The sequence below is a fragment of the Brevibacillus centrosporus genome (assembly GCF_046622605.1).
Taxonomy (GTDB): domain Bacteria; phylum Bacillota; class Bacilli; order Brevibacillales; family Brevibacillaceae; genus Brevibacillus; species Brevibacillus centrosporus.
Genome location: NZ_CP176856.1, coordinates 4002399 through 4115636, shown reverse-complemented (window position 1 = coordinate 4115636; position 113238 = coordinate 4002399). Strand labels below are relative to the sequence as shown.

The following is a 113238-nucleotide window of genomic DNA, read 5'->3' as shown; positions in this document are numbered from 1 at the left end:
AGAATTCCGCCTCTTGTCCCGCGCTGTTTTCGTTATCGACGCAAACGACAAAGTGGTACATGCTGAGTATGTTGCGGCTGCTGGTGAGCATCCAAACTACGAAGCTGCGATCGCTGCTGCACAAGCTGCAAAATAAATTTCATCGCACATCGATGGAATAACCAAGCCCTCTTCGTCTATCCGGCGCAGGAGGGCTTTTCATTTGGAGCAATTCAGATAAGAATTCCAGGGGAGGGTCCCGACAATAACGAGAGTACACGAGAGGCCTTTCTGATCCCCAATTAATCTAACATGCAGATTAGTGGATTATGTCTTCCTTTGCGATTGAGATTAGAGCAATTGCTACACAAGCAAGGTCTAAACGACAGTTTAATAAAACAGCGGCGAGTCTAAGACTTTATTTTCAAGTCTTAATTCGCCGCTGTTTCGTTTATTATGGTCAGTCTATAACTGGAGAGTCTTTACTTAATTTCGCACAATAACGCATCTACTTAGGATTTGCAGTTTACAGGACAGGCTGCCTTAAGCCCGGCCGTTGATGGGTTTCGCCCCACTCGCACATGATTTCCATAACGGGTACCAACGTCTTTCCATAATCACTTAACGAGTATTCCACTTTCGGGGGGACCGATGGATAAACCGTCCGTGTCACCAGTTGGTCGCTCTCCAGCTCTCGCAAATGCTGGGCTAGCATCTTCTGAGTCACCTCCGGAATCAGCTTCTCCAGCTCGCTGAACCGTTTGGTGGAGTCTAACAAAAGCCATAAGATTGTAGGCTTCCACTTCCCGCCGAGCACGTGAATTACCGTTTCAATAGGGCATTTTCTCTCCATTGCTGCCTTTGTCCCAGCTTCCATCCAATCCCTCCCTGCTCAAAGCTTACTTTCAAGTAAGTACCCTACATGAAAGTGGGTTCTTATCAAGATTTTAGGGCGGTGCTAACATGAAGTCAATCAAGCAATGAAAAATTTGGAAATCGCTAGGAAGAGGGAATAATGATGAAGATTATTGTTTTCGGAGCAACGGGAAACACGGGAAGAAAGGTACTGGAACGAGGCGTTAATAGGGGGCATGAAATGACCGCCTTCGTGCGCAATCCCGAGAAGCTTTATGAGCATCAAGGCGTGGAGATTGCGGCGCAAGTGAAGGTGATCGCGAAGGACATCATGGATCCGGAAAGCGTCTACGAAGCGCTCTTGCAGCAAGACGCCGCTATTATTGCTGCTGGTAACGCCGCACAGGGAGAAGAGTTTGTTCGTATCGTCGATAACATCGTCAGCCAGTGTGAAAAAAACACGATGTTTTCTGGACGGGTATGGTTAATGGGAGGAGCCGGGCTGCTCGACATTCCTTATACCGATTTGATGGGCAATAATTTGCCCGGGTTCCCGCCCATGTACCAAACTCACAACCGGAATCTGGAACGGCTGCGTCAGACGAAGCTTGATTGGTCCGTCATGTGCCCGGGAACGATGGTCGAAACGGCCGATCTTCCGTCGTCCGTTCGTATGCATGTAAGCACAAACATTTTGCCTGTGCCTGTTCCGGAGAACATCAAGGACTACTCCGAAGCTGAAATTGCCGGCCACCTGTTCAGCCGGTTTAAGGAGCTGGATGTTGCTTACGAAGATGTAGCGAACTGTATGCTGAACCACCTTGAGCTTGGAGGGCCGTTTAAAGGCAAAAGAGTCGGCCTCGCTTACCAAAGCGAGCTGCCTGTAAGCTGAGCGCGGAAGGAGACTGCCTATATGTTCGGAATGCTGCTCGTTTTGCATATACTCTCGGCGATTGCTTTCATGGGATCCGCATTCCTCATCCCTATCATTCGTAGGTCAGCCCAAACAGCCAGCCAGCTTCGCTTTGTCTTCGATATCACGGCCAAGCTTTCCTGGCTGCCTAAAATAGGCGGAGCTGCTCTGATCGCGACTGGGATAGGGCTCATGATCTTAACCGGCATGGGACTGTCCCAAATGTGGTTGACTGTGTCCATTCTGTTGTCGCTGCTCCCGGTGGTCGCGATTGGCGGATTCATCGAGCCTCGTTTGCAAAAAGTCACGAAGCTCGTGGCGGCAAGCAGTGGGGATGAGATACCTGCCGAGTTCTCTCGAGCGATGAAAAAGATCGCGCCACTAGAGCTGGCGGTGCAACTGCTGATGATTGCAGTTATCGTGCTGATGGTCATCAAGCCGTTTTAGTCTCCACCACCATACGCTACGACCGAATCTTCGGGATAGGGAGCGAAATAAAAACCTTTATTATCCAGTTTAGATCCATGGATTGCTAAAAAGACCGGGACTCCTTGCAGAATAAGGGGGTCTCGGTCTAATACTTTATTTTCTGAGAATAGTATTGACGTTTTTGTAACCATTGGTTATATTATAACCAATGGTTAGTAACCGATGGTTATAATGTGGAGTAACAACTCGACAAGGAGTGTCTCAAGATATGGGTAGCCGACAGGAAATGCGTTCAGAGGAAACCAAAAACGCCATTTTGAAAGCAGCAGGTGAGCTGTTTTCTCAAAAGGGATTTGAGGCGGTATCGATCCGGGAAATTGCCAAAGCGGCAGGCTGCTCGCACACAACACTGTACATTTACTTCGCCGATAAGGAAGCGCTGCTTCACCAGCTCTCCATCGGACCTTTGCAGGCTTTACAGGAGCAGATGGAAGCGGCATTGTCCGATTCATCCCTCAGTCCTGAAGGGCGGCTAAAAAAAGTCAGTTTGCAGTTTATTACGTTTTGCCTGCTTCACCGGACGATGCATACCTTGTTCTTCATGGTAAAGGCATCCCGCGTTGATGTTGCGGCAGAGCCGACGGAGGAGCTGCAGATACAGCGGACGCGACTGTTTGAAGTCCTGAGAAGGGCACTTATCGCGTGTTTGCCTGAGCATGATCAGCAGGATGAAAATCTCGCGTTTGCTCGTATTTATACCTATACCCTGCAAGGGATTATCGGGACGTATACACACTCTGAGGAAACGGTTGAGCAGCTGCTGGAACGTTTGACGCCGACGTTTGAGCTGTCTTTAGAGGTATTGCTGGAAGGCTGTAAACAAGTATTACGCAGAGGAGAGGGTAGAGGATGAAAGTCGAACAAATCTCGCGTCACATTTATAGCCTGCATACGTGGATGGTTATTCCCTTGCGTGTTTGGGTGGTAGTGGACGAGGATGGTGTGACACTGATTGATGCTGGAATACCTTTTATGGCAAAAGGTATCCTATCTTTTATCGATCGATTGCATGCAGGGCCGCTCAAGCGCATTCTCCTGACGCACGGGCACTCCGATCACGTAGGGGCAGTCAAACGGATAAGGGAAAACACCCAAGTTCCCGTGTATGCGCATTCCATCGAAATACCGTATCTGGAGGGCGAGCTGGCGTACCCTCGCCGAAAGAGACCAGAAGTCACCGTGACGCCAGGAGTCGTGCAGCCACTTGCTGTAGATGAATGCGGAGAGCTTGAAGTTGTCGCCGGCCTGAAGCCCTATCTCACTCCAGGACACTCGCCAGGGCATGTGATTTATTATCACGAGGAAGATCAAGTGGTGCTGGCAGGCGATTTGTTTACTTCAAAGGCTGGGAAGCTTCACAGACCGATGCCAATGTTTACGGCAGATATGGCACAAGCTTTGAAAAGCAGTGTCATCCTGCGAGAGCTGCAGCCCGTGCATTTGGAGGTATGTCACGGCAAGCCTGTCAAAAGGCCAGCAGAGCATCTGGATGAATATTTGCAGGCGACTGCTCAGGCGCATTCCCTGCCAGGCAGTGTATGGCAATAGAAAATCTTTTTGCGGAAGATCTGACGAGCCGGGTGAAACGTCCCGGCTTTTTTTGCGTCCTTTTAAGTGAGGTGATTGCATGAAGATGGATGGAAAGATCATTCGTTATTGCCTAGCTGCGACCTTATTGCTGACAGGCTGTCAATTTTGGCAGACCAATCAGTCAGCCCCCAAGCAGCTGCCACAGCCCCCTGCCCCCTCGATTACGTGGATGGGGAAAACGGCTGTTACTGTTCCCACTTCCTCTTGCTGGCATTATGAAAGTCAAGGAGTTTGCAAGGACACAGCCGCCCCTCCCGAAATCATCGGAGAAATGAAGCCACGACCGCTCTCTGTCAAACCGGGAGCCACCCTCACTGTCACATTTCCTCAAGCTCCTCTCGAAGAAACACTGCGGGTCACCCAATGGATCGGAACAGAACAGATCGAGCAGCTGCTGGAGAACGGGAACGAATGGAAAGCTCCTGAAGTGCCAGGCTGGTACATGTTTGATGTTCGAGGAGAATGGGATCAAGGCGATGCTGGACATGCCTTCGTAATTGAAGTGCGCAGCCAGCAGCTTTGACGAGCGCGCTCCTCAGCGGACGATGCCCTCCTTTTTTGGTATACTGTCAAAAGGGAACACCTAAAGGAGAGACAACATGCAAGAAGAATTACTACGATTTATCGCGGACGAAGAGGATGCTGGTCGCACCGTACGGGACGTTTTGCAAAAGCGTTACGGGGTATCCCGCCGCCTGCTGATTCGGGCCAAGTTCAAAGGACTGATCACACGCAATGGACAGTTGGTTTTCGTCAATGAAAAGCTGCAGGCAGGTGACGAGATCGCGGTGATGGTCACCGAGGATGCAGAAGAAACCGTGCCTCCTGAAGATATGCCGCTTTCGATTCGGTATGAAGATGAGGATTTGATGATCATCGCTAAGCCAGCAGGTCTGGTGGTGCATCCTACAGGAAACCATGCGAGCGGCACATTGGCTAACGGAGTCATTGCCTACTGGCAAAAGCGGGGAGAGTATCGGCGGTTTCGTGCCGTCAACCGTTTGGATAAAGATACATCAGGCCTTTTGATCGTCGCAAAAAATCAGTGGGCGCATGAGCAGTTCAGCCGACTGCAGCAAGAGCGTTCGCTGCACCGCATCTACCAGGCGATCGCGGAAGGGGTAGTTGAGGCCGATTCCGGGACGATCGATGCGCCGATCGGGCTTGCAGAGGGTTCCTTCATCACGAGGCAGGTTCGTGCTGACGGACAAACCGCGATCACCCATTATCGCGTGCTTGCACGAGGACAGGGGATGAGCCATCTGGAGTTGAAGCTCGATACGGGGCGAACGCACCAGATCCGGGTGCATATGAGCAGTCTCGGTCATCCTTTGGCAGGAGACGACCTGTACGGAGGGAGCCGAGAGCAGATTGGCAGACAAGCTTTGCATGCTTATCAGCTGTCCTTTGTTCATCCGCGCAGCGGTGTCCAGATGGTGTGGACGGAGCCGTTGCCGCAAGACATGAGCGAGCTGGCTGGAAAGCTGTTCGGAAAACAAGCGTGAAGGGAATGCACATCGGCATTTTCCTCTAGAAAAGTGTAAGCGGTTTCGATATGATAAAAGCAAATGATTGATTTCCAAACAGTGGAAACAATCGGACGACAGCTGGCTGTCTGTGGGGATTTGTCCAAAAGACGTTTTCTCTTTAGCAGATAGAGCCCAGCTTGCGCCTGATGCATGTTTCGGAACGTTTGACAGCGGGGAGCCCCCACATTTGTCATGCAACCGAATCGGCTTGGGGGTAAGCTGGGCTTTTTCCTGTTTTCCGATGGTTTCATTTGAGCCTGCGAAGGGGGAAATGAAGATGGCCTTTTATCATTGCATGGGGGAAGTGCCGAAAAAAAGGCATACGACGTATTACAAGCCAAACGGCGAGCTATATCGTGAGCAGGTCATGGGAACGAAAGGATTTTCCGGTATACAATCGATCCTGTATCATCACAACCCTCCTACCCAGGTACGTTCCACCAGCAAATTTGCGGATTGGAAGCCCGAATTCGTTCCACAGCATGAACTCAAGCATCAGCACTTCAAAACATTTGATTTGCGTCCAGGAGGAGATCCGATCACAGGCCGCTGCTATTTGCTGGGAAATAACGATGTGCTCATGGGGGTATGTGTGCCAACTGAGCCGATGAATTACTTTTATCGCAATGCAGACGGTGATGAGGTTCTTTTTGTTCACGAGGGCGAAGGAGAACTGCAGACGATTTTTGGCACACTGCCTTATTGGCCCGGAGATTATCTGGTAATCCCCATTGGCACCACATACCGCCTTGTTCCATCGGCGACGAGCCGTTTTTTGGTCATCGAGTCACAAAATGAAATCGTCCCGCCGAAGCGCTACCGCAATGAGCACGGGCAGCTGCTGGAGCACTCCCCCTATTGCGAGCGGGACATTCGTGTGCCGGAGAGGTTAGAGACGCATGTCGAGAGTGGCGAATTTGAAGTGCGCGTCAAAAAGCAATCGGCTGTATACAGCTACTTTTTTGATTTCCATCCCTTTGACGTCGTAGGCTGGGATGGGTTTTTGTATCCGTATGCGCTCAGCATTCACGATTTTGAACCGATCACCGGGCGCATTCATCAGCCGCCGCCTGTGCATCAGACGTTTGCCGGGCAAAATTTCGTGATCTGCTCATTTGTGCCACGCCTCTACGACTATCATCCCCAGTCGATCCCTGCGCCGTATTTCCACAGCAACGTAGAAAGCGACGAGGTGCTATACTACGTAAAAGGGAACTTTATGAGCAGAAAGGGTGTTTTCGAAGGCTCGATTACGCTTCATCCGATGGGGATTCCGCATGGCCCCCATCCAGGCAAGATCGAGGGAAGCATCGGCAAAAAGGAAACGACGGAGCTGGCCGTCATGCTCGATACCTTCCATCCACTGCAGGTGACGCGCCAGGCATTGTCCGTAGAGGATGGGGGGTATATGGCGAGCTGGCTTCCACCAAAAGAGTGAGAAAGCGAGGCTACGGAATGGAATTAACGATGGCGGAGCTTGCGAGGCAAGCAAAATACAAGCTGCTGACAGGCTGCGTGATCCCAAGGCCGATTGCTTGGGTGACCTCCATGGACAGAGCCGGCCTAGTGAACGCAGCGCCTTTCAGCTACTTTAATGTAGCGAGTGTCGAACCGATGATGCTATCCGTTGCCGTCATGCGCAAGCCGGACGGAATGCGCAAAGACACTGCACGAAACATTGCGGAATGCGGCGAGTTTGTTGTGAATATGGTGGATGTGCACAATGTAGATGTCATGAACCAAACATCTGCGGAGTATCCGCCAGAGGAAAGTGAGGTAGCAGCACTAGGTCTTGAACTGCTGCCTTCTGCTTCTGTGAGGGTACCGCGTCTAGGTGCATCCCGCATTCATTTTGAGTGCAAGCTGAATCAAATCGTGGAGCTGGGAAGTCCTACGGTATCGGATCTCATTATTGGAGAGGTCCTGCATGTGCAGGTAGACGACGAGCTATACCACAACGGTCGGATTGATGCCAGAGCGTTTGCACCTGTGAGCAGGCTGGCAGGGCAAGGCTACGCGACATTGGGTGAAGTGTTTGAGCGTCCACGGCCCATCTACGAAAAGAAAGGGAATGCAATCAAATAGGAAGAGCAAAGACCGCCCTCCAAGTCAGAGCGGTCTTTTGCTTGGAGCGCTCGGTTATTTCGGAACGAGACCCGGATATTGGGAAACCGCATCCGGCCTGATCCAGCGGTCGTATTCACCGGAAGTGCTGGCATTTACGGGAGGGCCGTAAGGTGTGACGTTTGGCTCTAGGCCAAAGGGATGCACGACGCTTTGCTGGTAGTAAAAATGTCGATCGCTCTGTATGAAGCTGCGTTCTTCGGCAGTGTTCCCAGTGCACCCGGCCAGTAATAAGAAAGCTGCGAGCCATATAAATGGCATGACTGATCACCTCTTCCTGTAGCGTAAACGGGATACGCCCATTTCATGCAGAACACAGCTGATCTCCGTCCCGGGTCGGAGGACAAATCCCTCTATGGGCCATTTTGCGATAGATGGCCGTGGGGTATCCTGTAGATACAAAGCAAAGCGGAAGCTGGCAGAGAGGAAGGATTAAGATGATGGAAAGACGTTTATATCGTTCGCAGCAAGACAAACGACTGTTTGGGGTTTGTGGGGGGATTGCCCATTTTCTGCGAATGGATTCGACGCTCGTGCGGGTGGGGGTCGTCATTTTAACCGTTTGCACGGGGATCCCGATCCTGATCTATTTGCTTTTGGCAATGATCATGCCAAAAGAGCCTAGATGGTCTTACGTGGGGGATGGGTTTGACGGATTTGAACGCCCCTATCCGAGCCAATCGCGAATGAACGATCTGGATTCGGAAATCGATCGCTTGGAGAAGCGTGCGCTTGTGCAAGAGGTCCATAGACTTCGCACTGAATTGGGGAAATACAAAAGCATCTAAATGGACAAAGAGACTTCTGCGCGCAAGTGGAGGTCTCTTTTGCTTCTTGCCGGGGATGTCGTGAAAAAAGGCCCGTCTACTGCTTTTTGACATGGAAACATATGGGATCGGCCGCATAACATGTAAGGTGGATAATGTACATAGGGAGGGAAAAGCAGTGTATCTCGGCGTATTTGACTTGAACCAGCGTTTGGAGCAAACGAGGAAAGTCCTGAGGGAAAAGCAGCATTTGAAAAAGCTGATCGAAGAAGACATTCAGGAATTGGAAAAAGACATTCAAGACCTGGAAGCAATGACAGGCGATAAGAAGCTCGCAACAAGTGTACAAGGGTAAAACCATGAGGATGGGTGGAAACAAATAGAAAGTGGCTGCTGCATGGGAATGCGGCAAGCCACTTTTTTTAAGGTTTAGGAATTTATAAGCGTTTACGATTATGAATTCCGGAGCGCATGGCGAAGTGCCGCAGCGTCCGCTTCAGGCATTACTTCGGTAAAACTTTCCGCTAAAACGCGGTCGCTCCTTCTTGAACAGGCCACGATAGAGGATTTCTTATCGGGTTGCGATGGATGTATCAATCAGCTTCTCCACAATGGCGGGGAGCATCTGGATGGCGCCACTATCGGTTCCATATGTTTGACTCTCGGCATAGGTCCCTTCCATCAAAAGGCGAAGGGTATAGGCAAGCTCAGACGGATGAGCAGCACCCAGCGCTTCCGCCATTTCCAGAAACGCATCGTGAATCCTCCTCTGGTGTGTGGTGACAAGCTCCCGAACAGGATGCGCAGTATCAGGAAATTCAACGGCAACATTGAGAAAGCAGCAGCCTCGATAATCGGTGCAGGAGGCTTTGGCGGCCAGGTCGCGAAAAAACTGAATCAACTGCTCCCGGGGCTGGTCAGGATGCTTGGACAAGCTGAGGTTCCACTCTGTCCAAAAAGCCTCCTGCTTGCGGCTGATGTAAGCTAAGATCAGGTCGGTCTTTGAGGAAAACTGACGATACACACTCATCTTGTTGATCCCAGCCCGCTCGACCACGGCGTCCACACTGACGGCGTGTATGCCTTCCTGATCAAACAGCTCCTCGGCAGCGTTCAGGATGATTTCCTGCGCCTGCTCCCGCGGGATTCGCGTTCGTTTCCCAGTGGTCATGATGCTAGGACTTCCAGATATCGGCCACGATTTCATAGGAGCGCAGGCGGTCTGCATGATCAAACATGGACGTCGTGATCATCAGCTCGTCAGCTTGTGTAGCGTTCAAGAGGGACTGCAGCTCCTCTTTGACTTTGTCCGGGCTGCCGATGATGGAGGAACGAAGCTGGGACTGAACGGACAGCTTTTCAAACTCCGTCCACAGGTCATCCATGCTATCCACTGGAGGCTGAATGGGCTTGAGATCGCCACGGATAATATTTAGGAACGCCTGGAAATGAGTGGTAGCGAGTCGCTCCGCTCGTTCATCTGTGTCGGCAGCCATGACGTTGACCCCGACCATCGCATACGGCTCCTGAAGTACCTCAGACGGACGGAAGCTGTGACGATAGGTTTGCAGTGCAGGCAGGGTGTAGTTGGGTGAAAAATGTCCGGCAAAAGCGAACGGCAATCCGAGCAGACCGGCAAGACGGGCGCTGAAATCGCTGGAGCCGAGCAGCCAGATCGGGATGCTCAGCCCCTCGCCTGGAACGGCGCGTACACCTGCAGGGGTATGGCCGAGGCTAGGATTGAAATATGCGCGCAGCTCTTGCAGAAGTTCAGGAAAGTCCTCGCCATTTCGCAAGTCGCGTCGCAAAGCACGCGCTGTGCGCTGGTCCGCTCCCGGTGCTCTTCCCAGTCCGAGATCAATGCGCCCAGGATATAGGGATTCTAAAGTGCCGAACTGTTCGGCGATGGCCAGAGGTGCGTGATTCGGGAGCATGATCCCGCCAGAACCTACGCGCAGTGTCGTAGTACCTCCCGCGATATGACCAATCAAAACAGACGTGGCGGAGCTGGCTACGCTCGGCATGGAATGATGCTCGGCCAGCCAAAAGCGATGGTATCCCCATTTCTCCACATGCTGAGCCAGATCTAGACTTTTTTTGTATGACTCGGTAGCGTTGCTGCCCTCTACGATTGGAGACAAATCCAAAACCGACAGGGGTATATTGCGAAGCTGCTTGGATGAAGCATGGCTGTCATTAGCAGATGAAGACATGTATGAAAAACCTCCTTTGAAGGTTTGTTACTAGTTAGTAACAAATGTACTTGCATCATACGAACCTGCCAGTCAACTGTCAAGTTTCCGATGTTCGATTCAGCACATCGGAGAACCATAGGCAAAAGAAAAAAGCCCTGTAATGGGCTTTTTTCTGTAGTCATGACCTTATTGTTTAGTCAAAATGACAGGTCCATCCGCTGTAATGGCGATGGTGTGCTCATATTGCGCAGAGAGCTGTCCGTCCCGTGTGCGAGCTGTCCAGCCATCTGCATCGATCTTGGCGTGATACGTACCGATATTGAGCATAGGCTCGATGGTGATGACCATGCCTTCCTTCAGGCGTTGTCCGCGTCCTGGAGGTCCGAAATGCGGCACGTACGGCTCCTCATGCATATCTTTACCAATACCATGTCCGGTAAAGTCACGCACGACGGAGTAGCCGTTTGCTTGGGCAAAAGTCTGGATCGCGTGGGAAATGTCCCCGATCCGATTGCCGACCACTGCTTGCTCTATCCCTAAGTACAGCGACTTTTCCGTTACTTCCAGCAGCTTTTTCGCATCTGGTGAAACGGTACCGACTTCATACGACCATGCAGAATCAGCCAGCCAGCCGTCTTTGCGGACAACCATGTCGATTGTCACGATGTCTCCGTTTTGAAGGGGGTCCTTTTTAGGGAAACCGTGGCAAATCACGTCGTTGACTGAGCCACAGGTCGCATACGGATAACCGGAATACCCTTTTTGCTCAGGAGTAGCTCCGTTTTTGGCCAAGAACTCTTCTACAAATTGATCAATGTCCCAGGTAGAAACGCCAGGACGAATCATTTTCGCAATTTCCCGATGGCAAGCGGCCAATATTTTCCCTGCGGCGCGCATCAGTTCAATTTCTTCTGGTGTCTTGAGGATAATCATCGACTCTCTCCTTGTCCCCGCTTTTGATACTACTGCGTACATATATAGTGTAGACCCATTTGAGGCTAATTGCCACCGTGAAAACTGCGTGGTAGGATGAGGAAGAACTAATCACCCGGGGGGTAGGTAGCATGGACAAGTTTCAGGAACATCTGGCGAACTACCAGATACATGTAAAAGAAGACGCGGAAAAGCGCGTACAATTCATTCGCGAACAGATTGATGGACCGGGTCTGGGTGGCGCAGTCGTAGGAATTTCCGGCGGGATAGACAGTGCCGTGACAGCTGCTCTCTGCGTACAAGCATTGGGCAAGGATCGGGTAATCGGGGTGTGGCTGCCAGCTTACTCCCAGGATGTCCATGCGGAAGATGCTCAGCGCCTGGCAGATGCGATCGGTCTAAACCTGGTGACGGTAGATGTCGGAGCGGCATTTGATGCGATCGTTCCTTCGATCGAAGGCGTGCTGCCACTGGATGCCAAGACAAAAGGAAATACGAAGGCACGTCTTCGCATGACAGTTCTTTACGCGATTGCGAACCAAAAAGGGTACCTCGTTGTTGATACCTGCAACCGCAGCGAAGTTTACGTAGGCTATATGACCAAAGGCGGAGATGGACTGGCGGATATTAATCCGGTTGCCAGCCTGACGAAGCATGAGGTTCGAATCCTGGCAGCAGAGCTGGGTGTACCTACATCGATCATTACGAAAGCTCCGTCCGCTGACTTGTGGGAAGGTCAAACAGACGAACAGGAAATGGGCTTTACCTATGAAGACTTGGACCGTTTGCTCATTACTGGCGAGACAAGACCGGAAGCAAAAGAGCGCATCGAGTACCTCCATCGCATTTCCGAGCACAAGCGCAACTTGATGCCGGAAATTTAATGGATGGCAGTCTGAGCCAACAGTTGATTCTTGGGCAAATTTGTACGATAATAGAGGTTATGCATAGATCTTTTTCGAGAAAGAGGTGGAACAGATGTCGACGACAGAATTGATGCTGAGAACAAGTCTGGAAGGACGAGTGAAGCGTACGTTGCAAACGTACTTCCGTCGCCCCAACTTCGTGTTGATCAGTGAAAGCCTGGGTGCGAACGGCCTGTCCCCAGAGCAAGTGGAACTAACGCTGGAGCTCTTGAAGCAAGATATGACCGTTGCCGAAATCATGGAGCAACTGCGGGATAAAGGCTACTTTGCATAAGCGTGTAAACAAAATAAAAAGGCCGGTCTGATCTACTCAGAACCGGTCTTTTTTTATGCAAGTGCGTTGCGTGCGGCATCTCTTACGAGGTACTGCGAGAGACGGAGCGACGCATTTTTTTGCGGCGGTATAACTGAAGGGCAGCGTAAACGAGAAAATAGCTGGCGATTGCTACAACAAAGCCCATCACGGCGCTCCCTGTAAAATAGGCGAGGCCTTTTTCCTTCATCCAGAGCAGCCATTTTTCCCATGGAGGCATCGCACCGTGAGCGAAATGCTCATTCATAGGCTTGCCGACGATCGCGTACCCAAGATTGTAATTGAGTACCATAAAAACTGGGAGGACTAGCTTGCCGATAACAAACGCAATCAATCCAGCTGGCAAACTGGCGCGGAAAATTTTAATCAGTGGAAACAGAAGTAAAAACGCCAAACCAAAAGTTGGCAAGGTAATGAATTCGACGAAAATACCTACGGAAAAACCGCGGGCGACAAATGAAGGAGCACCCTTCATACGAATCAGCTTGTAGTACTCAAACTTTAGTTTGCGGTAGATTTTTTTCCACATCCGGCCTGTCCCTCGTTTATCCCGTTTCTCTTTCTCTACGCTTTATTATACCGAATCGACATTTGGAAAGCCACGGCGCCTGTCTATAGATTCGCCATTTTTCTACAAAAAGTTTATTTTTACTCAACAAGAAGGTGATCCCCAATTTTGACGGCTTGTTTTAATTTAGTGATCTAGGTAACCGTACAACGCCAGAGGAATAAAGTCAACCGGGCTGATTTGAGAACGCAGCTATCTTTTGGCATAATGGAGAATAGGGCGGACAAGCCAGAAAAGTGGTGAGGCAAAATGGAAGAAATGATGTCGTCTTTTGGCGGATATATTACGCAATACGGTTACGGAGCTTTGTTTGGTCTATTTTTTCTGGGGATTCTGGGAATGCCGCTGCCAGAAGAAACGCTGCTCGTTTTTTCCGGTTTTCTCGTCTCTACGGGTAAATTAGATTATTGGCCTACCTTTCTCGTGTGCTTTCTCGGCTCCGTGACGGCAATGACGGCTGCTTACTGGATTGGCCGTACTCTTGGATACACCTTTATTGAACGCTATGGAAAGCGATTTGGCTTGGGGTACACTGTCTACAAGAGGACAGAGGATTGGTTCAATCGCGTTGGAAAATGGGCGCTGCCTGTCGGATACTTCATTCCGGGAGTCAGACAGTTTACAGCGTATTTTGCAGGCATCACCCGATTGCCGTTTCCCACCTTCATGCTTTACACGTATCTGGGAGGCCTCTTTTGGAGTCTTCTGTTTGTCACGTTAGGCTGGCAGCTCGGGGAGCGCTGGGATGAAATGTTTGACCTGATTTCCCGCAACCTCGCGATCGTATGCTTGGGGCTATTGGCGATCGTCGCGATTTGGTCCTATGTACGCCATCGAGTCAGCGTGGCAAGAAAACCAAAACGGGAGGAATCACAATGAATGAAGAAGACCGCAAAGAAGATCACAAAGTAGAAGAAGATACAACAGCAAACTTGCCTGCCGTGCGACAGACACAAGAGCTGATTCCGGTCGTGCTGCCGGAAAAGCATCAACGTTTTTACGATAAACTGCGGGAAAAGATAGAAGGCTTCATCAAAGATAAAGGCGTCAATGAAACGGTTGCCAGCTATATTCTGCTAGCTCCTGACCTGTTCGTGCTGCTGGCAAGACTGATGCTCGACAAGCGAGTGAGCGTCCAATCCAAAGCGATCGCGGGTGTTGCTGTCGCTTACTTTATTACTCCTATCGATTTTATCCCGGAAGTGTTGGTTGGAGGCTTCGGGCTTCTCGATGACGTGATTCTGGCTGTTTACGCCTTGCGGAAAATTCTCGTGGATGTCGATGAAGTCGTCGTCCGGGAGCATTGGAACGGCCAAGAGGATGTGCTTAGCGTGATCACGAAGGTGGTCAAGTCAGCAGATGATTTGGTCGGCAAAAAGATCGTGAAAAAGCTGGAAGAGACCTTGTTCCGAAAAAAATAGGCTGGGATGGGAGAAAAGATGAAATATTTGGCGGAGTATCTGGAAGGAGAGCGGGTAGTGGGATTTTGCCTGGTCAAATCGAAAGAAGCGGGTGTAGCCAGCAACCAGAGTGAATATCTCAATCTGGAGCTGGGTGACCGTTCCGGCACGATTATGGCCAAGCTGTGGGATGTCAGCCCGGAGATCAAGGAAGCGATTGCGGTCAAAGGGATCGTCAAGATTGACGCCACTGTGCAAAGCTACCGGGGAAAGAAGCAGTTGGTTATTCAGCGGATTCGGCCTGCATCTACATCGGACGAAGTCGAGATGGAGTCCTTGATCCCGATTTCGCCCGTCCCTGTCGATGAGCTGTGGGAAAAGCTGCTAAAGACAGTGGATGGCCTGCAAAGCAAGATACTGCAAGCGATTATTCGCGAGGCTCTGGCTGACGAAGAGATTCACGGCCGTCTGCGTCAATTCCCAGCAGGCGTCCGGATGCATCATAACTACTACCACGGCTTGCTCGAGCATATTGTTTCCCTGCTGACGGCAGCGGAGAGACTGTTGCCGCTCTATCCTCAGGTGGATCGGGATGTGCTGTATGCGACCTGCATCATGCATGATATCGGCAAATTGTACGAGCTGTCTGATCCGATTGCCCCCGACTATACAACACCCGGGCAGTTGATTGGGCACTTGGTCATGGGGGTAGAGATCGTGAGCGGGATATGCCGCAAGCTCGATATTCCACTGGGGGACGCGGAGGTACTGCACTTGAAGCATTGCATCCTCAGCCACCATGGCGAAGTGGAAAACGGCTGGGGCAGTGCGGTTTCCGGCAAGACGCCAACCGCTGTACTGTTCCACTATCTCGACCAGATTGACAGCAAAATGAATGCCTTGGGGCAAACCTTGGCGGATGCCGGTGAAGAAGAGTGGGCCTATGCCGGAGTGCTCAGAAGAAAAGTGTGGCGCGGTTACTAAAGATGTCATTTCGTCGTCTGTAAAGCATTCAGGCGACTATTTTTTTGTTCCGAAAGAAACGTTTTTCCTTTTGTTACCGTCTTTAGTAGGAGCTACTGTAAAGAGGAGGAATGGATGTTGAGAAAGTGGAACAAAGCAGCATTTTTGTTGGTAGCGGCCAGCTTGTTGGCTTCACCGGCGACATGGATCGAGCCATCTATTGCCCATGCGAGCATCAATAAGAGTGAGGTAGAAATCATTCCGCTGCCAGCCGATCTCGTGCAGGTACTCAAAGATCTGAAGGAGGACTTTGTCCCGGCGCTGGGAAATCTCCATACGGACGCGTTTACGAAGGAAGGCTCAGAATACCGAGTGAAGCTGTCGGATAAGAAGAGCAAGATCACTTCTGGCGTATCCCTTGACCTTACGGTGGATGAAAACGGAAATATCTTAGCCCTTGAGCTGAAAGACCCAGATCGCGATAAGACGAAGCATTTCGATAAAAAGGCTGTTTATAAAAATGCGGTCAGCTTTATCCGGGAGCAGGTTGGGGTGGACATCGCGGTCTCTACTGCAGGATATCTAGCGACACAAAGGGGGACAGCAACGGATCAGCTCCTGGTCGTTCCCTTTTACCAGACACAAAATGACGTGCCATTGAGCAAGAAGATGGGCGAAGTGATGCTTGACGCGAATGGTCAAGTCGTTATGTTCAATCAAAAGAAACAGAAGCTTCCTGCAGGTACAGAAGCAGCCGACCCGAAAAAAGCAGTGGCAGCTGATCAGGCGATGAAGGAGTGGGAGGAAGCTCTCACCATGGAGCTCGTCTACGATCAGGAAATTGGCAAGCTTGTGTACGTACCAGAAAATGAGCCGAAGATCGATAGTCTGACAGGCAGAATAGCTCCGGACTTGTACGTCGAAGTAAAAGAAGAGCGGAAGATCAAGGGAGCTGCAACGAAGGACGTATGGAAAGATCAAAAAAGTATGGAAAAAATGCTCGGTGAGGACCTTCATCTGACGCTCAACCGTTTGAGATACGACTTCGTAAATGAAAACGACAAGAAAGCCGACGTCTCTATTCATGAATGGAAAGCTGTCACAAATGAGAGTGTGAAGATCACTCTGGATCGAAAAACAAGGACACCACTCAGAATCGAAGTAGAGGGTCAAGCCGAAAAAGAACTCGAAACCCCTTTGACAGCAGAAGAAGGCAAAAGAGCCGCACAGCAATTTGTAGAGAGGTATTTGCACGCCAAAGAACAAGAATTTGTACTGAAGACGACAAGTCTGGCTAAGCAATTGCCTGCGTGGGTCGATCAGGAGCAAGGAAGACTGCATCCAAAGTACCGCTACGATTTCTATCCCGAGGTGAACGGCATACCCGTAAAATCTGCTGCCTACACCATTGAGGTGGATGCCAAAAAGGGAAAAGTGGTCTTTGCACAAGTGAACGATGCAGTGGCGCTGCCGCCGATTCAGGTAAGCAAGCAAGGACTGATTGGCGAGCAGAGTGCGAAAGAAGCCTTTCTGAAGCAAGTCAAGCTGCGCTCGTCTTACTGGTACGCAAAAGCAGCCAATCAGACAGCTGAGCTTCCGCAGCTCGTCTATGAGGCGACGGAAGACAGCCTTTCTCATGCGGTTGATGCACACAACGGCGGTCTTGTAGACAGCTGGCTTGCGTGGGAAGAATAGAAGGAAGACGTCTGGCCTGGCCGATGGCTGCGCCAGGCTTTTCTGCGTAGGAAAAAGCTATTAATTATCGGAATAGAGAAACACTTTGAATGAGGTAGGATTTTTTATTCTTTTTGTAGAATACCTCTTTGATTCCCATTTGATTGGCAAACAATGCCGGTCACGAGAAGGAGAAAGTTCATGAAACGGCCAACCTATACCCTACCAAGTATTGTAAAAAAGGTATTCCGGTCCGGTGAGCGCTCCCTCCCCCGAACAGAAGTCTGCTCCCGGATGGAAGGAAACGAGCTGAATGCTTTTTTAAACCTAGACAGTGCAGCGCTGCTTGATAAGGTGCTGGAGCAGGAGCAGTCACCCGTACGGGTTGGGAGCTCAGAAGCGATTGTGGAATTGACCTACCAACCTCACCAGCTGTACGATCTGGCGTACCGTTTTTTGCGTGATACCCTCACGCCTAAGAAAATGGATCAGATTGTGGCGGAGCTTCGTCGTCAAACCCAATTTGGCTGGAATCAGATTCAACGGCTATTGCAGCTGGAGAAGGATCCTCGCTTTGTGCAGTACCAAGGCGACCCTCGCTGGTTTCTGGCAGAGTGGACACTGAGCAACGATCAAGTATTCGCTTTTTGCCGTGACAACGGTATCACGCAGGTGACCACTCGCTCCCTCGTTCATTTTCTCGAACAGGAAGTGGGAATTGCGGCAGAGGCAGCCTTCTTGCCGGTACTGGATGATCGCTTCCGGATCGACGGAGAGAGGCTGTACATCATTGTTCGCAGTGAAGAGCCATATGAAGATGAGTCGGCGGTCATGGAAATTGCTGTTACCGCCGCTTCCGAAACGATAGCGAAGGCCGAGGAAGAAGCAAAAGAAGACTTGACCGAATCGGGACAAACCGTGCAGCTTTTGGAAGAACATCACGAAACAACGAACCCTAAGGAGGAAAAGACAATGACTACCATTACTGAACAAAACGTATTGAAAGAGGTTCAAGAACTGATGCAGAAGGCGATTATCCTTTTGGAATCCCGTCAGCAAGAAATGGCACAGGAAGTTGTCGATCATTTTCAACAAAGCAATATGCAAGCTATAGAAGTGCTGATGAAAGAGAAACATAAACATGAGCAGATCGTACTCGGCATCGAGCAGGTGCTGGCTACAAGTGAACAACAATGAGTAAGCTTGAGGCTACGATCCGGTTGGAGCAGAGGTTTGCCTTGCTACGCGAAGTCATCGCGAGTTATCGGATTCGGCTTCAAGAAATGGAGCAGGAAGTGGTGCAGCTTTTTTCCACCAATCAGCTCTCTGCTATTTCTGCATGCATGGGCGAGAAGCAGCGCATCGTCAGGCTGATGAACCGTCTGGAGCAGTTTATCCACCAGTGGGAAAACAACAGCGATGTGGGTATCGTTCATGAAACTAAACGAGAACCCTTGAACACATGAAGAATAATGCGGTAAAATAGGGGGATTGTGCAGGATTCCCCGCGCATGCCGCGTGGGATGGAAAGGAGATCCAAACCCTCTATGTCTGTTGGAAGAAATGACTTGTGCCCCTGCGGGAGCGGGAAAAAATACAAAAAATGCTGTGGCGTGGTCACTCCAATTACGGAGTTGCGCAGTCGTCATGAGCAAAAGCTGCAGAAGGAATACGCTGGCTGGGTAGAACGTCTGAACCACTTTGTGGGGGGCAACGTGACCAGCGATGCGATCCAGGAAGCCCGCAGCCGCTTTGCTGAAGAGATTGGCTTAACGGAAGAGAGCGTTATGCGTCCGGAATGGGCGGCGCACTTCTTCAACTGGTATGTGCTGGATGTTAGAAATGCAGGCAGCACGCTGCTGGAGAATTACGTGAAGCAGCATGGCCGCCGCATGGAGCCAGATCTACGCCGTGCATTTGCCAGACTTCATTTGAATGTATATGAAGTCGTGGAAGTAGATCGGGACGTGATGACGGTACAACAGCCAGTCAGCCACGAAACCCACTACCTGCTGCGTTCCAACAATTTGCATGTGGAAGTAGGTCAAATGATCGTCGGCCGACTGTTGAATCTGGGACTGCGCGATATGCTGTTCTCAGGCAGTATTATCCTGCAGCCGCATGTAAAACAATCGCTGCTCGAGTGGCTAAAAGAGCATCCTGAAGTTGAGGATGCTGCCAATGATACGGGCAAGCGCGTGTATACGACGGATTTGTACCGTTTCATCGTTTCGTTCGGGGATGATGAGACGGGCGAAGTGAAACAGGCAGATGCTCTGCTGAGACGCAGCTACGCATTGCCAAATCGTGATCAATTGATCAAGGAAATGGAAGCGACACGCTCTTTTGAGCTGAAGCGGCGAGATGCCGCTGGAGAAATCTGGGTATATGCGACGCGCAAGGAAGAACATCTCTTCCCAGCGCTGAAAGGGGCTTTGCTCGAGCTGTATGAAGTACAGGCTGAGCTGATAATTTCAGATGGCAAAATCATGCTGGAAGGCTTTGCACCTCAGCTGGATGAAGTGGCAGATCTCTTGCAGATGCATCCGATGCAAAACGAAGAAGAGATTCAAGTTCTCTCTTCGACTGGCTCCAAGCTTTCCAAAGGTACGCTGTTCATCACCAGTCAGCCTACTTTGCCGCCAAAAGTCCTTCAATGGGCCGTGCAAACCTATTTCGCAGAAAAATGGCTGGTTACACCGCACGAAGCCTTGGATGAGCTCGCACCAATCCTGGTTGCGGCATCGGATAATGCTGAGCTGAATGGCAAGCTGCAAAGCCTGATGGAGCAGATGGAACAAGACAACAAGCTTGGGCAAGGTCTGGCGCGATTCATTCGCATGGACATGCTCCGCCCAAGACTGACTTTGAAAAATGAGACGCTGCACGTAAACAACTTGCTGCGCCGCCCTTTGATCGAAGGCTTGCCGGATAGCGTCTATACCGTGCATCCCGATCGATTGGCTGACATCAGCCGCTTTGTCCATGAAATGACCGAGGGCAAATCGGAAGCGACGGTGAAAAAGTACGACGAGGTCATGAACAACTTCCGTTCCTTCGTTCGTGGTGCTTTTGGACCGAGCTTCACTTGGGAACAGCTGCGCAAGGAAGAACTTGCCTACTTCTTGGTGCACGATATCTACGCACGTACAGATGCCACCACGAAGACGCTGGCGACCAACCTGCTGTCAGTTCTCACCGCGTTCTTCAAGTGGCTGGACAAGCAAGGCGTAGCCAACGTACACGCTACCATGCAGCCTTTGCTGGCAGAGCTGAAGGAAACACTGCCTGAGGCGTATCGCCTGCGCGGTGTACTGGAGAAGGAAGCGAATCAAAATCTGCTTGGCCAAGCAAGCCTCTCAGATCTGACAGAGGAAACGTTCCTGCTACTGGAGAAGAACAAGGACGTCTGGACGGCGAAGCGCGCTAATGGAGAACAAATTACGCTGTCTTTGGCAGCGGATGCCACAGACGTATTGGCTTCGGATTGGCTGATCGCTGGACTCTTCGGTCAGACCGAGGACGGCAGCTGGAAGGTATTCGGCACACCTGAGCTGTATCCGCCAGTTGTTGCCCTGCTGTTAGGTGCTCCGACTAGCGTATTGGTATAAGGAATAAGAAAGGGTGTCGACTGTAGAGCAAGCTGCAGAAGACACCCATTTTTGTTAAAAGAAAGGGCAATCCCTCGCATCGGGATTGCCCTTTTTCAGATGTGGACTTAGCTGCGAGCCCAGTCACGTACCGTTTGATCCTTCGGTAGAAAGAATCCAAGGACCCCGATCAGTGGCAACAGGGAGCAAAGGGTAATGACAAAGGTCAGATCGAACGTGTCAGCAAGAGAACCGAACACGAGACTGCCTGCGCCGCCCATACCAAATGCCAAGCCAGTGATGAGGCCAGATACGGTTCCGATCCGTCCAGGGAGCAGCTCCTGTGCATACACGACCGTAACCGAGAAGCTGGAGAGCATGATCAAGCCGCTGAGGAACAGAACGGGATAGACCCAAATGCCAGAGACGTAAGGCGTCAGGATCGTCAAGGGAACGGCACCAAGCGTAGAGATAATCAGCAGGTTGCGCTTTCCGAAACGGTCGGAGAGAGGACCTCCCAAAAAGGTTCCGATTGCGCCAGCCATCAAAAAGCCAAAGACGACGATCTGCGCGTGAGAGTATTCGACCCCTTTGACATACATCAAATAAAACTGGTAGAAGCTTTGAAAGCCTGCGTTCATCCAGGACCGGACGCTGACGATCAAGACCAAGAGACCCAGGGCGATGAAACGCTGCTTGCGATGGCTGTAAGCGGCGACAGAAGTTGCTGCTTTTTTCAAGCGCTGTTGACCGCGATACCATAGGGCGACGTACAGCAGGACACCACTGGCGAGAATAGCTGGCCACAGGAACCATTGCGCTCCAGCTTGACCTAAGTTCGCGAAAATCAGGATCGTCATCAGGGGAGCCAAGGCCTGCCCCGCATTTCCACCTACCTGAAAGATCGATTGCCCCAGCCCTCTACGAACACCGGAAGCCTGGTGGGCAAAGCGGGATGCTTCCGGATGGAAAACGGCAGAGCCGATCCCTACGCAAGCGACAGCCATGAGGACCAGGTAGTAATTGCCGGCGAAAGCGAGAGCGAGCATACCGAGTCCGGATACAAGCAAGGCGAGCGGAGGCAGAAATGGGCGAGATTTGCGATCAGATAAATAGCCGACAACCGGTTGAAGGATAGAGGAGGTAAGGTTCATTACCAAAAGAATTAGGCCGACTTGCGTAAAGCTTAAAGCGAGGTTTTTTTCCAGGATGGGCAGCAGTGCTGGAATAACGGATTGCAGGCTATCATTCAACAAGTGAACGATGCTGATTGCAAAAAGCATCCGGTACACTGTAGGAGCTGCCTGCCCAGTCGGTGATGCATGAATGGGTGTGGATGTGGCGCTCATATGGTTCATCTCCAATATTTTTTCTGCGAAAAACGTTTCAAAGCGTTTTTCTTCTCTATCGTACGGCTGTTTCCTAGTTAACAATTTTCACTTTAGCACGGAAGTCCCCAATCGTCACCCCTGTAATACTGGCATATGGAGGATGGTCATAACGGTCGAAAAAACACGGAACTTTCCGAACTGGTAGGTAAATGAACATCTCTTGTCGAAAAAGAGGTAAGGATGAAAATAGATGAATCAACCGTGTGCAATCGGCTGGGAGGGGTGCTTGTATGCTGGAGGGGATGAAAGATTACTGGCTATGTGTAGGTGGCGCCAATGTAGATATGCAGGGAGTCACTTCGGTCAGATTGCTACCCGGAACGAGTAATCCAGGAGTCGTCCATCAAACGGCAGGTGGAGTCGCTCGTAACGTGGCGGAAAGTTTGGGCTGGCTGGGCGAAGAAGTGCATTTGTACGCCTTGGTAGGGGAAGACTCCGATGGCGAATGGCTGCGGAAAATTACAGCAGACAGCGGTGTTGCGACGCATGGCATGTTTCGAGTGCCAGGTAGATCGACAGGGCGCTATTTAGCGATTTGTGATCTGGATGGAGAATTGTACACGGCTGTCGCGGATATGGCTATCAATGATGCGTGGAGCGAGGTAATGATCCAAAGCGGCCTTCTGAGCTTGCAGCAGGCGGCGGGTATGTTCATGGACGCCAACCTTCCATTGCCTGTGATGGAAGCCTTTCTAACAGAAGCCAACCGACTCGAAAAGAAAGTGATCGTGGACCTGGTTTCTGTGAAGAAGGCGGAAAAATGGAAGGGGCTGCTTGCGGGTATATACACCATCGTGGGCAGTATCGATGAAATGGAGACGCTATGTGGTCAAATCCTGCACTCCTATCAGGATGTGGAGAAGTGTGCGAAGACTCTGGTAGATGAAGGGGTTTCCCAGGTCATGATCATGTGTGGGGAAGCAGGTCTTTATTTGTGCAATCAAACGGAATCCTTCTGGCTATCGCCACCAGACGCCCCGATCCGCGCGTCTGCGGGAGATGCGTTTGCAGCAGGAGTCATCTACGCGCAAAACAAAACCCAGCGTCTCGCTGAGCAGGGAGCATTCGGAATGGCCATGGCAGAGCTAAGTATGGAGAGAAAAGGAAACATCGATTTGAATGAGCTGTCTAGGCGTGCAGAGTTCCTTGTCACAAAACCAAATCCTTGGATCAATGGAAACCTCGAATGAGATGACGGATCTTGAGCAAACTACCGGGTAGCTTCACAACAAGGAGGAGTGTACCCGTGGAAAAGAAATCGAATGATGTCAATGGGAAACAGGAAAGTCATGTTCGTCAGGGAGGAGACTCTCATCGCTCGACAAACAAGCGCTCAAAAGGACCTGTGCAAGGCTTCAGCCAAGCCCCACGCGGTTTACAATAGGTAAAACAACGGAAAAATCAAGAAACCTCCATCGACAAAAAGATGGGGGTTTTTCACGTGCAGGGAACATTTTTCTACAAATGCAGACAATGGTATGTTACAATGTCAGAATCAGATGATTGCCATCTGAAGAAAAAATTAGTGCATCCTGTCTGTTGGCACTGTTCACAATCGTGCCTCTCTTTTCCTTTTTTGAAAAAGGCTATCTATAGGAGGAGCGACCGCGACATTCGCGGGAATGTTACGAAAGCGATGCCCTGCATAAGCTTTGTTATTCGCTCCTGAATGTATAGGTGGACATGCTTATGCATTCTATACGATCAAAAAGCGTGCGCGAACAAGGAGACTGATACATATGCCTGAAAAGGTAACAAGACAACGCGCCTCCGCTCCCCGAAAGAAGCAACCGGGACGCAGTCGCAAACTTCGCAGATTAGTTGTGCTTTGTAGCTTTATCGCATTGCTCTTGGTTGGCGGGGCAGCCGGTGCGATTTATTGGAAAATTAATGACACTCTGGATACAGTGACGCAGCCAAAGGATAATTTCACTTCAAACGTATCGCAAAATATAGATCCTGAGTATCACAATGACAAGCCTATGTCCTTCATCATCCTCGGTTCGGACAGCCGTCCGGAGACAGGCTCGATGAACACGGACGTGATGATTGTGGCAGTAGCCAATCCATCTACCAAAAAAGTGACGATGGTTTCTATTCCTCGGGATACACGGGTCAAGATCCCAGGCTACCGCGACTATCACAAAATCAATTCTGTATATGCAAACGGGGAAGCTGAGCGTCGCCAGGCAGAGCGCAACAATCAGACGCCAACTGAAGACGGCATTTCGCTTACCAAGAAGACGATGAATGAAATTTTGGGGATTCCCATTGAGCATTACGTTGCCATTGATTTTGATGGCTTCAAGGCAGTGATTGATGAACTCGGCGGAGTAGAAGTGAATGTAGATCGCAAGCTGGTTTATGACGATCCGACAGACGACACGCACATTAATCTGAATGAGGGCCTGCAAACCTTAAATGGCGAACAAGCACTGGGGTACGTGCGCCACCGCCATGACAACCGGGGAACCAAGTATTACTCCAGCGATTTTGACCGCAATCGCCGTCAACAAGAAGTGATCAAGGCTGTCGTGGATAAAGCGGCTTCTCTGGAAGGTTTGACAAAAATCTTCAACATCATGGATGTAGGTGCGAAGAACATACATACGGATCTTTCCAAAGATCAAATCAAAGGCTTGGCTTTTGACTTCAAAGGCTTCAGTGCTTCCATGGTCAATGCCTTGGACAACGGAGCTTATTGGCAAGGCGGGTACACCTTCCTGGAGAAAGACAAACTGGAAGTCATTCGTGAGTCCCTGCAGTCAGAGATGGGGATATCGGGCAACGTGGTTGCTCAGTTGAACAATTCACCTGTGCTTGGGTCGAATGAATCAGCAGTGGCAGCTTCTAGCAGCAACACCAAGCCAGTGAAGAAGAAAACGACACAATCTGCGGCTTCCTCTGCGCCAAAAGAAAAACCTCCTGTCGAAGAGGTCAAAGAGGAACCGGATACGCCGGAAGCGCCAGCCGATGTGGTAGCAGAAGGCGAAGCGACTCCTCCGCCGGATGTGGTAAGCCCAGAACAACAACAGGGGCAAACGACGCAAACGCCTCCGACACAAAATGGAACGGTTACGACAACACCTGAGGCGGGAACAGCACCTCCGCCGGATATCGTCCCTCCTTCGACACAGGATGCCAGCTCTACTCCAAGTTCGACGAGTCCCAAAAGCAACTCCTAGTGATAAACTTTGGCAGCGCCAATGATACAGACACCCGCTCGCAGGCCATGAGCGGGTGTTTTTGTATATATTTTTTTGATACATGCCTGGAGAGTACATTTTCGAATAACTTTTTTAATAAAATATTCAAAGGAAAGGTTTAGAAAACACCAAATACATGGTACAATAATAATATGCTGATAAGACAGATTAATCAGATAATTATTGCATTTTGACTGGAGGGATTTGGATGACGATTTTCTTGGTGAATCTGTTTCTGGTGATTGCTTTTGTGTACCTGATCAGCCGCCAACAAAATGAAGAATTAGTGTATGATGAAGATTTTTTCCTCCAGAACCCCTCAGCCTTGGAAGAATATCAGCAGATGCCGATTGATTTCCAACATGCCTTTTTCCGCAAGCATAAGGAGTGGATCAAGGAAAAATATATGCGCGGAGAAAGTTACATTTTAGGGTACTGCCCGAACAAAGAAGTTCGACGGGCGTGGCTATCTGAATTTATGAACCAAAAAAATATGAACAACTCACCGACCCCTTCCTCGTGAAGGGGTTTTTCGTTTGCAATTTGCTCATGGTATACTGCTGAAAGAGCAGTGATGGTTGGAGAGGAGCAAATGACGTGCTGCAATTCCTGGTAGAACAATTAAATGAGCATCTGGCTTCGCACGGTACGATTGTCGATGTCCTTCTGCGTTCGGACCAATCGTTAATGGAGGAGCAAGAAATAAGGGAAGTCATACTGACTTTCGCAGAAGAGGAGCAGTCAGAGGAGCAATCTGGCAAGCCATTGGCCACGATTCATCTCTTTGAGCTGGAGGAAGCGGAAAGCTGTGAAGTGGAGGTAGAGGTGGAATTTACGGGAGAGAGGACCGCTGAGGGAACCTGCGTGATGTGGGAGCAAGCGAGAGCACTCATCCCGAAAATCTCGCTCACGGAAAAGAAGCGCTATCTGGAGCCAGGGCAATCTGTACAGACAGCTTACATCCTCGATTATCACTTTATCCTGGACAGTCCAAAAACAGAAGCAGAAGCAAGTCAATTTGCCCGAGTCCTAAAGCAATTTTCCAGTGATCTCGGAAAGCTGGTACGATTGAGCTGATTGGAGTAGAGAGGAGGACGCAGGATCGAACAAAGCGGTTTTCCTCTCCCACCAAGTTCATACAAAACGGGGCAGGATTTTTGGAGGGCGAAGGAGAATCTACAGAGGACATGGATATGAATGAATATTCACTCTGTAATAGGCAGGAGGCGGAAGCTCCCATTCTGAATATTTGCTCAGAAGAGATTTTATATTCCGAAAATAAATAGCTTGGTGTATCATAAAGAGAGATGTCACCTTATAAGAACTTTTGTCGAAAGACTTTTCATCGTATTTGAATTCTTGCAATATAATAACATACTGTTCAAATTCATTTGATTGGGGGCACTCGCCTTGATGAATCATAATGGCATACTGTTGGGGAAGCGTCACTTTTTATACTCACTTGCACCGTTGATAGAGGTGGAGGGATGGACGTTTACCGTTGCCCCGGGTTTTAAAGTGATCGCGGGTGGAAGTGCTAACCCGCTGCAAACATTGATAAGTGTATATAGGGAAAACGAAAAAGTCGCACAACTCGTTCTCCATCATAGACGCTCTGATTCCGATGTGACAGTGCAGGCGGTCTCGAGTGAGATCATGTTGGAAATCGCACCGGCGACCCGAACCGTAAGTGTTGCAGAAAAGCAGTGAAGCACTCGTGACGGAGTGCTTTTTTTGTCCTTTTATTCACGATCCCGCAAGCTGGACGTAGACAGTGAGAGCAAAAGGAGGAAAGGGTATGAAGTTGAATGAATGGAAGCTGGGCGCTTTCGAGCTGACCTGGTTAAAGGGTGGTCTTACGCAATTGGATGGTGGGGCCATGTTCGGGGTTGTTCCGAAACCGTTGTGGAGCAAAAGATACCCGGTCAATGAGCTCAATCAGATTCCGCTGCGTGCGGACCCGATTCTGCTTACAGCACATGGAAAGCATATACTCATCGAAGCCGGGATGGGGAATGGTCGTTTGACGGACAAGCAGAAGAGAAACTACGGGTTGGTGGAGGAGTCCCAGATCCTAGAGTCCCTTGCTGCAAAAGGTCTGACTCCTGCGGATATCGAGATCATCATCATGACACATATGCACTACGATCACTGTAACGGACTGGTGTCCCTGCAGGATGGTCAGCTTGTTTCGACGTTTCCCAACGCAGTGATTTACGTTCAAGAGCTGGAATGGGCGGAAATGAGAGAGCCAAACATCCGCTCGCGCAATACATATTGGGAAGACAATTGGCGTCCAATCGAGCAGCAGGTGAAGACGTACCAGGACGTGCTGGAGCTGCTGCCAGGCATATCTCTTCATCATACGGGTGGTCACAGCCAGGGCCATGCCATTGTGAGGCTGGAGAGCGAAGGGAAGCTGGCTTTGCATCTCGCAGATATCATGCCTTCTCACGCACACAACAATCCCCTGTGGGTCATGGCGTATGACGACTACCCAATGAATTCTATTTTCGCCAAAGAAAAATGGATCAAGGAAGGGATTGCGCAAGGTGCCTGGTTTACGTTTTACCATGATGCGATCTACCGTGTTGTAAAATGGAATGAGAGTGGAGAAATCATCGATCACGTTGGTGTAGAGCAATAAGGAGGTGCCGGGGACGCTCATTGCAGAGCTTGCCTCGGTTTTTTCTTTTCCCAAACAACGGTATCGGAAATCGATGAAAGGTAATAGAAATTTTTCATAATCCAAAAATTTTGAATGCTCATTGACGAACACGTGCTTCCTCTCTACAATGAGTACATTGTGAAGCGTCTGTTCTGGCAGACGATGCGAACAGAACAGTTGCCGAGGAGAGAGAAGCATGGGTAGAGTGTCATCATTGTTAAAGGAGTTTCATCCGATTGTCTGGTCACTAGTGGTCGGAACGGTATTCGTTCGGGCGGCTAGCTCCATGAGTATGCCTTTCTTGTTTTTGTATCTGTCCAACAATACAGATATGGATCTGGCGACGATTGGTTTGACGATTGGAGCAGGGCCACTCGCCGGGACGCTGGGTGGGTTTATTGCAGGCACATTATCCGACCGGATCGGGCGCAGGCGAGTCATGCTCGGGGCGCTGTACGTCTGGACGCTCGTCTTTGTAGGATTCGCCATTAGTAAAAATCCGATGGTCCTGCTTGTGCTCAACATGGCAGGTGGACTCTGTCGATCGTTCTACGAGCCGGTTTCGCAAGCGTTGATGGCAGACGTAACAGCTCCGGAGAAACGGTTTCGGGTGTTCAGCCTGCGTTATACGGCGATCAATGTGGGCGTTGCTGTTGGGCCGATTGCAGGCGCCGTACTTGCGAAGACCTCCGTTGCACTGCCTTTCATGGTTACGGCTATCATTTACTTGATCTATGTGATCAGCTTGCAGGGCTTGCTGAACAAGTTTGGCATCAAGAAGATTGAAGGGCAAAAGAAAGAGGCGGTCACGTTTAGGCGTGCGTTCAGCGTAGTCGTTCAAGACAAGGCATTTCGCTTTTACATGATTGCCGGAATGCTGGGAGCTATCGGTTACTCACAGATGTCTTCGACGCTGGCGAAATTTGCCGAGATGACGGTGGCAAACGGTACCGAGCTGTTCGCGGTACTCATGAGTATCAACGCCATTGTCGTCGTAATCATGCAGCTGCCGCTGACGAGCTGGGCAGAAAAAAAGACGCCCCTCACGGCGATTTTCGTGGGGAACGTCATGTATGCCATCGGGGATATCGGCTATGCCTTTGCCAATTCGTGGCTGATTTTTATCATCGCCATGGTCTTCTTCACCTTTGGAGAAATTCTCACCTTTACCTCAGGAGATGTGCTCATTGACCGAATGGCGCCAGAAGGCATGCGAGGGAGCTACTATGGGGCAAAAAGCTTCAGCAACGTGGGCCAATTCATCGGTCCATGGCTGGGCGGCATCTTGCTCGCATCCTACGGTGGGACGACATTGTTCCTCGTCGTTGCCGCGTTCTCGATGATCAGCAACGCCTTCCAATGGGCTGGGCAGCGAGCCTATCTCGTGAGCAAAGGGCACTCGATCAACTACGCACGTACGGAATCACTCTAAAGCTTGAATGACCCGTTCTGCAATGCGCTGGTAGCCTGCGGTATTCGGGTGGAAATGGTCCGTGTACAGATACGATTGTTCCTTGTTCACAAACAAATCATAGGTGGGGACAACGATGACGTGCGGGTACTTGGACGCGATTTCGGAAGCGGTATAGTTCCAATCCAGTACCGGCTGAATCGTGTCGACAGAAGCTTCGGTGTCCCCAAACGGGTTGTACAAGGTGGTGTAGACGATCGTCGCCTGCTTGTTTACAGCGCGAATTTGTCGGATAATCTCTTCGTAATTGGCTGTCAGCTCTTTTGTAGCTGCGGCCAATTTTTCTTTGTCGATAGTATAGAGGCCACCCGTCTGGCGAAACATGTCATTGCCACCGATGGTAAACAAGACGAGATCCGCTTCGGACAGCAAGGTCTTTACTTGAGATTGGGACATTTGCTTGACCAAGTCCGTGGATTCCTGACCGTTAATCGCCAGGTTGGAAAATGTAATCGGCTTGCCCAGCTTTTTTTCCAATGCCTGACGAACGAGACCCGCGTAGCCTTGGCCATTCGCGTCCCCTGCTCCGCGCGTGAGTGAGTCACCTAATGCGACTACCTTTTGGACTCCTTGCGCAGGGAGAGGAGCTGTTTGCTCAGACGGTGCAGGTGGCGATGTTTTTGCCGGAGCGATCTGCTGCGGGTTCATGGCGAGCACAAAGCCCGTCGCAAACAGTAAGAAGGATAGAAAAGACAAGAGTCCAGTTGTACGCCAGAGCAGTTGTCCAGATGTACGCATCGGATACCCCTCCTATTCGATGTTGGGTGGAAGAACGTGGTATAATGTGGATGGACATCTCTTGACAGTGTACCATAAACAGATCGCTTCCAACAGGCGATGGGGCGGCAATAGAACAGGAGGGTGCACATTGACCGAAACGGTACTTTCTGTAAAAGGATTGCATAAAAAGATCGGGGGAAAACCGATCATTCACAATATAACCTTCGATGTCTTCGCTGGAGAAGTGTTTGGATTTCTCGGGCCAAACGGTGCAGGGAAAACAACGACCATCCGCATGCTTGTCGGGCTGGCAGCCGCTGATGGTGGGGACATCCAAATCGGAGGCATTTCCCTACAGGACCAGTTCCCGCAAGCGATCTCCCAGGTAGGCTGCATTGTGGAGAACCCGGAGCTGTACAAGTTCATGACAGGCAGAGAAAATCTGGAGCAGTTTGCCCGGATGAGCGGAGGCATAACGCCTGAGCGGATCGACGAGATTGTCCGCTTTGTTGATCTCGAGAGGGCGATTGACGATAAAGTAAAGACCTATTCTCTCGGCATGCGGCAGCGGTTAGGAATCGCCCAAGCGATGCTGCACCGCCCCAAAATACTGATCCTGGATGAGCCGACAAACGGGCTGGATCCGGCAGGGATTCGAGAGATGCGTCAATTCATTCGGAAGCTGGCGGAAGAGGAAGGTCTGGCCGTGTTCATATCCAGCCATCTGCTGAGCGAGATCGAAATGATGTGCGACCGTGTCGCGATTATCAGCCAGGGGAAGGTCATCTCCGTCGGGTTGGTGAAAGAGCTGATGGAGCAGTTCGCAGACCAGGTGGATTGGACTGTGCAGGAAGCGTCAGTGCCAAAAGCAAGGGAAGTGCTGAAGGGTCATCCCGCTGTAACCGAAGTGTGGGAAGTGGGAGATGGACGCCTGAAGTGCCGAATGGATGTGGAGCGCGTCAGTGACGTCAATCAGACGCTGGTGCGGGCGGGGATTCCTGTACTCGGAATCGCGACGAAAACGGTGACGCTGGAAGATCTGTTCCTGACCTTGACGCAGGGAGGTGGCAATCGTGGGACAGAGCATGCTGGGATTGGTTCAAAATGAAACGGTAAAATTGCTGCGCAGGCGCCGCTTTCTCGTCGTCGTCCTGATTCTGGCGATTCTCATTCCAATTTTTACATACGCGCAGTATCGTTCCGTCGTGACCGCCCAGGAGCGGATGGGAACATCGGATTGGCGGCCACTCTTGACTCAGCAGATCGTTGACATGCAAAACAGGCTGGCATCTAGCCGATTGCCTGATGAGTGGAGAGATTTTATCAAGGTCAGGATTCAGCAGCAGCAGTACTATCTGGATCACGACATCAACCCCATGGCACCGGGAGGACCTACCTTTGCCCGCGGCTTTATGGATCAGGCGGTCTCGATGTTTTTGCCGATGATCATCGTCGTCCTGGCGGTGGACTTGGTATCCGCAGAGTTTAGCGAAGGGACGATCAAGCTGCTGCTGACACGACCGGTCCGAAGGTGGAAGGTGCTGACGAGCAAGTTTCTTACTCTCTTGCTGTTTACGTCACTTACGGTGCTGATGACGTTAATTCTGGCGTACCTGATGTCCGGAGTCGTCTTTGGGTACTCGGGTTGGACGCTTCCTATCCTGACCGGGTTTGAGGTGACGGGGGGCGAGCTGGAAACAGCAGGTGCATTTATGATTCCGCAGTGGCAATTTTTGCTCTTGCAGTATGGACTAGGCTGGTTTGTCTGCGTGGTCGTCGGTACGGTGACATTTATGGTCTCCGTGTTGGTGCGAAGTGCAGCAGCCGGTATGGGAATCATGATGGCGGCCTTGATCAGCGGGACGATTTTGACGCAGATGGCCTCGTCCTGGGAGTCCTCCAAGTACCTGTTTGTCGTGAATCTGCAGCTGACCGATTATTTAAATGGCACTCTGCCGCCAATCAAAGGAATGACGCTGCCATTTTCGCTAACAGTGCTGACGGTTTGGGCCATCGCAGCTTTGATCGTGGCCTATACGGTGTTTATTAGAAGAGATGTCACCTCATAGCGACAGGGAAACAAAGGAACCCCGTTCTTGCTTACTTATCAGGCAAGAGCGGGGTTTTTGTCTATGCTCTTTACTCCTTCTGCTTTTTCCTCGCATAAAACTCAGCTGCCTTGTGACGGTTCCCACACGTTTCCATGCTGCACCAGCGCCGTTTTCCTGATTTGGAGGTATCGATAAAGTGCAAAATGCAGTCCTCATGCTCGCAGGCGCGTATGCGATCTCTAGATACAGTCTGCAGCGTGTGAATGATAGAGGCGAGGACTTGATAGGAAATGTGATCATCTGTGTGCAGGCCCTCGTTGACGAGCTCCAAACGACCCTCGGATGCGCGCAAAGTAAGCTTTACCTTTAGTGGATCAGTCAAGCTGCTCAGCTGCTGAATGCTCGATGGAGAAAGTTCCGCTTGCTGGAAATCCTCAAGGACAGCGAAGCAAATATCGCGTAAAGAACGAAGGACGTCCGCAATCTGACGAAAGGTTTCTTTGTTTTCGAGTTCTTTTTGGTCACTCTCCCGAAGCAGCTCATTTGCCTTAAGCCATGCCATAAGCCGCTCTGGATCATCCAAGACATCGATCTGTCGCTTGTTGATCGTGTTGACGAGATTGATCCAGACAGCTCCGCCTAATGTAAAGCGTGTCGTTTCCATAGGGGCTCACCTCTCTTTTATTATAACCGCTAAAAATACATTTACAAGGTTTGGTAGATCGTGTATTCTTTAACCATTAAAACATTAAATTAAAGGTTATAAGGGGTGGGTGAGATGGGGACAGCTGGTGAGCAAATGCTGCGAGACAAATATCAAACAAATGGCATACGTGTAGGACAAAAATTGACCCCTTTGCTGAGTAGCTACGTGGAAGCAATGGAGTTCTTTTTCATTGCCACAGCAGATCGCGATGGAAACTGCGATTGCAGCTTCCGGGGAGGCTCTCCTTCTGTAAAGGTGCTGGATGACGAGACGCTTATCTTCCCGGACTATCCAGGCAATGGGGCTTTTCAAAGCTTGGGCAACATCGTAGAAAACCCGAATATCGGCATGTTGTTTATTGATTTTTCCCATCAGCAGCGTCTGCGGATCAACGGAAAAGCAGAGGTGCTCGACGATGAAGAGCTGCGGCGCTGGTTCGTGGGCAGCATTCAGGTGGTGAAAGTAACCGTCGAGCAAGTGTATCGAAACTGCTCTGCACGCATTCCGAAATTAGTCAGCCTATCAAAAGGAGAGTGAAGGGACAATGGCTTTGACAAAAGGAGTCAACCATGTAGGATTGAGTGTTACGGATTTGGAGGCTAGCAAGGCATTCTTCACAGATATACTGGAATTTGAAACAGTGGAATATGCAGAAGGACATCACGCCTATGTGACAGACCAAGGAACGATGATTACGCTCTGGCAGACAGCTGAACAAGAAGCATCGGTGAATGTAGCAGGACTCCATCATCTCGCCCTATCCGTTGAATCCGTTGCCGTTTTGCGACAGCTCGAGGAACGGATGAAAGAGAGGGGGATTCGCCTTCAGTTTGGAGGGATTGGGGTAAAGGGGCAGGAGGGAGGAACGATCGCTTTGTTCTGCTATGACCCCAGTGGGATCCGCATTGAGCTGACGACACCCCAGCGAGACATGAAAAAGGAAATCCCCATCATCGGCGGCTGCGGCGCAATAGAGTAATGGGGAGAGAAAAAAGGACACGCGAGCTGCAAAAGCTCACGCGTCCTTTCTGCTATTCCCAGGTCAATTCTTTCGTGGTTTCGATCAGCTCATTCAGGCTCACGCCATTGGCAGAAATTACGACATACAAGGATTGATTGTCTGCTTGTGCATTAAAGTGAACGGCATGCTGTACAGCTGCAGCCTTCGTGCCCTGCTGATCAAACGAGACGCCGATCGCCTGCTCTCCACCTACCGTAAACAACTGCGTAGCGGAAAAGGTTCCAGGGATGGAGAGACTGCGTTTTCCGTGTGTATTCCGGACGACATCGATTTTGATCCAGCTGTTGTTGCGCTTGTAATCGGCCGTAAGCCGCGTTACTTTTTGGCTGGTCTCCGATTCGTATTGGACCGACACGTCGTTGACCGCAAAGCCGCTCGCCGATGCAAGGACAGGTACAGGCAAATCAGATGCTTGTACAGCCGTCTCTAGGTCTGAAAAGGTAGAGAGTGTAATAGCGGCTTTTTGCACAGCGGGTGCGGGCGGCCCGACTAGCGCTTTGGCAGACTCCGCTTGATCTGCTTCCGTGTTATCCAAAGCAGTGATGGTACTAAACGTTTGATTTGAATCCGCTAGTGCAGCTGCCTCCTGTTTTGCGACTGGAGCGTTGTTCTCCTTGGCTGCATTGTCAGCTAATGCGACTGTTTCATTATTGGCAGGTGCTTTCGCAGCTGTTTTTCCCACTGCAGCGTTACGGGCTAGAGGCTGCGAATCCGGGGCTTTGGATCTGGACTCGGGTGCTGCCGTCTTCGCCTGCGGAGCCACCATCGCGACGGATTGCTTTCCAGCCGCTAGAGGCGCATCTGCCGCCTTTGGCTGTACAGCGTCTGAAGCTGGGGAAGCGGCAGCAGGAGGCTGTTCTTTCGCAACTTCCGAGTTCACTGCCATCTTTGCCGTAGCAGGTTGTTGTGCATCCGCTGCGGCTGGAGCTAGATTTGTCTGATTGTTAATGGCAATCTCTGTGTTGGCTGTTCCAGCGGCACTACTCTGCGGCATGGAAGCTGCCATTTCCTGATTACTGGATTGGAGCTGTTGGTAGCCTGCTATACCAACGATCAGCAAGACAGCTGCGGCACTGACCCAGGCGAGTGAAGGGAAGCCTTTGGTCCGACGCTTGCTTGTGATCGGAATGGGTGCTTGTAGCGATTCAGTTGCGGCATGAGGGGGCGTACCTTGACCGGCGTCCTGGTAGATGGCCTGCATAATTCTCTCTTCCAGGTTCACCGATGGTAAAGGAACCTCCTTCAAGAACTGCACCTCCTCGTCTGTGTCCAATAGTTTTTCGATCCACGCCATGCAATCATCACAGGTTTCAATATGTGAGATCACATCGCTGTCCGTGTCTTCTTCCAACCATGCTTTTCTAAATGCCTGGCAGTTCATGTACGAGCCCCCCTTCCTTGCGGGTTAACAATTTTGCGAGTTCCTGGCGAGCGCGCAGGTATCGGACTCGGGCGGTCGACTCGGCAATGCCGAGGAGCGAAGCGATTTTTTCGAAAGGATATTCATGCGTGCAACGAAGCACGATTACTTCTCGATAGGTGTCCGATAGCAAAGCGAATGCTTCTTCGATTTCGCGACGCTGCTCCTTATTCATAAGCGATTCCTGAGGAGACTCATCTCGCGTGTTGGCTGGTACATAGGCCAGCTGCTCATCTGAGTCATGGAACTTCCGACGGCGCAGGAAGTCGATGCTCTTGTTGCGGGCTAGTGTGTGCAGCCAGGAAGAAAATTGACTGTCTCCCCGGAAGGTAGACAGCTTTTCATACGCTTTGACAAAAACTTCTTGAGTGAGATCCTCCGCATCGGAGCGATTGTTTACCATCTTGTAAATAAAAACGTAGATCATATGCTGGTATCGTTGGATGAGGTCGCGATACCCTTCGATGTCGCCCTGAAGAATCCGCTGAATGATTTCGGCGTCGGATTGCATTGAATCTCCGGCCTCCCTTCCCTCTATGAGACGCTGGTATTTTTAAAACGTTTCAGACCAGCGTTTCCATTTCTATAATATCGTACGGATAGCCTTGTTCCACGAGAAAAAGCTGACGATGGAGTGAAAATTCCTGCTCCCGCGTGTCTCGTGTCACGAGTGTATAAAAATGCGCCTTGTTATCATCTGGTTTGGGACGTAGGATACGCCCGAGCCGCTGTGCTTCTTCCTGCCTGGATCCGAAAGTTCCGGAGATCTGGATCGCGACGTTCGCGTCCGGCAGATCCACGGCGAAGTTTGCGACCTTGGAAACGATGAGGCGCTTGATTTCCCCTTTTTTGAATTGCTGGTACAAAAGCTCACGTTCACTTTCAGGTACTTTTCCGGTAATGAGGGGCAGCCCCAAAGCAGCCGCCATTTGGTCAAGCTGATCGACGTATTGCCCGATGATCAGCACCTGATCGTGGGAATGCTGGTCCAGCAAGTAGCGAACGACCTCCAGCTTCCTTGGATTCTCTGCAGCGATGCGAAACTTTTGCCGAGTGGAGGCACGGGCGTAAGCTTCTCGCCATTTTGGCTCAAACGGTAGACGAATTTCCCGGCAGAGAGCTTCGGCAATCCATCCTTGTTCCTCCATGATTTTCCAAGGCACCTCGTATTTTTTGGGGCCGATCAAGGTAAAAACGTCTTCCTCCCGTCCATCCTCCCGAACGAGAGTCGCCGTCAAACCCAGTCTGCGCGTGGCCTGGATACCGGATGTTACCCGAAAAACAGGCGCTGGCAGCAAATGAACCTCATCGTAAATAATAAGCCCCCAATCGCGCTCTGAAAAGAGTTTCATGTGAGGAAATTCATCTTCAGCACTGGGGCGAAAGGTCAATATTTGGTAAGTGGCCACGGTAATGGGCTTCACTTCCTTGCGATCTCCTGTATATTCACCGACGAGCGAGGGATCCAATCCCGTTTTGTCGAGGAGCTCAGAGATCCATTGGCGTACGGAGGTCGTATTGGTTGTTACGATCAGCGTGGCCGTCTGCAGCTGGCAAATGGCTCCAAGTCCAATCACGGTTTTCCCTGCCCCACAGGGGAGGACCAAGACTCCACTGCCACCGGTAGCAGCACCTCCGGAGTGAAAGGCGCGAACAGCCTCCTCCTGATAAGGCCGCAGAGCAAATGGCCTTCCTGCAGCAGTGATTTCTCGCCAGCTAACAGGACAGCTCTCCCCCGCAGTATAGCCCGCAATATCCTGGACGGGATAGCCCAGATGGATCAGCTCCTGTTTGATCAGTCCCCGGGCGTATGGCTTGATAATAAATCCTTCGTCAGCTCGGGATTCGTCCAATAGCTGGGCTACCGATTTATAGCTGGTAAGCTCTGTTAAAATGAGAGAATCGTCACTTATTAAAAGAATGTCGTCCCCTGACTTTTCCAGACGGATGCGACCGTAACGGCTCATGGTTTCTTCCAGCTCGCGGACGATGGTGGGAGGAACCCCGTATTTACTATACGTGGTCAGAGCCTCTGATACCTGCTCAGGCGTCATTCCACCAGCTGCAGCATTCCACAGCGACAGGGGAGTAATGCGGTACGTATGCATGTATTCAGGGCTTTTGATCAGCTCGGCAAATCCAGATATGGCTTGTCTCGCTTCCGTAAATAGCGGATGCTGGGTTTCCAGCAGGATCGTTCGGTCACTTTGCACGATCATGGGCAAATCTGGACGGTAAGACAAGTGACTCACCTCATTTACAAGCTACATATATTCATACAGAACCATGGTATCACAATCGGGAAAAGAAAGAAAAACAGACAGGTAACATTTATCCGGCGGTGGGAAACAATATCCCAAAGCACGTACGGAAGGGAAGGAGGGTCGGACGGATGGTCGGGGCCTGGTTCAATTTGGTCATGGTTGTGCTCCTCGTGTTCCTCAACGGATTCTTTGTGGCGACGGAGTTTGCTGTCGTCAAGGTGAGGGAATCCCGCATAGCTCAATTAGTGGCAGAAGGTAACAGCAAAGCCGCAGATGTGGAGAAGCTCCTGCACAATCTCGATGCCTACCTCTCTGCGTGCCAGCTTGGAATCACGCTCGCCTCACTCGGCCTCGGGTGGCTGGGCGAGCCGGCTGTAGCTCACTTGCTGTACCCGGTCTTTCGCTATTTTGGTTTAAATGAGACGCTGATCAGCAGCATTTCAATCATCATCGCTTTCTCCGTGATTACCTTTCTGCATATCGTTCTGGGGGAGCTGGCACCGAAGACGATGGCGATCCAGAAGACGGAAATGATCGTGCTTGCGGTAGCGAAGCCCATCATGTGGTTTCACAAAATCATGTATCCCTTCATTCATCTGCTCAACTGGTCGGCATCGCGCTTTCTCGCCTTATTTCATATTTCAATGGAGCCGCATCAGGAGGCGCATACAGAAGAAGAGATCCGGATTCTCGTTAACGAAAGTCATAAGAGTGGTCTGATCGATAACACGGAAATGATGCTGGTGGACAACATTTTTGATTTCTCCGAGACGATGGCACGAGAAATCATGGTTCCCCGGACGGACATGGTTGTATTGAACATCCGTGATCCCTTCGAGGAGAACGTCAGGCTCGTACAAAATGGAAGATATACACGCTATCCGGTCGTAGATGGGGACAAGGATCACGTCGTTGGCAGTCTCCACATCAAGGACATGCTGACGGGCCTTCTGGAAGGCGAGCAGCGGGATCTGGAGTCGCTGATGCGCTCGGTTCTGACGGTTCCCGAGACGATCTCTATCAGCAGGCTGTTGACGATGCTGCAGAAGCAGCGCGGTCAGATGGCGATTATCATCGACGAGTATGGGGGAACGGCCGGACTGGTCACGCTGGAAGATATTATGGAAGAAATCGTCGGCGACATCCAGGATGAATTCGATGATGAGCGTCCAGAGGTAGAGCGCCGGGACAATATTCTCTCGCTCGACGGCAGAATGCTGCTCGAGGAAGTCAGCGATTATTTGGATATCGATCTGGAGTCAAGTGAAGTGGATACGCTCGCAGGCTGGATATACATGCAGTTCGATCATTCGCCGCGAGTCGGTGACATGGTGAGACAAGGCAACTACCAGTTCATCGTCGGGGAAGTGGATCATTACCGGATTACGCGCGTGATTGTGAAAAAGCTGCCTGTTGAGGAAGCAGTGGTGGAGACCTGACAAGGGGCATCACTGCTTTTCTTTGTTTGTAAATATAGTGATCGAACATATACCCAGTGTTATAAATCGAAAATCAACTAAGAACATCAGGAAAATCGGCATTCATTTCAAAGAAAAGGAATCGAAAATGTTGATGAAAAAATCTTTGAAACCTTGTATGATATGGTATAATGATTCAGAGTTCGCTCGATGGCTAGTAGTATAGTCATGAGCAGAAAGTAGCAGAGCCTAGAGGAGGAAGTAGAGATGAGACGAGCAGTCAGTATGGGACTGACCGCGTTGCTGGCGTTTTCTTTGGCAGCATGCGGCAATCAAACAGGTGGACAAACGGAGTCAGGCGCAAATGCAGCAAAACCAAGTGAGCAAGCACAAACTGTGAAATTGGGATTGACGCAATTTGTGGAGCATCCAGCTTTGGATGCCATTCACCAAGGGATTTTGGATGGTTTGAAAGCTTCTGGATATGAAGAAGGCAAGAACCTGGAAGTAGACTACCAAAACGCTCACGGTGATATGAACAACACCGTTTCCATCGCACAAAAATATGCGGGTGACCAGAAGGATCTGGTGGTAGCCATCGCTACTCCGTCCGCACAAGCAGCAGCAAAAGCCATCACTGACAAGCCTGTCGTATTCAGTGCCGTGACAGATCCGCTGTCCGCACAATTGGTCAGCAGTTTGGAAAAACCAGACGCTAATGTGACCGGTACCTCAGATAAAGTATCCATGGAACAACAATTGCAGCTGATCAAAAAATTCCTGCCAAACTTGAAAAAGCTTGGTGTGATCTACACGACTTCGGAGGTAAACTCCGAGGTACAAGTGAAGGATCTGGAAGCAGCAGCTAGCAAAGAAGGCGTAGAAATCGTCAAAGCTGGTATTTCACAGCTGTCGGAAGTGCAATTGGCTGCAAATGGATTGACAGCAAAATCGGACGCTTTGTTTATTCCGATTGATAACACGGTCGTATCCTCTTTTGAAGCCGTTCTGGGTGCAGCAGAGCAAAGCAAGATTCCTGTATTTGCCTCTGACACAGACACGGTAAAGCGCGGTGCAGTTGCCACTTACGGAATTGATTACTACGGCATGGGGAAACAAACGGGGGAAATGGCTGCGAAAGTTCTGAAAGGGCAAGCAGTCGCAGACACGCCAGTAGAAATTTCTAAACAAGCCGAACTGTACATCAATGAAACAGCAGCCCAGAAGTTTGGCCTCACAGTTTCTGAAGAGCTCAAACAACAGGCGAAAGAAATCATCAAGTGATTAAAAAGAGAGCTTCATGCTCTCTTTTTCTTCTTTTAAAAATGTTTTAAGCGTGTTAAAATTAGAAAAAATTTTTAAGGGGGTTTATTGATCAAATGTTCAAACAAAAGAAAACAGTAAAAATGATGAAGAGTTTTTTATTTCCCTTGTTGCTTTTGTCCGTCACCGCGTGTGGACAGCAAAGCGCCACTCCGGCTAACAACCAAAGCACGACACCTGCAGCAAGCACGCAGGAAGCTCCTGCTGCCGACAAGCAGCTGACAATTGGGATCTCCCAATTCGTTGAGCATCCAGCGTTGGACGCAGCACGTGAAGGCTTTGTGGCACAGCTCGCGAAAAACGGCTACGAGGATGGCAAGCAAATCAAAATCGATCTGAAATCTGCGCAAGCAAGCATGGATACAGCGATCTCCATCGCACAAAAATTCGAAGCTGACAAAGTAGACCTGGTGCTGGCAATCGCAACACCAACGGCGCAAGCGGCAGCGCAAACAAGCAAAGAAATTCCGATCCTTTTCACAGCGGTTACGGATCCAGTAGAAGCAGGGCTCGTAAAATCCATGGAAAAACCAGAAGGCAACGTAACAGGTACTTCTGACATGAACCCAGTGGAAGAGCAGCTGAAGCTGATCAAGGAAATGAAAGCTGATGCAAAAACAGTAGGAATTATCTACAGCTCTGGAGAAGTAAACTCCAAGGTACAAGTAGACGCAGCCAAAGCGGTTGCAGACAAGCTGGGCTTGACAATCCAAGAAGCTGCTATCACTAGCGCTACAGAAGTGAAGCAGGCTGCTGAGTCTATGGTTGGCAAAGTAGATGCTTACTACATTCCGACAGACAACATGGTCGTTTCCTCCATCGCTGCTGTACTGGGTGTTGCTGAATCTCAAAAAATTCCAGTGATTGCCGGTGAAGAAAACTCCGTGAAGAGCGGAGCGATCGCTACTTACGGTATCGACTACACCAAGCTGGGTGCACAAACGGCTGACATGGCTGTGAAAATCCTGAAAGGCGAAGCAAAGCCAGGCGATATGCCAGTGGAAATGCAAGCCGATATGAAATTGGTATTGAATAAGAAAGCTGCGGAAAAAATGGGAGTGACCATTCCGCAAGCGATGCTCGACCGCGCAGGAGAAGTGGTAGAGTAATACATGCAGTAACGGGAGGACTTCTTCTATGAATCTGGCAATAATGGGAGCAATCGAACAGGGCTTGCTATTCGGAATATTGGCCCTGGGCGTCTATTTAACTTTTCGCATTCTGAACGTACCTGATTTGACCGTAGACGGTAGCTTTGCCTTGGGCGGCGCGATCGCAGCGAAGTTTATCATTGATGGAACCAATCCTTACCTTGCTACTTTGCTGGCTTTTGTAGTCGGCGGTGTGGCAGGTGCCTTTACCGGCGTCCTGCATACGAAAGGGAAGGTAAATGCCCTCTTGGCTGGGATCCTGACCATGATCGCGCTGTATTCGATCAATCTGCGCATCATGGGAAAAGCCAACCTGCCGCTGTTGCGCGAAGACACCTTGTTCACCTTTGTGAAGGATCTGAGCGTTCCAAACCTGGCTGTAGGCGGTGTGACGATCCTCACCGGTGTGGCTATCGTGTTCCTGGTAGGAGTGTTGGTTCTGAAGCTGGCGATCGACTGGTTCCTGCATACGGATCTGGGTCTGGATCTGCGGGCAACGGGTGACAATCCGAAAATGATCCGCAGCTTCGGGGTGAACACCGATACGACAACGATCGTCGGTTTGGCGCTCTCGAACGGTCTGGTCGCGGTTTCCGGTGCGTGGGTAGCCCAGTATCAGGGCTTTGCTGACGTCGGCATGGGGATCGGGATGATTGTGATTGGTCTTGCTTCTGTTATTGTCGGGGAAGTCTTGTTTGGAAGCTCCTCGATCTTTAGAGTGACGCTCGCTGTCATTTTAGGCTCGATTGTCTATCGTCTCGTAATCGCATTGGCTCTGCAGGCGGGTCTAAATCCGTCCGATATGAAGCTGATTACTGCCTTGATCGTTATCATCGCATTGACCGTACCGACGATTGCCAAAGCTGTTTGGAAGAAGCCGGCACGTGCGATGAAGGGAGGATCTGGCGATGCTTAAAATTTCAGGCGTAAATAAAGTGTTCAACGCGGGCACCGTCAATGAAAAAATTGCCCTGCGCAATGTCAATCTGGATGTGAAACGTGGCGAATTCATTACGGTCATCGGGAGTAACGGGGCCGGGAAATCGACAATGATGAATATGATTTCCGGTGGCATGCTGCCGGATGAAGGTACCATCACCATCGATGGAAAAAATGTAACGAAGCTGGGTGAGCATCAACGTGCCAGCCTAATCGGCCGCGTGTTTCAGGACCCGATGGCAGGGACAGCTCCAAACATGACAATCGAAGAAAACCTGGCGATTGCTCTGGCACGCGGTCAAGGCCGTAAGCTTTCTTTCGGGGTGAATAACCACAAGCGGGAGCTGTTCCGCGAGCAGCTAAAGCAGCTGGACCAAGGTCTGGAGAACCGCCTGAAAACAAAAGTAGGCTTTTTGTCCGGCGGTCAGCGTCAGGCACTCAGTCTCTTGATGGCGACGTTCACAGAGCCGAAGATCCTGCTCCTCGATGAGCATACGGCGGCGCTCGACCCGAAACGGGCTCAGCTGATTGTCGATCTGACGGAGAAGATCGTCGAACGCTTTTCGCTGACGACCATCATGGTGACACACAATATGGAGCAAGCATTGAACATGGGAAATCGTTTGCTCATGCTGCATGATGGCGGGATCATTCTTGACATCCCAGATGAGAAAAAACGCACCATGAAGCCGCAAGATCTGCTTCGTGCTTTTGAAACCGCTCGTGGCGGTGAAAGCTTCAACGAAGACCGCTTCTTGCTTACCTAAAAGCCAAACATCCCGATTCCATGAAAGTGTGGATCGGGATGTTTTTTTGTGCTGGATGCTGTCCAACCGTAGAATCGTCTATGAGTGGGCGAGCTTCTTTTCCATTTTCCGAAAGTAGGCATACATCGCGCAGCCGCCGAGGAAGAGAACCATCGCGATGATGAGGAACAGGGTAGGGCCGCCGAAGTGAAGCAATACCAAGCTGCCAAGGTACGGTCCGCAGGTGCGGGAAATGTCCCAATGCGTCCCTGTGATAGCAAAGTAGCGACCTCGCATGGCAGGTGGCGCCATTTTCGAAACGAAGGTTAGCAGCTGCGTGAGACCAACGCTTTCTCCGAGTACCCATACCAGCTGTAGGGCGATGAGAACGGGCAAGGAATCTGTGAACCCATAGCCGAGAGCTACGAGTAGAAAGCAAAGGTAGGAGCCGCCGATTAACAGTCGTGTCGGCAAGTGCTGCGTAATTTTGACCAGCCAAAATTCGAGACAGATCAGGAGCACGCCTTTGATTGAAACCAAGGTAGCCAATGTTTGCAAATAATTCGGTATGCTTTGCTTAAAATGAAGCTGCAGATTCGTTTCCATTTGGGCGTAGAACAAGCTGATGGGCACCGACAGCAGCATGATCGCAAAGGCTGGGCGGTACGCGTGCCAAGTGCCTTTCGCATGCGCTGCTGAATGTTCTTCGGACGTAGCGGGAGAAGGCTCTGCATGGGGGACTTTTCTCCACAGGGCTGCCGCATACAGGAACAGTGAAGCAGCAGTAAACAAAAAGGCAAGAGCAGGATTGTATCGGTAGAGGAGTACACCTGCGAGCGGGCCGAGTACGGCGCCAATGCTGCTTGCGGTGTTGAGTAAGGCAAAGGAGCCAGCCATCTGATCCTCTGGGATGGAATCGGCGAGATGAGCCCGACTCGCTGGAATGAACAAGGAGCGTCCTGCTCCGTTCAAGACGTAGAGCAAGCCAAAGGCGGCCATCGAGTCTGCCCAAGCCATTCCGAGCATAGCTGCTCCTTGGATGAGAAGGGACACGAGCATTACACTCTTTCGGCGGAAGCGGTCCGTCAGCCCACCGGCAAACAGCGTAAGCAGTATTTCGGAAAAAGGCTGCAGCCCAATAATGAGCATGGTCATGGTAATGGACCCGCCAATGTGTTCACTGAGATACAGCACCAAAAATGGAGCAATCATGGCGCTGGACAGAGAAGTCAGTGCTTCTCCAAACAGCCGAACCCATAAGATAGGCGGATAAGTGGCGATCAGGCGTCTGAGGCATAGAGGAATGTCATTCATGGCGAGTATCCTTTCTTTCTGCTGCGGGAAATGGTTTCGTCCCATTTTACGTTGGTATAATGAGGAGAAAAAGCGTACGATTAGGACGCAAAGTTTTTCATGTTTTTTGGAAAGAATCGGTGGTGATCCTATGCAATTGGTCGAACAATACACGCGCTTGATTGCGGGTTTGTCAAATAAAGAGCTGGGAGTGGCGCAGGAAATCGCTTTGGCGGAAGTGGCGGCCATTTTGTTTTGCACGCAGCGCAACGCTACGTGGACGTTAAAAAAGATGCAAAATCAAGGCTGGCTGCAGTGGCAACCGGGGCGAGGGAGAGGAAACCGCTCAATGCTCACTTGCCATTTGGCTCCACAGGATCTGGTGATGTCGGCAGCCAAGGAGCTCGTTCAAAAAGGCGAGATTCACACTTCTCGACAGCTGATCCAGCAGTATCAAAGTGAGTGGGCAGGTTTGGAGGAGGCCTATTCCTTGTGGATGAGCAGTCAGTTTGGGCTTCGCGTTTCCAGGGAAAAAGAAAGGGGACAAGGGGGGCGCATCGATACCTTGCGCTTTTTTGTGGATCGACCGTTTCGCTGTCTCGATCCCATACGGGTCCTGCTGCGTTCACAGACACATGTGGTCAAACACGTTTTTGATACGTTGGTCCGTTTTGATCCCGTTACGAGAACGGTTATTGGAGCGCTCGCTTTTTACTGGGAATCGGACGATAGCGGTGTCGAATGGACTTTTTGTTTGCGCAAAGGGGTTTTGTTTCATCATGGCAGATTGCTCACTGCGGATGATGTGTGCTATTCGTTGGAACGAAGCTCAGGAGCAGAATCGAGACATCGCTGGACGACAGCTTCGATCCAGTCGGTCAAAGCACTCGACGAGTATACGGTCAAAGTGATCTTGCGGCAGCCTGATCGGTTGTTTTTGCATGCCTTGAGCAAAGAATACGCATCGATTGTGCCGCAGGACTACGCCCTGAAGATGGGAGCGGGCTTTGAGAGCTGGCCGATTGGCACGGGACCTTTTAAAGTCGTTCGCAACGACGACTCCATGCTCGTCCTAGAAGCGTTTCAGCCCTATTTTGCGGGACGCCCGTTTCTCGATCGGGTAGAGCTGTGGTGCGTACCGGAGATGGAGGCTGGATCGGATGCGGATCAGATGCACCTTTTGCGGTCCGTGGCTGGTGCAGGGATCGCCCCGACAAGCAAGGAAGGGGAATGGAGAGGCTTTTCTCGCCATGAGCAAAGCTTTCAATACGTCAGTCTTAATGCCAATAAACCTGGACCGCTGAGCCGGAGGTCTTTTCGTGCAGTACTCGCCGCCATCCTATCTGGAGCTGTGCTTCGAGCGGAGCTGAAAGGGGCAAGGCAGCCAGTGGAGGCATGGGGAGATGCGCTTTCCTATTTGCAGGAGGAGACCAGGCAGCCAGACGCCGTGCTGGATGAGCCCGGGGCATACAGGCATACAGGGGAACCGCTTCGGCTTTACACCTACCCTGATCCAGATCATGTGGAAGACGCATGCTGGATTCAAAACAGATGCGCGCAATACGGGATCGCGATTGAAATCGTCTATGTCGAGCCGGAGGAGCTGGCACGTTCGGAGAGGCTGCAGGAAGCAGACTTGATCGTGGATAGTGCAAATGTGGACGAGCGGTTGGAGCTGTCTCTTTTGGAGTTTCTCTATGCTGACGCCTTGAGCATTCGTCATCATCTAGATGAGGAGGGTCGGGAAGAGGTCGGGCAGCAGGTAAGCCGTATGCGTGCATTGACATCCGATACGCAGAGAGCGGACCCGATGAGAGCGATCCTGGGAATACTGCTTGGCCGACATACGTTTGTCCCGTTGTATTCCAACCGTATCGAAATGCGAGCACATCCGCAGCTGTCAGGAATTTGTCTGGACGCGTATGGATGGGTTGACTTTTCCCGAGTGTTCGTTCAGCCATAGCTGAAAATTTGTCACATTTTAGTGTGAAACCGCTTTCGTTTTTCAACGTATAATTAGACATAGAGTTATTACCGTTATTAAGAACAAAATCTTATCAGTCAGACAAAACGGTCGAGGGGGAAACGCGTTGTACACGAAGATGGAAAAGGACAAACATATCGTGTTTGCATCCATTCGCTTAATGATCTGCGTAGGTCATGCAGATGGTTATATAGGAAATAAAGAAGTAAGCCGCATTCATGAGCTGGTGAATTCAGAGCACTTCACCCTCAAGGAGAGACAAATCCTGATGGACGACATGGATTATCCGAAACGTCCGGAAGTGATCGCCGAAGATCTGGTGGATTTGCCTTTATCCGAAAAGCTGATGATGATGCGCAAGCTGTATCACATGGCGTTAATTGACCGCAAGCTGTCTCCAAAGGAATCCAAGGAGATCGGGAGGATTGCTTGCTTGATCGGTATCTCGGAGGAAAAGCAGGCACAGGTAGAAGAATGGATCATCGACGGAATCAAATGGCGGGAACGCTGGGATGATATCGTAGCAAATTAGAAAGGGCCCCAAACAAATTGGGGTCCTTTCACCTTTTTTGGTACAATAAGGAGAAGGCTAGCGAAAGAGGAGGACAAATCTATGTTGCGGATCTTGATTACGAACGATGACGGTATTGATGCACTGGGTATCAGACGTCTGACCGAAGCGTTGCTGACACTGGAGGGTGCGGAGATTTACGTAGTTGCGCCACTGGAAGAAAAAAGCGGTGTAGGTCATGGGGTTACCTTTCGCAGTGCATTGGAACCGCAAGAGCACGATTTCTACGGTCTTCCTGTAAAAGCTTGGGCTATTAACGGCAATCCCGCCGACTGTGTGAAAGCAGCGTACCACCTCTTGTTTGAGGACGATCAAAAACCGGATATTGTTTTTTCCGGCATCAATGTCGGTACGAATCTGGGACGAGACATCTATTATTCAGGGACGTGCAGCGGCGCCCGTGAGGCGGTCATTCTCGGAATACCTGGCATAGCTCTGTCCTACGATAACTGGTTTGATCAGGATAACTATGGTGAAGTGGTGGAAATGATCCAGCCACTGATTCAAGAGTTCAGTGAGAAAGCGAAAAAGGGCGAGCTTCCGCAGCAGGTATTCTGGAATGTGAATATTCCGCACGTGCCGCAAAATGAACTGAAGGGGATCGTGCCAGCTTCCCTGTCGTTGAATCATTATGAAGACAAGTACAATAAGGAAGGTGCCGGCTACTACCTGGTCCGGGAATATCCGGAAGTCATGCCGCTTGCTGAGCCGTACGATTACGACCTGCTCAAACACGGCTACATCGCGATTACGCCAGTGCACATTGACGCTACGGACCGCGACCTGCTCAAACAGCTGGATGAGTGGACTTTCATCAAATCCTGGGGGAAACGCGAGGGATAAAGATGGCAGAGGAGTACGAGCCACAGATTGAGCCAGATGCAAACAGGCTGTCGCCGAGCACTCAGACCATGGGTGAACGGCTGGATCCTGACCGCTTTTCCGATTTGTACAGACTGGCAGGTGACGAAGGGCTTCCCTATTTTGCCCGCCTAAATTCGCAAGGTGTGGTCGAGCTGTACCTTGTCTTCGAATCGGTGGATGCATTTAGCGAGCAGACGCGGGATGCTGTATCGCTGGAATTCAAGACGTACCAGAACAAACTGCTTGCGGTCATCTGGACGCTTTCTGATCCTCTGGAGCCTTTGGGTTTTCCACTCAGCTTTGATATTTTGCAAAGGGAAGAACGCCATATGGCACAGGCAATCCTCAGGCAAGAGGCGACCCCTCTGCATTATCTGGCATACGAGGAAGGGCGCCTGACGCATATTTTTACCGAGTCGATCTCCTTTTCGGCTGAGGAAATCGAGCGTGCGGAGGGAATGATCCGGGCCTTGTTCGAGGGAACGCCAGAAGTGCTGCCTGAAGCTGCCGAGGTGAGGGAGGAAGAGACTCAGACGATGTCTGGGCTTGCTCTCCCAGCCGAAGTGCTTCAAGAAGAGGGCATCGCCTTTGTTCTCGATTACAAAAGTATGCTGGAAGCACACGGCGAAGAGGAAGCGCAGCACTTGTTGATGAGGACGGTTCAGCAGGCAGTGTGGGTCATGCGCAGGCACGCCCGAAGTGAAGTGAGGGACTCGTCCTTCACCGTTTGGGCAGCAGAGCAGGGTGAGCACCTCTCCCTCGTTGTCACACCCATGCTCACGGATCTTTTTGAAGTCATTCACACGTCAGAGGACGAGTCCAATCCATTTGCCCGTTTTCTCATGACTCTGCCTGCCTTTATTCGATGCGAGGACGTGCTCCCCATACGCCTAGGCGCCTTTCCCCTCCTGCGCTATGAAAGAGGCCGTCTCTATCAATTGGAGCTGGATGAAAGTGTACAGGCACGAATGTTCGAACTGTATCAGGAAGCGTTTTCGGGCAGTGCCAATCCTTATCTATAATCATGGCAACATTGTGAAAACGGATTTTCATAGGAATGTTTTCGGCTTCGAGGAAATATGGGTAAATAAGTCAAAATTCAACAAAGGATACGACAAGGAAAACTTCGAAGTAGGTAGGACAGACAATCTGCTGGGGAGAGGTGACAACGATGTACGCTGTTCAACCCGATATACTACAGTACGTTTCCGATTGCGCTCACCGTTTTCAAGAGGAGATTGAACAACTGGCTGAGAGTCATGTACTTACGATCGAAGGCGGGCTGCCGGCCCTGGAGCTGCAGGTCCAGCCCAAATTCCAGGCGTTGTTGGAGTACACGCTGTGGGGCGAGTATGGGGTCGTCGCGATCCACGGCAAGCTGCAGCTGCGAAACGAAGAGCTGACTTCCAAGGATCAATTTTCGATCATGATGAAGTTTTCCCTGTCGCACGATCCAAACATAGATATCGAACACAAGAAACAGCGCATCGAAGAAATTCTCTACGGGGAAGTGGACCTGTTTTGGAACATTCCCCCAGAAGGGCATATCGGGCATGTGGAATTGACGATTCGCTTTTCCTATCAACCGGGTACGGGAAGGCTAGGGGAATATGTACGCTGCGTCTTGGGCATCGTAACAGGTAACATGAAGGCCGCCTGATCACCATAAAATGTAGGACCAAAAAGCTCTCGAACATAGGAGAGCTTTTTTCCTTCTTTAGGGAAGGAAGCGAAAGGCGGGAAGGGAGAAGGATGAGAGTATGCGATTATTTGTTGCACTGAATATACCTGGACATGCTGCAGCGTATATAACGGATATTCAACAGCGGCTGCAGCAGGAAGTGACTGCTGATCGTTGGCAATCCTTGCACAATCTCCATCTCACCTTGCATTTCTTGGGGGAAGTGCATGAATCACTGCTCCCTGCCATTTGTGAAGACATGGATATCGTCAGCGCCATTATCAATCCGTTTTCGTTGCGGATCGGAGGATTTGGCGCATTCCCTCATGCTGAGCATCCTCGCGTTCTCTGGCTGGGGCTGCGAGGCCAGACGAATCCTTTGAAGCAGCTGCACTTGTTGCTGGGAAAACGCTTTGACCTGCACGAAGGTCTTTCCTATGATCGGAAGCGGTATCGTCCCCATATCACCCTCGCCCGCGGTCCGCATGGTCAGGGAGGCGGGCTGCCCCTGCTGGAGTGGAACGAGCGTTATTTGGCGCTCGAGCCGCCACATTGGCAGGCCAAGCATGTCCATTTGTATCAGTCCGAGCTAAAGCCGGAGGGAGCAGTACATTCGATTATCCACACAAGCACGTTTGATAAAGAACACAGCAAAAAACAAGCGGTGCCTGAATAGACTGGAAGAAGAGACCAGTGGAGATCTTCCAGAAAGCGGTGGAAAACGGATGGGTGAGTTCACGACCGGCATTCTTTATCCACGCAAATACGAACCGAAAGTACTAATAGCCTTGTCCAAGACAGAAAAGCCGTACTTCCATAGAAACGTCAACGGCGACTGGAACGCTTTTTTCCTGCAGGACGAGTGGCTGGAAAGATCGGAAACCCTGCAATTTCTCCTGCAGCTGTCAAAGCATTTTGTGCCGCTGCTATGGTTTCACGACGCAGAAGACAATGGCTGGGGATTTCGGTTGTTCGATGCTGGCTACGAAGTGTCATCGGGGACGATCAGCTACTCGCTGGATGTTGAGATGGCCGAAGAGGAATTTGGTCGACTGTATCCAGAAATCGACCTGCAGGAAGGCATCGGAGAAAGTGACGAAGTGCGGCAAAAGTACGAAGACATCCTGGACCGGGTAGTACGCTCGGAGCTGTATCGGCGAGAAGTAGGCAAAGGAATTACCAGGATTAAGCCACAGTCCTTTCAGCGCATCGTTGGCCCCAAGCAAGTGCAACAGCTTCGTTCGTTGTTCGACTTACAGCTGTTAACGGATGTGGATGAAGATACTGGCGCTTCGTTGTTGTACGATTCAGTCGATCTGTTCAAAGAGATTCTAGGCATCGAAGAGATGGTTTGGGTCAATTACGCTTACCTGGCAAGCGGGGGAAGAGAATAGAAAAGAAAAGAGGAGGGCGATGTGGCGACATGCACATTGCCTTCCTCTGTTTTTTTACAGGAAGAGTGTATACGATTCTTAGGCTTGACAGAGCCTTAACCGCGAACGGTATCCCCCTGTTCAATCCGGTCAATGCCTGCAAAACGGATGCGAACGGATCGAGCCAGCAGGAGATCGGAGGAATCCGAAACCTGCATATGTAGATGGGGCTCGCTGGAATTGCCAGAGTTGCCGCATTGCCCGATCAGCTGTCCTTGTAAGACAGAATCGCCCGTCTGAACAGTGACCGAGCCGCATCTGAGATGTGCAAGCAGGCTGTACTCTCCGTTGCCGTGGTCGATCTCCACAATGTTGCCGGCCGCATACGCTTCATTGACGATGCCAGGCTCGTTGTCCGCTATAGCGTTTGACACCTTAAGGACGGTTCCGGAAGCGGGGGCGAGGATCGGCTGTCCGAAAGCAAAATAGCTTTCATTGTGTTTGGGATCACCGAAGTAGGTTTGCCCGTTTTTCATGACGAGAAAGTCAAACGCATAGCGCTGGCTCGGATAGGCGTAGTGGTAGTTGACCAGCTCGTTTATGCCGCCCCAATAAGTGAACCACTCCCCGGTAAAGGGCAGCCGGTAGGTACCTTTTGATAAGGCTTCGTCGGTTTCAGGAAAAGAGCTCAGATGAGTGAGGCGTAAACCGAGAATTTCACCGCTTTGACTGATCGCGGTAGATAACCCTTTTTGCCCACTCTCGTCCACCCAGACGATACGAAGCGCGCCGCCCCAGGGGACGATGGAGGCAGGACGTGCTTGATAAGCCTTTACCCCTTGGTGAAATTGGGAAGCAAACGTGCCAAACTCCTCCAGGCTCAATTGCTCTCGAAACGAGACGCTGCAGGCTTCATAGAGCTGCTGGTACGCCCCCGACAGGAAGGCGGTCGGGATCCAGTCAGCCAGAGCGGCACGATCATGTCGTTCCAAATGAATCACACTCCATTCGGATAAATAGTACGGATGAAGCGAGGTTTCGTTTCTCAAAAACAAAAACCCAGCGTCCGATTAGACTGCACTGGGTTTGATGTGTATTATTTCTTTTTCCACTGTCCGAAAATCTCATCGATATCCAGAAGCATGATCAGCTTGTCGTTCAACCGGGCAATTCCTTGCAAATACTTGCCTTCGACACCGGCGATGAGTGGAGGCGCTGCTTCAATCAGCTTTTGGGGGATATTCATGACCTCGGAGACAGCGTCGACGATGATGCCCACATCGAGCCCTTCCAGCTGGAGATCGACGAAGCGTGTATCGTCTGTTTCTGCGACAGGCTCCAGCCCGAACATGGTGCGGAGATTGATGATTGGCAGGATGCGTCCACGCAAATCGACTACCCCTTCTACGTATGCAGGCGACTTGGGAAAACGCGTCACAGGCAAAGGCTTGATAATTTCCCGCACGAGCGAAATGGAGAGGCCGTAATACTCATTCCCCATCTTGAAAAGGATCGATTGGGCAGTTGCCCCTTCTGTATCCCACTGCGATCCGTGATTTTGCTTCACAAGTTCCATATGACACTTCCTCCCCGAATCTCTTTCCATTCTTTACCCATATTGTAGCATGGACAAACCTGAACAGGGGTGGTTTTTCAATCCGTCCGGCTACCCTACCTATCAAAACAGCGGGAGCTATGGACAAGAAGATAAAGTCATGGACTCCCGCTGTTCGATTATCAATCGATACTACGTCATACCCCACAGCTTTTGCTTCAATGAGCTTGTCTCCCGTATCGCACCAGCACGTGCCAGATCTGCTTTAGATGCTGCCAAGTCTCATTGGGCTCGCCCCAGTCTTTCCAGTTATCCGGGTGATCGGAAAAATCGGCGGCCGCTCTGCCAATCGTCGCGGCATCGAGCAATCCAGAAGATGCGCCGTACCGTTGATCCAATCTTACCGCGAGTGGAGGCATAGCAGGACCGCGAAAATCTGCGGGCACGTCGCTCACAGAAAGAACAAAGCCCGGATGCCATACGAGTTCGATGGCGTACTTGTCCGCAAGGAGCTGGAGCTTGCTTTCTATGTGCGTGCCCTGGTAGGAAGGATCAGCAAAAATCGCTTCGACATCGGTACCAAGATCGATATCCCCGTGGATTTGCGCTTCGATGTAATCGTCCAATGCGCGCCCGATTCGGTGATTCACCTCTTGAAATCCATTTGCCCGTAGAGCTAGCAGTTGTTGGACCACGGCTGGTACATCCATGTTCGGCGAGCCGAGTGCTTCTTTGGTCGTTTCGACGCTGTGCAAAAGAGCTGCAAGGATCGCGTCGAAAGAATCAGCCGTCCCGAAATGCTCCGGTTCGGTATGGCTGTCGCCAAACGTAAACGTACAACGATGCAGCAGATGAGGTCGCAGCTGAATATAACAGGAGCCAAATCGCGGGGACGCGCCATCCGCATAATTCATGAGGTTGAGAGCACCGTATTTAGGGCGTTCCTTTCCTTGAACGGCCGATGACTGGTAGGCGCCTCCGAATAATTTCTCCTCCCAGCGATCACGGTCTCCACCGGGATAGGCAGTACGGCCACCGTTGGTCACGCCGGTTTCAAACTGGCTATGGTAGCTGCCAGTTGCCAAAAGTCCTTCTACCACAGAAATGCCAGCGGGAAGGACTCGATCTGGATGAAAGTTGAGTGTGACACGAGCATGCTGTCGGATGTTGGTCAGCAAATCCTCCACTGTCACAAAGTCTACGCCAGCATTCTGCAGGATGGACGTTGCTTGTTCACGCATTTGTTGTTGCAAAAGCGTGGATTGGTTTTGGACAAACTGTATGGCAAAAGACTGTGCTGCCGTTAACGTTGTCTGTGAGCGCAACTGTTGTGACTGATGGGCGAATGGATCCACGTACATCCTCCTGACTCGTCTTCCAAGCGTTTTTATCCATTGTAGTGCATCCCTTTTGCCATGAAAATCATTATTTGGGCACATGACAGACAAATGCACCCACTGGAGGGTGCATTTGTCGTAGGGCATTTATTTAATCTTGATCCGATATGTATAATCATCCGCCATCAGCTTCGTGGACCTGTTCTCGGTCAGTCTGAACCGGGTAGGGAAGGAACGGGCTCCCTTGGAAGGTCCTTTTCGATTACATAGACAAAGTCTAGATTGATGCCTCCTAGAAGCCTGCTGCTATCCAGTGATGTCAGGATGCTATACTTGGGCTCAACTGACACAAATAGAGCGGATTCGTGATGGAAGGTTGCGTTTTTCGCATCCCATTTCACCTCGTATCCGAGCGACTGTGCCAAAAGCTGAAGGGGTACGTATGGCTGATTGTTGTACATGATCACGGGCGATGAAGTCGTGTCAATCAGCCTGCCTTCTTCCTCGACAGTAATCTGTGCGGTAGAAGTAACAGCGGTCGCTGCAGCAGCAGGGCTAGCCATGGAAACGAGTAGGGCGAGGATTACAGGGATCTTTCCTTTCATGAGGAACCTCCAGTATGATTATCAGTATTTTCCATATAGAAATTATTGTCTGCTTCACTCTGGAAAAACAAGGGAAAAAACTCCCGATGGTAATAAAAGAGCCAATTCTTTTCAAATAAAAAGCCATACTAAAGGAAAGAAGCAAAAAAAGACTGACAAGCCGTGGCGTGTCAGTCTGCTCGTTCTTATCGGGCTTCCTTAGGGTTCCTTCAGCTCGCTGAGCGAAATCCCCTGTTCCAGTGCAAATTCAAAATCATCCACATCATAAAATTGAACGGGTACGATATATTCCAAAATCCGATCCTGATAGTCCGGCTGGTCCGTGATCAGCGGGACTTCAAATCGCATGGACGTGAGCAAAAGCTGTGTCTCGACAGGATCAAAAATTTCTCCCCACATGGCGTTGTCTTCCACTTTGATGATGGTCAGCGTGACACCATTCGGAAAGGTAAAAGGCACCTTGGACCACGGAGCGATCAACCCTTTTTCCAAGCGCTTGCGGTTGAACGGATCATGGAAGAACTGACTCATTTCCTGCATGATCTTCCGTACGTACTGATCGTCGCCAGAGTAGGGCATGATAGGTTCTGGGCTTTGGATAAACTCGTCCAATTCATAGATTGTCGACGCGGGTATCAGATATTCTACCGGTTGCGATGGGGACATCAGCTCCCCGTAGATAGCCAGCATGATCGCTTCGGTAACGAATTGTTTCGACATTTCGACAACCCTCCTCCTTACAATCATACTGAATTCCTGTACATACAACAACCCCAGACAAGGGGAGAGAGTGCACGGTTTCCCATTTCCTCATCGACCGCAAGAAAGTGAAGTATCGGAGGGATGATCCTTGTTTGATTCCGCATTTGTCTCATCGCTGCTCATCATTATTACCATCAATATTGTGCTGAGTGGAGATAATGCCGTCGTAATTGCGATCGCTTGCCGCAAGCTTGCCCCGCAGCAAAGGAAAAGAGCAATCCTCTGGGGGACTTTCCTGGCTGTGATCGTCCGGGTAATCGCTACTGTGCTGGCGGTTTACCTTCTTAAAATCCCGTTTTTGTACTTGGTGGGTGGGGCTGTCCTGCTATGGATCAGCTACAATCTGCTGCGGGAAGAGGACGAAGACAGTCAGATTGAGTCCAGTGAGGATATCGTGCAGGCTGTCAAGACGATTGTGGTCGCCGATGTGATGATGGGGCTGGACAATGTTCTCGCTATCGCCGGGGCGGCGAATGGCAACATCGTATTAATCGTGCTTGGGCTCATTATCAGCGTGCCGCTCATGGTATTTGGAAGCCAGCTGATACTCAAAGCCATGGAGCGGTTTAACTGGCTCGTCTACCTGGGCTCTGCGGTATTGGCCTGGGCAGCAGCCAACATGATTACAAACGAAGAGATCATCGCTGACTGGCTTTCCCAGTACAGGGGCCTGGAAGCTGTTATCAAAATCGTCCTTGTTGCGCTAGTGCTGTTTCTCGGTTACTGGCAGCGAAGCCACCACGACCAGGCACATGCGGAGTAAAAGGAAAAGCTGAGACGCACGAGGTCTCAGCTTATACTATGTTCTTACATCGTTTGGACGATCGTAACGCTCATCCATTCTTTCTCGTATAGATTGATTTCGTAAGGGGATGCCACATTCGATCCATCGGGTTCCTGCAAAATGCGGATCGTCGGTCGATTCACCGCCAGCGAATTGACTTGGGACACGACCCCCACCTGCCCGGTATTCAACTTCACCGTAGAGGCGACTGGATAAATAGCGACATGCTGCAAGAACAGCTTTAGCAGATCCAAGTCGAAATAGGAGTTGCCTGTCGCAAATAAAAACTCCGTCGCGTCGCTGGGCGAATAGCTGTTGCGAAAGGGACGAGGGGAAATCAGCGCGTCATATACATCTGCGATGGCAACGATCCGGGCGTACTCATGGATGTTTGTGTCTGTCAGCTGCCGCGGGTATCCGGTACCATCGTAGCGCTCATGATGCTGCAAGGCACAGTGGGCAGACACCACTGAGATATTGTACTGGCCGCGCAAAATGTTGAAGCCTTCCTCCGTATGATACTGAATTCGTTTGCGTTCCTCCGCATTTAGCTCCAGCTTTTGACCCCACAGTTCTTTGGGAACCTGTGTCATGCCAATATCAAAGAGAAGGGCGCCAATCCCCAGATCCATCAGCTGCTGCTGGTTATAGCCTTTTGCCAGTCCTACAACTCCCGCAAGTACAGCGACATTGACCGCATGATGAAAAAAGTAGCCGTCAAGTACGTGAAGATGGGAGAGATTGACGAGCACATCGCGGCGGCTGCTCAGGTCGGTAATGATCTCTTTGAATACCATTTGAAAGGTGCTGCCGAAGTCGGGCAAAGAGGTTCGGCGTTTGACCAAGGGCTGATCCATCAATCCCGTCATCGTTTTGTAGACCGCATCAACGGCATCTTTTCGGGTTTCATCACGTATCGCTTCTTCAGGAATGATATCCTCTGTATGCTTATCTTGAATATAAATGGTGTCAATACCCAATTGAACAAGCCGATCGATATAGCGCTGCGTCAGTTCTACTCCAAGTCCCAGCAGAACATTTCCGTTTTCGAGAAACACGCTTTTCGCTACTATATCGCCCGGCTTTACCGAGGAAATATGCAATTTTCTCACAACGATGCTCCCAGTCCTTTTCTTGTTGAAGTGTAAATCGTCCTGATATTCTGGTTATTCCGCTAGTTCCAATATAGCACAAGGAAGGGGAGGAGACTACCGTTTACCTAGACTCTATTCTGCTGCGCGATCCGATCGGGTAAACCAGCGAAACGGATTCAACGACCAGCGAGGCTCATGACGAGCGTAGCGTTCTTTGCGGCGTGTCAAACGCTGCTGCATCAGGTCCATTTCAAAAGTGACACGGCGAATCTCCAAACGTAGCGATTCCTGCATTTCTTCGATGTCCGTAATTTTTTGCAGGATCGTCGACTGCATCGTGTTCAAGGTAGTCAGCTGCGTGAGTTCACGCTGAAACTGAACCAGCGTCTCTTGCACACTGCGCTCCATTTCCTGCATGCCCGCGTCCAGCTTGTTGGAAGCTGCTACCGTAATGGCGGTCTCTTCTACGGAAGACAGCTCGTCCGATAGGAGGAGATCTTCCGGAATCCGACCTTCATCGATCAGCTGGCGCTGGATTTCACGCAGCGAGCTGTTCCCGCTATCTTTTCGTTCCTTTACTTCTTTCAATAAAGCGAAGCCGTTTTCGCTGATCAAATAGTGACCCTGCGGATTTTTCAGTCGTTCATGTGCCGGTACGAACAAGTCCAGCCAGTTGCGCAATGTACGAACATGCACGTCAAGGCGATCAGCTACCTCTTTCGAAGCCATCCAAACTTGTACATCCATCCCGAATCACTCCTTTTTTTCCCCCAGATATTCCCGGTGGAGTCATTATAGCACCATTTTTTTCCGGGAAAGAGAGAATCGACAAAGGTTCTAAAAAGTAGTGGGAATTCGTCTGTTTTGGACAGTTCTGCGTTTTTTGTCAAAATGGCGTACATGCTCATAATGACCGGGACAGGCGCGTACAATGAAGGGATGAATCGCCTACCCGCAATGACGAGGAGAGGACTGCACGATGTCACCTGTCTTCTGGATTATTCTACTATCTGCTGCAGCAGCAAGCAGTATCGGCGGGCTTCTGCTGTGCTTGCGCGCCTGGTCGGAAGAGGCCCTGTTTGCCATGATCAGCGCGGGGGCAGGCCTGCTCTTGGCGATAACGATACTGGATCTGCTTCCGCATGTGCTTGAAGGGGAAAATCACCGGATGATGCCGTTTGTCCTGGTTGGATTCGGGATGCTCTTTGCGATTGAAATGATCGGGAAGTCGGGGGGGGAGCTCGGCTCCACAGGGATGATTGGCGTGATGTCAGGATTTTTGATGCATGCATTTGTCGAGGGTGTATCGCTCACAGCAAGTATGCGGATGGATACGGAAGTCGGGATGTCTGTTTTGCTCGCGATGCTGCTGCACAAAATCCCAGATGGTGTGACCGTAGCGTCCTTGCTGCTCGCCGCGACCCGCTCGCGCCGAAAAGCATTTTGGGGGGCGACCTCTCTAGGCATTGCCACAATTGTCGGAGCGTGCAGCATGGGGGCCGTGGAGCGTATCTTTCCACCGGACTGGTCTCCGGTAATGCTGGCGATGACTACGGGTATCTTTTTATACGTCTCAGCCAGTCACCTCGTTCCATACATTCACCACGCGCGAAAAGCACAGCTGGGTGTTTACTTTTTTGGCGCGATTTTGGCTTACATGATGCTGGCAGCGTATTTATCCGGCAGCCATTCGCATGCATAAACAAAGCCTGAACTTGCCAGTCTAAGAAAAGAATGACTGGATGGACTGTGCAAGAAGGGGGCAGGAACAAATGAATGATAAACAGGGCGCTGGTGAGCTGGAGGAATTGATCATGCAGAGGCAGGCCGAATTCCCGGAAATAGGCACTTCGTTGAACCCGTTGGAGGAGCCTTGGTGGGGCTTTGACTTGTACGCAGACAATTCGACAGGGATCTCGTCTGACAGCGAATCATAGTGGAAATCTGTCCCATTTCTCACTCTCGTAACCGTGGACAAGATCGGTTATAATGTGGGATAAGTTGGAAGGGGGCAGATGCGTACTATGAATACATTGTTAGAGGGGAAAAACATCGTAATCATGGGAGTGGCTAACCATCGCAGCATTGCTTGGGGAATCGCCCAATCACTTCACAAGGCTGGTGCCAACCTGATTTTTACCTACCAGGGAGAACGTCTGCGTGAAAACGTGGCCGAGCTGTCTGCCAAGCTGGGCAAGGAGTCGCTGCTGGTCAATTGTGACGTGACAAAGGATGAGGACGTAGAGGCAGCCTTTGGCGTAATTCGCGAACAAGTCGGTGTCATTCATGGACTGGCTCACTGCATCGCCTTTGCCAAAACAGAAGAGCTGGAGGGCGAGTATGTCAATACGTCCCGTGATGGCTACGCGCTTGCACAGGATATCAGTGCCTATTCGCTGGTTGCGGTGGCACGCGCAGCTCGTCCGCTAATGACAGAAGGCGGCAGCATCGTCACCATGACGTATCTGGGAGGAGAGCGTGCCGTTGCGAATTACAACGTGATGGGCGTAGCCAAAGCTGCTCTGGATGCATCTGTTCGTTATTTGGCAAATGATTTGGGCAAGGAAAACATCCGCGTCAACGCGATATCGGCTGGCCCGATCCGTACACTTGCCGCTAAAGGAATCCGTAATTTTAATGCCGTCCTCAAGGAAATTGAAGAAAAAGCTCCTCTTCGGCGCACGATTGATCAATCCGAGGTAGGGGATACGGCGTTGTTTTTGTTCAGTAATCTGTCCCGCGGGATTACGGGAGAGATTCTGCACGTGGATGCAGGCTACAGCATCGTCGCTGGTTAATAACGATACATGCATAACAGGCTCACCTTTCGCGCACACTTTACGTAAATGCGAGGAAGGGAGCCTGTTTTTATGTTTCCATTAATTACAAATATGGAAGAATTTTTGATTTACATGGGTGGCGGCTTTCAGTACCTACCTGCCCATTTCAGCGACGAAGCGGGAGATCCTGGTTTTTCTTCCGAAGCGTTCGCGGGGGATGCCGATGCACAAGCTGTGACGGGCCCGGGTAATCGCGACGTATAGGAGTCTTCGCTCTTCCTCCAGCGCTGCGTTCCCACCTTTTCGCAGCTCGTCCAGCGTGTATTCGTGGGGCAAGGCACCTTCGACGAGGTCCGGCAAAAAGACATGATCGTACTCCAGCCCTTTTGCCCGGTGAATACTAAGTACATGAACAGCTTCTTCCGGGAGTGGCCGCTGCGTGCGCCACTCTTTTTCCCGTTGAGTCATTTGGTCGATGTAGGTGAGAAAATCAGCGACAGTCGCATGTCGCTTGGAAGCGGCCAGCAATTGCTGCAGCTCGTCTGCCCAGCGATCTTTGCCGTCTTCGCGGTTCTTTGCCCGCTTTTTTAAATAATCGCGAAGCTTGCCATCCTCGTAGATGAGCTCAAGTGCCTGGGCAGCTGAGCATTCACGGCAGGAGGTCAGGATGTCCATCACGGTTTGCAGATGCTTGCGCTGGTAAGGCTTGAGCTGAGCCTGATTGGGCAGGACGTGAAGAATCGGCACATCCTCCAAAATCGCCTGACTGCGGAGGGCATTCCACATCTCATGAGAAATGTAGAGCGTGGGTAAAACTTCCTTCAGGGCATCCGAATCGTCGGGGTTCTGCGCGAGGCGCAAATAGGCCAGCGTCCAGCGAACCGTTTGCCTTTGATAAAGGGAATCCTCTTCTTGGGTGTAGTGAAATGGAATCCCTGCTTCACTCAAACGCTCAAGGATTGGACGCGCGGATTCATTGGTGCGATACAGGATCGCGCATTCTCCGAGTGCCGCCCCATGCTCTTGGCGATGGATGATTTCATCGACGATCCGGGATGCCTGTTCTTCTTCGTCCTCTGGTTCAAATAAATACGCATCACCTTCTTCGTGATGGAAGGAGCGGCATTCCTTTTCCCAGCGTTCCCGGTTGTGGCCAATCAGCGAATAGCCGAGACTGACGATGGACGAGTGCGAGCGGTAATTGACCTCGAGGGTGATCGTTTGCGCTTCGGGAAAATCTTTGGTGAAGCCCAGTATGTACTGCGGATCACTTCCGCGAAAGCCGTAGATGGACTGATCGTCATCGCCAATGACGCACAGATTGTTGTGAGGGGCAGCGAGCAGCTTGACCGTCTCGTACTGAATCCGGTTAATATCCTGAAACTCGTCGATCATCACGTGGGTAATTCGATCCTGGTAACGCTTCAGCAGCGTAGAATCCTCCCGCAGCATTTCGTAGCAGCCGATTAGCATGTCGTCAAAATCAAACCAGTTATGCTTTCGCTTTGCTTCCTCGTAGAGCGGGTAGAGCTGCTGGGCCTGCTTTTCCGTATCGCTCTCGAGCTCGCGGTAGGCGACATCGTGCGGCAGGAGGTACTCGTTTTTCCAGCGGCTAATCACGCCGAGAGCGTCCAGCGCTTCGTTTTCTTTTAGCGCCAGCAAGTCATCATGTCCCAAAAGCACGCCAGTTTCTCGTAGCAGCCGCCACTTTTGCCATTCCTTTTTCAAAAGGCGCTGCTGATCCCAGCGAGCAGGCTGATGATGCAGAAGCATACGGTAAAAAATGCTGTGGAATGTACCTGCGACAAGCTCTCGGGCTTGGCTTGGCAGCAGCTGCCGTGCGATGCGCTGGCGGATTTCCTCGGCTGCCTTTGTCGTAAAGGTGACCACCAAAATCTGTTTCGGCTCGATTCCTTTATCCTGGATGAGATGGGCTGTGCGAGCCGTCATGACTCGAGTCTTGCCACTGCCGGCACCAGCCAAAATGAGCAGAGGACCCTCGGTCGTATGAACGGCTTGCTGCTGTCCGGGGTGCAGGCTTTCGTTACGCTTTTGTTCTGCGAGATGCTGGATGCTCTTTTTGGGCGTCAGCCTTTTCCGAAAGATTGGCGGCTTGGGAGCAGGGGAAGATACAGTTACGCTTTTGCCGATACTGCGTTTTTTCGGCATGCGAAAAGAACCGATCATCGGGTCCTCTGTCGTCTCTACTTCTTCCGGCTTGTCCACAACGGCTGTGGCAGCGGCGACCTGCTCCTGCACGAGCAGCCAGTCTGGTCCGGACGCTTCCTCCAAGGACAAGCCAGAGCAATCCACATCCTCGGCGTGCGCAAAGTACGGTTCAAACGTAACACCAGCAATCAGACGCAGTGGGAATGCACAGACTGGACAGCGAATTTGACCCTGTCGCGCTGCCATACGCCAAAAGGGGATGCGGTTGTAGGTTTCCGGTTGCAGCAGGATAGGTTTATTGTCGAGAAAGGCATGTTTCATCAAGGACACCTCAGGTTGATAGTAAGAATGAAAGAAGAAGTGCCCCCTGGCCGCAGGGGACACTTGCCAACTTGTTGTGTCATTAGGATTGGGCGTGCAAGAGCACGTTATCTTCGGGATGGGCTGCGGATTCCTCTACACCAACGTATGAGATGCCTACACGGGTGATGCGATGGTTTTCCAGCTCGCTGATAGTGAAGCGGTAGCCCTGGTACAAAACGGCTTTTCCGTGCCCTACTTCCTCATTCAATTGGCTGTAGAGCCAGCCGGCAATGGTATCAACTTCATCAGACACCACTTCAATCGTAATGTAGTCGTTCAGCTCTGTCAAAAGCGTTTTTCCGGAAACGGACAACTCGTTGTTCGAGCTTTCCTCAATCTCGGGCCGTTCATTGTCATCAAATTCATCTTTAATGTCGCCCACGATTTCTTCGAGGATGTCTTCCATAGTCAAAATGCCGGCCGTGCCCCCGTACTCATCGATGACGATGGCGAGCTGAGAACGCCGCTTCTGCATCAGCCGCAGTACATGGCTGATTTCCATGGACTCCGGCACGGTCAAAAGCGGGCGTAGGAAGTCTTTGAGCTCCGCTTTTCCTGTAGTCAATGCGGAAAGGTAAAAGTCTGAGGTATGGACAAACCCGATCAACCGGTCTTTATCCTCATGGGCAACGGGAAAGCGGGAGTGGCGCGAATCTCTCATGATTTCCAAATTTTCATCGAATGTATTGTCGTCGTACAGACAGATCATATCGATACGAGGAATCATGATTTCCCGGGCAAGTCGCTCCGAAAACTCAAAGACATTATCAACGAGAGCAAGCTCCGTCTGGTCAATATGGCCACTCTTGTGACTCTGTGTGACAAGCAGGCGAATTTCCTCTTCCGTATGGGCAGACTCGTTCTCAGATGCAGGCTCGATACCCAGTCGCCGGATGAAGAGATTGGCGGCGCCGTTCAACAGCCAGATCAACGGATAGCTGATCTTGTAAAAAAACATGAGCGGTCCTGCTGTCCACAGAGAGGTTGCTTCTGCTTTTTGAATGGCAAGAGACTTGGGTGCCAGCTCTCCCAAAACGATGTGCAAAAACGTGATGATCGCAAAGGCAATAGCCAGCGAGATCGGGCCTTCCAAATAAAGCGGCAGATGAAAAAATGCCATCATGGGTTCGACATAATGGGCGATCGCAGGCTCACCAACCCAGCCTAATCCGAGCGAAGCCAGCGTAATGCCGAGCTGGCAGGCAGAAAGATAGGCATCCAATTGCTGGGTGACCTTTTGCGCGTAGCGGGCGGATTTGTGATTACCTTCGCTGACGAGCTGGGTCAATCGGGTTTGGCGGACTTTTACTAACGAGAATTCTGCTGCGACGAAAAAACCGTTCAAGAAAACCAAAAACAGCACGAGCAGCAGATTCAGCGTAAGCTCCCCTATCGGACTCTCCAAGCATGCCTCCTACCTCCCGCGGTGCGAAAGGAGGAGAACTCACCTCCGTCTGATTGAAAATATGGTAATTCCAATGTACGATTGAAAGCTTGCAAACATTCGTATCTTCCTTGTTACAGGATAGTATACCAATAGGTCAGCCGAACAGTCAAAACGTTCCGACTCCGTAGTGTGCATTCCAAAGCGGATGGGACATACCCGTAGATTCTGTGTCATACACATAAACGAGCTCTATATGAAAGGAGGGGAGGAGCATGTATTGGCTGACCAAAATGATGGCTATCCTGGCAGGTAGTATTCTGGTTGCAGTAGGCGTAAATCTGTTTTTGGTCCCTCATCGGCTGATGGATGGAGGCATGATCGGAATCGGTTTGCTGGCCACCTACTATATGAAATGGCCGCCGGGACTCGTCATGATTTTCGTCAGTATCCCGGTGTATATCCTCGTATTTTTTTACGATCGGCGCTTGTTCTTTCACAGCTTTCACGGAATGCTCATCTCCTCCTTTTTCATCGATATTTTGTCTGTGCTGCGAGTGTGGAACCATTGGTCAATAGCCAGCTCATCCATCACGGGCGGCGTTTTGATTGGAATGGGGATTGGGCTAATGCTTGCCTACGAAACGAATACGGGGGGAACGGACCTGCTCGCGCAATTTCTCGCCAGACGATTTCACATGCGCGTCGCTTTGCTGATTTTGTTTATCGATGGGCTGATTGTTGCCTGCTCCTTCCAGACGATTGGTGCAGAAAGAACCGTATTTTCTCTGCTTACGATCATCGCAGTGGCTGCGACTACACATATGTTCAGTGGACTGGGGAGCAAGCGTCCACCGTACACCATTCTGGGACCGCTTGTTTCCAAAGCCAGCAGTGAGCGCATCGCGTTCGGTTCAAACAGAGCCATTCGTACACATGCTCCACAGCCGATCTCCTATAGCTACGTGGAGAAGGGGGAAGGGAAGGGGAAATTTATGGAGAAAATAAATAGGAAATCGAAATGAAATGAGGGACGCTGATTGTCTGCTCCTATGCCAGAAATGATAACGGAGCGTGTCGGGTTTTTTCCCGGTCACGTCAATATTGGCCTGGTCCTCGGAAACCATGGTGCGATTCTGATCGACTCAGGCCTGGATTCCCAAACAGCAAAGAAAATAAAGAAGGGACTGGACGCGATCGCCCAGCCCTTGTCTGCCGTTATTCAAACACATGCTCATGCTGATCACTTCGGTGGCAACGCCTACCTGCTCGGATGCTGGCCGGAAGCGATGGTATACGCACCACCGTTGGAAGAAGCGATTATCCGATACCCAATCCTCGAACCGATCTACCTGAATATGGGGGCTGAACCGCTCGCCGATCTGCGAAACAAGTTTTTGCTTGCCCAAGCTTCGCGGGTGGACCATCTCCTTCCTGTGGAGGGTGATATCGAGATTGACGGTGTGGTGTTTTCCATCCTTTCTCTGCCGGGGCACAGCTGGCAACAAGTGGGCGTTGTATGTGAGGAGATCTGCTTTGCCGCCGACAGCTATTTGGGGGAAGACATATTGGATAAGCACAAACTGCCGTTTCTTGTCGATGCACATGAGACGATTGCCAGTCTGGAAAAGCTGCATGCGTCCAGCTACAAAGGCTACATACCTGGACACGGACCTTACACCACCTCCTCTCATGGTGCGGTAACCAAAAACATCGAGCTCCATCACAAAATCTATCAGGAGATCGAAGAATTGCTGCAGGATGAGAACACGCTGGAAGAGGCATTGGCTCGTCTTTGTGAGCGTTTACACATTTCCATAGAGAACGCCTCAAGCTATGTACTGTTTCGAACGGCGTTCATGGGCTATTTAGTTGGACTGCACAAACAAGGGAGAGTTGTCTATCAGTTTGTCCAAAATAGATGGTTGTGGAGGAAGACAGAGCAGCTTGATCAGGACGGTGCAGATGGGGAAGAGAGGTAGTCGGCGATTTCCGCAAGCTTGTGCTCAGCAGCTTCGCGGACAGCTTTGGGAATGAAAAATACTTCCTCGGAAGCGGAGTTCATGTAAAACTTTGCTTCCAAGTAGGGATGCCCCAGCTTGACAGTCAGCTCGCCTTTACCAGTCGTCGTATTGGCGAAGTTCGTAGGAATTCGTAAAAAGTACGTACTGCTGCTGGCTGAGTCGTACATGACGACATCATACGTGGGTGTGGCGTCCCCAACGGAGCGTGAAAAGCCTTGCAGTCGGAGCATCTTGTCGACATAGGAGAGCGGCTGCACGACACCGGTCAGGGTTTTGTTTTTTAACCGCATGGACATCCTCCTCGATTCAACCTGTAAGAAATCGGGTTTGATTACATCCTATGTAGATCCATCGCAATTCAGACTTCTGGAAAAAGAAAAGAAGGAGTGGAATTTCCATGATTACCCATGCAGATTTGCATACCCATACCAAAGCCTCGGATGGTACATGTGAACCAGCCGAAAACGTACGACTTGCCAAGGAGGCGGGACTTGCCGCTGTCGCTATCACAGACCACGATACCGTAGCGGGAGTACCAGCCGCACGGAAAGCAGCAGAAGAGCTCGGAATCGAAGTTATTCCCGGTATAGAAGTCAGCTCCGTAGGGCGGGGACAGGACATCCATGTCCTCGGCTACTTTGTCCCTTATGAAGATGAAGCGTTTCAGGAGCGATTGGTTAGCCTGCGGGAAACGCGCCACGAAAGAAATCAGCTGCTCATTGCGCGGCTGCAGGAGCTGGGGATTCCGATTACGCTGGAAAATGTGTACCGACGCAAGCAGGGCACTGATAAAAATATCGGCCGACCCCATATTGCGGAGGAGCTGATCGAGCTGGGAGTGGTAGCGTCAATCGATGAGGCGTTTGCGAAGTACCTGGGGAAAGAAGGGGCAGCCTATGTAAACCCTCCGAGAATCACTCCGCAACAAGCCATTACCTTGATCAAGGATGCAGGGGGAGCAGCGGTTCTGGCGCATCCCGGTCTGTACGATGCAGATGATCTGGTAGAGGAGCTGATTGCCTTTGGTTTGGACGGTATTGAGGTCAATCACCCTGACAATGATCCTGATCAGCGTGCTCGTTACACGGCTTGGGCAAATGAACATGGCCTTGTGATCACAGGAGGCTCAGACTTCCACGGATGGCGAGGAGAAGAGCCGTTTCATGCGATGCTTGGAACGCACACGGCACCGATGGAAGCCGTTGAAAAGCTGCGGGAGATTGCGGTGGGGAGAAAAGCTCAAAAGTAACCGTGCAAATGAAAACAGCAGCAGCCATGGACCAGATCATCAAGTCCAGACTCCTGCTGTTTTTTGAACGAACGATTCCGGGTCAGCCATGTCCTCGATCTGATTAACCAATCATCAGTGGGCAGTCATGCAATCCGTTACAAAGGCTGGACGAGGTAATGCATTTTGAGTGGGGATCACTGCCTAGGCAGCTTGGCGAGCCACGGGTCTGGTACCAGATTGCTGTATTCGACAGCGTCGGCACCGACGAAGGATGCGAGATCGCCCAGATTTTCCGTTATGTCGTGATACAAGTCGGCTGTTGGGAGAACGTCTGGCTCTAAATAAAGTCCCTCAATACAGAGTACGCGACGGCGGCGATCGACCTTGGGTGACACTCGTCCAATCAATCGGTCGCCATGCAGGATCGGCATAAGGTAGTAGCCGTATTTCCGCTGAGCCTTGGGGACGTACATCTCATTGCGGAAGGTGAACCCCCAGAGCTGTTCGGTGCGCTCCCGGTCGCTTATCAGGTTGTCAAAGGGAGACAGCAGCGTCGTACGCCCCTCCCAGCTTCCTTCTCGAATGGCTTCAAGTGCATGGAGGGAGTCGGTGTGGACGAACCATGTATGTTTCGAAGAATCACCATCGATCTCGACAGGAACCACCTTTTGTTCCCTTTGCAGCCGCTCGAGTATAGAACGAAGGGGCACTCGGGATTGAAGGCGAAAAAAATACTGCTTTACATCAGCCACCCGCGCGATGCCGAGGGCACGTACCGCATGCTCCACGGCAACGGCGTTCGCTAAGTCCATCGGCAGCTCCTCGCGATCTGTCTCCTGCGGCAAATGAGCATCGGTGGTTGCCCACAGTCGTTGGCCAGATGCACGTCCGGTTACCATCACTTCGCCTCCCAACCATAAAAACTGCAGCATGCGCTCGACATTGCGGCCAGCAGTCCAGCCGCTCGATTTCCAGGCGACGGTGGAGAGGTCCTCAAATGCGCTCGTAGGGAGCGCGCCATCTTCCTGGAGGCGTTCAAAGATGTGCTGACGCAGCTTGTCGTTCGCGTTTATCCATTCCGCGGTGCTTTTGGGGGGATAGGCGTTCATATGTGCCCGGTACATCGGATAGTCTTCCGTAAGAACGATGGCTGCACAGTAGACCCAATATTCGAACAAAGAGCGCTGGTGCCATAGTAGGTTGTTGAGCAGTGACGTGGCCCCGGAACCGAGCCTGCTCCACAGCACGAGTTCGTGGCTCGGTGCCACTACACTGACCGGATCCAACTGCAAATAGCGTAATGACCGTAAGACAGTCATCAATTTCTCCTCGTCTGCAGCCTGCTGAGGAGCTGCCAGATGCTGACTTGCGATAGCCAATCGCCGTGCATCTGTTTTACTGATCACAAGCGGCTGATCGATTCCAAATGGCATAAGATCACACCTCCGAATAAGGGAACGTCGTAGCAGCTCCAATAGAAGCCGCTAAGAAAGCATTAGTAGTCCAGCATTTTTGAGGCGAATTTACATATTTTCTCATAAGATCTTTTCCTATGAAAATATCATTTATGTGGAGAGCCGTAAAGTGGAGACAATTGCAAACGTTTCGTGTTAGCTGTACGTGGCCGCCGTCTACAGCTTTATGGATCGATCGCAGTAACCACCTTCTAGGAGATCAAGCCCCTTTGAGGTGGAAACTCGGTATCTAATTGAGCGGCATGGAAAGCGGGAAAACAGGGGTGTATTATGCATACAAAAAGGCTACCTGATCATGTTTGCAGTAGCCTTTCTGACTGGTGTCGCTGTTCAGTTGTCTTCCTTATTTACGAGCTCTTATGCATTGTTAAGCTTTTTCACCATGGCAATATGCTCGATACCGGCTTCGTCAAAGATATCCCCGTGCGGCTCGTAGCCAAGCTTTTCATAAAAGCGCTGAGCATGTATCTGCGCATTCAGCTTGAGGGTATTGTAGTTGTGCTTCAAGGCGACTTCCTCCATCGCTTGCATGATCATACGGCCGAGTCCGGTTCCGCGTTCGGACTTGGTCACGGCAACGCGCTCTACCTTGCCCACGCCTGGCGCATACGGGCGCAGGCGGCTCGCGCCCACAGGAGTTTCCCCATCGTAGGCGACAAAGTGAACCGTGCCGCTGCTTACTTGATCGTGCTCATCAATTTCCAGGTCTTCGGGCACTTCCTGTTCCACAATAAATACAGTACGACGGACGGAGAGGGCATCCGCCATTTCTTTTTCGGATTGGACTGTTTGGATCTGATACGTCTTGTTCATGATGGCACGTCCTTTTTACGGCAAAAGATCCCTCCCTGTGAAAGTAACAGGGAGGGTCGTTGGTGTTTTGAGTATATGTCTTACTTTTTCAGCAGGAAGGTCTGGTAAACGCTCCAGATGCCATCCTCCAGCTGATAAATGAGGTGGAAGCGATCTACTTCAGAGGTCAGGTCGATTTTCGCCATGCTCATTTGTCCTGTCAGGTCGCGGAGCTCATCGTCTGACAAATCACGCCCGATGGTCAGGTGAGGTACGTACGCATAGGTTTCCTTTTCATTGACACACTGGTTCGCAATTTTTTGATGAAGAGCGGTGAAAGGCTCCTTGTTTTGCAAGGCCAGGTAGATGACGTTGGTCGTCGGATGAAAAGACGATACCCGATGGAATTGAGCCGTAAAGCTTTCCGTTGAGGAAGCGACTTGCTCCAGATGGCTGACCAGCTCAGGCAATTTGGCCTCTTCCAGCTCGAAGCCTTCTTTCAAACGGATATATGGAGGGATCAGAGCATACGCCGAATCGTAACGCTTGCGGTAAGAGTTGGCGACCTCTTGCACCTTGCTGGATGGAAATACAACGATACTGTACATCATGAGAACCACTCCTCCTTCACTATCTAGCAAACATCTATTCTCTTGGTATTCTGCTATTTTAACAGAAAATTCTTCATTTGTGTAATGTTATGCGTGAGTCCGTATATTCCGCTGGCGGCAGGAAAGACTGTGTAGTGCAGGGAGGTGCCGTACAGCATGTACATGGCCATGATGATCACATTTATTTTTCTTGTCCTTCTTTTACTCTCTGTGCTGACCTTCACCATCCTAACGGCGATCCGCAAAGTAGAGTTTGAAGAAGCTCTGGTTGCGCCGCTGAAGGACGAAGGCCCACAAGAAGAACAGCCACGGTAAGTTTACCCAAACAAGGCATGCAGCATACGCGGTATGTTGGTTTGCCAGTGGCCCCACGTATGGTCACCCTCAAAGGTCTCAAAGACCAGGGTGGCCATTTTCGTTTGCAAAATTTCTCGCAGCTCTTCGTTGGCAGTGACGAGATTAAGCGGCCCGCGAGAGGAAGTAACCGCTGTCTCCTGGTTGCCGATTTCGAGATAGACGGTCAACGGGACTTCAAACGCCGTTTCTGCTACCCGCCGATTCAGCTCCGCATCCATCGCAATCGATTGGCAGGCAATCTGCCCAAATGTATGAGGATAAGCCAAGGCGGTAAACAGCGAGACGACACCACCCAGTGATTCCCCGATGAGTGTCCGCGCGTTGCCCAGCGTATCTGTCGAGTAATGGGTATCCATATAGCTTACGACTTCATCCGCCAGAAAACGGCGATACGCCAGATGCTCGCTCCCATCCGGATGATACCGAGCCGTCCGTTTTTTCTTATCCACAGGTAAAAAGACTGCAAGCACGTCTGGCAGCTGCTTTTCCCGAATCATGCTATCCAAGAGCGTAGCCATCCTGCCCAAGGCCAAGTAATCATCCCCATCCTGTACGTAGAGCACGGGATAGGAATAGAGTGGAGAGTAGCGTTCCGGGGTATAGACGATCAGCTTTTCCGGCGTTCCCAGATGCCGGCTTTCCAAGATGATTTCCTCAAGAGCCACAAGCCTGTCCCTCCTTCATTGGATGTTCTGGTGATTATTATACAGGAGAGAGGGGACGTGGACGAGAGGGTGTCGCATTTTGTAGAGCAGAGCTTACGGAAGATCGCTTTCTTTTAAATAGCCATCCCAATCCCGCTCAAGCTTCCATACCCCATCCACCTGACTCACCGTGATCTGTCCCTTTTTCACCACTGCCTTATCGGGAAGACCATTTCCGTAAAGAAACTGTAATTCCAGGGTGTAGTGACCGATGTAGGTGCCGTTCGTTTCATCTTGATAAAACTCGTCCATGCGTACATCTTTCACTCTGATCTCGCATTTTTCCCGGATAACAGCTTCAATCGTCATACCTGCGACCCGATTCTTGAAAAATTTTTCGTATTCCTTTTGATGGAAGAAAGGCTTTACCTTTTCTGAAATGGCTTGAAACGCAAGAAAGTAGGCGTCCCCTTTTTCGGCGGATGACGCAAGCTGTTCGTAGTGCCCGTCCGCCAGCTGGGAGTAGGAAAACTCATACTGGGCTTTTTTCAAGGAAAGGAGCAAGCTTGCCGCTTCCTCTTCCAACGAGGGCTGCGCCTGGCAGCCGGTCAGAATACTGGTGATGAGCAAGACAAGCAGGGGGAGACTTCCTAATTTCAGCTTCACGCAATGACCACCTCCTTGGAAAAGGATACTATTAATTGGGAATATAAGTAAACTTTTATATCGAGTAAAAGTTGCGGTGGACTTTCCATTCTGAGTGAAACATTGTCGCAATTTTGTCACCATATGATACTATGGTAGAAAACGACTTCACTCGATATGCGGAAGGGGTTGTCTCTTATGAAGAAGCAAGTACACAGCATCGAAGTCAGAAACGCCGCCCTCGCACGCCTAACAGAACGAGGCGTAACCGTGGAGGACATCGCAGAGATCGTGTATCTCATGCAGTCGCCTTACCACCCAGACCTGACGATGGAACCATGCATCGAGAGTGTGAAAGCAGTACTGGAAAAAAGGGAAATGCAGCACGCCATTTTGGTGGGCGTTGAATTGGATATCTTAGCAGAAAAAGGCTTGCTTTCCGAACCGCTGCAGTCGATCATTGCATCGGACGAAGGCTTGTTTGGATGCGACGAGACACTGGCGCTGGGCTCCGTTTTTGGATACGGTAGCATTGCCGTAACGACTTTTGGACATCTGGATAAACACAAGGTCGGAGTCATCAAGCGCCTGGATACAAAATCAGCAGAGGGGCGGGTCCATACGTTCCTGGATGATTTGGTGGCAAGTGTGGCAGCCAATGCATCCAGCCGCATGGCGCACCGCATGCGGGATGAGCAAGAGGCAGCAGCTGCGCGGGAAGAGGCATTGGCGCAGCAAAGTGCGGAGCTGAAGCTCGAGGCGAAGGGTGAGGAAGGGAACGAGCAGGCAGGGTGAGGTTTGCTTATTAGGGAAGCAAGGACTTCACGAGAGCGCGAAGCCGAATAGTCAATACAAGATTCGGATTCGGAAACGAAAGAACTGGACTGCTTTGCAACTGTTTGTAAAAGCTGATGAAGGAGTAGTGAGCCATTCTCTGTTCGGGTTACGTGGATCAGGGGGAAAAAGGTGGAGCGGTGACTGCCGTCATGGTTGCGTTTTTTCGCCTATATTCAGTGACCAAACAAGCCGAGGAGCAGAGAGTGGCTTTTATATGTAAGGGACGGTATTCCTTTTCATGGAAACGATGTAGAGTATTGAGAAGGAAATGCTCACCAAACAACAGTTTATTGGTGACCTTTTGGTGGGAGTGAAAAAATTTACTAGAAATTATGTTTTTCCTCTTGAAATTCATTTAGGCATGCTGTATAGTAATAAATGTGATCGACGTCCGGTGCGATTGGGGCCCTTAGCTCAGTTGGTCAGAGCGGTCGGCTCATAACCGATTGGTCGTAGGTTCGAGTCCTACAGGGCCCACCATTAAACGAGTACATAGATGTTTAAGATCACATACATATCCCATGATCCGGTAGCTCAGTTGGGAGAGCACCATCTTGACAGGGTGGGGGTCGCTGGTTCGAACCCAGTCCGGATCACCATACGTTATAAGCCAATACCCTTGAGGAATCAGGGGCTTTTTCTTTTTTTTTGTCTATGGAATATCGATTAGGAAATTCCTCGCTTTCTATAGTTTTGGGTGGCATTTCGAAGTGCGATATTTGGATTTTTGAATGGAATGCCTATATAGATTTTCTAACGACAAAGGCTCCATTCTAGGCCATTTTCATGACTGGTTTTCTTTAGAAATTTGACACAACAAACTGATTGAACTACCGACATATTGTCAGTAACTTAGATTGACAGGTTTCCCGTTCAGCAAAATTGACGAAATGCTACTCATTGATTTGGGTAGCATTTCTTCTTGTGAATGGCAGTGTAATTTAAGTACAGTTCGAAAAATCATATCATTAATATCAGTTCACACTCAAAAGTTATAAAGGAATAATATGGTATACTAAAATAGGCCTATTTCTTTACTGCAGATCCGAAACCACAGGAAAATTATTGAAAACAGATATGCCTAAAATAGGGTGATCGGTGAATGAACATAACAGAACTAAAAAATAAGCTTTCAGCCATTTCCGTCTGGAAAAAGAACGGACAAAGAGCACCGCACAAGCCGTTATTAATTCTTTATGCGCTTGGACAATTCCAAAACGGAGAAAGAGTAGATCTCCCATATGAGGAAGTAAGAGAGAAACTAAAGCATTTGCTTATAGAATTTGGACCCGCAAGGAAGTCTTATCATCCGGAAGAGCCCTTTGTTCGCCTAGTGGGAGATGGTTTGTGGCAATTATCTTCGTCTGTTGATAAAAAGAGCTTCAGCGACAAGCAACTACTTACAGAAAGAATTGTAGGTGGATTCATCCCTGAGGTAGTTGACTTTCTAAAAAGTAACAATCAATTTGTTCCGGAACTAGCTTCGCAAATATTAAATGAACATTTTCCGGATACCATGCATGACGATATCCTGGAGGAAACAGGTCTTACTTTCAGTTATTTTAAAAAGAAACATCGAGATCCTAATTTCAGAGAAAGAATACTGAGAGCATATGAATATAGCTGTGCTATATGTGGCTTTAATGTTCGTCTAGGTAGGAACATAGTTGCCATCGAAGCAGCGCACATCAAATGGCATCAAGTAGGTGGACCGGATTGTGAAGAGAATGGGATAGCGTTATGCTCCCTGCATCATAAAATGTTTGATAGAGGAGTATTTACGATTTCAAACGAGGATTGCTTACTCGTATCAGAGGAGGCACATGGTACGAATGGCTTCGAGGTATGGTTAATGAGATACCATGGAACATCACTCCGCAAGCCTATCCGTCCAGACTATGCTCCCAAGGATTCTTTTAAACACTGGCACGTACGAGAAGTCTTTAGGGGCACAGCAAGATATATCTAAATAATAGGACCATTAAATCAATTGTGAGATGCTGGTTCTTTCATATCGTTTTGATAGAAACTTAGCACTAAATAATATTCCTTGAGGTGCCCCATGAAACAAGGCCTATACGAACAACTAATCAACAACTCAACGTTAAAGCACCTATCCACCCTAGACCCAAGTTTATACCAAATCGGCAAAGAACCACTAGACGCCGAAGAGGCAAGAAAACTCCTCTCCAACTACATATCTACGGTTACGCGCAAAGCCCTCAAACTAATTCGAGAACAGTCGTCCGATGAAGAAGCAGTCCTGGCACAGATCCACACATGCAACGAAATTATCGCTACATTAAAGAACGCTCTCGACGAAGAGGACTTGGAAGATCTAAAGCTTGATGAACAGGGAGAAATCCTCACATACGTCTATTCCAAAGTAAACAGCATAAGAAGCATCAAAGAAGACAAACCAACACGACCAGCCACTCCGTTATCACAAAGCTCGTTATTCACGGGGTCACACTCAGAGCCCAACATGATGAATGAACTCCAACACGAAATCGGGACTGCAGACCGTATTGATCTGCTTGTTTCGTTTATCAAGTGGAGCGGTCTTCGGTGTCTCATGGAACGGTTGGAACAATTCACGGCAAATGGTGGGCAACTGCGAGTCATTACGACTACGTATATGGAAGCTACAGATTACAAAGCTGTAATGGAATTGAGCAAGCTACCAAACACGGAATTGAAGGTATCCTATGATAGCGACCGTACTCGTTTGCATGCAAAAGCCTATGTTTTCAAGCGAGATACGGGCTTTACCACGGCGTATGTTGGCTCGTCCAATCTTTCGAATCCAGCACTGACGAGTGGGCTCGAGTGGAACGTGAAGGTAACGGAAAAAGACTCCTACGATGTACTAAAAAAGATCGAAGCAACCTTCGAAAGCTACTGGAATGATAGAGAGTTCAAGACCTTCCGGGCAAATGACGCCGAGCATGAACAGCAGCTCAAACAAGCGCTCAAGAAGAAAGAGAAAGAAAAGAATGATCTCCATTTTGGTTTCGAAATTACTCCGTTTGATTACCAGAAGGAAGTACTCGAAAAGCTCGCAGCCCAACGAAGTCTGTATGGCAAGGTGAAAAATCTAGTAGTAGCTGCTACTGGTGTAGGCAAGACAGTTATTTCTGCTTTTGATTACAAACGTTTTGCACAGAACAATACTCGTGCGCGACTTCTATTTATCGCGCATCGTGAAGAGATCTTGAAACAAAGCCGGGATACATTTCGGTATATTTTGAAGGACTTGAATTTTGGTGAATTGCAGGTGGGAAGTAATCAGGCGCAGTCGATTGATTATTTGTTTATCAGCATCCAGAGCTTTAACTCAATGAAGCTTGCTGACATCACTACGCCAAATTTCTATGACTATATTGTGGTAGATGAGTTTCACCATGCAGCGGCACCTTCGTACCAAAAGCTTTTATCCTATTATGAACCGAAGATTTTACTAGGACTAACAGCAACTCCAGAGCGGATGGACGGGAAAGATATTTTTCATTACTTTGAGAACACGATCGCTGCTGAAATTCGTCTGACGGATGCCATCGACCGAAAATTGTTGAGCCCCTTTCAATATTTTGGAGTGACGGATAGTGTTGACCTTTCCCAAGTGAAGTGGTCTCGTCGGGGCTACGATTTAATGGAATTGGAGAATCTCTATACCAATAACAAGATTCGTGCGTCGCAAATTATCAATAGTTTGAAAAAATACGTAACCGATCTGGATGACGTAAAAGGGCTTGGGTTCTGTGTGAGTGTGGATCACGCCATCTATATGGCCAAAGTGTTTCATGAGGCTGGAATTCCCTCGCTTGCTTTGCATGCTGATTCTCCTCAGGAAGGTAGAAATCTAGCCAAGCATAGATTGGCTCGAGGAGAAATCAAGATGATTTTTGTGGTGGATTTATACAACGAAGGAGTGGATATCCCTGAAGTGAATACGATCCTTTTCCTACGTCCGACAGATAGCTTGACAGTCTTCTTGCAACAATTAGGTCGGGGACTGCGACTGGCGGATGGAAAGGAATGTCTCACCGTACTTGATTTCATTGGGCAAGCCCACAATGAATATAGCTTCCAAGAAAAATTCCGAGCCCTTACTGGGAAAACAAAGCATTCTGTTCAGCACTATGTAGAGCATGGGTTTTCGAGTTTACCCAGAGGTAGTTTTATTCAGTTAGAGAAACAAGCGAAAGAATACATTCTACGAAATCTGAAACAAGGAATTAATACACGAAGAAATCTGGTTAACAAACTCAAGTATTTTACCGATGACTCAGGCTTAGAGTTGACCCTGGAGAATTTCTTGACTTACCACGGAATAAGCATTCATGAATTCTATGGTGGTCGGACCGGAAATCGGTTCTTCCGTGGGCTAATGGTTGAGGCGGGATTGATGGAGCCATTTGAATTTGCTGAGGGTGACAAACTAATAAAACGGATCCCCTCCTTGCTGAGCATCAACTCGAGGCGAATCCTCAAATTCCTCATTTCTTACTTAGAAGGAGGGCAGGAGCTACAAACTGAAGAAGAACTTATCATGCTCACGATGTTTTATTATACGTTCTATCGATCAGAGCCTAAGAAACAAGGATTTGGTAGTGTAGAAGAGGGCGTACAATTTATTATTTCTTGCGATGTTTTCCGAGAGGAGATACTAGATATCCTCAAATTCAACTACACTCATATCAGCTTTGTGGACAAGCCAAACCCATTCCCATACCCAAGCCCGCTTGACGTCCATTGTACGTATTCGACGGATCAAATACTAGCGGCATTCGGTTACTGGAATGAAGAAAAGGCGCCTAGCTTCCGTGAAGGGGTAAAATATTTCGCAGACAAAAAGACAGATGTTTTCTTCATTACCCTGAACAAGTCAGACAAAGATTTTTCACCATCTACACTTTACGAGGATTACGCTATAAACGAAAGACTTTTCCATTGGCAGACACAGAGCCGTACGTCCTCGGATTCTGTGACGGCTCAACGATATATCAACCACATGAAAACGGGTAATCGTATCGCGCTCTTTGTGAGAGAATATAAAGAAGAAAATCAGTACACAGCTCCTTTTATTTTCTTAGGAGAGGCCGAATACGTAAGACACGAGGGCAGCAAACCCATGAGCGTGATCTGGCAACTGAAAGAAGAGATGCCACCAGCACTCGTACCAGTGGCTAACAAGGTAATCGTATAGGAAGTGAACAGAAGAAGATGATCGAAGTAGCCGCAGCCATAATCCAAAATGCCCAAGGCCAACTACTAATCGCAAGACGCAAAAAGGGAAAATCACAAGAAGGAATGTGGGAATTCCCCGGAGGTAAGATTGAGCAGGGCGAAACGATTGAAGCTTGCCTGCAAAGAGAATTGCGGGAAGAGATGAATATCTCCATCGCACCATATGAGCCGTTTGGAGTTAACGACCATTTCTATGGGTCTACTCACATTCGTTTATTCGCTCACATGGCAAAGTTTATTTGCGGTGAAATATCGCTGGTCGACCACGATGAGTACCGATGGGTCGAGCGTGGCCAGCTGCAAGAGTATCTGTTTGCTCCTGCCGATATAAAGTTTGTGGAGATGCTACAAAAGGAAGTATAAGTATCTGGCGTGAAAACAGTATATTGAATTATTTCAAAAGATTGGTTGCTGACTGATCATACGTGCCTAAAAAGTCCTCGGAGATTGGTGAGAAGTATCAAGCGGAATTGTGCACGAAATCCCTTGGTATGACGTTTTTCCAATAGGATAATCCCCCTATCATAGACAGGGTAAGTTGCTTACTTTTTTCTGTCTACCATGAGGGGATCATAGCTGGCCAACAAAGCTAGATCTTCCATCTGTCTGGCAGCTCTCCTCTCGTTTACGTTGTATATCAGGCTCTCATAGAGAGAACGAAGGCGACTTTTGGCCGCACCTTCTCCTTCACAGCCATATAAGAAACAAGCTGTTCCCGCACTAAGCGAGGGGCAGCTTGTTTCTTTGGCACGGAAAGGGTCTGGACGAGTTCATGGTGCAGGCGGCCACGGGCGATTCGGCGGAGAACTTGCTCCCAGCGACGTTTGGCGAATCCATGTGTAATCCCAAACTCTACGGACAACAGGTCGATAAGCTCCTTTTCGTGATTAGGCAGCTCCAGCTTTTGCAGCAGGAAAAACGGGACGGCGGCGTAAAACTGAAAGGCCTGGGCATCCCTTTCCTGCCACTTCCGAAATTCATCCGGGAGCAGGAGCTGGTTGCCCAGGTGACGCAGCGGATGGCACAGCTCATGGCAGAACACTTCCCACTGGCGCTGGGGGCAGTGCAGCGAATTGATGAAGATATGCGCGTAGTCCGCATCAAAAATGACTTCGTCGGCCACTCCAGGTGCGAACGTCACGCCCATACGGAGGCGGGCCGAGACGTTTTCGATGGTGAGATCTGACGGGCTAGTGATGCCGATCTGTTTGTAGAGGCCCTCGACCCATTCTTCCAGATAGGTTCTTTCGTAGAGATGGAGCATACCCGATTTCACCCGCTCAGGAGAAGAGACGCTCGCATCGCGCACTCTCTCGTCTTTATTGTTAGAGAAAGTATAGCATAGGTTCTTATGGGAACGTATGTTCTTTTTTTACTCCTGCACTCACGATATCCTTCAGGTATTGTTTTTCTTCTCCTGCTCCAAGATCCGCGCTTTGTGCCTCCTGAATTCTTCCAGCTTCCATTTGACTGTTCCCGGCAGCTCGTTAACCAAAAAGCGCTTTTCATCCTCGGGCAAGGCATCGAAGTCATGAAAGGCACGGCTGATACTGACCGCCAAATCAAGCAAGTCGTCTTTTTGGGCAGAAGGGGTGGGGTCACTCGTTATCCCGTGCAAGTAATCTGTAGAGATGGCAAAGAGGTCAGCGATTTTGTGGACGGTTTCCATGGGAGGCTGCTTGGTTCCATTCTCGTAGGAGGTATATGTAGGGCGGGCGACTCCCAGCAAACCGGCGACGTACCCCTGAGTCCATTTGGGATCCTCGTGCTTCTTTTTCTCGCGTTCCTGTTTCAGTCGTTTGGCAAACTCTTTCATATCAAACTCTTTCATAAAAACCCACCGATCGGTTAAGGAATACTTCAATTATAATGTTACTCCCAGAAACAACAAACTATCGTTCCTATTAGTGTTAAAATGGTATTAACATGTTACCCAAAGGAACATATAATAAGACTAGCGAGCAGCGAACATATTCTTGAGGAGGTGATGCCCATGCGCGAATGGCTGAAGGCTCGGCGTGAGCAGAAAGGGATGACGCAGGAGCAAGCCGCCGAACTGTGCGGGATATCCAGAAGCTATTACACCCATATCGAGAACCAGGTAAAGACGCCGACTGTCAAGGTGGCCAAAAAGATCGCCGACGCCCTCGAATTTGACTGGCTTCATTTTTTCAGGGAGGAAGGTTCCTCAAAGGAGCACCCAACATGAGCGGCTGCCGTAGACAAGGGAGAAGCCGACTTTGCTTGTGTACGACAAAATACATAGCGGTAGTTGGGAGTGAAAGAACAGATGTCAAAATCCGTAGACTGGAATCGCAGGGTGTTGGAGGCCTTGGAGCAGACCTTTCCGTATGACGCGCGGCTGATGACCTTTTTTGTGCAGGAAGGAGAGAGGCAAAATCAGCTGTACGCAGAAAGATTGGCCGAATTCCGAAAAAAAGTGGAAGCAGAAAGGCAAGAAAGAGAGCGGATCATTCCTTTGTCAAAGGGCCTGTTTTATTGATTATTTTGGAAATGCCTCTAGCACAAACAATTGGCTGCCTACTAGTAAGTAGGTTCATTACAAGATCCCCGCAAAAGGATTTTGAATGATGAGAAAATGATCTGTTATAAAACAGATTGTTGTTGTATAATAAACACATTGTTATATAACAGAAATAACTCTCACATACGTGTATCTAGGGGTGGAAAAAGTGGCAACGGAACAAATTATGGTGCTGGATGAAAGAGCAAATCTCAAAAACTATGAGGAAGCGCTGCAAACGATGGATTGGCGGAATGTCGAGCGGCAATTTACTTGGTCGGAAACGGGTAAAGTGAACATCGTGTATGAAGCGATCGACCGTCACGTTGTTGAAGGCAGGGGCGAGCGAGTCGCGCTGCATTACACGGATGGCAGCAGAGAAGAGAGCTACACTTTTAAGGAAATGATGCAGCTGAGCTCAAGTTTTGCAAACGGCTTGCGCTCGCTCGGTGTGCAAAAAGGAGACCGTGTCTTCCTTTTCATGCCGCGAAGTCCCGAGCTCTATATAGCCCTGATCGGTATTTTGCGTCTGGGGGCCATCGCCGGTCCGTTGTTTGAAGCGTTCATGGAAGAAGCGGTAAAAGACCGCCTGGAAGACAGCGGTGCCAAAGTCGTAGTCACGACGTCTGCTCTGGTCTCTCGTATTCGCTCGCGGGAGCTGCCGCAATTGCAGCATGTGATTCTCGCGGATGCGGTGGAAAAAACCGAGGCGAATCAGATCCTCTACCGAGAGCTGATGGCGGCAAGCGATGCCTACACCATCGAATGGGTGGACCGCGAAGACGGGATGATTCTGAACTACACATCGGGGTCTACGGGAAAACCAAAAGGCGTTCTCCACGTGCATGACGCGATGATCCATCAAAAGCTGGCAGGTCAGTGGGTATATGACTTGCAAGAAGGGGACATATACTGGTGCACAGCAGACCCGGGGTGGGTAACGGGAACATCCGGCGGTGTGCTTTCTCCGTGGTTGAATGGAGTCACCGTCGTAGTCAGTGGAGGTCGTTTTCATGCGAACGAATGGTACGCGACACTGGAAAAGTACGGGGTTACAGTCTGGTTCAGCGCCCCTACTGCTTTTCGCTTGCTGATGGCCAAGGGCGAGCGGCAGCCTTTACAAACGTACAACCTCTCCAAGCTGCGTCATGTGTTGTCTGCCGGAGAACCGCTGAACCCGGAGGTAATCCGTTGGGGAATGGAGACGCTGCAGGTGCGTATCCACGACAACTGGTGGATGACCGAAACCGGCTCTTCCATTTGTGCCAACTTCCGCTGCAATCCACTGAGGCCAGGCTCGATGGGAAAGCCTCTGCCTGGCATAACGCTGGCGATCGTAGATGATGAAGGGAACGAGCTGCCGCCCAACCGACTGGGCAATCTGGCCATCAAGCCGAAATGGCCCGCGATGGTTCGCGCGATTTGGAACCAGCAGCAAAAATATGAGAAATACTTCCTGAATGGCTGGTTCGTGACAGGAGATTCCGCCTACAAGGATGCAGATGGCTACTTCTGGTTTGAGGGGCGCGTGGACGACGTCATTAATACTTCCGGGGAGCGGGTGGGGCCGTTCGAGGTAGAAAGCAAGCTGGTCGAGCATCCAGCCGTTGCGGAAGCAGGGGTCATCGGCGTTCCCGATCCGCTGCGCGGAGAAGTGATCAAAGCGTTTATCTCTTTACGGGCAGGCTATGAGGAAAGCGATGCGTTGAAAGAAGAGATCAAGCAGTTCGTGAAGACGCGCCTCGCCGCCCATGCAGCGCCGCGCCTGATCGAAGTGAGACAGACGCTGCCCAAAACCAACTCCGGCAAAATCATGCGCCGCGTGCTGAAGGCTTGGGAGCTCGGACTACCAACAGGCGATTTGTCTACGATGGAAGAGTAAGAGGATTGTGCTGCTTAAAAGCCGGGAAGGAGAGGCTATCCAGACGCCATGAATATGGCTGCTGAATAGCCTCTTTTTTTTACATAAATACATATAAAAATTCAACTTAATTAATAATTCGACACGATTCAACATGTAAAGATAAATAACCTATGATACGATTATTGGTAGAAATGTCCTAGTAAATCTGACTTGGACAGGATCTGTCCATCTCCGAATGCTATTCTACCGAAAAGAGATCATACATCAACATAATTGGGGGATGCAAGATGAATCTAGCCCAGCTTGGTCAGGCTTTGGACCGTTTGGATTGTCAGGAAGCGTTGGCATTTTGGAAACAGTTCGAGCTTTTGCAAAAGCAGGAATCGGCGCCTGTGACGATTGTGAACGCGGGCTTGGTGAAAGCGGGAAAAAGTACCTTTTTCAATGCCTTGATTGATCGGGAGCACGAATTCGCAGTTGGCGCCGTGCGTAAAACCGTACAGAATCAGGCTTTTGCCGCGGAGCACTATACATTGATCGATACACCTGGATTGGGGGCAGATGCTGACGATACGAGAATCGCGCTCGATGCTTATCAGCAGGCAGATCTCCTTCTTTTCTTCCATAACGTAAACGATGGTGAGCTGAGCAAAACAGAAGTGGCGGGACTTCGCGATGCACTCGCTGCGTTTCCTGAGGAATCCACGTTTTGGAGCCGAGTTCTGTTCGTCTGCACGAATGCTTCCTCCAAAGAAAGAGAGGAAGCAGCATACATAGGCCAGATCATCGTTCAGCAGCTTAAGAAAGAATTCGGCGTCTTAGATCCACAGATATATTTGACAGATGCCCACCTGTATTTCACCGGGAGGCATAAAGGAATAGAGAGTTTTATCCGTGACAGCGGTGTACCAGAAGTCCGTGCACGTATTATGGAGAAGCTCGTTTCGTTGGTGGAGACAAGAAGCAGACTGCTGCGGTCGAGAAAGCAGTTCATCGTCCGCAACATTCAGGATGCGATCGAAGCACAGCGAGGCAGCGAGCTCAGGAGAAAACGAGTGGAGCTGGCCGAGAAAAAGGAATCTGTGGCTCAAAAGGTAAGGACTCTCGAAGCGTGCACACGCAAAATTTTGGAGAAGAAGGAGCAATTTCTCAAGCAGCAGGAGCAGGCAAAAATGACTTGCTATCAGGACTATGAGGAAAGCTCCCCGTGGTATGAAGCGAATCACGGCAATTTTTTCTATGACCGATTCCAGGAATTGTTACGTCTTTTTACCGAGATCAACATGCTGGTTGCCGAAGCGTGCAAAAACAACGATTCCATGCAGCGTTTTCCTAAAATAAAAGCTCCCTTGTCTGTAGAAGTTGACGAGCTGGATTTGGCAGCGATGAGCTCCCTGCAATCCACGTTTTTAGGCAATTACGGGTCATACAACAGTTTTCGGAACGAATTTCGAAAAAATATTTTTGAAAAGGCCTACCAAAATTATGCGAGTCAGCTGCAGAGCATCTGTGAAAGCGAGTGCTATGCGATCAGCGAAAAGCTCCAGACATTTGAACAGCTAGAGAAGAAAGAAGCAAGGCGTATACATGAAGCGAGCGTCAGGCTTGACGAGGAAATAGCGCAGCTCACCCGGTTGAAAGAAGAATTGGAACGACTGCTGGAAGAGAAAGGACAGCTCAATGAAGGTTGATCAGGAATACAGTGTGCAAAAAGTGACTCGTATGCTTAGGCTGTTTGAACGCTTGCTGGAAGGGACGCCCCTTCAAAAGGGGGCAGTAGCGCAGGAATTTGGGGTTAGCGCTAAAACGGTGCAACGGGATATCGAAGATCTGCGCGATTATTTTGCAGAGTACAGACAAGGCGCAAGCTTCCTGTTGGCGTACGATCGCGCACAAAGAGGCTATATTCTACAGCGGGAAGCCAGCGAATGGCTCGCTGCGGATGAAATTATGGGCATTACAAAAATTCTTTTGGAAAGCAGGGCTTTTCCCAAGGATGAGCTGGATCGCTTGTTGGAGAAGCTTTCCATATTATGTAGACCGGAAGATCGCAAGCACATCAAGGAAGCGGTTAATAATGAGCGCTTTCTTTATCGGCCGGTCAATCATAATCGCCCGTTATTCCAGACCTTATGGGAGCTGACTTTTGCTGTCAGGGAGCGAAGGCTTGTCGAGCTGTTATACAGGAAGATAGGGGTCATGGATGAAATCAGCCGGAGAGTGGAGCCGCTGGGGATCATGTTTTCGGAGTATTACTTTTACCTGATCGCGCATCTTCACAACGGAGGAAAGGAATATCCTGCCGTGTACAGGCTCGACCGCATCCGTGATTACGTCGTCACGAACGAACACTTCCGGGTGGAGGATACCAAACGATTTCAAGCGGGCGAATTTCGTCAAAAGGTGCAATTCATGCAGATGGGGAAGCTGATGAAGGTCGAATTCAAATATTGGGGCGCCTCCATCGAGGCAGTAGCAGACAGGCTGCCGAACGCGAGCATTGTTGAGCAAAACGGTTCTTACGTAGTAAAGGCGGAAGTGTTTGGCCGTGGCATCAAGATGTGGCTGCTCAGCCAGGCTCAGTACGTGGAAGTGGTAAAGCCGGAAGAATTCCGCCAAGAAATGATGCAAACGATCGAACAAATGAGGGAGATTTATGGAAAGAAATGATGAAAAACAGGTGGCTGTGGCAGAGGAGCTGATGCTGAAACAAAGATGGAGTCTGGCACAGCCCTTTCTTTTGGAGCTTAGGAATTCTGAGGTTGACGAACGCCTCGTACAAGCAGCCGAAGCAGTCGTCCGGATGATCAAGGATTACGATTCACGCGTCATTGTCTCGAATTTCGGCATGGTCAAGGCAGGGAAGAGCTCGCTGTGCAACGCGCTTCTAGGGAGGAAGGAGTTTTTTGCTACCGGTGTCGTGAGGACTACTGACGAAGCGAAAAGAGCAGAAGCGGGGAACTTTTGGCTATGCGATACCCCAGGGATTCACGCAAAGGAAGAAGATACGGAAAAAGCACTTGCTGCCTACGAGCAATCGGACATCGTCCTGTTTGTCCACAATGCCGTGGATGGGGAGCTGATCAAGCAAGAAGTGCTAGCTCTGCAGCAGCTGATCGAAAAGAACAGTAATCCTGAAACGTTCTGGGAGCGGTTCGTTTTTGTCCTCACCAATGCAGATCAAAAAGATGAGGAAGAACTCGAAACGATCACAAGGATCATGAGAGAGCAAATATACAAACGCTGGAGCTACCGTTTGCCTGTCATTTTTTGTGTGGATTCCCATACCTACTTCACAGGGCTGGAAAAGAACGAGGACATTCTCGTTGGAAACAGCGGGATCGAACGGGTAAAAGAGGAGGTATTGCGACAGGTCGAAGCGATAAAGGAGCAGAAACAAGCGCTTTTTGAGAAAAAGCTGGTGCAGAAAAAGCGTGATTTTTACGCTTGCGCTGCCGAATACATAGACATGCTCACGAACCAGCAGGAACCGAAACGAGAAGAGGAAGCGCAATGGCTGAAACGCTCGGAGGCATTGAACAGCTGCAGCGGATTGCTGGAAAAGAAAAAACAGGAACTGAAAAGCGCTTTAGCCAAGCGGGAAAATGCTCCGCTGGAACGCTTTTACCCGGACTATGACTCACTAGGCTTCCACTACAGCTCGTCGTATGAGTTTTCTTCGGAATATTCCGCGGAGCAGGCAGCTCGACAGCAGTATGAAAAACAGTTCTGGAACAAATTTCACCCGAGCCTGGACAGAGCAAAAAGGAGTATGCAGGAGTATTACGGACAGTACGACCAGTATATAGCGCAGAAAGGGCTGTTTTATTACGATTCGGTGCAGTTCGTTACGCTGGTGTTGTCGGAACTGAATGAAGAAGTGGCGGCCTTATTGCAGGGACAAGGAGTTTCCAGACTGCCAAAAGCAGCAACCTTGTTTACGGTAGAGAAGGAAAAGGCAAGCAGCTCGTTTTTTTCGATCGCCGGGGTGATGAATTCGCAAATATCCGATAATCGTGCTGATCCTCCCGAGCTTTGCATCAAAAAAGTAGACAAAGGCTATGAATCCGATTTCTCTCGAGAGCTTTACTACCATCACGGCTTCGACTGGTATTTGAAAGCCAATGTCAATATTGACGACACGGAAACATACGTCGGGGAGAGCTGGTTTGGCAATCCGAAATACAAGACCTTGTACAAATACGATATCTACGACGCGAGAAGAGAGCTCCAGGATCAGATGGACGAGAATATCAAAAATGCCGAATGGTATATCCGGTCAGCTTACAGCGATGTCTGCGCTGACTTCATCAGACAGCTCGATGCTTGTGTGGAACGAAGGCTTGCACAAATGCGGGAAGAGCTTGTACAGCTGCAAAGCGAAGCGAAACAGCAGCTGGGAGCTTTGCGAGCCAAGGAGGATGAGGGACAAGCAGCAGTCGAACAACTGAGAGATTTAATCGGGCGAATGGAACAGATATGACAGACAAATGGGAGTGGTAGGCAGTGGGGCTAATCGAACAACAAGTATCTGATTTCGTAGGGAAAGTACAAACAGCTGGGAAGCGGCTTGCTGACTTTTCCCGCTCCGTTACAGAACGCGAGTCGGAGATTCTACAGGGCGTGAAGCAGCTTTCAGGTCTGCTGGACAAGCATGTTCATTTGGCGGAGGAAGAGAGCGGCTCTATGAAAAAGCTGCTTGGCGACAGTCTCTTCCATTACCGAAGCCTGCTACAGGCCTGGGGCAGACTGGTCGAAGAACGAATGGAAGGCAAGGAATTTATCAACCAATTTGAAAAATCAGTCATTCTGGCCGTGTTCGGCACGGTGAATGCAGGCAAAAGCACGATGGGCAATTTCATTGCAGGTGTCCCATTCGCGGAGAGTCCGGTACAGGCTCCTGCTCCAGTACCTGCCTTTTACGTCTACGATTTCAGCGAGAGCGGCAAGGATCGAGGAGAGCGCCCGTTAGCAGAGAATCGTTTCAAAGAGAACATCGTTCAGGAGACGAGTACGATTCAATATTTTACGCTTGAAAACGGACTGACCTGGGTCGATACTCCAGGCATCCACTCCCTCGATCAGGAATACGAGGACTTGGCGAAAAAGTACGTGAACTATGCAGATTTGATATTGTTTGTCGTCTCCTCCTCTTCCCCAGGTAAAGCGGACGAGATCGCTGAGCTGGAGCGGCTGACGCAAAAGGAAAAGCAGCTGCTAGTCGCGATTACCAAGTCTGATTTGATTGAAAGCGACGTGGTGGATGGGAAAGAAGTCAAGCGGGTAGTGCCGAAAAGCATCCATGATCGGCAGGCACAGGAGCAGTATGTGGACGGCCTGATTCGCAGCAAAGGCATCGATCGCAATTTGAAAGACCGGAAGTTCATCAGCCTCTCTTCCCGCCTGGCCAAGCTCGCTCTCATGGAGCAAGATGAGGAACGCTTTCGGCAGAGCGGCTACCCCGCTTTGTACGAGCAAATCGGCGGCGTCTTAACCGAGCATGCGCTAGAGCTGAAGACGGATCGACCTCGCAGGGAAATGAATGCGCTGATCCATGAAATGATGGATGGATACGAATGGAACGGCAAGCGCATTGACGGAATCCGCGACATAGGGAAGTCCTTTCAGGGCATATCCGAAGAGATTCAACAAAAAGTGGAGCTCTTGCGCAGGATGCACACCGATCTGTTCCAAGAAGTCAGGATGAACAAAGAAGCGCGGATCGAGTCGGAATTGACGTCACTCGGGTATCGTTTTGACGGCGGGGAAGTGATTGGCAGCGAACAGATTTCGAAAGTAATGGAAAAGGAATTGCTTGAGGAGCTGAACAGGTTGATTCCAATCAAGCTCGGAAAAGTACTTGCTGATTTTGAGCATGTGCAGCTGAGCAGCCTCCCCTTGTTTATCGATGCGTCGTTTGCAGGCACGTACCGCGAGATTGCGTATACCGAATATACAACGAGCGAGACGACCAGAGATCCGCGGGGGATCATCGAGCGCTTCCAATCCTTCTTTTTGGATAAGAAGTTTACGGAGCTAAAAGTGAGGGAAATGAAGAAAACCAAACAAATGAGAACCGGCAACAATCTTTCGGCAGTGATGGAGCAGGTATTCGACCAGGTGGAGCAGCAGCTAGAGCCATTTGTGAAAGCCATCATTGAAGAGCTGATCGAAGCGTATTTTTACGAGCAGAGAAACGCGTTAAACGAGGTGCAGCAAGCCTTGAAACAGTTTGCCGATAAACTGCAAACGATGACGTATCAAAAAGGAGAGGTCAGGGATGAACAACTCATACATTCTCATTGATTATAAGAAAGAGCTGACACGCTATGTGCAGGAAGCCTCTCAGCTTTTTGCCAAGCAGGAAAAAGCCGCCGAATTTGGTAAGACGGCTGGAGACATTCAGGAGAAGCTGGACGTATTTAAGCCATCGCTTATGTTTTACGGTGTCTACAACGCGGGGAAAAGCACGCTCATGAATGCCTTGTTTGGCGAGAAACGGGCCGAAACCGGTGACGTTCCGGTAACGAATAAAGTAACGGAATACGAGTGGAATGGGTACCGTCTGGCAGATACTCCCGGTATTAACGGGCCCGAACAGGACTATCAAATCTCACTTCAAGAGCTGGACAAGCATGATATCATTTGCTTCGTGATTGATAACAGTGAGTCTCACGACAGCAAGCGAGTGGCAGAGGAAGCAGTCAAAATCCTCATCAAGAAAAAGCCGCTGATTACCGTGATTAATCGTAAAATGGAGACTTTCTCCGAGGAAGAGGACAGGCAGCTGGATTTTGCAGTCCGGGAAAAATTCCATGAAAATCTGCGCAGAGAAGCGGAGAAGAACGGGATTCATGGCGTGGAGAAGCTGTATTCCTTTGTTACCGTAAACGCAGCAAAGGCGTTCAAAGGTCGGATCATGAATGAACCTGTCCTGATAGAGAATAGTGCGATCCACGATCTGGAAATTGAGCTGCTGCAAAAATTGAAGGAAATGGACGGTTTGCGGATGCTGGCAGCTCCGACAGATCAGCTGATCGCTGCAGTGAAAGGTTTGGTCGCTTGGGTATCCACGCATGCAGCCGATGATGCCGAGCGGGAAGTGATGACGTATCTGGCCGAGCTTTCCGGCAAAAAGAATTCGTTTATGCAATCGCTGCATAGCAAGGTTCGCAGGCAGCTGCAGCTTGCAGGAGATGAGGCGTACCAGCTGGCTCTCGACGGACAAGACCCCCGTACAAGACTGGATGCTCTGCGCGGTGATTTGGAGAAGCTTTTGACAGACCAATTTGAAGCGATCAAAACGTCCATCCAGTCGGATCTTTCTGTGAACGATGTGCTGAGACGGCGACTGGAGCAAATTACGCTGGAATCCGTGCCTTCACCCGTGGGAGACAAGCAATCGTTCCAGGAAGGGTCTGTAGGGGGCGCTGAAAAACGACAGGAAGATGAATTCGACATCTCAGGCATAGCAGGAATCGCCAAGGTACTGCCTGTAGTGGTAGCTCCGCCTCCCGTGAAAATCATTCTGCCCATTGTTGTGACGATTATTGAGGAAATCATCAACGCGTATGCGAAAAATAAACGCTTGGAGGCGGAAAATGAACGCCTGCGGCTGCAAGTAGAAGAAGCCAATCGACGGCAGCAGGAAGTACTGCAAAAGCAGATGATTGCTCTGCAGGAGCTGAACACCCAGATTCGCATCGGCTTGTATAAGACAGAGGAGCAAGTCATGCAAATGGTGCACGATGGGATAGAGAGTCTTTTCGGACCGATCGAGCAAAACCTGCATGAGAACATGAAACAGGCAGACAGTGAACGCAAAGAACGGCAAAATGATCTGTCAGCATTGAACCGCTTGCTGGAGAAGCTGGAGTCATACCGGTCTTCGCTTCACTAAGCCATGTGTCCCTCCGTACACTTCCTGATAAATGATTGGAACGAATGACTGTAAACCTGTCAGCAGAAAAGAAACATCTGCTCTCTGACAGGTTTTGTCACGAGAGACATGAGAGGAGCAAACCATGAAAAAATACGAAATCACCCGTCAGCTATTTAAAGCTTTGCTGAATCACACCTATACCGCCTTCACTATTCCCTTTTCCAATGATCTGCGCTGCGAGGTCATCCCGGAATACCCTCAGGAGGATTCGGACAAATCGTATCTGGGGACGATTCCCGTACTGGTAAAGATCATCGAAAAGGACAGCCTCTTGCAGGAAACGCGCTTGACCGTGCAGTTTGTGCAGCGAAAAGAAATTCCCGGACTAGAGGACGGAGAATGGGGATACGCCTTTGCGATTCGCGGGCCCAAGACAGAGCTTGTCTATCGGGCAATGCAGGTGGCTCTCTATCAATATCCCGAAAACGCCACTGTGCATCTCTATAGTGATCTGGATTCCAAAGCGGGGAATAAATCGTTTCTTCCGCAAATGCTGAGTTGGCTCGAACAATACGATGAACTTTGGAAGCCGTGGGGAGGGCAGCTGCTCCCTAGTCAGCAGTTCGCGTTTTTGACCTACGATACTCTTTCCCAAACGATTGTGCAGGACAAGGATGACGTGCTGCGCAGTGCTTTGCTGATCGCGATTCTGAAGGCTGCCTTGAAAAAGGAGATTCACCTGCCTTTGCCGCTCCAGTATAAGGAAGCCGCGCCGACTCGGGAGCCGCTCGTCTGGAAAATTGCCCCCGGCGAAAATGCGTCCCACTGGGAGGAAGCATGGACCAAGGGAGAAATATTTGTCGGCTGGGACGAAATGGGCAGCTTGCAGCAATACGGCTCTCGCGAAGAGCTGATGAACATGTACAAAAAAGTCTACCAGCCGGAACAAGAGCCTGTACGCAATGTGTTCACGCTCTGGTCCTTTTACAATGACATCCAGCCAGGTGATATCGTCATCGCCAACCGAGGCTGGAGACAGCTGGTCGGGATCGGAAAGGTAACGGGAGACTATGAGTATCGAGAGAACGAAGAACGCTTTCCGAATCGTCGAAAGGTAGAATGGATCATAACGGAAAATATCAGCTTTGATACCAATGTTTTCACGACTCCGACGTTGACGCCTGTTCATCATGACAGACTGACAGTGATTCAGAATGAAGTCGTGAAAAATGTGGCAAACGGCGAGGAAAAATGGAAGCAGCTGTTTGGCGATTACGCGGAGTCGATCCAGCAAGAGGATACCTATATTGACGATATCGTCCGGTTTATGAAAAGCAGGCAGTTCACGTTTTCTCCGTCCTTTGTTGCCCGGTTTGTGGCGTCTCTGCAAAGCAAGCCGTTTCTGATTTTGTCTGGTATGTCTGGGACGGGAAAAACGAAAATCGCCCAGCTGTTTGCTGAGTATATGATCTGTGGCAAAAATGGACGGGGTGCTGCCGGTAAAAATCGAGATGCAGATAATCTAGCATTCCTCTCCGTTCGACCGGATTGGCTGGACCACCGAGGGCTGCTAGGCATGTACAACCCGTTGATGGAGCAATATGAAGCGACACCGCTTTTGCGCATCATGCTGCGGGCAAAGGAAAACCCGGAGCAGCCGTACTTTGTCATCTTGGACGAAATGAATTTGGCCAAAGTGGAGTATTACTTCTCTGACTTCCTGAGCTGTCTGGAAAGCAGAAGAATATCCGAGAGTGGAGAAGTCTTGCAAGAGGCCGTACAGCTTCATAACTGCCATGATCTCGAGAAAGCGGTAACGATCGTCGATGGCAATCACAAGCGATATGAAGTCCCACCCAGTGTGGAAATTCCGCTCAACCTGTATTTCATCGGGACGGTCAATATTGATGAAACGACCTACATGTTCAGCCCGAAGGTACTGGATCGCGCCAATGTCCTAGAGTGCAATCGGGTGGAGATGATGAAATATTGGATGGAAGAGTCGGAAGAGCACGACTATGTACACACTTCCACGGTAGAAGAGAAGAACGAGTGGTTCACGTCAGGCGGCGAGTACCATTTGTCCCTGTATGCAAAGGAATATCGCGAGTCAGAGTGGAGGCCAATCCTGAATGGTGCCTACCAGGAGCTCTCCGAATTGCACAAGCTGCTGGAAGCAGAAGGCTACGCCTTTGGCTACCGGGTGATAGATGAGATCATGACGTATGTGCTGTTCTCCTCCTACTATGAGTACAGCAGCGTTCGGGGGGCGCTCGATGCGCAGATTGTCCAAAAGGTTCTGCCGAAGCTGCATGGAAATCGCAAACAGCTGGAGACGTTATTGACCAAGCTTCTGCGGTTTGCGATGGGAGACGACGTGCAAGCAGAGCTTTTGACAGAGGAAGAAAAAGACGTCGTAGAGTACGAGACCTTTTACCGATATCCGTTAAGCGGGAAAAAGATATACAGTATGTACACGCAGCTGATGAAAACGGGCTACTGCAGCTTTATTTCATAGTCAAGAAGGGAGAAGGGGGAGTCGTGAAGCACGAGATTTACAAAAAAGGAAGTGAAGATCCTCTTCTTGCCTTGGAGGAAAATACAGACTACCTCGTCCGTTTTGCCGAAGAAATCTCGGATCAACAGAGAGAAGAGCTCCTGACAAACTATGGGATGATCCTGCAGCCTCTTCACCACAATCTGTTCCTGATGAACTTCGGGAATTTTGTCGGCGAGACCATTTTTTGCGGCCAAACGTACAGAGTGGATAGCAAAAAAATCAGCACGGGGCAAATGGATGACATGCTGCGGTTCATCACCAGCAGGATGGCTTCCCTCCCCTATCAGGCGGTCTCGCCAACCAAGCTGCGGGTCAAAAGTGATGCAGCCTGGAAAGCGATCCTGTATCATCTCTGGAACGATCTGCGGCAAGCCTTGCTCGTGGAGTGGGAGGGAGCTACTCTGGAGGAGTGGTGGGAATGCGTTGCACGGGAGCCGCATCACTGTCTGGAGAGGGAAACGATTGTGAAGCCCTTGTGGAAAAGTCACCAGATGGATGAGCGCACCATTTCGTCCATTTTGAAAAGTCCAGAATTATGGCAGCCGCTAAAGCGTAACCACGCCTTGGCATCTACGCGGCTAGCACAACGCTTGAACGGTTCGCTCCCATCTGAGCTGGAACAAATTCAAAAGCGAATCCAATATGATACGCCCGAAAACCGGATGCTGAAGTGGATCCTTTCCGAAGCATTTGAAATCACCCGGGAGATCGAAAAACGTCTGGCAAATCGGAGGTTCTTCAATCATCTGGAAATGAAACGGACAAATCGGCTCATGCAGGAACGATTGGAGAGCATGATGTCTGCTCCGTGGCTCGCAGAGGTCGGAAGCCTGCAGCACATTCCGTCGTCTTCCACTGTTTTGCAGAAGAAAAATGGCTATCGGCAGTGGTACTCCTTTTACCTGCGAATACTACTCGGCTCCCAATATCCTTTGCCCGAGGAAGACATCACCTCCCTGATCGAAGGAAAAGATATCGCCAAGCTCTACGAATACTGGTGCTTTTTCCAGGTTGTAGACGCAGTGGAGCGATTTACGCAGTCAAAGCCGTACTCCTTTGCCAAAGAACCCAACGATGATGGATTTACCCAGCTGAAAGAAGGCTTGAAGATCTCGTTTCTCGTGAAAGGAACCGAGCGTCTCGATGTATATTTCAACAAGTGCTTCTCCCGCAATAGAGGTTCCTACACGCAGCCCTATCGACCGGATATCAGCCTGAATTGGCGTTCGAAGTGGCATCATTTCGACGCGAAATTCAAGTATATGTCTGTTCAGGAGAAAGATCAGGTCCATCGATATGTGAAAAAGGAAGATATCGACAAGATGCACACGTACAAGGATGCGATCCTGGGGACCCAAACAGCATGGGTGCTCTTTCCAGATGCGGGCGATGATTTTGCCTTCTATCATGAGGGAGGACAAAAGGAATCGGGGAATGTGCTCTGTGGCATCGGGGCAGTGGGCGTTATACCTGGGGAACTGGCGGGATTGGAAAGAGGACTGAGGAAAGTACTCTGTCAGGGTGTTTGACTGACAGGCAGATAGAGTAAGCGCGCAAGCAAGAGTCCCTTGGGAGACATCCTAAGGGATTTTTCTATCGCCAAGCCAGGTTTGCTGGGATCGACGTCTCACAAGATTTCCCAGCGGAACCACAAACATGCGAGCAGGCTTTACGTAATTATACCTTGCGTAAAGAGGCCATACTTGCATATAATACTGAATGAACGTTCAGTATTATTCGGTGAATAGTTGGGATAAGCTGTCCGCAGTAGAGTGAGGTGAAGCGAAAGTGAATAAAAAAAAGCAACAAACCGAGCAGACAAAGAAGAAGATCGCGGAAGCCGCGAGAGGTTTATTTGTGCAAAAAGGCTATAAAGCAACATCGATTGAAGACATTGTGAAAGCGACAGGATGCAGCGCCGGAAACATTTATTATCATTTCAAAAGCAAGGAAGGGCTATTCCTGCATCTTATTGAAGACTGGAACCGGGAATGGGAAGAGACCTGGCTGGCAAAGGAATCGTCCTACCCGACTACGACTGATAAATTGTATGGCATGGCTGAGCATTTGGCGGTCGATCAATTGAACCATCCGCTGACGAAGGCTATCGATGAGTTCTTCAACAATTCGGAGAAAGCTACCGATGTGGAGGAGCGCATCAACGAAATGGTGCAGGGGTATATCGACTTTAATCACCAGCTGCTGCAAAAAGGAATCGATAAAGGTGAATTCAAGGAGATGAATGGTACAGGGCTTGCCATCATCCTGGATAGTTTGATGTACGGCTTGGGACAGCATACGCGAGGAATGAAGGGTGAGGAAGCACTGGCGACCTACCGCATGGCTATGGACGTATTTTTGCATGGTATTGTCAAACCGTCCCGCTAGCCGTTTTTTTACACACGAATCTAGAATAAACATTCAGTATTTTGTTTGGAAGCTGGAGGAATAAAGAATGGCACTGTTACTAAAAAATCGGGGAGCTATGCTGATCCTGATGTTTAACCTGCTTTTAGTTTTTACCGGCATCGGCCTTGTCATCCCGATTATGCCTAAGTTTATGGAGAACCTGGGCATTACTGGTGGGATTATCGGGCTCTTGGTAGCAGCTTTTTCGTTGACGCAGCTGCTCTTTTCTCCGCTTGCAGGGCGCCTGTCCGATCAATTTGGCAGAAAGAAAATGATTGTGATTGGGATGCTCATTTTTGCATTCTCGGAATGGATGTTTGGAATCGCGAGCTCAACATGGCTCCTGTTTTTCTCCAGACTTCTCGGCGGTATTAGTGCCGCGCTGATCATGCCTGCGGTTATGGCCTATGCGGCGGATGTCACGACCAATGAGGAACGAGCAACAGGAATGGGCTATATCAACGCAGCGATTACCACCGGGTTTATTATCGGCCCAGGTATTGGGGGATATATTGCGGAATTTGGGATTCGCGCCCCATTTTATGCCGCTGCCCTCGCAGGTGTTGTCGCTGCTTTGATCAATTTGCTTATTCTTCCGGAATCTCATCCGGCAAAGGACAACGATTCACCAGCTCCAGCAGCACAGCGGAGCAGTCTTCTGCAACAATTGAAGCAGTCCTATAAAGAGCCGTATTTTTTAAGTCTGATCATTATTTTTGTCATGACTTTCGGATTGGCAAACTTTGAAACCGTATTTGGACTGTTTGTCGATCACAAATTTGGGTTCGAACCGAAAGATATTGCCTTTATCATTACGTTCGGTTCCATTGCTGGTGCGGTGGCCCAGCTTACGATTTTTAGCTGGATTTTGCAGCAGTTCGGAGAGAAGCGCGTCATTTCGATTTGTCTCCTGGTTGCCGGTGTGTTTATTTTGCTGACCCTTTTCGTCCACACCTTCTGGTTGATTTTTGCGGTTACGTTCATTATCTTTCTGGCGATCGATATTTTGCGCCCGGCCGTCAGCACGCAAATGTCCATGCTCGCCAAGGATCAACAAGGCTATGTAGCTGGTCTTAACTCGGCTTTCTCAAGTCTGGGCAATATTGTAGGACCAATTGTAGCTGGATTCTTGTTCGATCTGGATATCAATTATCCGTATACGCTCGCTTGTCTGGTTCTCTTAGTCTGCTTTGGGCTATCGCTCAAAGGCAGAAAGGAAAGTCTGCAAAAGAGAGCAGCCTGATTATTAAAATGCCAGTCAAAAGCTCTTAAGAATAGGGCTTTTGACTGGCATTTTTCATGCAGTAAAAATTTATAAGATTCTTGGCCAGTATCAGTGCAACTAAGACTCCGCTACAAGGCTTCGCGGAGCCATGTTTTCAAAATACTCTGGAGGAAAATGGGGATACCTGATATCATGAGAATAAGTAATATATTTCCAATATTATTGTGGGAGAGTGTTTTTTACATGATGAATATAGGACCTGCATTTGGGGCTGCGATAGTCCCTATACTGATTACGCTAGCTTTCTATGCTTTTATCATCTATGTGCTGGTAAGTCTCCTAAAGTTTATGAGACAGAAGAATCAACACGATCGAGATCGAAATGAAAAGCTGGACCGCTTGATTCACTATCTGGAAAATCAAGATAAGAACAGAAAAACAGACAGGGCACTCGAACAAATTGAAAAGCAACAAAATGAAAAGTAGACAGGGATACATAAAAAAGGAAAGACGTCGGTTCACTCCTACGCTGGAGTGTGCTGGCGTCTTTTTCATGTAGAGATCTCTTGCAGTGAACGTAGGAGAAAAACCATTTTTCTAAAATTGGCGAAAATGCCAACCCTGCAATCAGACAACTTTCTTGGCAGCACTCATATGTTATGGCAGGAGGTGGTCCAAATGGCTTTTCGATGCCTTTGTCGGGGGAGTAGGTGCACGGTGTTTTGCAGATGTGGCTGTCGGCGAAAAAGTAAATCTGCCAACGTGCTAGAAAAAAATAAGTAATCTCAGGAGGCCAAGATGCTCTTTCTGAACATGTTGTTCCTCATTTTGCTAACGGCAAGCAGCATAGGCTATACCTACAAAAATCGGTCCGAGCTAGCTTGCATGGATGGGATGATTTTCGCCATGACGCTTGGTGCCATGTCTAGCATTTCTCTCGGTCTAAACATCCAAGTCTATCTTACAAACGACTTGGGACTGGCAACAATCCTCGCTGTTTTGATCGGAATGAGCGTCGGGTTCCTCACAGGGAAAATCGTATCTCTCACAGCATCCATCGAGGGAGTCATGGCAGGAATCATGGGCGGGCTGATGTCCCCTATGCTCGGGGCGATGCTAGCTCATCCGATGATGCTCATCTGGTTTATGGATATTGTCTATATTCTCGTCTTGGTCCTGCTTGTGTGCTTGGCAAAAGAAGCGAGACAGGCGTTTCTTGAAGAGTCACGAGAAGCGGGGAGAGACCCAAATCCCTCACCCTGATTGCGAAATGCATGAAAAAAGGGAGAGCAAATTCTCTCCCTTAGTGCCATGGGGCTCCGTTCCTTTTAAAAAGTCCTAATCCTTGCAATTCACGATACGTTTTAAAGAGGTCTTTTGCGATTTGCACATTATTCACCACAGTACCCAAATCGATGTCGCTTATGCTTGGAATCATCTGAAGCAAGGATGGTCTCCTCGCCCTGGTTCTTTTCTTCGTTTTCATCCATTCCTGGTGATACCGATCCAATGCTGCCGGTTCTCTTTTCAGCTGTCTTCTGGTGACGTTGTTTTGCTTGAGCCATTGCATGAATTCCGGTGTGAGACGATCCTGACTCGCGATTGGCTGCTGTTTTCTCAAGACGCCCTCCTTTCCCTGCATCCTCCAAAGGAGCAGAAGGAACCTAGCTCCTCCAGATCACAGACACTGGGATACGATATGTCAATCGGACTACATTTGCTTGTACGCTTGCCTATCGATGAAGTCCAGAAAGAAGGCCATTCCCTGGAAATCTAGGTTTCCATCCATGGACAAGCCTTCGGAGTGCAGAGATCAACCGGATACCCAAGCGGACAAAGACTATTAGAAAATGATGCTTGTACTTGTGCACAAAACAGAATACATGGAAAGAGATGTGAGTACTGTATTGTAGGTCATCACTTCCGAGAAAAGGAGGATTGCTTGTATGAGCTTTTTTGACAAGATGAAAAAGGGCGTTTCCGACGCTGGCTCAAAAGCGAAGACATTGGTCGAAGTCAATAAATTCCGATTGAATATTCAATCGTTAGAGGCGGAAATTCAAGATCGCTATAAAAGGATCGGTCAATCGGTCTTCCAATCTACATCAGATGAACTGGGTGCAGAACCCGCAATCGATCAAAAGGAAAAAGTCGTGGTGCTTACACTGTGCCAGGAGATTCGGGCAAGGCAACAGGAGATCGTTGAATTGAACAAAAAAATCCTTGAGCTGAACAATCAAAAAAGCTGCGACAAATGTGGCAGATTGAATCAAACAGAGGTCAGATTCTGCTCGGATTGTGGTCACGAGTTTATCCAGGTGGTCACGATTGATGTGGTAGCAGCACAAACCGCGACAGAAAGCGACGTGATATCATGCTGGAAATGTCACGAGCCCATGGGGCAAAGCGTCCGGTTTTGTGGAAAGTGCGGAACAGCACGGCCGTAGCCAGACTTTCCTGATAGTCAATGGAATAGTCGCTCCTCATGCCCGCCAGGCTAGGAAAAGGCGGGTTATTTTCTGTAGCATGGCAAGCGGCATAACGGTAGTTCCGCCTCCAACGGCAGGTTGATCCAAGCTCTATCCCCAGGATGGTAGACAATTCTTTGTGTAGGAGTCTTCTCGGTGCAGCGGTGAATCTGGTAGGATGGAGGGGAAGCAGAGAAACCATACGAGAGAAAAAGGAGATTTCGGCAAATGGCGATCAAGGCGATTCTATTTGATTTGGATGATACGTTGCTGTGGGACGAGCGCAGCGTAAAGGAAGCGTTCCAAGCGACTTGCGCGGAGGCAAGCAAGCATCACGATGTAGACCCGCAGCTTTTGGAAGAGGCGGTTCGACGTGAAGCGCGCGCATTGTATGAATCTTTTGAAGCATTCCCTTTTACGAAAATGATCGGAATCAATCCATTTGAAGGATTATGGGCACAATTTGCTGAGGGGCAGCAGGAAGAGTTCCGCAAGCTGCAATCGTTCGTCCCAACCTACCGCAAAGAAGCGTGGACACGCGGATTGCGGGCACTCGGTTTCGAGAACGAAGAACTCGGCTCCAAGCTGGGAGAAATGTTCCCGGCAGAGAGAAGAAACCGTCCGATTGTTTATGAAGAAACCTTCGAGGTCTTGGATCAACTGAAGGAAAAATACAAGCTCCTGCTCCTCACCAACGGATCTCCTGATTTGCAAAAAGAAAAGCTGGCCGGCGTGCCGAGTCTTGCTCCCTATTTCGATCATATCGTCATTTCCGGTGAGTTCGGGGAAGGCAAACCTGCTGCATCCATTTTTGAACATGCGATGAGCTTGCTCGGAATCACGGCAGAGGAAGGCGTCATGATCGGCGACAAGCTGACGACAGACATCCTCGGCTCAAATAAAGTCAGCATGAGAAACATGTGGATTAATCGCCACGGAGTAACGCACGAGGGTGAGATCGTACCTGCTCATGAAATTGCGAGCCTTCGGGATATTCAGAAGGTGATTGATTCTTTGGAGTAAGGTTTTATTTGCTGGTCATTCCATACAATTCACGAGCAACGTTCTATTCGTAGAATTCATCCATGCTCACAAAGAAAAGAACCGTTAGAGTGGTGTTATCCCCTCATGGTAGACAGTGAAAAAAGAGTCCATGGTATCATGGACTTATCACTGTTGACCGGAGGGGATTTTATTATGCCACCAAAGAAGGGACAAATATTTAATCGCTACGACGAAGACACGAAAAAAGCATTGCGGTTGGTTGAAAATAAAGCTTTAGACCAATGAATAAAGTATAAGACTGGATAAGAAAATGATAGACTGGCTGCGAGCGTAAGCTAACGGCAGAAGACTAAATACTCATTGTGCAAGGAGTAATTTGTTTGGAGAATGCTTATGGTGGTTTGGCAATCATTGCTTGTGGGATCTTTTTCATTTTGCTTGGCGTGTTTTTGTGGAAAAAGGGAGACCAGCAAGTGCAATTTTGGGAGGCTCTACTTGATGTAATAGGGGATTTATTAACTTTTCAACTGCCAATCTTTTGCACCTTTCGTGCATGGGCAGTTTTTTCGTGGTTGATTGGATTTGGAATTTTACTAATAACTATAGTTGTGTTAGTCGCGAAATACATTTCTTGACTAACGGCTTCGTAGGCTCAATGAAACAGAGGCAGTCTAGGACTTTATTTTCGTATCCTGGACTGCCTCTCATTCTTTTTGACACCGTCTGTAACTTTAGTTTCTCTTTCTCTGTACAATGGGCAAATATGTTTTATTTATTAAAAATCCATTGAGGAACAAGCAAGAGCTGACCCAGGAAAAGAGAGAAAAAAGCAAAGGCATGAGGGACACAGCCGAGGCGGCATGGAAAAAGCGGAACCTGCCGTTAGCGTCCACCTCTGAACGGGCATCCCAGAGCCGAACCCTTTGGACGCGGGTGCCGTTTTTGCAATGGAGCCGTGCAGGGATGGCCCTAAGCAAGTGGCCCTACTAACAGAGCGTTTTCTCTCTTTTCCGCCCCACGACTACAGCACGCTTTTCCTCATACATTCAACCGAAAATCTTTTACCGAGAAAATAAACAAAAAATATAATTTTCTGAAATTAATGTTGAGCTTTTCCGATTGGCATCTTATAATGCAACTAGAGTTATGACTTCATTCATTGATCTATTTTAAAGTGTATACTTCAAAGTAACGTAAACATGAAAAATGGAGGGTGAACGGTGATGAAAATCGTAATTGCAGAAGTCATGCACGAAACGAATACGTTCTCGAATGTCCCTACGACACGCGAGCTTTTTGAATTGTGGGAATGGGCGCGCGGAGACGAGATTTTGACCAATCATACGGGTGTGCGGGATTTTCTCGGAGGAATGATCGATGGCGCCAAAGAGCGGGGCATTGAAGTCGTCGGTGCATTCGCGGCCAATGCGTATCCGGCAGGTACGATCACGAGAGAAACGTTTCTTTCCTTGCAGGATGAGCTGCTAACAGGGATCGCCGAAGCCGGTGAAGTGGATGCGATTTGCCTGTCTCTGCACGGAGCAGGTGTCGCGGAAGGCGTAGACGATCTGGAGGGAGCCCTCATCAAAGCCGTTCGCCAGCAGGTCGGTTACGAGATTCCAGTGATCGTCACCCTCGATTTGCACGGCAATATTACAGACGAAATGGTCAAAGAAGCAGATATTTTGCTAGGAGTTCATCTCTATCCACACACGGACTGCTACGAGCGAGGCCTGGAAGCGGTAGAGCTGGCGGAGAAAATGGTGAAAGGCGAGCTGGTCCCGCGAATGCACCTCGCGAAGCTCCCACTGATCGTTCCTACTTCTACGACGAATCTATCTCCGGCAAAAGATATCAATGAAGCCTGCTACAAATGGGAGAAAGAGCCTGGAATGGTAGACTGTGCGTTCTTTCACGGCTTTCCGTATACAGACATTCCCGAACTAGGGGTAACGGTAGTCGCGGTGGCAAACAACGATGCGGCGCTCGCCAAAAGGGCAGCGGAAGCTATCGCCAATCTGATTTGGGAAAAACGTGAAGAGTTTGCCCCAGACGTGGTAACGCCACAAGAAGGACTTGCGTTGGCAAAAGCAGCGAGTGCCTTTCCGGTCGTGATCAACGAAACGTCTGACAACCCGGGTGGTGGGACGCCGGGAGATGGAACGTATCTGCTGCGTGCCATGCTGGAAGCGGAGCTGGACAGTGCCTGCTTCGGATTCATCTACGATCCGGAAGTGGCAGCAATCGCCCATGAAAAAGGGGTAGGCGCGACGATCGAGGTGCAGCTGGGAGGAAAAACGGATGATTTGCACGGTGAGCCGATCGCTTTGACGGCTTATGTCAAATCACTTACAGATGGCGCGTTCATTACGTCTTCTCCGATGGGAAAAGGGCAGCCGGTAAACCTCGGCAAATCGGCTCGTCTACAGGCAAACGGTGTGGATATCCTCGTTTGCTCGGTCAAAACACAGGTATTGGATGAGCAGGTCTACCTTCTTCACGGAATTGATGTCACGCAATTCAAAATTGTATCTTTGAAATCCAGCCAGCATTTCCGAGCGAGCTTCGAGCCGATTGCAGCACAGATCATCACCGTAGACTCCCCTGGACTGACGACGCTGCGCTTCCAGGCCTTTGACTACAAACGCTTGAACCGACCGGTGTATCCTTTGGATGAAATCACGCGTTCCTAAAGATCGCTCATGAATGGGGCAGCCAGCAGCTAGCGGCTACACCAGTCAAAGGAGGGCTGTTGATTTGACGGGGAGCGTGCACGAGAGAATTCGTAAATCATATGAGCACTTGACGAACCAGCAAAAGTTGGTAGCAAAATACATCCTCGATGAACCGAATCAAGTTGCTCTCCATCCGGCGAAGGTGATTGGGGCATACAGCGGGACGAGTGAAACGACAGTGATTCGCCTCTGCTATTCATTGGGGTATTCCGGCTTTAGCGACCTGCAAAACGAGCTGCGCCAGATGCTGCTATTCCCCGTCATCCGAGAGAACGTGGTGCAAACCTTGCACAACACCACTTACGAGTTCAACGACAGCGACGATGTCATTTCCTTCACGCTGGAACAGGATCTCGCTTTTATTCAAAAAACCTTGCATGCGCTGGACCGTTACCTGTTCGATTCTGCGATTCAGACGATCGTCTCGGCGAAGAAAATCGTCGTGGTCGGCGGACGCTCCAGCTTTGCTCCTGCCTATTGGCTATCGTATGCCTTAAATATCGTCAAAGGGGATACGCTGCTGTACAGAGGCCAGATCGACGATGCCAACCATTTGATCTCGGAAGCAAATGAAGACTGGCTGATGATAGCCCTAGTATTTCCCCGCTATTTGCAGGACACCTATTACTTCACCAAGGCGGCGAAGGATAAAGGAGCCAAGATTCTGGCGATTACGGATCATGAGCTCTCCCCGATCGGGCCTCTGGCAGACGTTTTGCTCAAAGTAACGACACCTTCTCCGACGACGCTGCGCGGCATGTCCTCGATTTTCACGCTGCTGAATGCAGTGGTGAGCGGTGTGTCCCAGCTGGATCGGGAGCGGGTGAAAAAAAGGATACAGAAGTATGACAAGACGAGTGAGCAATTTTACCCGTTTGTCCAAGAAAACTAGGGGAAGCAAAAAAAGGAGGATTGTCCATGAAGAAAAGGCGTTTATCGAGCTTGACAACGATAGGTCTTAGCCTGTCCTTGTTGCTCGCAGCATGCTCTTCGACAACGAACACCAGCGCACCAAACACGTCAGGCACCACAACGAATGCGCCAGCGGCTGCTCAACCAGCTGCAACCGAGGGCGGTACGCTTGTGATCGCGGCACCTGTTGAGCCAGATACATTTGATCCGCAGAAATCGACCTGGCTGGACAATACAAACAACCAGCCCTACGATTCCATCCTGAGCCGGGATATGCAAGGCAAACTCGTGCCGCATCTGGCTGAGTCCTGGCAGGTCTCCGAGGACGGAAAAGTGTGGACACTGGTCATGCGCAAGGACGTCAAGTTTCAGTCCGGCGCGCCACTGACGGCAGAGTCAGTCAAAACGTCCATCGAGCGGTTCGCGGCTGTTTCCCCTAACAAGGATTTGGCAGGGCCGATTGACAAGATCGAAGCAGTCGATGCCCAAACCGTAAAAGTGTATTTCAAGGAGCCGTTTGCTCCCTTTGCAAACATGCTGGTGGGAACCTTCCTCGCTCCGTTTGATCCAGAGCGCCTGAAAGAAAAAGGAGACAAGTTCGGGGAAGCACCGCTTGCGACCGGACCTTTTATGAATCCGGAAGTGAAGCGTGGAGCGTCCGTGACCTACGCCAAAAACCCGGATTACAAATGGGCACTGCCTTTCGCAGAGAATCAAGGAGCTCCCTATGTGGATAAAATCACCTTCCGTTTCCTGAAGGACGATGACACGCGCATTCTCGAGTTCAAAAAGGGAACGATCAACATCCTGCAGGAAGTGCCGAGCACCTATGTACAGGAGCTGCAAGCGATTCCGGGGGCAAAAATCGAGAAATCCATGGAACAAGGCATGAAATATCTGGGCTTTAACAACCAGAAGGAAATCTTCAAAGACGTACGGATCAAGCAAGCCATCGCGATGGCAATCGATCGTGATCCGATTGTGCAAGTTGCCTTGTCGGGCTTTGCACAGCCGATTTTCGGACCGCTTCCGCCAACCATCCCTGGCTATAGCGAAAAGATCGAGAACATGGCGAAGGATATGTACGGACATAACGTGGAAAAAGGCAAGCAGCTGCTGGCAGAGGCAGGCTATACCGACACCAACGGCGATGGCATCGCAGACAAAGACGGCAAACCGCTTTCCTTTGAATTGCTCCTTCCAGAAGATCCAGCACTGCAGCGCGTAGCACAAATCGTGCAAAGCCAGCTGAAAGAAATCGGGGTCGAAGCCAAGATCGCTGTGCATGATATCGCCACGCTCAAAGATAAAGCCATCAAAGGAAACCATGAGCTGTTCCTGCTCTATTTCGGACTGAACGATCCGGATATTCTCTATCTGTTGATGCAAACCGACAACTCCAAGCGCGTTCACTACTCGAATCCAAAAGTGGATGAGCTTCTGGCAAAAGGACGCACGACCATGAACGAGGAAGAGCGCATGAAAGTATACGAGGAAGCACAGGAAATCCTCGTGAAAGATCCGCCATGGGTACCGCTCTATGTGGCTGAGTCTGTAACCGCAACTCGCAATATCGAAGGCTACAAGCTCAATCCGTTCACTGGTGACATTCCGTTTGGTGACATTCGCATTACCAAATAACGAAAGGGAGGTGGGGCGTTTTGCAACGATACCTGATTCGCAGACTGCTGTCGCTCTTGGGGACGCTCCTGGGCGTCACCATCCTCATCTTTCTGTTAGTTCATCTGATCCCAGGGGACCCCGTGCAATATTTGCTCGGGGAACACCCCACGGATGAAGCGATCGCGGCACTCAATGCGCAGCTGGGTCTGGATCGGCCTTGGTACGTCCAGTACGCCAGCTTTGTCGGCAAGCTTTTGCAGGGAGACTTGGGAACGTCGTACATCACAGGCTATACGGTATGGCAGGAAATCGTGGAGCGCTTCCCGATTACCTTTCAACTGGCGCTGTACAGTGTCATCCTGGCTACGGTCATCGGAATCGTGGTAGGTGTCATTTCCGCGGTGAAGCAAAACACATGGGTCGACAGGCTCGTGGTCTTTTTCTCTTTGATCGGTATTTCTGCTCCTGGCTTCTGGATTGCGTTATTCCTCATCTGGATTTTTGCTTACAAGCTGCCTATTTTCCCGATATCCGGATACGACGGCTTCTTTTCCCTGATCCTGCCATCGATCACGCTCGCGATGGGAGAAGCAGGGCTGATTGCCAGGATGACGAGATCCAGCATGCTCGATGTCATCAAGCAGGATTACATGCGAACTGCGCAGGCAAAAGGCGCCCCGCATCTGTGGATGATACTCAGGCACGGTTTGCAAAATGCCGTGATCCCCGTCATTACCCTGATTGGTTTGGAGTTCGGAGCACTTTTGGCTGGAGCGATTGTCACAGAGACAGTCTTCTCCTTGCAAGGCCTCGGCTCACTCGCGATTGAATCCATCGGGAAGCGGGATTTGCCTACGATTCAAGGACTTGTTTTTTTCGTCGCTTTTCTGTTCGCGATCACCAACCTGATCGTCGATTTGCTCTACAGCTGGTTTGATCCACGAATCAAATACGAGTAGGAAGGAGTGAGGATATGTGAGCGGAAACTTGAGCCAACTGGAAGTGGGGCATGAAACGCACCCGCCGCTGCGCGCGGCCGAATCTCCGGTGACTCCATCACCATCCTACTGGTCGCAGGTGGCCAAACGGCTGTTTCGCAACAAAACGGCGATGGCGGGGGCATTGATCCTGTTGATCTTTACCATCGGCTGTGTCTGTGCACCGATCATCGCGCCGTATCCGATCGATCAAATGAACTTCAAGGACCGCATGATGGGTCCGGGGGCTCAGCATTTGCTCGGCACTGACGACTTCGGGCGCGATATTTTTTCCAGGCTGCTGTACGGCGGCCGAATCTCGCTTTTGACTGGGCTGATTACCGTCACAGTGGCATCCGCCATCGGAGTGACGCTGGGTGTCATCGCTGGCTACTATCGTCGCTTGGAGATTTACATCATGCAGGTCATGGATATCTTGCTCGCGCTGCCCGCCTTGCTTTTGGCGATCGCTATCATTGCCGTGCTGGGGCCAGGCTTGACCAATGCCATGATTGCCATCGTAATCGCGGTTATTCCTTCGTACGTCCGGATCGTTCGGGCATCCGTACTCTCGATTCGTGAAAAAGAGTACGTTGAGGCTGTGCGGGCTTTGGGGATCAAGGATCGGGTCATCTTAGCCAAGCATATCCTTCCGAATATTTTGTCACCGATCATCGTCTTGATGACAGTGCAATTCGGGGGAAGTATTTTGGCTGCAGCGGCACTCAGCTTTCTCGGACTCGGCGCCCAGCCGCCCATTCCAGAGTGGGGAGCCATGGTGTACGTCGGAAAAGCGTTTCTGGGGCAGGCTTGGTGGATGTCCATTTTCCCTGGCCTCGCGATCATGCTGGTTGTACTCGGCTTCAACTTGCTAGGGGATGGCTTGCGAGATGCGCTTGATCCGAAATAATTCATTTTTCTATGGTGAAAGGGGTAATCCGAAATGAGCTTGCAGAAAAAGCTGGAGTCAGTCCTGTCCGAAACCTCCGCAACTTTTGGGGTAACAGTCAAGCATCTGGATACAAACGAAGAGGCGAGAATCAATAGCGATCAATACTTCCAAATGGCCAGTACGTTCAAGGTTCCGATCCTGGCGACGCTCTTTCGCGATGTGGTAGAGGGAAGGCTGAGCCTGGAGACGCGGATTCGACTGACGGAAGACGATCTGGTCTCCGGATCTGGCGTACTTAAGGAGTTTTTGCCTGGCGCCGAGGTAGCCGTGAAGGACTTGGCGACCTTGATGATTATCGTCAGTGACAACCTCGGGACAGATAAAGTGCTCGAGCTGGTAGGAATTGAACGGGTAGACGCTTTTATGAAGGAGCTGGGCCTCGCTCATATTTCCATTCAAAATAGCTGCTGGGATCTGCTGAGCATCGGTGGTGGATTGGCTGGAGAGAAAAAAGGACGAGAAGGCTTCGACAAGCTCAATGAAGTCTTTCAGACGACAGGGATCGATGCGGACAGCGCCATTTTCCAACCGACGCTCGAAAACAATGTGTCGACGCCGGATGACATGTGCAAGCTGCTTGCGCTGATCGCGTCAGGCGAGCTGGTTTCCCAGGAAGCCAGCGACGGCATTCTGGACGTCATGAAACGGCAGCAGCTGCGCAATCGCATTCCTTATCTGCTGCCTGACAAGACGATCATTGCCTGCAAGTCGGGGACAATCGGCAGTGTCGTAAATGATGTGGGGATCGTCTACCTGCCCGAAGGAAAAGGTGCGTTTGCCATCGCGGCGTTTTCGCATGGGAATGAATCCATGAAGGCAGGAGAGCGCATCATTGCGCAGCTGACACGAACCGCCTATGACCATTTCGTCGGCGAGTAAAACGAGCGAAGGAGAGGGGGGCGTGGCGATGAAGCAGAACGAAACCGTGTTGGATATCGATCAGCTCTCTCTAAAGCTGAAAACGGAGCGGGGAACCTTTACAGCAGTCAATCAGGTCAGCTTTCAGATTGGGGCTGGAGAGACGGTAGCACTGGTCGGTGAATCGGGTTGCGGGAAAAGCGTGACCTCGCTCTCGATTATGGGCCTGATCTCCAAAAAAACAGGCGAACTTGGGGGCAGTATCCGCTTCAAGGAAAAAGTGCTGAATCGGCTGAGCGAACGTGAGATGCGGGAGATTCGCGGCAGAGATATCTCGATGATTTTCCAGGAGCCGATGACTTCCCTGAATCCCGTTCATACGATCGGCAAGCAGATCGATGAGGTGTACCGTCTGCATACGAACCTGACCAAACAGGAACGGCGTGCGAAAACCATCGAGATGCTGCGCAAGGTGGGCATCCCGCGGCCGGAGAGCATCGTGAATGAGTTTCCGCATCAGCTGTCCGGGGGAATGAAGCAGCGGGTCATGATCGCGATTGCCATGGCCTGCGAGCCGGACCTGTTGATCGCCGATGAGCCGACGACAGCGCTGGACGTGACGATTCAGGCGCAGATTCTCGATTTGATGAACGACCTGAAACAGACGGCGCAGACGGCCATTTTGCTGATTACCCATGATTTGGGTGTCGTAGCAGAGATGGCGGACCGCGTCATGGTGATGTACTACGGCCAGATCGTGGAGGAAGCGGATGTACGGACGATATTCGCCAATCCGAAGCATCCCTATACGATCGGGCTTCTCCAGTCCATTCCAAGCATCGAGGAGGAAACGAGCAGGCTGAAACCGATTGAGGGGAATGTTCCGATCTTGGGTGAAGTCCAGGCGGGCTGCCCTTTCTATTCGCGCTGCGAACATGCGGTGGAAAAATGCAAGAGCGAAAAACCACCTGTCGTGCTGACAGGCAAGCACTCTGTCCGGTGCTGGGTCTATCAGGATAAGGAGGTGGCGATATGAGCGAGGATCTCTTGGTCGTCGATAACCTCAAAACCTACTTTCCTTTGAAAAAAGGGCTCTTCGGACAAACGTCGGGGCATGTCAAAGCAGTCGACGGTGTCTCCTTTAAAGTGAAGAGAGGCGAAACGCTGGGCATCGTGGGGGAGAGCGGCTGCGGCAAATCGACGACAGGGCGCAGCATTTTGCAATTAGTAAAACCGAGCGCGGGCTCTGTGCGTTTCCACGGGGAAGAGCTCATCGAAATGCCACAGGCGAAGCTGCGTGATATGCGCAGCCAGATGCAGATCATTTTTCAGGATCCGTACTCGTCGTTAAATCCGCGTTTGACCGTGGCTACCATTTTAGCGGAGGCATTATCAGTGGGAGCTTCGCCATCGGATACCCGTCCCATGCGTGAGCGGGTCATGGCGCTCCTTAGGCTGGTCGGTTTGAATCCGCAGCATGCGGATCGTTACCCGCATGAGTTTAGCGGGGGGCAGCGGCAGCGCATCGGGATCGCTCGTGCCATCGCTGTTTCGCCGAAGCTGATCGTAGCTGACGAGCCGGTCTCGGCCCTCGATGTATCGATCCAGGCGCAAATTTTAAATCTCATGAAAGAATTGCAGGAGGACATGGGGCTGACCTATCTGTTCATTTCCCACGATCTGGGCGTCATTCGCCATATTAGTGATCGGATCGCGGTCATGTACCTGGGGCGAATCGTGGAAATCGCAGATAAAAAGAGCCTGTTTGAAAATCCGCTCCACCCTTATACGCAAGCCTTGATCTCGGCGGTACCTGTTCCCAATCCGGAAAAGAAAAAAGAGAGGATCGTGCTGGGCGGAGATGTACCGAGTCCAGCAAATCCGCCAGTGGGCTGTGCCTTTCATCCACGCTGCCGCCACGCGACAGAAATATGTACGACACTGCGACCGACGGAGACGGTGATGGGGCCAGATCATATCGTGGCTTGTCATCTGTACGCGCATGACGAAAGGAGTCAACAAGCATGAAAATCGAGAAAATTGAAATGAGACGATTGCATTTACCGCTCAAGCAAGCCTTTGAAGCTAGTATCGGACAGCAGACGATGCGGGACTTTTTGCTGATCAGCGTCCATAGCGAGGGGGAGACCGGTTACGGCGAGAGCGTCGCGATGCCATTGCCTTTTTATAATGAAGAAACGACAGAAACGGTACTTTACATGATGGAAGCGCTGCTGATCCCGATGCTGCTCAAAAACAAGATCGAGCGACCGGAGGATGTAGCCAGACTGTTTGCCCCGATCCGCCGTCATCATATGGCTAAATCGGCTTTGGAAGGTGCCGTTTGGGATCTGTATGCGAAGCAGCAAGGGATTTCCTTGGCACAGGCACTGGGCGGCAAGCGCAAGGAGATCGATGTAGGGGTCAGCGTCGGGATTGAACCTACTGTCGAAGAAGTGGTCTCCAAAGTAGAAGGATTCGTTGCCGAGGGCTACAAAAAAATCAAAGTGAAAATCAAGCCGGGCTTTGATATCGCGCTGATTGATGCTTTGCGAAAGCGTTTTGGTGACGACCTGCCATTGATGGCGGATGCCAATTCAGCCTATACCCTGGATCAAATGGATCTGATCAAACAGCTCGACGATTACAACCTGATCATGATCGAACAGCCCTTGGCACACGACGATATCGTGGATCATGCTCGTCTGCAGAGTCAATTGAAAACGCCGATCTGCCTCGATGAAAGCATCCATACCGTTGAAGATGCGAGAAGGGCGATCGAGCTTTCGAGCTGCAGGATTATTAACATCAAAGTGGGCCGGGTAGGAGGATTGACTGAATCCAAGAAGATTCACGATCTTTGCCAGGAGAACAACATTCCGGTCTGGTGCGGCGGCATGTTTGAAAGTGGGGTCGGCCGTGCGCATAATATCGCGATTACTTCTTTGTCCAACTTTACGATCCCTGGGGATACAGCCGCTTCCAGTCGCTATTGGAAGCAGGACATCGTGCTGCCTGAAGTCGAGTTTCTAAAGCCAGGTGTACTCGCGGTTCCAGAAGGACCAGGGATTGGCTATGAAATCAACTGGGAAGTCGTGAAATCCTTGCAGGTACTAGAGAAAAGTTTTCGTCCAGAAAACGTAACGATTGGGTAACGGGGTGGGTGGCAGATGAAGCCAGAATTGAACTATCGCATCATGACGACAGTTGCAGAAATGATCGAAGTGGAAGAGCTTCAAAGGATCGTATGGGCTGACAAAAATATTTCTCCGGTCACACAGCTGATCGCGGCTGTTCACAATGGGGGAGTCGTCATCGCCGCTTTTCACGAGGATCGGCCCGTTGGCTTTTGCTACGGTTTTGCCGGCTTCAAGGAGGGCAAAGCCCATCTCTGCTCGCATATGCTCGGAATTGTTCCGGAGTACCGCGACTGGGGAATTGGTGAAAAGCTGAAATGGGAGCAGCGCAAATGGGCGATTGCGTACGGTTATGACAAAATGACCTGGACGTATGATCCACTCGAGACGCGCAATGCGAATTTGAATCTGAACAAGCTGGGCGGTTCCGTAAGAACGTATATCGAATCCTATTACGGCGAAATGAACGATGGCATCAACGCAGGGATGCCAACGGATCGGTTCCTGCTGGAATGGGATTTGCAAGCAAAGCGGGTGGCAAATCGGGAGCAGGGCATCTCGAATGAACGCAGCGAGTGGAGCGAGTATCCACGAATGCTGGATTGGGAGCTTTTCCAAGAACAGCCGCGCCCGGTAGATCGCCAAGCGCAGACCGACACCGCGGGAATTTTGCTGAGTGTGCCTGCCAACATTCAAGCGATGAAGCAAGAACACCTACCGCTTGCAAAAGAGTGGCGGTTTGCATTGCGAAAAGCTTGTCAGACTGCCTTTTCAGAAGGTTATGAAGTGGTTGGTCTGTTAAAGAGTGATCAGCCTGCGCATGCGTATGTCCTAAAACGAAGCCCAAAGGGGGAGTAGTGACATGGAACAACTGGAAGCCTATGTAGGGAAATTGATGGAGACAGCCAAGCTGCCTGGAGCATTTATCGGGATCGCCAAAGCTGGGGAGCATGTCTATGCAAAAGGTTTCGGTTACCGCGATGCTGAAGAGCAGGCAGAGGTGACGCTGGATACGGTCTTTGGGATTGGCTCGATCACGAAATCATTTACCTGCGTAGCCATCATGCAGCTGCAGGAAGCTGGAAAGCTGTCTGTGGACGATCCTGTGGTCCAGTATTTACCGGAGTTTCGGACGAAGGATGCGGAGAGCAGCAAGCGCATCACGATTGCCCATCTGATGTCGCATACATCCGGAATGCCTTCGATGCCCACGCTTTACTTTGCGATGCGACGCAGCATGGAGATTGATCCCGCTCTGCAGGAATCGGACAGAAATTTTGATCTTACTGCTCACCAACCGATTGATACATACGAACAGCTGATGGCCTTTATCGCCGATCTGGATGTAGAACAGCTGGGAGAGCCTGGGACTGAATTTTCCTACAGCAACGATGGCTATGCCCTGCTGGGTGCTATTATCGAGCGCGTCAGCGGCCAAACGTATGAGAGCTATCTCAAGGAGCATCTGCTGGATCCGGCGGGAATGGGGCACACGGTATTTTTGACGGAAGATTTGGGGGATTACGAGAACATTACGACCCTCTACACGAGCAAAAAGACAGAAGAGGGCAAGGTCGTGTTTGCGGCACCGCTCTGGTGGGATGCCCCTGCGATGCGGGCTGCCGGTTTTTTAAAGTCCACAGGACGTGACATGCTCGCGTATGCGGAAATCTTCCGTACAGGCGGGAAGGTCGGGGAGACGCGGATTCTTTCGGAGAAGAGCGTGCAGCAAATGATTGGCAACTACGCCGGCTTGGAGCCAGCTCGTCATTACGGCTTCGGCTTTATGGTGACGCCACAGTTTCGCGGCGGAACCTTGATCGAGCATGGCGGAGCATTAAAAGGGATTGCGGCACAGCTGTGCATTTTGCCTGAGGAAAAGATCACCTGCATCGTCCTGACAAATCTGGATGGCGCACCATCTGCCGAGCTTCTCGGAGCCACCATCAATACTGCCCAGTCTCTGCCCGTGGATGAACCGATTGCGATTTACCCGGACTACCCTGTCGCAGCTGACACGCTGCAGGACTTCCTCGGGGAATATCGCTCTGGCGAAGGGGAAATGGTACAGGTTTCTTCCGGAGAGACTGGGCTCGTGGTCACGTTTGCAGGAGCAGATTACCCGCTGCGCTCCGTGGGTGCGGATGCCTTCAGCTTCCAAATGCCTACTGGCTTGGAAAAATGGATTCGCTTTGTTCGTGACGAGGCCGGTCAAGTGAGTCGTGTTGCGTTTCACTTCCGTCAATTAATCAAGCAGAGCAAGGAGGCGTAACATGGGAAAACAAGAATGGGCAGAACCGTTTGAAGCGTATGCCCAAAAGCTGATCGATGAATTCCAG

General features: G+C 50.2%; 117 protein-coding genes and 2 tRNA genes (2 of these 119 running past the window's edge). 88 read left to right on the top strand and 31 right to left on the bottom strand.

Annotation, left to right across the window (positions count from 1 at the left end):
* Positions 1-136, top strand: the 3' end of a protein-coding gene (tpx, locus tag ACLIN2_RS20810) for a thiol peroxidase (RefSeq protein WP_092267522.1). The gene continues 386 nt to the left of window position 1, outside the view; the window shows 136 of its 522 coding nt (coding positions 387-522); the start codon falls outside the window, past its left edge; the stop codon is at positions 134-136.
* A 369-nt stretch (positions 137-505) separates the two neighbouring features.
* Here tpx and ACLIN2_RS20805 read toward each other — a convergent pair whose 3' ends face one another.
* On the bottom strand, positions 506-856 hold the full coding sequence (locus ACLIN2_RS20805) for a winged helix-turn-helix transcriptional regulator (RefSeq protein WP_411502009.1): 351 nt from the start codon (positions 854-856) through the stop codon (positions 506-508).
* A 141-nt stretch (positions 857-997) separates the two neighbouring features.
* Between ACLIN2_RS20805 and ACLIN2_RS20800 the strand changes: the two genes are divergently transcribed.
* The 8 genes from ACLIN2_RS20800 to ACLIN2_RS20765 all read left to right on the top strand — a co-directional run bounded on the left by ACLIN2_RS20800 (position 998) and on the right by ACLIN2_RS20765 (position 7440).
* Positions 998-1726 (top strand): NAD(P)-dependent oxidoreductase, encoded by a 729-nt coding sequence (locus ACLIN2_RS20800; RefSeq protein ID WP_411502008.1) that lies wholly within the window; start codon positions 998-1000, stop codon positions 1724-1726.
* A 21-nt stretch (positions 1727-1747) separates the two neighbouring features.
* Positions 1748-2194: a DUF2269 family protein gene (locus tag ACLIN2_RS20795; RefSeq protein ID WP_411502007.1), complete on the top strand. Its 447-nt coding sequence runs from the start codon at positions 1748-1750 to the stop codon at positions 2192-2194.
* 250 nt (positions 2195-2444) lie between these two features.
* Positions 2445-3089: a TetR/AcrR family transcriptional regulator gene (locus ACLIN2_RS20790; RefSeq protein WP_411502006.1), complete on the top strand. Its 645-nt coding sequence runs from the start codon at positions 2445-2447 to the stop codon at positions 3087-3089.
* A complete protein-coding gene (locus ACLIN2_RS20785; RefSeq protein WP_411502005.1) occupies positions 3086-3784 on the top strand; it encodes an MBL fold metallo-hydrolase in 699 nt (232 codons plus the stop codon). The genes ACLIN2_RS20790 and ACLIN2_RS20785 overlap by 4 nt, the downstream gene beginning before the upstream one ends.
* A gap of 79 nt (positions 3785-3863) precedes the next feature.
* The gene (locus tag ACLIN2_RS20780) at positions 3864-4349 is read left to right on the top strand and encodes a hypothetical protein (protein WP_411502004.1); all 486 of its coding nucleotides are present in this window, start codon (positions 3864-3866) and stop codon (positions 4347-4349) included.
* Between the two features lie 76 nt (positions 4350-4425).
* Positions 4426-5331 carry an RluA family pseudouridine synthase gene (locus tag ACLIN2_RS20775; protein WP_411502003.1) on the top strand — a complete coding sequence of 302 codons (906 nt, stop codon included), beginning with the start codon at positions 4426-4428 and terminating at the stop codon, positions 5329-5331.
* A gap of 301 nt (positions 5332-5632) precedes the next feature.
* A complete protein-coding gene (locus tag ACLIN2_RS20770) occupies positions 5633-6793 on the top strand; it encodes a homogentisate 1,2-dioxygenase (protein WP_411502002.1) in 1161 nt (386 codons plus the stop codon).
* 17 nt (positions 6794-6810) lie between these two features.
* Complete coding sequence (locus tag ACLIN2_RS20765) at positions 6811-7440, top strand: flavin reductase family protein (RefSeq protein ID WP_411502001.1); 630 nt, start codon at positions 6811-6813, stop codon at positions 7438-7440.
* A gap of 54 nt (positions 7441-7494) precedes the next feature.
* Here the strand turns inward: ACLIN2_RS20765 and ACLIN2_RS20760 are convergent, their stop codons facing one another.
* Complete coding sequence (locus tag ACLIN2_RS20760; protein ID WP_400588603.1) at positions 7495-7740, bottom strand: hypothetical protein; 246 nt, start codon at positions 7738-7740, stop codon at positions 7495-7497.
* A 176-nt stretch (positions 7741-7916) separates the two neighbouring features.
* Here ACLIN2_RS20760 and ACLIN2_RS20755 point away from each other — a divergent pair, with 176 nt between their 5' ends.
* Positions 7917-8267, top strand: a complete 351-nt coding sequence (locus tag ACLIN2_RS20755) for a PspC domain-containing protein (RefSeq protein ID WP_327931036.1) — start codon at positions 7917-7919, stop codon at positions 8265-8267.
* A gap of 157 nt (positions 8268-8424) precedes the next feature.
* Positions 8425-8601: a PCRF domain-containing protein gene (locus tag ACLIN2_RS20750; protein ID WP_139228068.1), complete on the top strand. Its 177-nt coding sequence runs from the start codon at positions 8425-8427 to the stop codon at positions 8599-8601.
* A 216-nt stretch (positions 8602-8817) separates the two neighbouring features.
* On the opposite strand, the gene ACLIN2_RS20745 is transcribed toward ACLIN2_RS20750, so the two are convergent.
* The 3 genes from ACLIN2_RS20745 to map all read right to left on the bottom strand — a co-directional run bounded on the left by ACLIN2_RS20745 (position 8818) and on the right by map (position 11374).
* Positions 8818-9417: a TetR/AcrR family transcriptional regulator gene (locus ACLIN2_RS20745; RefSeq protein ID WP_411502000.1), complete on the bottom strand. Its 600-nt coding sequence runs from the start codon at positions 9415-9417 to the stop codon at positions 8818-8820.
* A gap of 4 nt (positions 9418-9421) precedes the next feature.
* Positions 9422-10459: an LLM class flavin-dependent oxidoreductase gene (locus tag ACLIN2_RS20740; protein WP_400588605.1), complete on the bottom strand. Its 1038-nt coding sequence runs from the start codon at positions 10457-10459 to the stop codon at positions 9422-9424.
* A 168-nt stretch (positions 10460-10627) separates the two neighbouring features.
* On the bottom strand, positions 10628-11374 hold the full coding sequence (map, locus tag ACLIN2_RS20735) for a type I methionyl aminopeptidase (RefSeq protein WP_092267543.1): 747 nt from the start codon (positions 11372-11374) through the stop codon (positions 10628-10630).
* 131 nt (positions 11375-11505) lie between these two features.
* Here map and nadE point away from each other — a divergent pair, with 131 nt between their 5' ends.
* Positions 11506-12258 (top strand): NAD(+) synthase, encoded by a 753-nt coding sequence (nadE, locus tag ACLIN2_RS20730; protein WP_327931032.1) that lies wholly within the window; start codon positions 11506-11508, stop codon positions 12256-12258.
* Between the two features lie 94 nt (positions 12259-12352).
* Positions 12353-12574: a hypothetical protein gene (locus ACLIN2_RS20725; RefSeq protein ID WP_092267545.1), complete on the top strand. Its 222-nt coding sequence runs from the start codon at positions 12353-12355 to the stop codon at positions 12572-12574.
* Positions 12575-12656: 82 nt separating this feature from the next.
* Here the strand turns inward: ACLIN2_RS20725 and ACLIN2_RS20720 are convergent, their stop codons facing one another.
* Positions 12657-13142 carry a DUF2062 domain-containing protein gene (locus ACLIN2_RS20720; protein WP_092267546.1) on the bottom strand — a complete coding sequence of 162 codons (486 nt, stop codon included), beginning with the start codon at positions 13140-13142 and terminating at the stop codon, positions 12657-12659.
* A 288-nt stretch (positions 13143-13430) separates the two neighbouring features.
* Here ACLIN2_RS20720 and ACLIN2_RS20715 point away from each other — a divergent pair, with 288 nt between their 5' ends.
* The 7 genes from ACLIN2_RS20715 (at position 13431) to ACLIN2_RS20685 (ending at position 20829) form a co-directional block, all read left to right on the top strand.
* Positions 13431-14060: a DedA family protein gene (locus tag ACLIN2_RS20715; RefSeq protein ID WP_092267547.1), complete on the top strand. Its 630-nt coding sequence runs from the start codon at positions 13431-13433 to the stop codon at positions 14058-14060.
* Complete coding sequence (locus ACLIN2_RS20710; RefSeq protein ID WP_400588389.1) at positions 14057-14602, top strand: YkvA family protein; 546 nt, start codon at positions 14057-14059, stop codon at positions 14600-14602. The genes ACLIN2_RS20715 and ACLIN2_RS20710 overlap by 4 nt, the downstream gene beginning before the upstream one ends.
* Before the next feature lie 18 nt (positions 14603-14620).
* Complete coding sequence (locus ACLIN2_RS20705; protein WP_092267902.1) at positions 14621-15565, top strand: 3'-5' exoribonuclease YhaM family protein; 945 nt, start codon at positions 14621-14623, stop codon at positions 15563-15565.
* A 114-nt stretch (positions 15566-15679) separates the two neighbouring features.
* Entirely contained in the window at positions 15680-17239 is a 1560-nt protein-coding gene (locus ACLIN2_RS20700; RefSeq protein WP_411501999.1) for a YcdB/YcdC domain-containing protein, read from the top strand.
* A 180-nt stretch (positions 17240-17419) separates the two neighbouring features.
* Positions 17420-18415 carry a hypothetical protein gene (locus tag ACLIN2_RS20695; RefSeq protein WP_092267550.1) on the top strand — a complete coding sequence of 332 codons (996 nt, stop codon included), beginning with the start codon at positions 17420-17422 and terminating at the stop codon, positions 18413-18415.
* The gene (locus ACLIN2_RS20690; protein WP_122925253.1) at positions 18412-18684 is read left to right on the top strand and encodes a hypothetical protein; all 273 of its coding nucleotides are present in this window, start codon (positions 18412-18414) and stop codon (positions 18682-18684) included. Before ACLIN2_RS20695 ends, ACLIN2_RS20690 begins: the two co-directional genes overlap by 4 nt.
* 81 nt (positions 18685-18765) lie before the next feature.
* Positions 18766-20829 (top strand): YecA family protein, encoded by a 2064-nt coding sequence (locus ACLIN2_RS20685; RefSeq protein ID WP_411501998.1) that lies wholly within the window; start codon positions 18766-18768, stop codon positions 20827-20829.
* 107 nt (positions 20830-20936) lie between these two features.
* Here the strand turns inward: ACLIN2_RS20685 and ACLIN2_RS20680 are convergent, their stop codons facing one another.
* Positions 20937-22157 carry an MFS transporter gene (locus ACLIN2_RS20680; protein WP_411501997.1) on the bottom strand — a complete coding sequence of 407 codons (1221 nt, stop codon included), beginning with the start codon at positions 22155-22157 and terminating at the stop codon, positions 20937-20939.
* A 272-nt stretch (positions 22158-22429) separates the two neighbouring features.
* Between ACLIN2_RS20680 and ACLIN2_RS20675 the strand changes: the two genes are divergently transcribed.
* From ACLIN2_RS20675 to ACLIN2_RS20640, 8 genes are all read left to right on the top strand, one after another.
* On the top strand, positions 22430-23389 hold the full coding sequence (locus tag ACLIN2_RS20675; protein ID WP_122960545.1) for a carbohydrate kinase family protein: 960 nt from the start codon (positions 22430-22432) through the stop codon (positions 23387-23389).
* A gap of 56 nt (positions 23390-23445) precedes the next feature.
* Entirely contained in the window at positions 23446-23583 is a 138-nt protein-coding gene (locus ACLIN2_RS20670; protein WP_170184459.1) for a hypothetical protein, read from the top strand.
* 355 nt (positions 23584-23938) lie between these two features.
* A complete protein-coding gene (locus ACLIN2_RS20665) occupies positions 23939-25384 on the top strand; it encodes an LCP family protein (protein ID WP_411501996.1) in 1446 nt (481 codons plus the stop codon).
* A gap of 229 nt (positions 25385-25613) precedes the next feature.
* Complete coding sequence (locus ACLIN2_RS20660; RefSeq protein WP_092267556.1) at positions 25614-25928, top strand: hypothetical protein; 315 nt, start codon at positions 25614-25616, stop codon at positions 25926-25928.
* Positions 25929-26002: 74 nt separating this feature from the next.
* Positions 26003-26482, top strand: a complete 480-nt coding sequence (locus tag ACLIN2_RS20655) for a hypothetical protein (RefSeq protein ID WP_411501995.1) — start codon at positions 26003-26005, stop codon at positions 26480-26482.
* Between the two features lie 336 nt (positions 26483-26818).
* Positions 26819-27115 (top strand): hypothetical protein, encoded by a 297-nt coding sequence (locus ACLIN2_RS20650; RefSeq protein WP_122925259.1) that lies wholly within the window; start codon positions 26819-26821, stop codon positions 27113-27115.
* Between the two features lie 88 nt (positions 27116-27203).
* Positions 27204-28052 carry a YtnP family quorum-quenching lactonase gene (locus ACLIN2_RS20645; RefSeq protein ID WP_411501994.1) on the top strand — a complete coding sequence of 283 codons (849 nt, stop codon included), beginning with the start codon at positions 27204-27206 and terminating at the stop codon, positions 28050-28052.
* A gap of 217 nt (positions 28053-28269) precedes the next feature.
* On the top strand, positions 28270-29505 hold the full coding sequence (locus ACLIN2_RS20640) for an MDR family MFS transporter (RefSeq protein WP_092267561.1): 1236 nt from the start codon (positions 28270-28272) through the stop codon (positions 29503-29505).
* Here the strand turns inward: ACLIN2_RS20640 and ACLIN2_RS20635 are convergent.
* Positions 29497-30282 carry a GDSL-type esterase/lipase family protein gene (locus tag ACLIN2_RS20635; protein ID WP_411501993.1) on the bottom strand — a complete coding sequence of 262 codons (786 nt, stop codon included), beginning with the start codon at positions 30280-30282 and terminating at the stop codon, positions 29497-29499. The two genes, ACLIN2_RS20640 and ACLIN2_RS20635, sit on opposite strands and share 9 nt — an antisense overlap.
* A gap of 130 nt (positions 30283-30412) precedes the next feature.
* On the opposite strand from ACLIN2_RS20635, the gene ACLIN2_RS20630 reads away from it, so the two are divergent.
* Together ACLIN2_RS20630 and ACLIN2_RS20625 are read left to right on the top strand one after the other, a co-directional pair.
* Positions 30413-31372 carry an ABC transporter ATP-binding protein gene (locus ACLIN2_RS20630; RefSeq protein WP_301169500.1) on the top strand — a complete coding sequence of 320 codons (960 nt, stop codon included), beginning with the start codon at positions 30413-30415 and terminating at the stop codon, positions 31370-31372.
* Positions 31350-32333 (top strand): ABC transporter permease, encoded by a 984-nt coding sequence (locus ACLIN2_RS20625; protein ID WP_301169565.1) that lies wholly within the window; start codon positions 31350-31352, stop codon positions 32331-32333. The genes ACLIN2_RS20630 and ACLIN2_RS20625 overlap by 23 nt, the downstream gene beginning before the upstream one ends.
* Positions 32334-32403: 70 nt before the next feature.
* Here the strand turns inward: ACLIN2_RS20625 and ACLIN2_RS20620 are convergent, their stop codons facing one another.
* Positions 32404-32979, bottom strand: a complete 576-nt coding sequence (locus tag ACLIN2_RS20620; RefSeq protein ID WP_411501992.1) for a CGNR zinc finger domain-containing protein — start codon at positions 32977-32979, stop codon at positions 32404-32406.
* A gap of 114 nt (positions 32980-33093) precedes the next feature.
* On the opposite strand from ACLIN2_RS20620, the gene ACLIN2_RS20615 reads away from it, so the two are divergent.
* On the top strand, positions 33094-33558 hold the full coding sequence (locus ACLIN2_RS20615; protein WP_411501991.1) for a pyridoxamine 5'-phosphate oxidase family protein: 465 nt from the start codon (positions 33094-33096) through the stop codon (positions 33556-33558).
* A gap of 7 nt (positions 33559-33565) precedes the next feature.
* Positions 33566-34000: a VOC family protein gene (locus tag ACLIN2_RS20610; protein ID WP_092267567.1), complete on the top strand. Its 435-nt coding sequence runs from the start codon at positions 33566-33568 to the stop codon at positions 33998-34000.
* Positions 34001-34052: 52 nt separating this feature from the next.
* On the opposite strand, the gene ACLIN2_RS20605 is transcribed toward ACLIN2_RS20610, so the two are convergent.
* Genes ACLIN2_RS20605 through ACLIN2_RS20595 form a run of 3 tightly spaced genes read right to left on the bottom strand, consistent with a single transcriptional unit; the run spans position 34053 to position 37705 of the window.
* Positions 34053-35423 carry a hypothetical protein gene (locus ACLIN2_RS20605; RefSeq protein WP_411501990.1) on the bottom strand — a complete coding sequence of 457 codons (1371 nt, stop codon included), beginning with the start codon at positions 35421-35423 and terminating at the stop codon, positions 34053-34055.
* A complete protein-coding gene (locus ACLIN2_RS20600; RefSeq protein WP_055746429.1) occupies positions 35404-35973 on the bottom strand; it encodes an RNA polymerase sigma factor in 570 nt (189 codons plus the stop codon). The genes ACLIN2_RS20605 and ACLIN2_RS20600 overlap by 20 nt, the downstream gene beginning before the upstream one ends.
* Positions 35974-36025: 52 nt before the next feature.
* On the bottom strand, positions 36026-37705 hold the full coding sequence (locus tag ACLIN2_RS20595) for a DNA repair helicase XPB (protein WP_170184458.1): 1680 nt from the start codon (positions 37703-37705) through the stop codon (positions 36026-36028).
* Positions 37706-37854: 149 nt separating this feature from the next.
* Here ACLIN2_RS20595 and ACLIN2_RS20590 point away from each other — a divergent pair, with 149 nt between their 5' ends.
* The 5 genes from ACLIN2_RS20590 (at position 37855) to ACLIN2_RS20570 (ending at position 43324) form a co-directional block, all read left to right on the top strand.
* Positions 37855-39165, top strand: a complete 1311-nt coding sequence (locus tag ACLIN2_RS20590; RefSeq protein WP_092267570.1) for a hemolysin family protein — start codon at positions 37855-37857, stop codon at positions 39163-39165.
* A gap of 246 nt (positions 39166-39411) precedes the next feature.
* The gene (locus ACLIN2_RS20585; protein WP_411501989.1) at positions 39412-40428 is read left to right on the top strand and encodes an ABC transporter substrate binding protein; all 1017 of its coding nucleotides are present in this window, start codon (positions 39412-39414) and stop codon (positions 40426-40428) included.
* A gap of 95 nt (positions 40429-40523) precedes the next feature.
* Complete coding sequence (locus ACLIN2_RS20580; RefSeq protein WP_092267572.1) at positions 40524-41576, top strand: ABC transporter substrate-binding protein; 1053 nt, start codon at positions 40524-40526, stop codon at positions 41574-41576.
* Positions 41577-41604: 28 nt separating this feature from the next.
* A complete protein-coding gene (locus ACLIN2_RS20575; protein ID WP_328211012.1) occupies positions 41605-42534 on the top strand; it encodes an ABC transporter permease in 930 nt (309 codons plus the stop codon).
* Positions 42527-43324 (top strand): ABC transporter ATP-binding protein, encoded by a 798-nt coding sequence (locus tag ACLIN2_RS20570; protein ID WP_328211013.1) that lies wholly within the window; start codon positions 42527-42529, stop codon positions 43322-43324. Before ACLIN2_RS20575 ends, ACLIN2_RS20570 begins: the two co-directional genes overlap by 8 nt.
* A 78-nt stretch (positions 43325-43402) precedes the next feature.
* Here the strand turns inward: ACLIN2_RS20570 and ACLIN2_RS20565 are convergent, their stop codons facing one another.
* Positions 43403-44617: an MDR family MFS transporter gene (locus tag ACLIN2_RS20565; RefSeq protein ID WP_411501988.1), complete on the bottom strand. Its 1215-nt coding sequence runs from the start codon at positions 44615-44617 to the stop codon at positions 43403-43405.
* Positions 44618-44747: 130 nt separating this feature from the next.
* Between ACLIN2_RS20565 and ACLIN2_RS20560 the strand changes: the two genes are divergently transcribed.
* The 7 genes from ACLIN2_RS20560 (at position 44748) to ACLIN2_RS20530 (ending at position 51090) form a co-directional block, all read left to right on the top strand.
* Positions 44748-46559: an SgrR family transcriptional regulator gene (locus ACLIN2_RS20560; protein WP_411501987.1), complete on the top strand. Its 1812-nt coding sequence runs from the start codon at positions 44748-44750 to the stop codon at positions 46557-46559.
* Positions 46560-46698: 139 nt separating this feature from the next.
* Complete coding sequence (locus tag ACLIN2_RS20555) at positions 46699-47112, top strand: TerB family tellurite resistance protein (protein WP_092267904.1); 414 nt, start codon at positions 46699-46701, stop codon at positions 47110-47112.
* 81 nt (positions 47113-47193) lie between these two features.
* Entirely contained in the window at positions 47194-47994 is an 801-nt protein-coding gene (gene surE, locus ACLIN2_RS20550) for a 5'/3'-nucleotidase SurE (RefSeq protein WP_328211016.1), read from the top strand.
* 2 nt (positions 47995-47996) lie between these two features.
* Positions 47997-49037, top strand: a complete 1041-nt coding sequence (locus ACLIN2_RS20545) for a hypothetical protein (protein ID WP_411501986.1) — start codon at positions 47997-47999, stop codon at positions 49035-49037.
* Between the two features lie 149 nt (positions 49038-49186).
* The gene (locus ACLIN2_RS20540; protein ID WP_411501985.1) at positions 49187-49675 is read left to right on the top strand and encodes a hypothetical protein; all 489 of its coding nucleotides are present in this window, start codon (positions 49187-49189) and stop codon (positions 49673-49675) included.
* A gap of 100 nt (positions 49676-49775) precedes the next feature.
* Entirely contained in the window at positions 49776-50372 is a 597-nt protein-coding gene (gene thpR / locus ACLIN2_RS20535) for an RNA 2',3'-cyclic phosphodiesterase (protein WP_411501984.1), read from the top strand.
* 49 nt (positions 50373-50421) lie between these two features.
* The gene (locus ACLIN2_RS20530; protein WP_092267580.1) at positions 50422-51090 is read left to right on the top strand and encodes a hypothetical protein; all 669 of its coding nucleotides are present in this window, start codon (positions 50422-50424) and stop codon (positions 51088-51090) included.
* Positions 51091-51185: 95 nt separating this feature from the next.
* On the opposite strand, the gene ACLIN2_RS20525 is transcribed toward ACLIN2_RS20530, so the two are convergent.
* The 5 genes from ACLIN2_RS20525 to ACLIN2_RS20505 all read right to left on the bottom strand — a co-directional run bounded on the left by ACLIN2_RS20525 (position 51186) and on the right by ACLIN2_RS20505 (position 55286).
* Positions 51186-52070: a M23 family metallopeptidase gene (locus tag ACLIN2_RS20525; protein WP_411504573.1), complete on the bottom strand. Its 885-nt coding sequence runs from the start codon at positions 52068-52070 to the stop codon at positions 51186-51188.
* Positions 52071-52165: 95 nt separating this feature from the next.
* On the bottom strand, positions 52166-52645 hold the full coding sequence (locus ACLIN2_RS20520) for a chemotaxis protein CheW (protein ID WP_092267582.1): 480 nt from the start codon (positions 52643-52645) through the stop codon (positions 52166-52168).
* Between the two features lie 197 nt (positions 52646-52842).
* A complete protein-coding gene (locus ACLIN2_RS20515; protein ID WP_411501983.1) occupies positions 52843-53979 on the bottom strand; it encodes a DUF3626 domain-containing protein in 1137 nt (378 codons plus the stop codon).
* A 191-nt stretch (positions 53980-54170) separates the two neighbouring features.
* Positions 54171-54566 (bottom strand): stalk domain-containing protein, encoded by a 396-nt coding sequence (locus tag ACLIN2_RS20510; protein ID WP_411501982.1) that lies wholly within the window; start codon positions 54564-54566, stop codon positions 54171-54173.
* Positions 54567-54764: 198 nt separating this feature from the next.
* Complete coding sequence (locus ACLIN2_RS20505; RefSeq protein ID WP_092267585.1) at positions 54765-55286, bottom strand: ADP-heptose synthase; 522 nt, start codon at positions 55284-55286, stop codon at positions 54765-54767.
* 130 nt (positions 55287-55416) lie between these two features.
* Here ACLIN2_RS20505 and ACLIN2_RS20500 point away from each other — a divergent pair, with 130 nt between their 5' ends.
* Positions 55417-56091, top strand: a complete 675-nt coding sequence (locus ACLIN2_RS20500; protein ID WP_411501981.1) for a TerC family protein — start codon at positions 55417-55419, stop codon at positions 56089-56091.
* 44 nt (positions 56092-56135) lie between these two features.
* Here the strand turns inward: ACLIN2_RS20500 and ACLIN2_RS20495 are convergent, their stop codons facing one another.
* Positions 56136-57224, bottom strand: coding sequence for an HD-GYP domain-containing protein (locus ACLIN2_RS20495; protein ID WP_411501980.1), 1089 nt, complete (start codon positions 57222-57224; stop codon positions 56136-56138).
* A 114-nt stretch (positions 57225-57338) separates the two neighbouring features.
* Positions 57339-57953 carry a MerR family transcriptional regulator gene (locus ACLIN2_RS20490; protein ID WP_092267588.1) on the bottom strand — a complete coding sequence of 205 codons (615 nt, stop codon included), beginning with the start codon at positions 57951-57953 and terminating at the stop codon, positions 57339-57341.
* 232 nt (positions 57954-58185) lie between these two features.
* Between ACLIN2_RS20490 and ACLIN2_RS20485 the strand changes: the two genes are divergently transcribed.
* The 3 genes from ACLIN2_RS20485 to fabI all read left to right on the top strand — a co-directional run bounded on the left by ACLIN2_RS20485 (position 58186) and on the right by fabI (position 60004).
* A complete protein-coding gene (locus ACLIN2_RS20485) occupies positions 58186-58908 on the top strand; it encodes a ZIP family metal transporter (protein WP_411501979.1) in 723 nt (240 codons plus the stop codon).
* Between the two features lie 70 nt (positions 58909-58978).
* Positions 58979-59143: a hypothetical protein gene (locus tag ACLIN2_RS20480; RefSeq protein ID WP_411501978.1), complete on the top strand. Its 165-nt coding sequence runs from the start codon at positions 58979-58981 to the stop codon at positions 59141-59143.
* Between the two features lie 87 nt (positions 59144-59230).
* Positions 59231-60004: an enoyl-ACP reductase FabI gene (gene fabI, locus ACLIN2_RS20475; protein ID WP_092267590.1), complete on the top strand. Its 774-nt coding sequence runs from the start codon at positions 59231-59233 to the stop codon at positions 60002-60004.
* A 135-nt stretch (positions 60005-60139) separates the two neighbouring features.
* Here fabI and ACLIN2_RS20470 read toward each other — a convergent pair whose 3' ends face one another.
* Positions 60140-62476 carry a UvrD-helicase domain-containing protein gene (locus ACLIN2_RS20470; protein WP_411501977.1) on the bottom strand — a complete coding sequence of 779 codons (2337 nt, stop codon included), beginning with the start codon at positions 62474-62476 and terminating at the stop codon, positions 60140-60142.
* A gap of 82 nt (positions 62477-62558) precedes the next feature.
* Entirely contained in the window at positions 62559-63923 is a 1365-nt protein-coding gene (locus ACLIN2_RS20465; RefSeq protein ID WP_411501976.1) for a hemolysin family protein, read from the bottom strand.
* A 254-nt stretch (positions 63924-64177) separates the two neighbouring features.
* Here ACLIN2_RS20465 and ACLIN2_RS20460 point away from each other — a divergent pair, with 254 nt between their 5' ends.
* Both ACLIN2_RS20460 and ACLIN2_RS20455 read left to right on the top strand, forming a co-directional pair.
* Positions 64178-64927, top strand: a complete 750-nt coding sequence (locus tag ACLIN2_RS20460; RefSeq protein WP_411501975.1) for a YitT family protein — start codon at positions 64178-64180, stop codon at positions 64925-64927.
* Positions 64928-64963: 36 nt separating this feature from the next.
* Complete coding sequence (locus tag ACLIN2_RS20455) at positions 64964-65884, top strand: MBL fold metallo-hydrolase (RefSeq protein WP_411504572.1); 921 nt, start codon at positions 64964-64966, stop codon at positions 65882-65884.
* Here the strand turns inward: ACLIN2_RS20455 and ACLIN2_RS20450 are convergent.
* Positions 65854-66216, bottom strand: coding sequence for a hypothetical protein (locus ACLIN2_RS20450; protein WP_310231276.1), 363 nt, complete (start codon positions 66214-66216; stop codon positions 65854-65856). The two genes, ACLIN2_RS20455 and ACLIN2_RS20450, sit on opposite strands and share 31 nt — an antisense overlap.
* Positions 66217-66323: 107 nt before the next feature.
* On the opposite strand from ACLIN2_RS20450, the gene ACLIN2_RS20445 reads away from it, so the two are divergent.
* Positions 66324-67175: a PHP domain-containing protein gene (locus ACLIN2_RS20445; protein ID WP_411501974.1), complete on the top strand. Its 852-nt coding sequence runs from the start codon at positions 66324-66326 to the stop codon at positions 67173-67175.
* A 176-nt stretch (positions 67176-67351) separates the two neighbouring features.
* On the opposite strand, the gene ACLIN2_RS20440 is transcribed toward ACLIN2_RS20445, so the two are convergent.
* The 3 genes from ACLIN2_RS20440 to ACLIN2_RS20430 form a co-directional block, all read right to left on the bottom strand.
* Positions 67352-68590, bottom strand: a complete 1239-nt coding sequence (locus tag ACLIN2_RS20440; RefSeq protein ID WP_411501973.1) for a winged helix-turn-helix domain-containing protein — start codon at positions 68588-68590, stop codon at positions 67352-67354.
* A gap of 399 nt (positions 68591-68989) precedes the next feature.
* Complete coding sequence (locus tag ACLIN2_RS20435) at positions 68990-69445, bottom strand: GNAT family N-acetyltransferase (protein WP_411501972.1); 456 nt, start codon at positions 69443-69445, stop codon at positions 68990-68992.
* 80 nt (positions 69446-69525) lie between these two features.
* The gene (locus ACLIN2_RS20430; RefSeq protein WP_122925292.1) at positions 69526-70035 is read right to left on the bottom strand and encodes a YjcG family protein; all 510 of its coding nucleotides are present in this window, start codon (positions 70033-70035) and stop codon (positions 69526-69528) included.
* 156 nt (positions 70036-70191) lie between these two features.
* Here ACLIN2_RS20430 and ACLIN2_RS20425 point away from each other — a divergent pair, with 156 nt between their 5' ends.
* Entirely contained in the window at positions 70192-70350 is a 159-nt protein-coding gene (locus ACLIN2_RS20425) for a hypothetical protein (protein WP_170184505.1), read from the top strand.
* Positions 70351-70352: 2 nt separating this feature from the next.
* Here ACLIN2_RS20425 and ACLIN2_RS20420 read toward each other — a convergent pair whose 3' ends face one another.
* Positions 70353-71057, bottom strand: a complete 705-nt coding sequence (locus ACLIN2_RS20420) for an alpha/beta hydrolase (protein ID WP_400588364.1) — start codon at positions 71055-71057, stop codon at positions 70353-70355.
* A 93-nt stretch (positions 71058-71150) separates the two neighbouring features.
* Positions 71151-71702, bottom strand: a complete 552-nt coding sequence (locus ACLIN2_RS20415) for a hypothetical protein (RefSeq protein ID WP_411501971.1) — start codon at positions 71700-71702, stop codon at positions 71151-71153.
* Positions 71703-71879: 177 nt separating this feature from the next.
* Here ACLIN2_RS20415 and ACLIN2_RS20410 point away from each other — a divergent pair, with 177 nt between their 5' ends.
* The 6 genes from ACLIN2_RS20410 (at position 71880) to mutT (ending at position 78131) form a co-directional block, all read left to right on the top strand.
* Positions 71880-72476: a phosphatidylglycerophosphatase A family protein gene (locus tag ACLIN2_RS20410; protein ID WP_122925295.1), complete on the top strand. Its 597-nt coding sequence runs from the start codon at positions 71880-71882 to the stop codon at positions 72474-72476.
* Positions 72477-72921: 445 nt separating this feature from the next.
* Positions 72922-72998, top strand: a tRNA-Ile gene (locus ACLIN2_RS20405).
* Between the two features lie 43 nt (positions 72999-73041).
* A tRNA-Val gene (locus ACLIN2_RS20400) sits at positions 73042-73117 on the top strand.
* Positions 73118-73620: 503 nt separating this feature from the next.
* The gene (locus ACLIN2_RS20395) at positions 73621-74487 is read left to right on the top strand and encodes a phosphorothioated DNA-binding restriction endonuclease (RefSeq protein ID WP_411501970.1); all 867 of its coding nucleotides are present in this window, start codon (positions 73621-73623) and stop codon (positions 74485-74487) included.
* Positions 74488-74580: 93 nt separating this feature from the next.
* Entirely contained in the window at positions 74581-77727 is a 3147-nt protein-coding gene (locus tag ACLIN2_RS20390; protein WP_411501969.1) for a DUF3427 domain-containing protein, read from the top strand.
* A 17-nt stretch (positions 77728-77744) separates the two neighbouring features.
* Positions 77745-78131, top strand: a complete 387-nt coding sequence (mutT, locus tag ACLIN2_RS20385; protein ID WP_092267604.1) for an 8-oxo-dGTP diphosphatase MutT — start codon at positions 77745-77747, stop codon at positions 78129-78131.
* 274 nt (positions 78132-78405) lie between these two features.
* Here mutT and ACLIN2_RS20380 read toward each other — a convergent pair whose 3' ends face one another.
* Together ACLIN2_RS20380 and ACLIN2_RS20375 are read right to left on the bottom strand one after the other, a co-directional pair.
* Complete coding sequence (locus tag ACLIN2_RS20380; RefSeq protein WP_411501968.1) at positions 78406-79032, bottom strand: ImmA/IrrE family metallo-endopeptidase; 627 nt, start codon at positions 79030-79032, stop codon at positions 78406-78408.
* A 132-nt stretch (positions 79033-79164) separates the two neighbouring features.
* On the bottom strand, positions 79165-79599 hold the full coding sequence (locus ACLIN2_RS20375; protein ID WP_246071098.1) for a helix-turn-helix domain-containing protein: 435 nt from the start codon (positions 79597-79599) through the stop codon (positions 79165-79167).
* Positions 79600-79761: 162 nt separating this feature from the next.
* Between ACLIN2_RS20375 and ACLIN2_RS20370 the strand changes: the two genes are divergently transcribed.
* The 14 genes from ACLIN2_RS20370 (at position 79762) to ACLIN2_RS20305 (ending at position 97495) form a co-directional block, all read left to right on the top strand.
* A complete protein-coding gene (locus tag ACLIN2_RS20370; RefSeq protein ID WP_092267606.1) occupies positions 79762-79977 on the top strand; it encodes a helix-turn-helix transcriptional regulator in 216 nt (71 codons plus the stop codon).
* Positions 79978-80058: 81 nt separating this feature from the next.
* On the top strand, positions 80059-80271 hold the full coding sequence (locus tag ACLIN2_RS20365; RefSeq protein ID WP_327930976.1) for a hypothetical protein: 213 nt from the start codon (positions 80059-80061) through the stop codon (positions 80269-80271).
* A gap of 208 nt (positions 80272-80479) precedes the next feature.
* Complete coding sequence (gene acsA, locus ACLIN2_RS20360) at positions 80480-82174, top strand: acetate--CoA ligase (RefSeq protein WP_411504571.1); 1695 nt, start codon at positions 80480-80482, stop codon at positions 82172-82174.
* Positions 82175-82443: 269 nt separating this feature from the next.
* A complete protein-coding gene (locus ACLIN2_RS20355) occupies positions 82444-83847 on the top strand; it encodes a GTPase (RefSeq protein ID WP_411501967.1) in 1404 nt (467 codons plus the stop codon).
* On the top strand, positions 83837-84826 hold the full coding sequence (locus ACLIN2_RS20350) for a helix-turn-helix transcriptional regulator (RefSeq protein ID WP_411501966.1): 990 nt from the start codon (positions 83837-83839) through the stop codon (positions 84824-84826). The genes ACLIN2_RS20355 and ACLIN2_RS20350 overlap by 11 nt, the downstream gene beginning before the upstream one ends.
* The gene (locus tag ACLIN2_RS20345) at positions 84813-86639 is read left to right on the top strand and encodes a GTPase (RefSeq protein ID WP_411501965.1); all 1827 of its coding nucleotides are present in this window, start codon (positions 84813-84815) and stop codon (positions 86637-86639) included. The genes ACLIN2_RS20350 and ACLIN2_RS20345 overlap by 14 nt, the downstream gene beginning before the upstream one ends.
* Positions 86640-86662: 23 nt before the next feature.
* On the top strand, positions 86663-88462 hold the full coding sequence (locus ACLIN2_RS20340) for a dynamin family protein (protein ID WP_411501964.1): 1800 nt from the start codon (positions 86663-86665) through the stop codon (positions 88460-88462).
* The gene (locus ACLIN2_RS20335) at positions 88437-90056 is read left to right on the top strand and encodes a GTPase domain-containing protein (protein ID WP_411501963.1); all 1620 of its coding nucleotides are present in this window, start codon (positions 88437-88439) and stop codon (positions 90054-90056) included. Before ACLIN2_RS20340 ends, ACLIN2_RS20335 begins: the two co-directional genes overlap by 26 nt.
* A 124-nt stretch (positions 90057-90180) precedes the next feature.
* Complete coding sequence (locus ACLIN2_RS20330; RefSeq protein ID WP_411501962.1) at positions 90181-92556, top strand: McrB family protein; 2376 nt, start codon at positions 90181-90183, stop codon at positions 92554-92556.
* A gap of 23 nt (positions 92557-92579) precedes the next feature.
* Positions 92580-94127, top strand: a complete 1548-nt coding sequence (locus ACLIN2_RS20325; protein ID WP_411501961.1) for a DUF2357 domain-containing protein — start codon at positions 92580-92582, stop codon at positions 94125-94127.
* A gap of 259 nt (positions 94128-94386) precedes the next feature.
* Positions 94387-94986: a TetR/AcrR family transcriptional regulator gene (locus ACLIN2_RS20320; protein WP_092267615.1), complete on the top strand. Its 600-nt coding sequence runs from the start codon at positions 94387-94389 to the stop codon at positions 94984-94986.
* A gap of 67 nt (positions 94987-95053) precedes the next feature.
* Positions 95054-96250: an MFS transporter gene (locus ACLIN2_RS20315; protein WP_411501960.1), complete on the top strand. Its 1197-nt coding sequence runs from the start codon at positions 95054-95056 to the stop codon at positions 96248-96250.
* A 225-nt stretch (positions 96251-96475) separates the two neighbouring features.
* On the top strand, positions 96476-96718 hold the full coding sequence (locus ACLIN2_RS20310) for a hypothetical protein (protein ID WP_310231345.1): 243 nt from the start codon (positions 96476-96478) through the stop codon (positions 96716-96718).
* Positions 96719-97030: 312 nt separating this feature from the next.
* A complete protein-coding gene (locus ACLIN2_RS20305) occupies positions 97031-97495 on the top strand; it encodes a hypothetical protein (protein ID WP_411501959.1) in 465 nt (154 codons plus the stop codon).
* 40 nt (positions 97496-97535) lie between these two features.
* Here the strand turns inward: ACLIN2_RS20305 and ACLIN2_RS20300 are convergent, their stop codons facing one another.
* Positions 97536-97853, bottom strand: coding sequence for a hypothetical protein (locus tag ACLIN2_RS20300; protein ID WP_139228069.1), 318 nt, complete (start codon positions 97851-97853; stop codon positions 97536-97538).
* A 325-nt stretch (positions 97854-98178) separates the two neighbouring features.
* On the opposite strand from ACLIN2_RS20300, the gene ACLIN2_RS20295 reads away from it, so the two are divergent.
* The 16 genes from ACLIN2_RS20295 to ACLIN2_RS20220 form a co-directional block, all read left to right on the top strand.
* A complete protein-coding gene (locus ACLIN2_RS20295) occupies positions 98179-98679 on the top strand; it encodes a double zinc ribbon domain-containing protein (protein ID WP_411501958.1) in 501 nt (166 codons plus the stop codon).
* A gap of 249 nt (positions 98680-98928) precedes the next feature.
* On the top strand, positions 98929-99723 hold the full coding sequence (locus ACLIN2_RS20290; protein ID WP_411501957.1) for an HAD family hydrolase: 795 nt from the start codon (positions 98929-98931) through the stop codon (positions 99721-99723).
* 105 nt (positions 99724-99828) lie between these two features.
* A complete protein-coding gene (locus tag ACLIN2_RS20285) occupies positions 99829-99990 on the top strand; it encodes a hypothetical protein (RefSeq protein WP_170184487.1) in 162 nt (53 codons plus the stop codon).
* Positions 99991-100085: 95 nt separating this feature from the next.
* Complete coding sequence (locus tag ACLIN2_RS20280; RefSeq protein WP_411501956.1) at positions 100086-100340, top strand: hypothetical protein; 255 nt, start codon at positions 100086-100088, stop codon at positions 100338-100340.
* 588 nt (positions 100341-100928) lie between these two features.
* Complete coding sequence (locus tag ACLIN2_RS20275; RefSeq protein ID WP_411504570.1) at positions 100929-102398, top strand: M81 family metallopeptidase; 1470 nt, start codon at positions 100929-100931, stop codon at positions 102396-102398.
* A 64-nt stretch (positions 102399-102462) separates the two neighbouring features.
* The gene (locus ACLIN2_RS20270) at positions 102463-103332 is read left to right on the top strand and encodes a MurR/RpiR family transcriptional regulator (RefSeq protein WP_411501955.1); all 870 of its coding nucleotides are present in this window, start codon (positions 102463-102465) and stop codon (positions 103330-103332) included.
* A 26-nt stretch (positions 103333-103358) separates the two neighbouring features.
* Entirely contained in the window at positions 103359-104993 is a 1635-nt protein-coding gene (locus ACLIN2_RS20265; RefSeq protein ID WP_327930930.1) for an ABC transporter substrate-binding protein, read from the top strand.
* 20 nt (positions 104994-105013) lie between these two features.
* Positions 105014-105934: an ABC transporter permease gene (locus ACLIN2_RS20260; protein WP_092267624.1), complete on the top strand. Its 921-nt coding sequence runs from the start codon at positions 105014-105016 to the stop codon at positions 105932-105934.
* A gap of 67 nt (positions 105935-106001) precedes the next feature.
* The gene (locus ACLIN2_RS20255; RefSeq protein WP_411504569.1) at positions 106002-106862 is read left to right on the top strand and encodes an ABC transporter permease; all 861 of its coding nucleotides are present in this window, start codon (positions 106002-106004) and stop codon (positions 106860-106862) included.
* A gap of 33 nt (positions 106863-106895) precedes the next feature.
* Complete coding sequence (locus ACLIN2_RS20250; protein WP_411501954.1) at positions 106896-107783, top strand: serine hydrolase; 888 nt, start codon at positions 106896-106898, stop codon at positions 107781-107783.
* Positions 107784-107811: 28 nt separating this feature from the next.
* Complete coding sequence (locus ACLIN2_RS20245; protein ID WP_301169441.1) at positions 107812-108798, top strand: ABC transporter ATP-binding protein; 987 nt, start codon at positions 107812-107814, stop codon at positions 108796-108798.
* Positions 108795-109790 carry an ABC transporter ATP-binding protein gene (locus tag ACLIN2_RS20240; RefSeq protein ID WP_301169440.1) on the top strand — a complete coding sequence of 332 codons (996 nt, stop codon included), beginning with the start codon at positions 108795-108797 and terminating at the stop codon, positions 109788-109790. The genes ACLIN2_RS20245 and ACLIN2_RS20240 overlap by 4 nt, the downstream gene beginning before the upstream one ends.
* The gene (gene menC / locus ACLIN2_RS20235) at positions 109787-110917 is read left to right on the top strand and encodes an o-succinylbenzoate synthase (protein WP_301169439.1); all 1131 of its coding nucleotides are present in this window, start codon (positions 109787-109789) and stop codon (positions 110915-110917) included. Before ACLIN2_RS20240 ends, menC begins: the two co-directional genes overlap by 4 nt.
* 15 nt (positions 110918-110932) lie before the next feature.
* Entirely contained in the window at positions 110933-111757 is an 825-nt protein-coding gene (locus ACLIN2_RS20230; protein ID WP_411501953.1) for a GNAT family N-acetyltransferase, read from the top strand.
* A 4-nt stretch (positions 111758-111761) separates the two neighbouring features.
* Positions 111762-113171, top strand: coding sequence for a serine hydrolase domain-containing protein (locus ACLIN2_RS20225; protein ID WP_411501952.1), 1410 nt, complete (start codon positions 111762-111764; stop codon positions 113169-113171).
* Between the two features lies 1 nt (position 113172).
* Positions 113173-113238, top strand: the 5' end (the start) of a protein-coding gene (locus ACLIN2_RS20220) for a serine hydrolase domain-containing protein (protein WP_411501951.1). 1368 nt of this gene lie beyond the right edge of the window; 66 of the gene's 1434 nt are visible here — the first part of the coding sequence; its start codon is at positions 113173-113175; its stop codon lies off the right edge, out of view.

What these genes read in the sequence shown, in the direction of transcription:
- ACLIN2_RS20805 (WP_411502009.1), bottom strand. Translation starts at nt 856, where the DNA reads ATGGAAGCTGGGACAAAGGCAGCAATGGAGAGAAAATGCCCTATTGAA.
- ACLIN2_RS20800 (WP_411502008.1), top strand. Translation starts at nt 998, where the DNA reads ATGAAGATTATTGTTTTCGGAGCAACGGGAAACACGGGAAGAAAGGTA.
- ACLIN2_RS20795 (WP_411502007.1), top strand. Translation starts at nt 1,748, where the DNA reads ATGTTCGGAATGCTGCTCGTTTTGCATATACTCTCGGCGATTGCTTTC.
- ACLIN2_RS20790 (WP_411502006.1), top strand. Translation starts at nt 2,445, where the DNA reads ATGGGTAGCCGACAGGAAATGCGTTCAGAGGAAACCAAAAACGCCATT.
- ACLIN2_RS20785 (WP_411502005.1), top strand. Translation starts at nt 3,086, where the DNA reads ATGAAAGTCGAACAAATCTCGCGTCACATTTATAGCCTGCATACGTGG.
- ACLIN2_RS20780 (WP_411502004.1), top strand. Translation starts at nt 3,864, where the DNA reads ATGAAGATGGATGGAAAGATCATTCGTTATTGCCTAGCTGCGACCTTA.
- ACLIN2_RS20775 (WP_411502003.1), top strand. Translation starts at nt 4,426, where the DNA reads ATGCAAGAAGAATTACTACGATTTATCGCGGACGAAGAGGATGCTGGT.
- ACLIN2_RS20770 (WP_411502002.1), top strand. Translation starts at nt 5,633, where the DNA reads ATGGCCTTTTATCATTGCATGGGGGAAGTGCCGAAAAAAAGGCATACG.
- ACLIN2_RS20765 (WP_411502001.1), top strand. Translation starts at nt 6,811, where the DNA reads ATGGAATTAACGATGGCGGAGCTTGCGAGGCAAGCAAAATACAAGCTG.
- ACLIN2_RS20760 (WP_400588603.1), bottom strand. Translation starts at nt 7,740, where the DNA reads ATGCCATTTATATGGCTCGCAGCTTTCTTATTACTGGCCGGGTGCACT.
- ACLIN2_RS20755 (WP_327931036.1), top strand. Translation starts at nt 7,917, where the DNA reads ATGATGGAAAGACGTTTATATCGTTCGCAGCAAGACAAACGACTGTTT.
- ACLIN2_RS20745 (WP_411502000.1), bottom strand. Translation starts at nt 9,417, where the DNA reads ATGACCACTGGGAAACGAACGCGAATCCCGCGGGAGCAGGCGCAGGAA.
- ACLIN2_RS20740 (WP_400588605.1), bottom strand. Translation starts at nt 10,459, where the DNA reads ATGTCTTCATCTGCTAATGACAGCCATGCTTCATCCAAGCAGCTTCGC.
- map (WP_092267543.1), bottom strand. Translation starts at nt 11,374, where the DNA reads ATGATTATCCTCAAGACACCAGAAGAAATTGAACTGATGCGCGCCGCA.
- nadE (WP_327931032.1), top strand. Translation starts at nt 11,506, where the DNA reads ATGGACAAGTTTCAGGAACATCTGGCGAACTACCAGATACATGTAAAA.
- ACLIN2_RS20725 (WP_092267545.1), top strand. Translation starts at nt 12,353, where the DNA reads ATGTCGACGACAGAATTGATGCTGAGAACAAGTCTGGAAGGACGAGTG.
- ACLIN2_RS20720 (WP_092267546.1), bottom strand. Translation starts at nt 13,142, where the DNA reads ATGTGGAAAAAAATCTACCGCAAACTAAAGTTTGAGTACTACAAGCTG.
- ACLIN2_RS20715 (WP_092267547.1), top strand. Translation starts at nt 13,431, where the DNA reads ATGGAAGAAATGATGTCGTCTTTTGGCGGATATATTACGCAATACGGT.
- ACLIN2_RS20710 (WP_400588389.1), top strand. Translation starts at nt 14,057, where the DNA reads ATGAATGAAGAAGACCGCAAAGAAGATCACAAAGTAGAAGAAGATACA.
- ACLIN2_RS20705 (WP_092267902.1), top strand. Translation starts at nt 14,621, where the DNA reads ATGAAATATTTGGCGGAGTATCTGGAAGGAGAGCGGGTAGTGGGATTT.
- ACLIN2_RS20700 (WP_411501999.1), top strand. Translation starts at nt 15,680, where the DNA reads ATGTTGAGAAAGTGGAACAAAGCAGCATTTTTGTTGGTAGCGGCCAGC.
- ACLIN2_RS20695 (WP_092267550.1), top strand. Translation starts at nt 17,420, where the DNA reads ATGAAACGGCCAACCTATACCCTACCAAGTATTGTAAAAAAGGTATTC.
- ACLIN2_RS20690 (WP_122925253.1), top strand. Translation starts at nt 18,412, where the DNA reads ATGAGTAAGCTTGAGGCTACGATCCGGTTGGAGCAGAGGTTTGCCTTG.
- ACLIN2_RS20685 (WP_411501998.1), top strand. Translation starts at nt 18,766, where the DNA reads ATGTCTGTTGGAAGAAATGACTTGTGCCCCTGCGGGAGCGGGAAAAAA.
- ACLIN2_RS20680 (WP_411501997.1), bottom strand. Translation starts at nt 22,157, where the DNA reads ATGAGCGCCACATCCACACCCATTCATGCATCACCGACTGGGCAGGCA.
- ACLIN2_RS20675 (WP_122960545.1), top strand. Translation starts at nt 22,430, where the DNA reads ATGCTGGAGGGGATGAAAGATTACTGGCTATGTGTAGGTGGCGCCAAT.
- ACLIN2_RS20665 (WP_411501996.1), top strand. Translation starts at nt 23,939, where the DNA reads ATGCCTGAAAAGGTAACAAGACAACGCGCCTCCGCTCCCCGAAAGAAG.
- ACLIN2_RS20660 (WP_092267556.1), top strand. Translation starts at nt 25,614, where the DNA reads ATGACGATTTTCTTGGTGAATCTGTTTCTGGTGATTGCTTTTGTGTAC.
- ACLIN2_RS20650 (WP_122925259.1), top strand. Translation starts at nt 26,819, where the DNA reads ATGAATCATAATGGCATACTGTTGGGGAAGCGTCACTTTTTATACTCA.
- ACLIN2_RS20645 (WP_411501994.1), top strand. Translation starts at nt 27,204, where the DNA reads ATGAAGTTGAATGAATGGAAGCTGGGCGCTTTCGAGCTGACCTGGTTA.
- ACLIN2_RS20640 (WP_092267561.1), top strand. Translation starts at nt 28,270, where the DNA reads ATGGGTAGAGTGTCATCATTGTTAAAGGAGTTTCATCCGATTGTCTGG.
- ACLIN2_RS20635 (WP_411501993.1), bottom strand. Translation starts at nt 30,282, where the DNA reads ATGCGTACATCTGGACAACTGCTCTGGCGTACAACTGGACTCTTGTCT.
- ACLIN2_RS20625 (WP_301169565.1), top strand. Translation starts at nt 31,350, where the DNA reads ATGCTGGGATTGGTTCAAAATGAAACGGTAAAATTGCTGCGCAGGCGC.
- ACLIN2_RS20620 (WP_411501992.1), bottom strand. Translation starts at nt 32,979, where the DNA reads ATGGAAACGACACGCTTTACATTAGGCGGAGCTGTCTGGATCAATCTC.
- ACLIN2_RS20615 (WP_411501991.1), top strand. Translation starts at nt 33,094, where the DNA reads ATGGGGACAGCTGGTGAGCAAATGCTGCGAGACAAATATCAAACAAAT.
- ACLIN2_RS20610 (WP_092267567.1), top strand. Translation starts at nt 33,566, where the DNA reads ATGGCTTTGACAAAAGGAGTCAACCATGTAGGATTGAGTGTTACGGAT.
- ACLIN2_RS20605 (WP_411501990.1), bottom strand. Translation starts at nt 35,423, where the DNA reads ATGAACTGCCAGGCATTTAGAAAAGCATGGTTGGAAGAAGACACGGAC.
- ACLIN2_RS20600 (WP_055746429.1), bottom strand. Translation starts at nt 35,973, where the DNA reads ATGCAATCCGACGCCGAAATCATTCAGCGGATTCTTCAGGGCGACATC.
- ACLIN2_RS20590 (WP_092267570.1), top strand. Translation starts at nt 37,855, where the DNA reads ATGGTCGGGGCCTGGTTCAATTTGGTCATGGTTGTGCTCCTCGTGTTC.
- ACLIN2_RS20585 (WP_411501989.1), top strand. Translation starts at nt 39,412, where the DNA reads ATGAGACGAGCAGTCAGTATGGGACTGACCGCGTTGCTGGCGTTTTCT.
- ACLIN2_RS20580 (WP_092267572.1), top strand. Translation starts at nt 40,524, where the DNA reads ATGTTCAAACAAAAGAAAACAGTAAAAATGATGAAGAGTTTTTTATTT.
- ACLIN2_RS20575 (WP_328211012.1), top strand. Translation starts at nt 41,605, where the DNA reads ATGAATCTGGCAATAATGGGAGCAATCGAACAGGGCTTGCTATTCGGA.
- ACLIN2_RS20570 (WP_328211013.1), top strand. Translation starts at nt 42,527, where the DNA reads ATGCTTAAAATTTCAGGCGTAAATAAAGTGTTCAACGCGGGCACCGTC.
- ACLIN2_RS20565 (WP_411501988.1), bottom strand. Translation starts at nt 44,617, where the DNA reads ATGAATGACATTCCTCTATGCCTCAGACGCCTGATCGCCACTTATCCG.
- ACLIN2_RS20560 (WP_411501987.1), top strand. Translation starts at nt 44,748, where the DNA reads ATGCAATTGGTCGAACAATACACGCGCTTGATTGCGGGTTTGTCAAAT.
- ACLIN2_RS20555 (WP_092267904.1), top strand. Translation starts at nt 46,699, where the DNA reads ATGGAAAAGGACAAACATATCGTGTTTGCATCCATTCGCTTAATGATC.
- surE (WP_328211016.1), top strand. Translation starts at nt 47,194, where the DNA reads ATGTTGCGGATCTTGATTACGAACGATGACGGTATTGATGCACTGGGT.
- ACLIN2_RS20545 (WP_411501986.1), top strand. Translation starts at nt 47,997, where the DNA reads ATGGCAGAGGAGTACGAGCCACAGATTGAGCCAGATGCAAACAGGCTG.
- ACLIN2_RS20540 (WP_411501985.1), top strand. Translation starts at nt 49,187, where the DNA reads ATGTACGCTGTTCAACCCGATATACTACAGTACGTTTCCGATTGCGCT.
- thpR (WP_411501984.1), top strand. Translation starts at nt 49,776, where the DNA reads ATGCGATTATTTGTTGCACTGAATATACCTGGACATGCTGCAGCGTAT.
- ACLIN2_RS20530 (WP_092267580.1), top strand. Translation starts at nt 50,422, where the DNA reads ATGGGTGAGTTCACGACCGGCATTCTTTATCCACGCAAATACGAACCG.
- ACLIN2_RS20520 (WP_092267582.1), bottom strand. Translation starts at nt 52,645, where the DNA reads ATGGAACTTGTGAAGCAAAATCACGGATCGCAGTGGGATACAGAAGGG.
- ACLIN2_RS20510 (WP_411501982.1), bottom strand. Translation starts at nt 54,566, where the DNA reads ATGAAAGGAAAGATCCCTGTAATCCTCGCCCTACTCGTTTCCATGGCT.
- ACLIN2_RS20505 (WP_092267585.1), bottom strand. Translation starts at nt 55,286, where the DNA reads ATGTCGAAACAATTCGTTACCGAAGCGATCATGCTGGCTATCTACGGG.
- ACLIN2_RS20490 (WP_092267588.1), bottom strand. Translation starts at nt 57,953, where the DNA reads ATGGATGTACAAGTTTGGATGGCTTCGAAAGAGGTAGCTGATCGCCTT.
- ACLIN2_RS20485 (WP_411501979.1), top strand. Translation starts at nt 58,186, where the DNA reads ATGTCACCTGTCTTCTGGATTATTCTACTATCTGCTGCAGCAGCAAGC.
- ACLIN2_RS20480 (WP_411501978.1), top strand. Translation starts at nt 58,979, where the DNA reads ATGAATGATAAACAGGGCGCTGGTGAGCTGGAGGAATTGATCATGCAG.
- fabI (WP_092267590.1), top strand. Translation starts at nt 59,231, where the DNA reads ATGAATACATTGTTAGAGGGGAAAAACATCGTAATCATGGGAGTGGCT.
- ACLIN2_RS20470 (WP_411501977.1), bottom strand. Translation starts at nt 62,476, where the DNA reads ATGAAACATGCCTTTCTCGACAATAAACCTATCCTGCTGCAACCGGAA.
- ACLIN2_RS20460 (WP_411501975.1), top strand. Translation starts at nt 64,178, where the DNA reads ATGTATTGGCTGACCAAAATGATGGCTATCCTGGCAGGTAGTATTCTG.
- ACLIN2_RS20455 (WP_411504572.1), top strand. Translation starts at nt 64,964, where the DNA reads ATGATAACGGAGCGTGTCGGGTTTTTTCCCGGTCACGTCAATATTGGC.
- ACLIN2_RS20450 (WP_310231276.1), bottom strand. Translation starts at nt 66,216, where the DNA reads ATGCGGTTAAAAAACAAAACCCTGACCGGTGTCGTGCAGCCGCTCTCC.
- ACLIN2_RS20445 (WP_411501974.1), top strand. Translation starts at nt 66,324, where the DNA reads ATGATTACCCATGCAGATTTGCATACCCATACCAAAGCCTCGGATGGT.
- ACLIN2_RS20440 (WP_411501973.1), bottom strand. Translation starts at nt 68,590, where the DNA reads ATGCCATTTGGAATCGATCAGCCGCTTGTGATCAGTAAAACAGATGCA.
- ACLIN2_RS20435 (WP_411501972.1), bottom strand. Translation starts at nt 69,445, where the DNA reads ATGAACAAGACGTATCAGATCCAAACAGTCCAATCCGAAAAAGAAATG.
- ACLIN2_RS20430 (WP_122925292.1), bottom strand. Translation starts at nt 70,035, where the DNA reads ATGATGTACAGTATCGTTGTATTTCCATCCAGCAAGGTGCAAGAGGTC.
- ACLIN2_RS20425 (WP_170184505.1), top strand. Translation starts at nt 70,192, where the DNA reads ATGTACATGGCCATGATGATCACATTTATTTTTCTTGTCCTTCTTTTA.
- ACLIN2_RS20410 (WP_122925295.1), top strand. Translation starts at nt 71,880, where the DNA reads ATGAAGAAGCAAGTACACAGCATCGAAGTCAGAAACGCCGCCCTCGCA.
- ACLIN2_RS20395 (WP_411501970.1), top strand. Translation starts at nt 73,621, where the DNA reads ATGAACATAACAGAACTAAAAAATAAGCTTTCAGCCATTTCCGTCTGG.
- ACLIN2_RS20390 (WP_411501969.1), top strand. Translation starts at nt 74,581, where the DNA reads ATGAAACAAGGCCTATACGAACAACTAATCAACAACTCAACGTTAAAG.
- mutT (WP_092267604.1), top strand. Translation starts at nt 77,745, where the DNA reads ATGATCGAAGTAGCCGCAGCCATAATCCAAAATGCCCAAGGCCAACTA.
- ACLIN2_RS20380 (WP_411501968.1), bottom strand. Translation starts at nt 79,032, where the DNA reads ATGCTCCATCTCTACGAAAGAACCTATCTGGAAGAATGGGTCGAGGGC.
- ACLIN2_RS20375 (WP_246071098.1), bottom strand. Translation starts at nt 79,599, where the DNA reads ATGAAAGAGTTTGATATGAAAGAGTTTGCCAAACGACTGAAACAGGAA.
- ACLIN2_RS20370 (WP_092267606.1), top strand. Translation starts at nt 79,762, where the DNA reads ATGCGCGAATGGCTGAAGGCTCGGCGTGAGCAGAAAGGGATGACGCAG.
- ACLIN2_RS20365 (WP_327930976.1), top strand. Translation starts at nt 80,059, where the DNA reads ATGTCAAAATCCGTAGACTGGAATCGCAGGGTGTTGGAGGCCTTGGAG.
- acsA (WP_411504571.1), top strand. Translation starts at nt 80,480, where the DNA reads ATGGTGCTGGATGAAAGAGCAAATCTCAAAAACTATGAGGAAGCGCTG.
- ACLIN2_RS20355 (WP_411501967.1), top strand. Translation starts at nt 82,444, where the DNA reads ATGAATCTAGCCCAGCTTGGTCAGGCTTTGGACCGTTTGGATTGTCAG.
- ACLIN2_RS20350 (WP_411501966.1), top strand. Translation starts at nt 83,837, where the DNA reads ATGAAGGTTGATCAGGAATACAGTGTGCAAAAAGTGACTCGTATGCTT.
- ACLIN2_RS20345 (WP_411501965.1), top strand. Translation starts at nt 84,813, where the DNA reads ATGGAAAGAAATGATGAAAAACAGGTGGCTGTGGCAGAGGAGCTGATG.
- ACLIN2_RS20335 (WP_411501963.1), top strand. Translation starts at nt 88,437, where the DNA reads ATGAACAACTCATACATTCTCATTGATTATAAGAAAGAGCTGACACGC.
- ACLIN2_RS20330 (WP_411501962.1), top strand. Translation starts at nt 90,181, where the DNA reads ATGAAAAAATACGAAATCACCCGTCAGCTATTTAAAGCTTTGCTGAAT.
- ACLIN2_RS20315 (WP_411501960.1), top strand. Translation starts at nt 95,054, where the DNA reads ATGGCACTGTTACTAAAAAATCGGGGAGCTATGCTGATCCTGATGTTT.
- ACLIN2_RS20310 (WP_310231345.1), top strand. Translation starts at nt 96,476, where the DNA reads ATGATGAATATAGGACCTGCATTTGGGGCTGCGATAGTCCCTATACTG.
- ACLIN2_RS20305 (WP_411501959.1), top strand. Translation starts at nt 97,031, where the DNA reads ATGCTCTTTCTGAACATGTTGTTCCTCATTTTGCTAACGGCAAGCAGC.
- ACLIN2_RS20295 (WP_411501958.1), top strand. Translation starts at nt 98,179, where the DNA reads ATGAGCTTTTTTGACAAGATGAAAAAGGGCGTTTCCGACGCTGGCTCA.
- ACLIN2_RS20290 (WP_411501957.1), top strand. Translation starts at nt 98,929, where the DNA reads ATGGCGATCAAGGCGATTCTATTTGATTTGGATGATACGTTGCTGTGG.
- ACLIN2_RS20285 (WP_170184487.1), top strand. Translation starts at nt 99,829, where the DNA reads ATGGTAGACAGTGAAAAAAGAGTCCATGGTATCATGGACTTATCACTG.
- ACLIN2_RS20275 (WP_411504570.1), top strand. Translation starts at nt 100,929, where the DNA reads ATGAAAATCGTAATTGCAGAAGTCATGCACGAAACGAATACGTTCTCG.
- ACLIN2_RS20265 (WP_327930930.1), top strand. Translation starts at nt 103,359, where the DNA reads ATGAAGAAAAGGCGTTTATCGAGCTTGACAACGATAGGTCTTAGCCTG.
- ACLIN2_RS20250 (WP_411501954.1), top strand. Translation starts at nt 106,896, where the DNA reads ATGAGCTTGCAGAAAAAGCTGGAGTCAGTCCTGTCCGAAACCTCCGCA.
- ACLIN2_RS20245 (WP_301169441.1), top strand. Translation starts at nt 107,812, where the DNA reads ATGAAGCAGAACGAAACCGTGTTGGATATCGATCAGCTCTCTCTAAAG.
- ACLIN2_RS20240 (WP_301169440.1), top strand. Translation starts at nt 108,795, where the DNA reads ATGAGCGAGGATCTCTTGGTCGTCGATAACCTCAAAACCTACTTTCCT.
- menC (WP_301169439.1), top strand. Translation starts at nt 109,787, where the DNA reads ATGAAAATCGAGAAAATTGAAATGAGACGATTGCATTTACCGCTCAAG.
- ACLIN2_RS20230 (WP_411501953.1), top strand. Translation starts at nt 110,933, where the DNA reads ATGAAGCCAGAATTGAACTATCGCATCATGACGACAGTTGCAGAAATG.
- ACLIN2_RS20225 (WP_411501952.1), top strand. Translation starts at nt 111,762, where the DNA reads ATGGAACAACTGGAAGCCTATGTAGGGAAATTGATGGAGACAGCCAAG.